We start from the raw sequence: 115,343 nt of genomic DNA, 5'->3' as shown, positions 1-115,343 counted from the left end.
AGTAGATTAGACACTCAATGTGCCTATTGCGGAAAATCCCCTGATACAAGAGACCACGTTCCATCAAAAATCCTTCTCGAAAAACCATATCCTGAAAATATTCCTGTAGTACCTTGTTGCTTGGATTGTAATAATGGATTTTCTTTAGACGAGGAATACTTTGCGTGTCTGATTGAATGCCTAATTTCAGGGACAACGGATTTGGACAAACTCTCGAGAGAAAGTATTGTGAAAATCCTAAAGCGGAAAACAAAACTGAAAGCTCGATTGGACAATGCTTTTATTAATGAAAATGGAAAATCTCAATTCAAAATTGAACCTGAAAGAATCGAAAATGTCATCTTAAAATTAGCTTATGGACACGTAAAATTTGAAAATAGCGATAGAAAACACGAAAAACCTGAACATTTAGGCTTCGTACCTATCGACACATTGACCAAAAAAGAACTGAATTCATTTTTTGCGGTAACAGAATTACAAAAAGCACCTGAAATTGGAAGTCGAGCAATGCAAAATATGTATATTACTCAAGAGGGAATTCCAGTTGACAATTGGATAATTGTTCAAGACGGAATTTATCAATATTCAGTTACACCGACAATCGGAAATGTAAAGGTGCGAATATTGATTTGGAATTACCTTGCGTGTGAAGTTGTGTGGTAAAAAACGACTTGCCAACAGTGTATAAAAAACATAGGGCATTTGTGGCTTAAACGAAAGGTCTGTGTTTATTTACAAAGTACGCTAAATATAAAATTTAACATTTAAGAAGAAAAAGTAAAAGCAAAATATTTATATTTAGCTAAGTAATAAACCTAAACGATAGTACTTATCACCTGCCCTACGATTTCTTATACTTAACGTTATAAACCATTTGAAAACCATAATCAATGAACAGAATATTATTCCTTTTAGTAATTATTTCCATTACCACCTTTTCGTGTAATGAAAAAAAGAAATCAGAATCTGAATTTTCAGTCCAATTAAATCTAACTGGATTTAAGGATAGTACTGAATTCAAGCTCTTAGATTTAGACAAAGGAGAATTTATTGACTCAACAAAAATTTATGATAACAGACTAAATTTCAAAGGAAATGTGAAAGAACCATTTAGCGCACGAATACATACCATAGACAACAAATATTTAATACTATGGATTGAGAATGGGGAAATTGAAGTACAAGGAGATTTCAAAGATTTCGGTAATTCTGCAATAAAAGGAACTCCATTGAATACCGTTTATGTAAAATATCGTGAAAAGCAAAAAATCCTTTCCCAAAAAAGAGACAGTTTAACTCAACTTATGATAAAATCAATGTCTTCTCAATCAGAAAATGCAGAAAAAGAGTTCAAAAGATTAAATCTTCAAGTAAAGGAGATAGACAATAATATATTTAAAATTAGGACAAAAAGTATTGCGTCAGAAGAGCCTTCATTATACACAATTAAGGAATTATACTTTCTAAGAAACGACTTTAAAAAAGATTCTCTTAAACTACTTTTCAACAGATTCCCTGAGAAATATCAAACTAACAAATATGGACAAGTCATAAATACTTATATTCAAAATGAAACTATTGAAATTGGAGACAAGTATATGGACATTACCGGTATAAATAATAAAGGAGAAAACGTTAATCTATCTAAATTGAATGGCAAATATGTATTATTAGATTTTTGGGCATCTTGGTGCGGACCTTGTAGACAAGAAAATCCTAATCTTGTTAGACTTTACAAAAAGTACAATAAAAAAGGATTTGAAATCTTTAGTTTCTCAACTGACGACAATATTAAGTCTTGGGAAAAGGCAAGTGAAAAAGATTCGATAACTTGGACGAACGTAATTGACAAAAATGGTAGTTATAGTAAAATGTCTGCTTTATATAATGTCAGAGCTATTCCAACATCTTTTCTAATTAATCCCGAAGGAATCATAATCGCTAAAAACCTAAGAGGAAAATCATTAGAAAATAAATTAATTGAAGAAATCGAAAAAAACGGTTTATAACACCGTATAAAATTAATGGCTAGTTTTAGCCTACTTTGAAAATTCCTGCGGAATTTTCTCTGGTAACTATCTGTTTACTAAATCAGGTACTTAAACACGCCACTAATCTTATACAAACACGTTAGCACACATTTCAATCAACCCAATGAATTACAATAAAAAAAGGCATTTAATTTTAAAGGTGTTAACCAAAAAAATGCTCGAATACCCCAAAAAGAAGGGAGAAACTATTGATGGCTGGTTAGTAGGACTGACAATGGACGAAGTCGATTCTTTGCTGAATTCGGACAAAGTAGAACGACATATCATACTTTCGGAATTAATAAAATCGGAAGAGATTAAAATCTTCAATACTGAGAAACAAGGTGTTTTTATAGAACCTAGAATTGGAATTGCCGCTTATTCTGACGAAAAATATATTCGACTAAATAATGACAGAATAAAAAGGAATATCAAGGACCTTTTGCAAATCATTATTCCAGTTTTGTCATTAATAATTGCCGTATTGGCATTAAGTATTAAAGTAAACAGTTGGAATTCAGAAACAGAAAAAGAAATCGATTCTCTGGAGAAAAGAATCGAATTCCAAAAATCACGTTTGGACGTATTTGAAAAGAAAAATGAAAGAAGTGATAATCAAAACGCAAAGGACTCTTTAAACCAATAATGACGAAATAAAAACGTGTGCTAACAATGCCTAAACGTAATGCGAAGTTTAAGGCTAAATCGAAAGGTCTGTGTATATTTATGATGTCGCTAAATCTTTGGGATTTAGCTTTGGATAAGAAAAATAAAAACTAAACCAAAAGCTTTAGCTTCGTGCGCAGACGGAAACGAAAAGTTTCCTTGCCCCCGCACTACGCTTAGCCGAACCGTTAGCAGTAATATGAAAAAACTAATTCTATTTTCTAATTTATTCTTTCTTTTGGCAAGTTGTTCGCCGAAATCGCAGAGCACTATTTCGGAAATGGAATTACTAAATGATATATTTATTGAATTAGTTGATGAATATTATTACGAAAAACTTCCAATTCCACCAATGCCGTTAGAATATGCAGAAAACAAACAAGATTCTTTGAACTACCAAATTGAGAAAGAAAAATTTGACGAGGCGGTTGACAATCCTAAACTAGAAAAAGCGGACATGGTATTAGGAATTGAGCCATATCATATTAATCCGAAAAGAGAATTTAGGACTTGGTATTCCAATGACTCGTCATTCCCTCGAATGCATTACAAAGACTCTCTTCATTCTGAAGATTTCGACAATCTTCTAATTCAATTAATAGATAGTACGAAATTTAATAAGGGAAAATTAGAATTAGACAAACTAAATGAAAAAGGGCGGTATATTATTAAAGATTTAGGGAAGCTAGAAAAAGAAAATAAAGAATATTGGAATAGTTCTGAATACAGATACGTTGCATCAATTCGGTTTTCGGATTTTAAAGTAAACCAAACAAATGACAAGGCCATTTTCTACTTTGATTTTTTCTGCGGTAGTTTATGTGGTTCAGGAGAAATAATATTCTGTATTAAAGAAGGTGGAAAATGGAAAATTGCAGATAGGAATGCGCTCTGGGTGTCATAAATACTACTGCTAACAAAACCTAAACGTAATGCGGACTTTAGGGCTAAATCGAAAGGTCTATGTATATTAATCAAGTCGCTAAATCTTATGGATTTAGCTTTGGAATAGAAAAAATAAATCAAAACAATAAGCTTTAGCTTCGTGCGCAGACGAAAACGAAAAATTTCCTTACAACCGCACTACACTTAGCTCAGTCGTTGTGTTTAATTATAAAATAAATGAAAGGAATAGTCCAAATTTTAATCTTATTGAGCATTTTTTCTTGTGATTCAAATAAAAAAAGAACTACTATGAATATTAATTGGAATAATTCAGAAAATTATTATGATTTTGAACTACCTAAAGATACTGATAAAAAACAAGCAATTAAAGAGTTAATATTAAAAATATTAGACCTTTCAAAAGGAAAAAAAGATTGGAACGAAATCATATTAGATAAGTGGTTTTCAAATATGGGTCGTTTAATTGGAAATATTCAAAATGAGCAAGAACCTGTTGGATTAGACAGAGGTTATAGAGTCGGATTGGAATTCAAAGAGTATTCTGAAAATCTGAAGTTAGTGGAAGATAATGAATATAAGTACAACGACTATACTTTTACTTATAGTAATGAAATTGAAAAAATAATTATTGAAACCCTAAACGAAGAAGACTTTAAAAAACAAATTAAATTATTAAACGATAACAAACCTTTTGTTATTGAAATAAGTGACCAAGGACAACGAACTGGAAAAAAAATAAAAATAGAGTAAACTAAACACAACAATGTATAAAAAACATAGGTCATTTGTGCTAAACCGTAAGGTCTGTGAATTTTAATAAAGTCCGCTAAATATAAAATTTGACATTTATAGTAGAAAAGATAAAAGCAAAATATTTATATTTAGCTAAGTAATAAACCGAAACGAAAGTGCTTATCACCTGCCCTACATTTCTTATACTAAACGTTAGCCACAATATGAAAAAAGCAATCTACATACTGATATTTTTAGTGACTTTGGTTCACTCCTCATATGGTCAAAAATTGCCTATTCCTGACAATTACTCAGTTGTTGATTCTGTTTCAGGTGATTTAGACAAGGATTCAATTGCTGAACTTGTTGTTGCTTACAATACAGGACCTGAAAACGAAATAGATGGGATTCCTCGTGAATTAATAGTCTATAAGTTAAAAAACAACAAATGGACAGAATGGAAAAAGTCTGGCCAAGCGTTATACGGAAGCAAAGATGGAGGAATGATGGGAGACCCTTTTGGTGAAATAGAGATTAAAAATGGAATCTTGCTGATAAGCCAAAATGGTGGGAGTAGTTGGAAATGGGGATTTACTGATAAATATCGTTTTCAAAATGGAGAGTTTTATTTAATCGGATATTCAAGTATTGCGGGAAAGCTTTGTGAATATTGGAAAGATGTTGATTTTAATCTCTCAACGGGTAAAATGATTATCAAGAAAGAGTACGAAGAATGCGAAACAGAAGAACAAGAGATTTACAAAAGAGAAAATGAAACTTTGTTTGAGAATGGATTGAAAATAACGATACAAAATAGACAAGAGCGTGAAATAAAAATCACAACACCCAAATATGGATACGAGATTTATATTGCTGTAGGGAAAAAATAAAGTGGCTAACACGGTATATAGCAAATAGGGCATTTAGTGGTTTACCAAAGCTCAGTGCTATTTACAAACACCGCCAAATCGTTGATTTGGCTTTTAAGAATGAATAAATTAAAAACAAAATACAACGTTTTGGCTCAATGCAAACTTGAAAGTTTATTGCTTTCTACTGCCCTACTTGCCATATACTAATCGTTCTAAACCATTACCTAAATTTGGAAATTGAAAATAAAATATTACTAATATTGGATTTGGACGAAACTCTAATACACGCTACTCAAAGAAAACTAGACATTGATTTTGACTTTCAATATGCGGATTATTTTATTTATCGAAGACCTAACCTTGAATGGTTTCTTAAATCTATGAGTGTTGATTTTAAATTAGCTGTTTGGTCTTCTGCTGACGATAAATATGTTGAGGAAATAGTTGAAAGAATAAAACCTTCAAGTATTGATTTTGAATTCGTTTGGGGAAGAACTCGATGTACGACTAAAAGAGATTATGAACTTGATGAATATGTTCATGAAAAGCGACTTAAAAAAGTAAAGAAACAAGGGTTTTCAATTGAACGAATATTGATGGTAGACGATTCTCCTGAAAAGACAAAAGATAATTATGGAAACGCAATTTATGTGACTGCTTTTGAGGGGAAACAAAATGATACTGAATTAAAAAATCTTGCGGAATACTTGAACTCTATTAAAAGTAGTTCAAATGTGAGAAGTTTTGAGAAAAGAAAATGGAGAAATAATAAAAAGGTTTAGAACACTATATATAGCAAATTGGGCGATTAGTGTTTAGTCGAAAGGCTGTTGTCTATTTGTAAAGTCGCCAAATCTTTTGATTTGGTATTAAAAGAAAAAAATTAAAACAAAATAAAAAGATTTGGCTTGTGGCTAAACCGAAAGTAATCGCTTGTTTTCTGCCCAACTTGCCATATATTTAACGTTACCCACAAGCTAAAGAAAAATCGTGCTAAACCGAAAAGATAGTGCCTAAAATAAAAACATATAATTCTGAGGACTTCCGAAAAGAATACTTTAACGCAAGTCCTAAACTAAATAAACTTTTCAAAAAAAGTATCGAAGATTTTTTCTGTTTAAAAATCGAGGATTTAACTGAAAGAGTTCTAAAACCAATAAGCCCCTCAAGAGAAGAAAGTCATACGCTTATTTTCGTCACAGAAGGCTCTTATACAACTAAAATCGGATTTAAAGAATATACAATTACACCAAATAACATTGTAGTACTTCAAGCCGGAGCAGTATTTTCAACGGAACAAGTAAATAGAAATGTTAAAGGATATACTTGCCATTTTCATCCAAATATACTAATTGGAAAATTTGGTAATCGCTCTTTGATTTCGGACTTTGAATTTTTAAATACAGGAAATTATCCTATTATCAATATTTCAAATTCATTTGCAAAAAAATCAATTTTAAGTATATTCTCAAGATTAACTTTTGAGTTCAAAAATGATGGAACACCTAATCCAGATATTATTCATTCTTATCTGTATGCGCTACTTACTGAATTAAAGGTAGTGTTTGGAAAAGATAGAACTGAAAATCAAAGCGCATCTTATCAAATTACTTCTCAATTTAGAGAATTAGTCCACAAGAAAATAAAAGAAAATTTAAAAGTATCAGATTTTGCTGAATTAATGAATATCAGCCCAAATCATTTAAATAAGTCGGTCAAATCAGTCACATCAAAATCAGCATCAGAAATTATCGATAAAACAAAACTTATCGAAATTAAATATCTACTATATCAATCAACCTTATCAATTAGTGAAATTTCCTATGAAATGGGTTATTTAGACCCATCATATTTTACGAGATTTTTTAAAAGACGAGAAAAAATTTCGCCAACTGAGTTTAGGGAATTGATTGATAAGTCCTAATTATGGCATAATACTTTCTACTACATATTTAGTGAATTACAGAACTTTGCATTTCAATATTCGAAGTCTATGTATTCAACAGCTTTAACACTTCATTCAATTTTTAGATGGCTTGTGCTTTTATCTTTATGTTACTCTATATTTCAAGCATATAAAGGCTACAAGTCTAAAAACAAATTTTCATCTTGGGATAATCATGTAAGACATTGGACTGCAACTATTGCACATATTCAACTTACATTAGGAATTTTAGTTTACACTAAAAGCCCGATTATTAAATATTATTTCTCGGATTTTAAAAATTTAATTTCCGATTGGGATTTGACATTTTTTGGACTTTTTCATTTCATACTTATGATTACTGCCATAGTAATTATTACAATAGGTTCAGCTAAAGCAAAACGAAGAAATACAGATTTAGGAAAATATAGAACTATGCTTGTATATTTTTCTATTGCATTAATAATAATATTTATTGCAATTCCTTGGCCATTCTCACCATTAGCAAACAGACCATATTTCAGATAAAATGATACAATTATTTAAAACAAAAGTTGGCAGATTAAGATTTATTGGATTCCTTGAAGGTATTTCTTTGTTGGCTTTAATCTTCGTTGCTATGCCAATGAAATACTATTTTAAAAACCCAAGTTTATCCAAAACTTTAGGACCAATTCACGGAGCAATATTTCTACTATTTTTATTCAACACCTTAAGTGTAGCAATTGAATACGAATGGAAATTTAAAACTACCACGTGGAAGGTTATTTTAGCTTGTTTTGTGCCATTTGGAACTTTTTACATTGACAATAAAATTTTAAAGAAATTATGAGAAAGATAGCATTAATAACAATCGGTATTATAGCAACGATAGTTCTGATACTTTACATTCAGAACAGAATTTATCGACTTATGACAATAGACAAAGGGTTGGGGGAAAATGATAAAAAATGGTGCCATTATTTTAGATGTTAGAACAGAAAAAGAATTTGACAGAGGTAACATTGATGGCTCAATCAATATTTCTTCAAAACTCATCAAAGAACGTTATAACGAATTAGACACTTCAAAAACATATATTACCTATTGTTCCCACGGATTACGAAGTGTAGATGTTGAAAAAATCTTAAAAGAAAAGGGGTTTAAAAAAGTTTTTAATGGTGGTGCATTATCTGATTTAAAAAAAATTATAGAAATGACAAATCAGAAAAAATGATTTACGTATTTAAAACATCAGTAAAATTTAAAAAAGAAGTAAAGGAACTTAAACCATTTATCAACGATATTCTGCCTAATTCAAAATGGAATTTCGACCTTGAGGATTGTGATAATATTTTTAGAGTTGATAGCGCAGAAAACATAGTAAATTTGACTAAAATGTTATTTAATAATCACGATTTTAAATGTGAAGAATTAGAATAAAGCCAGTGGGTAACAATGTATAAAAAACATAGGGCTATTTGCTAAACCGAAAGGTCTGTGCATATTTATGAAGTCCGCTAAATATAAAATTTGGCATTTATAGTAGAAAAGATAAAAGCAAAATATTTATATTTAGCTAAGTAATAAACCCAAACGTAAGTGCTTATCACCTGCCCTACGATTTCTTATACTTAACGTTGCCAAACATTCCCAATATCAGAATCCGATTAATTCCTTGAGCTAACGTCAAATTTTAAGGTTTTTTTCAGAAAAACAAAGGGGTAAAATATGCGAATAGACTATCAATAAAGGGATAAGAACAAAAAATAACTAAATTTGACGTTAGTCGAGATTTGAAAAAAATAATATTCGTATCGTTAATTATTCTGTTCTTAAATTGTGAAAACGATTCAAGAGAAATCAGATATTATCCAACAGATAACGAGTTAATAAACCAAAATCATGAATTAATTGATTTAGATACAACCAAATTAAATTTTCGTCAAATAACGGATAGTATTGATGATGGATATTTTGATAATGATTACGGAAATATGATTGTAGAATTTGACGACGGAAAAATTAAAAAAAGGATAATAGCCTATTTTTACGGAAGTGGACTTATTAAGCGCAAAAATGTTCTTCAAATAAAATCAGATTCAATCCTTATTGACAATGGATATCCGATAAGCGAATTAAAAAGAATTTTAAAACAGCATTATTTAAATAAAGGGCAAAATGAAATTTATTCAGATTCTCCGAGTAAAGCACTTGTGGAAGTTACAATCGATACAAATAAAAACGGAAAGCAGCTTAAAGAGGTTTTGACTAGGATTACACGTTCTTTTGATGATATTAAAAGTGAAATAAGGGATTCTATCCAATTGAGAGTATTTTTCGATTATTCGCGACAAACAACACAAATCCCGCTTCCTCCGAAAATTTATGATTAATAAAAAACGTTGGGCAACAATACCTACAAGTAATGCGGGTTTAGTGTTTAATTCTAAGGTTTGCGTATATTTACTGTGTCCGCAAAATCTTTCCGATTTTGCTCTGGCGAAGAAAAAATAAACCAAAACAAAAAGCTTTTGCTACATGCGTAGACGGAAACAAAAAGGTTTCCTTGGCTCCGCACTACTCATAGCTTGAACGTTGTAAAACATTTTAAAAATGCACCGATTCATTACACTCATGTCTATTTTATTTTTGTCTACAACTATCTTTTCGCAGGAAGATTATGTGAAATTACCACAAGCGAAAACTCAAAATCCGAGCTATCTTTTTAATAAATATATTATCGGAAATGAATACTTGATTAAAAGTTTAGGTACTTCAAAAGAAGAGGTAAAAGAAAAAGTAGATAAAATATCTGTCCTTAAAGACAAGGGAAATAGAGAAAGTAATGGATTTTACAATCTTACGGAATATGGAATCGTATTCGTGGATTTAAAAGAAAGTCCTGCCAATAAAACTCAATCGGAATTGAAAGATTTTTTTGGAATGGACAAACGGACTGAAATCTTTATTGACGGCTATCTATTGGAAAATAAAAACTATCGAATAGCTTTAACTGGAATTACTGAAATTGAAGTAATTGAGCCAGATAACGCAAATGGACTTAAAAGTAAGGCTTTAAATATCTGGACTTTAGCAAAAAATGAAAGATACAGGGAAAAAACTCATTAGGCAGAAAAAACGTTTTACAACACAAGTAACCGTTGCACAACTCCATAATTTACAAAACAATGGCCTTTGTAACCGCCTTTTAAGGCAGTTTCATTTTTCAATTAGTTAAGTAATTGGTTATTTTTAAGGTGCTCAAACGTGAGTTTTTTAGAGCATATAATGTCTTTTTTAGAAGAATGAATAAAGACCCCATTCCTGCTCCACTTTTTACGTGTTTTTGAGTGAATTTCAGGTACTCCTGCCTGCCGGCAGGCAGGTTTTCAGATTATAGGCTATTGCTGATAGGTGCATCACCTTATTGGCTTGTTTTAAACCTAGCGTATTTATTTTCCGTAAGCCCATAAACTGCGTTAAAGTACCAAATACGGGTTCAACTGTACTTTGGCGTTTGCCTTTCATGTATCTGCCCTGTGGACTGTGTACCCTAGCATTATTACGTTCGTATTCTTCTCGGTAATACGTTACACTAAACTTCTTTTCTTGGGCACTTTCCCCTAGACAACTACTGCGCATTGGGCAAGCAACACAAACATGTTTTCGTGCCCTATATTCTTTCTTTTTTGTTCCTGTTCTATAATCATTAAACTCTTTGGTAAAGGGGATAATATTTCCTTGTGGACACTGATAATAATCTTCTTCCCTATTATAAATAAAACCATTCGGGCCGCCTTTATAGGTCCCATGTGGAGGAATAAAACTTCTAAGTCCTTTCTGCTCTAAATAAGCATAGTTCTCGCCACTACTGTAGCCAGTGTCAGCAACACAATTTTCCCAAAACAGACCCTGGTGCCACAAACGCTTATGTAAACGTTCTACTATATCTGGTAATTGTTGATTGTCCTTACCATCGGCATGATACGCCCGAATATCGGTGATGACATGACTAGCCGTATCCACACTTAACTGACTCAAGTAATTAAGCTTCCGAGCCTTGCCAGGCTTTACACTAATCCGAGCATCTGGATCAGTAGGACTGTAATGAGTTTTATTACTGGTATACTTCGAGCCTTTGTTTCCTGACCCTGGTCGCTGGTCTTGATCTGTACTCCATTTCTTATTTCTGCTTTGGATAGCACCCAGTTCTTTCTTGCTCGCTGTAACAATACGCTCACCTCTATCTGACTTATCGCCTTTGCTTTTACGATGCGGTGTTTCTTTGTCCATAGAACTAAACACGCGAACCTTTCGTAGTGTTCTTCCAATTCATCTTCAGGTACTTTTAACTCCAAAGTATCCATACTCGTATTCGCTTTTATTGGGGCGGAATCAATAGCTTGTGTATGACCACTTACCATTCCCTTTTCTATACACATACGAAGTACTTTAGTGAAAACTTCTTCAAATACTGACTCAGGAAACAACTGACGAGTCCTACTTATCGTACTATGCCAAGGAAGTTCATCATCTACCTGCCTGCCGGCAGGCAGGTATCATAACCAATAAAAAACAGTAGATCTAATCGCATAGAACAATGCTGTATTAATTTACGGTCACTGATAATATTCTCTAAATAACCAACCAAACACAACTTGAAAAACACTACCGGATCTATACTCTTCTGTCCACTGTCGCCATAGTAACTCTTGGTTTGAACATAGAGAAAATTTAAATCTAATACACCTTTTAATAAACGATAAAAATTGTCTTGAGGAACTCGTTCGCTTAAGCGAAAACTATTAAAAAGCTTTTCTTGATATGTTTTTTTGCCTTGCATTCTTAAAGTTAAGAAATCAATCAATAATTTACTTTAACGGTATGTCAATTAATTGCTAACTTGTGCAACAGGCACAACGCCTATAATTCATTGTGGCGGAATTTTCTACGGAAAATCCCTACCTTTAAATCTTCGCTTGGTATCGACGGAATGTTCACTGCGTGAAATTCCACAACAAAATCATACGAGCCGAAACATTAGCTATAATTATGAAAAATATATTGACAATATTAATTTTCTGGATAACCTCTATTGCGATAGCACAGGAATATTATCAGATTGCAGGAACTGAAAAAATACTATCAACAAAAGACAGTATTCAAAAATTTTTAAATAAAACAAAGGATAATTATAATAAGACCTCCGTTAAAAAATATGGATATATAGCTAATAGTGTAATCTATGAATTTGGAGAAACTATAAAACGGAATGACTCTACAATAACCTTTGTGAAATTAAGTCTTGACTTAAAAAAAGTTGATTATAAAAGAGATGAAATCTTTGAATTACAAGATGAGAAATTAACTGAATTGGAATTAATCACTTTAACTGGTTCCAAATTAAATAATCAAATTCTTAAGGGAAAAGTAACTTTTATTAATTTATGGTTTGTTAACTGCGCTCCTTGTTTAAAGGAAATACCGCAATTGAATACATTAAAAATCAAGTATGAAAATAAAGTCAATTTCATTGCTATTACCTTTGACCCAAAATCTAAAGTAATTGAATTTTTGAAAAGAAAGCCATTTAATTTTGACATTGTCACCGACCAAAAAGAACTCTTGGACAATTTTTTTAAACCTGGTGCCTATCCAAAAATTTTAATTGTAAATAAGGAAGGTGTTATTAGTTTCATATCAAATGGAATTAGGGAAGAAGAATCCGATTCTGATAATGTACAACACACTATAACCGAATTACAGGAGCAATTAAATCAACTAATATCCAAATAACTATTGCTAACAAACCTAAAATTAATACAAAATTGAGGGTAAAATCGAAAGTTTTATGTATATTTACTATGGCTGAAAAACCTTTCCGATTTTGCTTTATAAACTAAAATAAATCGAAACAAAAAGTTTTTGCCACGTACTAAGGCGGAAACGATACCGTTTCATTGCCTACGCACTAATCATAACTTAGCCTTATTTTAGGACGTGACAGCGAAAAAACCGATCACATATGAAAATTAAATACAAGAAAAAAAGAAATTATATAAATTTAACACTTGGATTATTCTGGATTTTATTAGGCGTAATCAGTCTAATTCAAGATGACGCAATACGTTGGACTGATTACGGATATTTATTGGCTGGAACTTTATATATTGGACAATTTTTATGGAATATTACGAATCAATACTTAACTGTAGAAAATGGAATTATTAAAAAAAACACACCATATGGAAAGAAAATAAAACTGAACGAAATAAACTGGATTAAAAAATTCGCTGGAGATTATACCTTAAAAACAGAAACAGAGGAACTGAAAATCAATACGGAATTGATTGAGAAAAATTCGCTTGCTGAATTGATTAGTATTTTTGAAAAACTTAATTTACCAGCGGATAAAACTCCATTTGCTAGCATCGTGCAAAAATAATTGTGGTTTAGTCTTAATCAAAGGTCGTTGCGTGTTTGTAACATCCGAATTTCCTTCACAAATTGCTCCCGCACAAATCCGCAACTATTCTTATCCATAAATATTCAGCACATTTGAAAAAAATGAAAAAATATTGGCTAATAGACAGGAACAAGCCTCATTTAGTTGCTTTATCTGAAAATGCCTTAATATCGAGCAATATTAAAAAATACGATAAAAACCAATTACTGAGTAATTTAGATAAAGGGATTTTCCCGGATGATATTTTCAGTATTCCGTTTTCATATATTAGTAGTGTTGAACACCCAAATGGGAAAGAATCAATTAAGGTGAATTATGGAAATGATTCTACCGAAGATATTGAAATTGGCGATGAAAAAATAAGTGAGGAGATATTCAATGTTATAAGAAACACATTAATAAAATTTAATTATTCGGAGAAGAAACCTTCTATATATAAACATGCAAAACCTCAAATTTTTGCGATTTTGATTGTTACCGGTCTTTTCTTTTGGTCTTTTTACTATGCTAATGAAATGTCGAAGGGATATGCATACTCAATAAAAGAAACTGGAGTTGGGATAAGTGGTATCGCATTAGGAATAGCTCAATTTGGAAAAACAAATGTGATTATAGGTTATTTATGCTTAATCTCTATTGCGATTTTTTCTCTGTATAAAAAGCTAAATAATCGTACTTTGATTAAATTTCTTACGCGAAATAAAAACTAATGCCAACACAACCTATAAACAATACGGGCTTCGGGCTTACCTGGCTTCCGGCAAGCAGGATCGAAAGGTTTGTGTATTTTTTATAAAGTCCGCCAAATTTTTAATTTGACTTTTAAGAATGAATAAATTAAAACCTGCCTCACCGGCAGACAGGAAAAAAATGGAAAAACCAGGTTGTACCTTAATTTTAGGAGTATTCCTTCTAATTGTAGTTGGAGTTCTATGTATCGCCACAATTATATAACGATTGAAATCTGACCATGAAAACAGTAAGACTTGAAAACAATTTTCAAAACGGATTTCAACACAAGAAATAATAAAACACCTAAGAAATGGGTATGAAGCGATTCCTATTAAAATAGAAATTGATATAATCTTTAGGCTATGGTATATTTTAAAAAAAATAGTACTGTTCCAATAATGAAACAACTATTCAAGAAAACCATCTGGCTCCTACTCTATTTAGCATTCAATAGTATGCTATTCTTTATTGAACTCTTTTTTTTATTTAAAAAGAATAATTCCGATTATAGTAATCCGAGTGGATCTAACTCCTTGGATGATTTCTTAGCATTTTCTAGCGCCACTTTTAATTTCCTAGGAGAATTGGCAATAGTAGGTTTTTCTTTTGTGGCTACAAGTATCGCACTCATCGCCTTTCTACTCTTTATACCGCTACAAATCTATTTTATCAAACCAAAATATAACGACAGCAACCATAAATTCTTGTATAGTTTATTAGCCTCTTTCGCTATGGTATTGCTACTGAAATTACTTATGTATGTTTGGATGATTATTGATCTAAACTATTCACAATAGCATTAATGAAATAACGTTACCACAGACTCAAATGCAAGTAAAACTACTATATTTGGGTACGTATCTATATAACGCATAAAATAAGTACCACAACCTTTAATAGAGCCGCTTTTTATGTTCTATATAAAAGACAGCTTAAGAGTACCTTATAAAAGTAATAGAGCTCTTGTTCATAATTTTGAAGCGTACTTAAATACACAGTTCACATGAATAAAAAAATAGACTTAAAAGCAGCTATTTCTATCGGAATTGGAGGAATGGTGGGAGGTGGAATTTTTGCCGTACTCGGCCTTGCAGTATCCCTCGCTAAAGGAGGCACACCAGTAGCCTTTTTACTTGCAGGTATATTAGCTTTACTGACATCGTACAGTTATGTTAAACTATCAAAAAAGTATCCTGACAGAGGTGGCACGGTTAAATTTATCAACCAAGGTTTCGGGAAAACAATCTTTAGCGGCGGTATTAATAACCTGTTATGGATCAGCTATATTATTATGCTTTCACTGTATGCTTCTGCATTTGGATCTTATGCGCCAAATTTATGGGAATTAACGCATAGCAAAATAATTGATTCCCATATTTATGCAAGTGCAATTATCATTGTAGCGACAGCCATTAATTACTATAGTATTGCGGTCGTAGGCAAAATAGAATCTTATGCGGTGATCATCAAATTAGTAATTCTAATTTCCTTTATTTTTATTGGTGCGTACGGTTTAATTGGCAACCCAAATGTTGCGCAATTAGCAATTACCCAATGGGAAGCCCCCATTAAATTATTTGCTGGCGGAATGGTAATCTTCGTAGCTTATGAAGGCTTTGAACTTATTGCAAATGCCGCTCCTGATATAATTAATCCTGAAGAAAATATACCCAAAGCCTATTACTATTCTGTAATCTTCGTGATTGTCTTATATATCATTATAGCTTTTGTAACCATAGGCTCGCTGCCATTTGCAAAAATTGCAACAGCGCAAGATTATGTTTTGGCAGAAGCTGCTAAACCCATGTTGGGGAACATTGGCTTTTCTATCATTACTGTAGCCGCATTAATTTCAACATTTTCCGCAATCAATGCATCACTTTATGGAGGAAGCAAGGTCAATTATGAAATAGCAGAGGATGACGAATTACCACATCACTTTTTAGCAAAGCTCTGGAACCAGCCCATTGGTTTAATGATTACAGCGATTACCACTTTAATTCTAGTAAATGTTCTTAAACTAGAAAGTATCTCTACTGCAGGTAGCGTTGGCTTTTTACTCATTTTTGGGATGGTTAATCTTGTCGGATATCGATTATCTAAAGAAACAGGCGGTACAAAGTTCATTCCCTTAGTAGGGTTTGTTTTATGTATGGTGGCAACCATCATTCTAATACACCAACAATATACCTCAAATACTATGGGAGTGATTATTTCCATAGCCCTAATTTTGTTCTGCTTTGTCATGGAATGGATTTATAAAAAGTCAGAAAAGAAATAAGTCAGTTACTATTTACCTAAAGAAATACGATTCTATATAACCAGAAAAATAGGAAACCATTACTGTAACAATTTATAGAAACACACTACTAATACATAAAATTACCATCAGATGAAAAAAACAGCTAAGAGAAAAGCATTAATTCTTATACCTATTGCCATGTTTATTGTTGCTGCTTCTCACATAGGCTCACAATTTTTAGTCTTAACTGATATCACGAAAGGTTTGAGTATAGGTATTGGTATAGGGCTATTATTAACTGCACTAACCTTTGGAAATTTTAAGTCGGCCTAACCCTATTGTTACGAAGAATTAGCTTTCAAAAAAAGTTTATTATAATCTATAAAACTACCTAGGTTTTTATAGCGTGACTTCCATTATATATTTCTAAATTGTTAGCATTACTGCAGCGCAGAAAATTATAGCGAACACAGAAAACCAAAGCTATCTATATTTTAGTACTCCCTCATAGTTGCTTAAACTAAAGAACGAATAGTCAATTCATTTTTTATTCACTAAATTAGATGATTAAGCACACTGAAAACCACAGACGAGTCCTGCTGTGCACCAATGATATTCATCAAAATAACAACTCAATGAACACTAAAAATCATACACCAACATTTACTTTTTTAGCCCTAAGTATATTTCTAGTCCTAACTAGTTGTTTAGATACGGATAAAAAAACAACTACTGTAACGGTAGACAGTACAAGCGTAAAAGAAGTTCAAAAAACCGTTTATGCAAGTGACGTTATTCCGTTTTTTGACCATTGGAAATTAATTTTAGGTGATGGTTCTAATGCAGGGTTTGCTACTAATTTTGAAAACAAAGATTTCTTTTATACTACCAACGATGGTGAGAGCAATTGGGTCGTTTACAAAGCACCAAATGCAGGCGATACACACGGAACTTCCAACAATACAAGAACCGAATTGGCTCAAGCAAAAAAATGGTATCCAAAAACTGCAAATGATAAACTGACAGCAACGCTTAAAGTCATGAACGTTTCTGCCACTGGTGACGCCAGAGTTGCAGCTTCTCATGCGGTAGTGGTGGGTCAAATTCATAGCGCTGATGGCCATGAGAATGAACCTCTAAAAATATTTTACAAAAAATTCCCTGGACACACCAAAGGTTCTGTTTTTTGGCATTATGAGATCAATACTGCTGGAGATGACAATTCTGGAAGATGGGATTACTCTACTGCTGTTTGGGGTAATGATTTTTCCGTAGTGGGTCCCGAAGAAAATAACTATCCTGAAGAACCAAAAGAAGGAATTGCTTTAGGGGAAGAATTTAGCTATGAGATAGAAGTTAAGGATGGTATTATGAACTTAAAATTTACAAGTGAAGGACATGAGGCTAAAACATTTACCAAAAACTTAATCGAATCAGAATACACAACAACAGCAGCCATTCCTGAGCAAACACAAAAATTGTTTGTGCCAATTGGTCAAGACGGGGTGGAGCGTAAAAATGGATATACCGGGGAAGGGTTATTTTTTAAACTAGGAACTTACAATCAAACGAATGGAAAATCTCCTGAGGTTAATAAAAATTGGTGTTCTGGTGCTGAAACCCATGGTGGTGATATTCAAAAACAATATGAAGATGGCAATTATGCGGAAGTTTGGTTTAAAACGGCAGAGATCTCTGTAAGTGATCAAGCTGTATCTAATGAAGGTTATTTTGCTAAAAATGATTAATTTACATGGGTAGAAAAGATCTAGGTTCCATAGAGTCTTAGAAATTAATGCTTTATTAAGGCTAGATTTAGAAACAACGTCTCCTCTACTTCTAGCAATAGCCTCTTTTTCTTTCTATAGAAATAGCATACCTTATTTTAGATAAAACAAACCTATGTAAATAGCAAAAGTTTTGATCACTCCAATATGGAAGCTCTACCCCAGGCTCTAAGCGCAAAAGAAAGAAAATAGCTCCGCGAGAAATTACAAACTAAAATATAAAAATCTCATGATCTGATTTGAAATAAGAACTATTTGGTTTTAAAAATAGAGCGCGTAATCCATAGCGCTACACACGTAACTAACAATATTTATTCCCGCTTTGTTTTTATTTTTAAAGCCTCGCGTTTCAATGCCAAGCTATTCGGATATTATTTTTTAAATTAGTACCACAATCACTAAGATGTTGTGCATAACACCTTTCTTTTATTCAGAATACTCTATGAAAACCATCTTTTATACGTTTCTCTTTGGTTTATTTCAATTAAATTGTGTTGCTCAGAAAAACAAAAACACCACACATAAAACTAAGACATTACAAGAGATTGAGTGTACTGATAATGATTGTAGCGGAACATACGCAGGGCCTGAATTTATAGACCAACAAGACATTGCGCATCAATTTTCTAATGCAATGAGTGCCGCCGTAGGAGATCAATTAAAGGAACTTTATTCCAAAAATAAATATAAAAAAGTATCCTTTTCCGCTATTCAAATGTCTACCAAAGGAATGGGCAGTGGTCAAGTAGTATACACACTTTTCATTCCTTTTATCAGTGTAAATTCTAAATGTGAAGCCTATACTTCTTTTGATCACGTTGGAGGTTGGAACCATAAGCCCTCCTTGAACACGAGAAAAAAAGAACTTGAACATGTTACAATGAAAGGGCATCATCTAGAAATAAGCTCTATTCAAAAAACACCTGAAGGGCTACAAGAATATTGGATTCAGTGGAAAAATAAAAATACCCAATCAGCTTGCAACTAAATATAAACTTTAATTAGAATTCCAATAAAAATTGAATACTAAGGCACAATAGATCTTAAAATTCAGAAGCTATCTACAACGAAGCTCGCAAACACACTTAGGTATTTTGAGAACACGAAAATTATAAGAAATGAGTATAAAAAAGGCCTACAATGATTGGGCAGAAGGTTATGACATAAACTCAAATAAAACAATAGACCTGGATAAAAAAGCAAGCATGGAAACCCTTCGTAATTTTAATTTTTCAAAGGTTATAGAACTAGGTTGCGGTACTGGAAAAAACACAGCATTTTTATTAGAAAAAGCCGATGAAATAATTGCCCTAGATTTTTCAGAAAATATGTTGGCGAAAGCCAAAGAAAAAATTAAAGACGAACGTGTTGTTTTTAAAAAAAGAGATATAACCACCTCATGGAATATTAAAAATGATTTTGCAGATTTGGTAACCTGTAGTTTAATTCTTGAACATATTAAAGATTTAAATCTTGTTTTCAAACAGGTAAGTGAAACGTTAAAAAATGATGGGATTTTCTTTGTGAGCGAATTACACCCTTTCAAACAGTATTCTGGTAGTAAAGCTAGATATGAAACTGAAGAAGGTACGCAAGAATTAGAAACACATGTGCACCATATTTCAGAATATATAGCGGTGGCAGAAAAAAACGGATTAAAACTCATGGAATTAAAAGAATGGTTTGATGAAGATAATAAGAGTGAAATTCCAAGATTAATCGGGCTTGTATTTCAAAATTAAACTTTAAAACATGCAAAATAAAACAATAAATGTTTAGACATCAAGGCAAAAGCAGAACATTAAAACACAATCTGCGAATTGCTACAGTGCTCTCTTTTGTAGCAGGAATTGTGAATATTACAGGCTTTTTATCCTTTAAGCAATTAACAACAAATGTCACTGGGCATTTTGCGCTATTTGTTAATGACGTTGCTAATTTTGAATTTTGGAAAGGCACAATTTATTTTATTTATATTTTCTCCTTTCTGATAGGTTCATTTTTATCTAGCTTTCTGATTGAAAAATATAGAAATAACAAAAAACTCAACGTGTTCTTAGTCCCAACGCTAATGGAAGCACTAGTGCTATTTGGTATTGGATTTTTCAGTACCTCCATTCAAATGGAATATCCGAATGTCATTGTGTGTTTGCTGCTATTTGCTATGGGAGTTCAAAACTCTTTTGTTACCAAAATATCAAATGCGGTAGTAAGAACGACGCATCTTACAGGGCTATTTACCGATTTAGGTATTGATCTATCTCAGTTATTTTTTCCAAAAGTATACCTCAAGCGCGAAAAACTAAAGTCGAATATTAAACTTCGAATTTATATTATATTATTCTTTTTTACGGGTGGTATTATTGGCGGACTTTTATATTCTACGTTTAATTTAGAACTGAAGACACTCGCATTTGCTGCTATTATTCTAATGATGAGTTTGTTTTACGATGATTTAAGGTATCACCTCATAAAAACTAAAAGAAAGTATTCTCAGAGAAAAATCAGAAAATAGAAATAATTTTAAATGAAAAACCCTTTGGACTTTGCAGGTTGTAATACTTGCTCCGATAATATCTGACAAAAATTTTCCATTACAACAAAGCCAATATCCAAAAATTAAAATGATATTTATAAGCACTTAACTAATTTGAGCTTTACGCTATGCTTAAATATTTTATGCTTCTATGTACCCTAAGCACTTGCATGACGTCTAAAAAGAGTTCCCTAAGCAAGGTACCCACAAACTCATCAGAAGTGATCACCATAGCTGTAGGAGGAGATTGGGATGACCAGTGGGGACCAAATGGTGCTACTACCCTAAGTCTTACAAAAGGGGCCTCTCATGACTTAATTCTTATGCTAGGGGATTTATCTTATGATGGTATTGATCACAATTACGAGTACAATAGGAACAATGCCAAAAAATGGGCTTCTAAGGCTAATAAAATAGCGGGTACTACGCCTATGTTATTTGTTGCTGGGGATCATGATAGCAAAAATCAGGATGGAGATATCATGACCTATGCAAAAACCCTTAATTTTCCTAACGGTAGAAAGTCTGTAGGTACCTACAGGAACAGTACCCAAACATGCATATAAAGGTAAATACCCTTATTTATGGTATACTGACATTATAAAAGGAACTGCAAAAGTTAGAATAGTTGCCACCTCGGTAGCATTTCAAGAGAGTACAACAGAAACGTTAGAAGATCAAAAATATTTAAAAGGTAAATATGCCGTAGGAAGTGAGAATTATGAATGGGTAAAGGCGGTATATGCTGATGCACAACAAAAAGGATTCTGGATTATCCATATCAATCATCTACCCTGGATAGATATGGAGAAAAATCAATCTTTTATAGATAGCCAAGGAATGATAGATTTAGCTTCGACCTATAATGTGAATGTTTTACTTACTGCCAGTTCTCATAATGTTTGGCGTACGAAACCCCTAAAAATAAATGACTCCAATTGTAGTTCTATAGCTTTGACAACATCTCCAAATGGAGCAAATCCTCATTGTGTAGGCAGTGAAGATAACCAGCATTACAAAAAAACAGATGGCTTAATTCAGGCACATGTGGGTGTTGCGGGAAAAACAATGGGCTTAGATCTTAAAAAATATCCAGATGCCTGTAACCCTAATGCGGATGGAGAAGTGCTACACTATTTGGCGGATGGCACCTGCACTACAGATGCCATTACAGGAATAGTCTCTTTGAAAATTAGTGCAAATTCTATGCAAGGCGATTTTCTAAAGATTGATGGCAGCCTCTTTGAACCTTATTCTTTTACAGTCGAAAAAAACTAACCATATCATTAATACCATACGTATTTGATGAAAATAAAAAAAGAAATGAATTTGAAAAAAAACAAAGCTCTATTGATTATTGACATGCAGAAAGGATCGTTTACGGAAGAGACCCCAAGGCATGATACTCCAGGGGTAATAAAACGTATTAATACGTTGGCATCAGTATTTAGAGAATTACACTATCCTGTTATATGTATACAACATGATGGCTCAGGAACTGGAGAATTCGAAAAAAATAGTACTCCATGGGAGAATCTTGATGAATTGGAAATAAATAAGGCTGACCTTAAAATTGATAAATATGCCAATGATGTTTTCTATGCTTCTACACTTCAAACCCAGCTAAAAGAATTAGAAGTGACGGAATTATTTATTACAGGTTGCGCTACAGATTTTTGTGTAGAAGCTACCGTACAATCTGCTTTAACCAAAGAGTATAATATTACCATTGTAGGTGATGCACACACAACAGGAGAACGTCCACATTTAAAAGCAGCGCAAATTATTGAACATTACAATTGGGTATGGCAACATATGATTCCTACAAAAGGACAAATTAAAGTAGAACCTACCCATCTTATCATGGCCACATTGGGTTATAAGTGAAATAACTTAGTCTCAACAAAATACGAACATAAACATTAGATATTTCAATTTATTTTAAGTGTATAGGAAATTATCCTATACTTTCGCCCATTTTAAATTTTCTTACAAAACATCAGCGTATTTACACTGTTACATACCCCTCACAGTTAGTATATTTTCTATTTTCTACAATTATAGAGACATAAATACTAAGTCATTCATATTCAACATCATTTAATCGATAAAAATAGCGCTTCATCGATTAAATAAGAAATATACAGAAAATACTCACGAGTATTGCAATTGTTTAATTTCTCACAAAATTTCGTTTACACTATAAAATCCGTAAGAAATTACTTAAAATATTGCCAAACCACTATTTCAATGACAAAAATTGCTAATTGTAATTGTTCTACTACCCTACAAGACCTATGTGTTTGTAGTATTAGAGCTAAGTACTCACTAAAAAGATAAGTAATATGGCACAAATTATTGCTTACCTCTTAAAGTTACTCATCCTTTTTTTTATTTAAAAAGTACACCTTGTAACACAATTAAGAATTACAACTAGCACCTTAAATTCGACTAATTACACTTTTAAATACTGATTAACCTAAAACTAACACATCTATTTATGTAAAAAAATTGAGTACCACATAAGACAAAAGATCAACCACCCTTCAACCCACCTCACTTAATGAATTTTTTTAAAAAAATGGATAAAGTTCTGGCCGCATTTGGTAATGTGCGTGCTTTAGAACGTAATCATGTAGATACTTTCACAGAAAATAAAATACAAAACATACCCGGTCATAAGATTGCAGAATCTACCGAAGGACAAGTATGGGCTAGCTTTCAAAATTTAGCGGGATACTATTTTTTGAATACCACCATAGTATCCCACTCTAATATCAAAACAGCAAAAGGATCTCAACTGGTATTTTGCGATGGTAAGACCTATTTTATTATCACCTCTGATACTGAAGAGATACGCTCCGACTTTTCTAACATTTCAAAATGTTGGATTACCAAAATAAATTATGTCTTGAATAAAGAGCAACTTAAAAATATCAAAAAAAATAATATCAAAAAGATTAAGTTAATCTACAAAAAGAAAACCCTAGTTTTCTTTGGAAACCTACACCATAAAGATTTATCGGTATTAACCCCACGTCTAATTCAATAAAACCTAACAATGACTAGAGAAGAGCAATTAGTATTTTGTAAAAAATGTACTAACCGTACCCTAGATATGCAACAAGGGATGCTTTGTAATCTTACGGGTTTAAAGGCCGATTTTGCTCCCACATGTTCAAATTACACCCTAGATACTAGTATTGAAGAGCGCTTAAATGACGACAAGCATTTACAGCGTGAAGACATGATAACATTAGTTTCTGATGAAAATTTAGCGAAAATAAAAGCCGAGCAAAATTTACCTGCAGCTATTTTTGGCGGAATTTGTGCGGGAATAATAGGTGCTTTAGTATGGGCTGTGATCACTACTGTTACTGGATATCAAATTGGATTTATGGCTATAGGTATTGGTGCTATGGTAGGGCTTGCCACAGGATATTTTGGTAAAGGAATTGACCTGAGATTTGGATTATTAGGTGGAGTAATAACTTTACTAAGTTGTGTCCTAGGGAATTTCTTTATTATCATAGGTGCCATAGCAACCTATGAAGAATTAGGGTATCTGGAAACGTTAGTACTCTTTGACTATGCGCAAGCTATTTCTATTATGTCTGAAACTTTTAGCCCTATGGATATATTATTTTATGCCATAGCTACTTTTGAGGGTTATAAGTACGCATTTAGAAAACTTACTGAAAAAGAACTTTCTCAGCTCAGCAAATAACCCAATCCCTAGAGAAATTAACGCAAAACCTATTGTGTTAACATCTCCAGTTTTTAAGCTAGTCTACTTTTTTATTAGGCTCTAAATTAGAGTATTAATAAAAAAAAAGCTTATGAAATTTAATATAGAAGGAAAAACAGCATTGATAACAGGTGCAGATTCAGGAATAGGAAAATCTACCGCTGGCTTTTTAGTCGATGAAGGAGTTACCATCATACTGTCTGATAGAGATCAAGAGGCGTTAGATGATACCATCAAGGAATTAAAAGAAACTCGAAAGGATGCTAAAATTTTCGGAATTACCGCAGACATCACTAAAAATGAAGAAGTTAGAGCCTTAGCCAAAAAAATTAAAGATGATTTTGGAGGAGCGCATATCGTAGTCAATGCCGCAGGGGCAAGAGGTGCTGCAGGAGATTTCTTAAGTCTCTCTGATGATGACTGGATGCAAACCATAGAGGTTGATTTAATGGGCGCTGTGCGTATTGCTAGAGCCTTCATTCCGCAAATGCAAGCGCTTAACTGGGGTAGAATGATTATGATATCATCAGAAAATGCATACCAACCCTATGAAGAAGAGAGTCCGTACAATGCATGTAAAGCAGGGATCATAAATTTATCTAAGTGCTTATCGCGTTCTTATTCAAAAGAAAATATTTTATTTAATTGTGTATCTCCCGCATATGTAAAAACGCCAATGACAGACGCTATGATGGAGGATTTGGCAGAAGAACGTAATTGTTCTATAGAAGAAGCGGTAGAATGGTTCGTAAAAAACAAAAGACCGCACATTGCTATGGAGCGCAGAGGAAAACCTGAAGAAGTAGGCTCTACTATTGCATTCTTGTGTTCTGACCATGCTACCTACATCAACGGAGCTAATATACGCGTGGATGGCGGAGCAGTAGAATCTGCTTTCTAAGCTAAAAGTTGTTTTAAAAGAAGTGCTAATTTCTTTGGAGCTTCTAGGGGAATCAAATGACCGATACCCTTCATAGAAATAGGTGTTGCTTTATGAAGATAAGGCAACACCTCTTTTTGTATTGCTTCTTCTGTAATCACAGGATCATCTTCAGAAAAGATAACGCTTACGGGGGTTGTTAATTGTTTGACTTGTGTAGCAATAGAATTATTCATTCCTGTCTTTAACCACCATTGCCAGGAAATTTCTACTATTCTCAATTGCGAATTTACCGCATACTCAAATCGTTCTTTATTCAAAGATTTGACAGTCCCATTTTTTACCGTTTGTATTGCTTCTTCCTTATCTGGATGCTTTAGCATGCGCTCTTTTTCATCGGCAGACATATCTTCTGTTGTTGGGGGCGAAGGTGCAATTAATACAATTTTACTAGGAGGATTAGCTACATTTTGCAAGGCCGCATTTAAAGCTAATTTACCGCCCATAGAATGTCCTACTAGAATGTAATCTTTGAGATCTAGTGCCGCAATTTCATCATTAATATATTTTGAAAAGCTTGAGATTGATGGAGTCTCAGAAACAGAAGTGCCCCCGAAACCTGGAAGATTCAAAGGGTAGCATTGGACTTCTTCCTCTAAGTGTTTACATACCCATTGCCAACTCCCGGCATCACCACCAAAATAATGAAGAAACACCATTGCTTTTTTAGACGTTGTAAAGGCTTTAGGGTTCTCCATAGTGTATGTTTTACTTTTTCTTTTTAAACAGTTTTTTGAAAATTTGAACGAATAGTACGGTTATGGCTCCAAACACAAGACCTACGATAAATTCTTTTACCATACCCGGAACCATATTAAAATGATCATGAAGCCAGTGTATGTTGTGAACAAAAATTCCGCCTGCTACTAACAAAAGTGCAATTGTACCTACTACCGCTAGTGTTTTAATCACCCATGGTAAAGCGTTTACTAAAAGGTGACCTACTTTATCTGAAAAACTATCCTCTTGCTCATTTAAGTTAATTAATTTTAATCCAAATTCATCCATTCTAACAATCAAAGCCACAATCCCATAAACCCCTACTGTTGCTAAGACAGCAATGAAGGTTACGACCATGATTTGGACAGAAATTTCCTTTTCGGTCACTGTTCCTAATGCAATGATTACAATTTCTACGGAAAGAATAAAATCGGTTACAATCGCCGCTTTTACACGATCTTTCTCCAAGGCAAGAATCTCTTCATTGGTCATGTCCATATCTAAATCTTTCTTTTCATGATGCTTTAATACCCCTAAAAATTCTAGTATTTTTTCTGCCCCTTCATAGGCCAGATAAATACCCCCCAGAACTAAAATTATGGTAATTGCTGCTGGTAGAAATGCACTTAGTAGAAACGCGAAAGGCAGGATAATCAATTTATTTAAAAATGAGCCTTTAGTAATTGCCCATAGTACAGGTATTTCTCTATCGGACATGAACCCAGATGCTTTTTCTGCATTCACGGCCAAATCATCTCCTAAAATACCAGCTGTTTTTTTTGTTGCGATTTTACTCATTACAGCAACATCGTCCATTAAGGCAGCGATGTCGTCTAAAAGTGCAAAAAATCCTGACGCCATAGTTCTTGTGTATAAAATTTAGGTTGCAAATTAACCTTTTTCCTTTATTCCACTAAACCAATTGTAAATAATTAGCCCTATTGCGATGATTAAAAGAATATGAATTATGCCTCCTAGAATTTTAAATACTAAAAATCCAAGTACCCAACCTATTAAAAGTAAACCTATCAATCCCCAAAGAATCTTATTCATAACCTTCTATTTATTTCAGAACAGAAAATTGAAGTCGCTCTTCTTCAGATTTTCCTACGTTTGTTTTAATGGTCTCTAAACATTGATAGAGTACCGTTTTTAACTGGTTAAAAGAACTAGGTTTTTGCAAATAGCTATTAGCTCCCATTTCTTGTAACTTCTCTACTTCCCAATCATTGAAGGACGTAGAATAAATTATAACATCAATGCCGTTAAATTTTTCTTCTGCTTTAATATCTGCAAGACATTCAAAACCATCCATCATTGGCATTTTTAAATCTAAAAAAATTGCTTTCGGTAAGGGTTCTTCAGAAAATAGGTCTGCCATTAAATCAACACCATTTTGAAATGTTGTCAAATCAATTTTAATTGGTAATTCCTTTAAAGCATCTGAAAAAAACAGGCGATCGTCTTGATCATCATCGGCTAAATAAACTCTCATAGATTGTTATAACGTTGCGGCTATTCCATAACAAAACAGCCTATTTTCAAAGTTTAAAAATAGGCTGTGCGTTGGTATTAAAGTAACTTAAAAAAACTAGAAATTAACTCATATGCATTTTCAGAAGAAATCAAATAAAGCCACTACCCCATTATACGAAATAACGCAGGCAAAGAATAAGGCCGCAAATAGTCCTACATTTAAGCCTAGCCCTGCTTTATACGCTTTCATTAAGCCCTTATTATTCACTAACAATATAATTCCAAGTATTACTAAAGGAAGTACAAAAACATTGAATACCTGCGACAAAATTTGCATTTGTATCGGATTTGCACCAAAAATGGGAACAATCAAGGCAAAACATGAAGCAATTCCTGTCACTATTTTAAATTGTTTTGAGCTAGTATCTAATTCCCCAGATTGATAATCCGCAAGTAATATTGGTGCAATCAATAAACATGGGAATATTGATGAAAGACCCGCACTTAAAGTTCCAAAAAAGAATAGCGTCAGTGCAAATTTACCGGCCACCGGTTCTAGGGTATTTACCATATCTAAAACTTCTGTTACAGGCTTCCCTTGATGAAACAAGGCTCCGCAAGCTACTGCCATAACCGATGCACTTATCACAAACACTAAAATAGCTGCAATAATAGCATCTTTCTTTTGTTGTGATCTATTGCTCATATTCCAACCTTTACCTTTAACAAATAAAGGTCTTGATAAGAATGTTGCAGCCGCCATAGTGGTTCCTACAAACGCAGCTACCATCATTTTACCACCTTCTACCTGAGGAATACTCGGAATTAATCCTTGTGCCACTTCTACGGGTAAAGGGTATACCATAAACAAGGAAATAATAAAAGATAGCCCCATGATGGTTACGAAAATAACTAAGATTTTTTCAAAAAATGTATATTTTCCGACCAAGAGAAGGCTATACATAATAGCAATTACTACCAATGCTACTATCAGTACTACTTCATACCTACTTCCTGATAAGTTAGGAAAATAGATGACAATAATTTCATAAATTATATTGGAAGAAATGCCTAAAATACCCATCAAAGAATTCCATTGTCCTAATGAAATTCCTACTATAATTAGTATTGCAATGAGTTTTCCATATTTTAAATGTTTCTTGAAAGCAAATAATGCGGTTTCGCCTGTTACTAAAGCAAAATTACCATAGGCATACATTAATATTCCTGAAAACACACAACTTAAAAGTAACACCCAAAGTAATTGCATACCATAGGTACTCCCTGCTACGATCATAGAGGTAACACTCCCGGTACCAATGGTATATCCAATGGCAAATATTCCTGGGCCAAAAGCCAAAACTAAGGCTAGAATCTTTTTTAAAAGTGATGGTTTGTTCGTCAATTGGTCCATAGAGAATAGTTTTTAACGGAGATTTTATTAAATAAATACGGTTGAATTACTAAAAAAATACCTAAATTGGTTACCCAGATTGGTTCACCAAAAATAGAAATATTATTGACACTTTCAAGTTTTTGATCATGAATTACCATTATAATCTTAAAATTATACCTAAAATTATATGAATAATTTATCTCGTGAAGAATTTTTAAAACTATCTGTAATGGGACTTGCTGCAATACCCTTATTAGGAATGAAAGCATTAGAAGATGCAAATGTGGCCGCGCTTAATGAAGGGCCGAAGGTTCATTTGTTCTCTAAGCATTTGCAGTTTTTAGATTATGATAAGATGTCTAGAGCTGCTGCCGAATTAGGTTTTAATGGTCTTGATGTGACCGTACGAAAAGGTGGGCATGTAGCCCCTGAAAATGTGGATAGAGATCTTCCCAAAGTAGTCCAAGCGATGCAATCTTATGGACTTACGCCAGAATTGATAACCACAAATATCACGAATGCGTTAGCTCCAGAGACTGAAAATATTTTACAAACGGCTAGCCAACTAGGGTTTAAAAATTATAGAATGGGTTGGTTAGAATACTCAGAAGCCCATTCTATACCAGAAAGTATTGAAAAATTTAAAGTCCAATTCGCGGCTTTAGAACTTTTAAATAAAAAACTGAAGCTCACGGGATCCTATCAAAATCACGCAGGGCTACATGTAGGAGCGCCAATATGGGATATTTATCAAATTATAAAAGATAGGGATCCTAATTATATCGCTACACAATATGATATTAGACATGCCGTAGTAGAAGGAGGCACTAGCTGGGCTCTAGGTTTGCGACTTATACAATCTCACATAAAATGTATTGTCATTAAAGATTTTAAATGGGGACAAGAAGAGGGAGTTTGGAAACCTATAAATGTACCCCTAGGAGAAGGCATGGTGGACTTTAGTGCCTATTTTAAATTACTCAAAAAGTACCATCTTAATAACATCCCAATGTCATTACATTGTGAATATGATTTAGGGGGTGCAGAACATGGTGATAAAGAAATATCAATTTCTAAAGAAGCGGTATTTAAACGCATCAAAAAAGATCTTGAATTTCTTAAAAATGCTTGGCAACGCTCCTAAAAACTTTTATTATGGCAAAACTATCTGACGAAACAAGAGAAAAATTAATCACTGTAAGCACTGCAACTGTGGCCACAATATTATTTAAAAGAGGGTTAAAAAATCAATACATTCAGGGCGTGGTTCCTTTACAGAAAGGCAAACCCAATATGGTTGGAGCAGCCTATACTTTGCGCTACATTCCTGCTAGAGAAGACTTAAATCCGATTACCATATTTCAAGACCCAAAGCATCCACAACGTGTTGCTGTAGAAGAATGTCCTCCGGGAAGTATCTTGGTTATTGATAGCCGTAAAGATGCGCGTGCGGCCTCTGCAGGTTCTATTTTAGCGACACGCTTAATGGTTCGTGGGGTGGCAGGTATTGTTACCGATGGTGGATTTCGTGATTCTGCTGAAATTGCCGCTTTAGCAATGCCATCTTACCACCGTACGCCCTCTGCGCCTACTAATTTAACCTTACATCAAGCGATTGCCATTAATGATCCTATTGGCTGTGGAGATGTAGCTGTTTTTCCTGGTGATATTCTATTAGGAGATGATGATGGCGTCATGGTAATTCCCGAAGCTATAGTGGATGCTGTGGCCGAAGAAGCTATTCAAATGACACTATTTGAAAATTTCGTTTTAGTAAAAGTTCAAGCAGGCCAACAAATAATTGGATTATATCCGCTTACGAATGAAACCATTCGGGCGGAATTTGAAGCTTGGAAAAAAGCCTAACGTTTTGTACCGTACGCTAAATCTCCTGCATCACCTAAACCAGGAATAATATATCCCTTAGAATTTAGTTTTTCATCTACCGCTGCAATCCATAGTTGCGTACTTTCAGGAAAGACGGAATTTACATACGAGATACCTTCCTCTGATCCGATCACCGAAACAATATGAATTTCTTTAGGAGTACCATATCCTACTAAGCCTTTTAAAACATTTTCTAATGTTCTTCCGGTAGCTAACATTGGATCTACAAGCAATAATGTTTTACCTTCTAAATCTGGCGCAGCAAAATAATTTACAATAACTTCAAAATCATCAGAATTTCCTTCATGATGTCTATACGCCGAGATGAAGCCATTTTCAGCATCATCAAAATAGTTTAAAATTCCTTGATGAAAAGGTAAACCAGCTCTGAGAATAGAACAAATAACAATATCTGAAGCTGCCAAGGGTATTACTTTTTCTCCTAAGGGCGTTACAGTTGTTTGGGGAGTATAGTTTAATGTTTTACTTAATTCATAACTAAGCACCTCTCCTACGCGTTCAATGTTTTTACGAAAACGCATACTGTCTTTTTGTATGGTTACATCGCGCAGTTCAGCAATAAATTTATTTAAAATTGAATTTTTAGTTTCAAAATTATGAAGTATCATAAAGCGTAAATTTCTCTAAAATTACGCTATTTAGTAAGAGTTTAAAAACTCTAATTAGTTACTTTTTTCTTTTTCTGGATTCTTATCTATTTTATACACAACTAAAAACCCGAAAACAGCAATTAAGAGCCACATTAAATCTACAGCATAAGAGGAAGAATCTCCATTTTTAATACTCATAAACAACCAATTTCCTGTAACTACTCCATTACAAACTGGAACCAACAAGCCAAAAAAGCTTCCTAATAACAATGAAATTTTATTAGTAAACGCGTTGTCTTTTTTATATATAAACAGCAGTGTTAATAGCAACCATCCCACAAAGTAAAATGTATAGACAAAAGACTGACTCGTAGGAGCCAATACCTTAACCGCTATAAAACTCAGGGCTGTAATTGGAAACATACTTAAACAAATTGCCAGGTATATTTGAACGACCCGCTCATTAAAACGTCTCTTTTTTTCAGGTATATTTTTTTTATCACGTGCCACCAACCAGATCATTACTCCAGAAATGATGACAAAGCACGTTACAAAACCCAACAACAAACTCAATAGTTTTAATACTAAACCTCCGTAATCGCCATAATGAATTCTATACAAAATATTTTTAACGGCTTCTACATAACTTTGCTCCGAAATTGGGTTCTTCTCTGAAACTATTTTCCCCGTCTTGGCCTTATAAATTACTTCTCCAACTCCATTAAAGCTATCTGCATACGGCAAATGCCCACTGAGTAGCACATGCATATTGTCATCTCCATAATTAAAAATATGGCTTTCAAAAATTTCAAAATCGCTCCATTTATTTTGGGTTTCTTTCATATAAGCAACTACAGAAACATCGGACTGTAATTTTTTGTGCGCTGGTTCAAAACTAGGGTGTACATAGCCTAGATCTTCATAGAACTTTGCTTGATCACCATCATACATTATTAAAACATTAGGGGCTACTAATAGTAGTTTAATCATGAAAAAAGCCCCTGTAACCGCATAGACAAATTGAAATGGGAGTCCTAACATTCCCAAAGTAGTATGCGCATCTGTCCACATGGTTTTTAGTTTTTCTAAAGGTCTAAAAACATAAAAATTAGCGATGATTTTTTTCCAATGCACTAGCACTCCTGTGATAATGGCAAACAGAAAAAATAAGGCCACAAATCCTGATAAATAATATCCAATGGGATGGGGTATTTGTGCAAAAAAATGTAATCGATATAAAAACTCTCCAAGAGAATACGCATCTAAATAAGAATGCTCTTCGAAATTTTCAGTATTTATATAAAAGAACTGCGGCGCTTTTGCCTCCTCTGGTGCTAATGAATCTTTTGATGCAGCAATAGACACAGCTACCTGTTGTTCCCTGTAATATTTTTTTAACTCAATGTCTCTACCATACAAATAGTGTGTTTTAGCAATCGTATCTAAAACAGCATCAACATTAAATTGCATATGATCTGTAGTCTCCACGATATCATTTCGTTCCCAGTTCACTATTTCATCTCTAAAAAAAGAAAAAGAACCTGCAAAAAAAATCACATAAAGAGCAACACTAATAACAATACCGCTAACAGTATGTGTATGAAAAAGAATATTATAGGTGCGGTTTTTCATTAGGATATAATTGGATTATAAAGTTTACCTATGTAAATTAAAAAGGAAAATACTAAGGTGATGAAGAGATAAATTGCCCATATTCTCCAACCATTTTTAGCTAAAAAAGCAACAATCATAAGCACCACCCAGAGTATGAACCCCGTAAAAGTGGCCGTAATGAGTATTGCGGTATGGTCTACAAGGTAGGCAAGTGCTATATGAGAAGAAATGGTCACGAAGTACCCTCCGACTATTCCGGCTGTAATCTTAGCAAAACGTTGCCAATTAGAGGATAAGTATTTTTTATTTGCAGGCATAGTACTTATAATAGAAAGGTTTCAAAACAAAAACACGGAATGAAAATTAGAAGTGTAATTTTGTACGTGATTAAATGTAAAGGGGCTAATAAAACTATAAAGCTAGCAAGGAGCATTAATGTAATTAGAAAAACAAGAAGTCCACTGCCCAAGCCAAATAGATAACTATGTATACAAATAGAAGTAGTTATTAAAATACTAGCAATTATTTTACCGAAACTACGGTGAGTTTCTATCCAGTTTTCAAAACCGAAACCAACATGTTTTACGGCTCTATTTGAAGTATTATAAAACATATAGAAAGAAATGAAAACAAGGAATATTGCAATTGAAATCATAAATTAAACCATTAAAACAACCCTGGACGCATGAGCTCATCCAGAGTTGTTTGAGAAAAAAATAAACTAACTCACTCAAATAATGCTATTGAATACAATATGTTGCACAATGCCAAATAAACTCATAGGCATCTCCTTTATAGGTACCTGGCACGCGTTCTTCAAAAGTGGTTTCGATGATGTATTTGGTATCCCATGGTTTTTTAAATTGTACATATCCATTTTCATCGGTTTCTAAAGTTTTAGTCCACAAATCGGCCACATATACTTTAAATTCATTTTTTGCTAAAGGCTCATTTTTGAATAAGACTTGTAATTTTACTTCTTCTTTATTCTCTGAAACATCTTTAACTGTTATTCCTGAGTCATTTAAGATTGCTGTTTCTCCTTTCGCTTTTCCTATGGCTATTTTTGCGATAGAATTGTAATGTGTTTTAAAAATTCCGAAATCATACTCGGTATAATCAATTACATTAATAGCATCATTATTTAAAACTACAGTATACACTCCCTCTTGCTTTGGTGTAAAATAGCCTACATAATAGTCTTCTTTAGCGCGTACAGACAATTCTTTTTTTATTCCTTGACCGTCTACCACCCAAATTGTAAAATCTTTTACGCTAGGGAAAGCTTCTCCATTTACTTTTTCTACCACACCGTAGGTATATTCTCCGAAGTAGACTCTTACTTCTTGTTTTTTCCCTTTTTCACCTTGCGGATTTGCTTCGATCCACAAATAATGGGCGAAACTTTGTGCGGTAACAAAAAGTAGTATTGCAAAAGTTAAAATTGATTTTTTCATAATTGGTTGCATTTAAAATGAATAGGTTACTGTAAGTCTTCCGTTAATTCCTGGTTCTGATTGCCAGTATAAATAGGTTCCATAGTTAGAGCCTGAATACAAATATTCATTCAAGATGTTATTCACATTTGCTTGTATTCTTAGCTTGCTATTTTGCCATGAAAGTCCACCATCTAGTCTGAAGTAATCAGGTAAATCACTTTGGTTATCTGCACCCCAAGCCCAAGTAGAGCGGTCTATTTGATACTGGTATCCTAGTGATGCTCCAAAACCTTTTAATTTTGAAAATTCTGGAAAACTATAATTTAACCACCCGTTGGTCATATGTTTTGCATGCCCTGCTACTCTTGTTCCCACATTATCTGGATCTGTATCTTCTGTGATTTCAACATTGGTATTGGCATAATTTAAAATGATATTCAATTCTGGCGTAATTTCCCCTTGCAAATCAAACTCAACACCCTTTGATTGTATCTCCCCTAACTGAATAGAAAAATTCACATTATCAGGATCCGTTACCAATACATTCTCTTTCGTAATTTGATATACTCCTAAAGATGTTTTTAAACGCCCATCAAAGAAGGTTTTCTTTATACCTGCTTCAATATCATTAGCCTCTTCAGGATCAAAATAATCTCCTGCGGCGCTAATTCCCGTTTGTCCTTGAAAAGATTGATCATATAAAGCATAGGCTTTTAATGTTGGTAATACATCTACACTCAATCCTACTCTAGGGGTAAATTTTTCATCGCTCTCGTCTTTACCAATTGTCTTTAAATTAGTATATCTCCCTGCCAATGTAAGTCTAAGCTTATCCTGGAACAATCCTATTTCATCCTGAAAGTAGAATGCGCTAACGGTAGTACCATAATTGTAAACACCATCTCTAAATTTTAAATCTACTGATCTATCAAAATTTGGTAAGACAGAATTGCCATACCTCGGATTATAAATATTAAAGGGCTCGTCTATATCAATAACAGCGAACTGGCTAAAATCTGCCCAATATTCTTTCTGACTAAAATCATATCCTCCTAAAATTTTATGACTCACATTACCGGTATCAAATTTTCCGTTTACATAGGTTTGAAAATATTTCCCAACAGATAAAGCATCCCAAATACTCATGTAACGAGCAGCGTCTCCAGTATCGGAATCTAAACTCCAGAGCCATATAGAATTCCCTACCTGATCATAGCGCATATAAGCAAATTGTGATGCTATACTCCAGTTCTTAGAGAAGTCGTGGTTAAAATTTGTAAATAAAGAGGTTTCTTGAATATCGGTTGCGGGATAATTTGAATCTGTAAACTTAAAATCACGATCTAAACTACCATAACCACCATCTACAGGAGCAAAAACATAAGCAGAACCTAAATAACTTTCTGCGTCTTGTATACTTAACTGAGTTGTTAAGGATGTTTTATCTGAAACATTGTAGGTTATAGACGGGGAGATTCCGAAACGTTCTGCGTCTTCTCCTCCTCTATGAGAATCTGCTGTTTGGTACATTCCATTTAATCGGTAAAGCAACTTCCCGTTTTCTGTAAGTTTCCCTCCAAAATCTGCCGTAGCTCTATAACTATCAAAACTACCTGCTGCAACAGAAACTTCTGCAACGCGATTTATGGTAGGCATTTTAGTTACTACATTATAAAATCCGCCTGGTTCTCCTGCAGACATCATAAATCCTGCTGGCCCTTTCACAAATTCTATACGCTCTACACTACTCATATCTTCAGACAAAGGGCCCCAAGTATCTTGAATATTCACTCCGTTTCTAAAAGCTGGTAATCGAAATCCGCGCATATTCACTCGGGCAAAATTCCCCCAATGCTCTAACATTGTAACACCACTAACGTTACGTATAAGACCATCCATGATATTGGTTACTTGCTGATCTTTAAGCAAATCACTACTTACCACCTGTATGTTTTGCGGTAGATTTACAATTTCTGTTTGAAGACGTAAAGATGTAGAAGGAGTTTTTATACTATATTTATTTTGTCTCCCATTGACAATAACTTCTTTCAAAGCCTCCTCATGTTCTACTAGCGTTACGGAACCAACTGTTGTGGTTTTGTTGGCCATAACATTGATAGTTTTGATTACCGTTGAATATCCAATTGAAGAAACTTCTAAAATATATTCCCCAGTAGGAACTGTTTTTATGATAAACTGACCTTGATCATTTGTCATTACCCCGTGAGCGGTATTTTTCAAAAGAACCGTTGCATCTGCAATAGGATTATTTTGTGCATTTACTACATTACCCTTTATGGTACTCGTCTGCGCGCTGGAAAAAGATACTATTCCGAAAATTGCAACAAACACAAATAAATTTTTAAGCATTATTTCTTGTTATTTTTAATTAGTCTAAATAAGTTTGTGGCTGCAAACTTAAAAAAGGGACTGCAATTTCAAACGACTAGTTATGATAAAAAAAAGACGCGATTTTAATACCGAAGAATTATGTGATTTGAGGTCTTTTCCAAAATGCATTCTAGAAGAAATAGCCGTAAACACTAATTCGTTTACAAGCGATGCCGTTGCGGTAAACCAATACCATCTCTTACCTAAATATGGAAATGGTACGATAACTAATTATAATTCTGAAGATATTGAGATTACCATAAGTAGGTATCAACTCTGTAAAGACCTCGTCTACAAACCCATCATACATCACGAGATCTTACAAATTTGTTTTCTTATCACAGGTGAGAAAATTATATACCTCAATGATACCCAGCAAGTTTTTTATGAAAATAGAGAATCTTACATGGCCAACATTGACCATTTTAATGGCTATAGCAGAATTTTAGCCGAAAAACCTTTTAAAGAACTAAAAGTGGTTTTACCTAAAGCTTTTTTAATTAATCACGGGTTAATTAATGATTTTGATTTTAAGAATCTGACCGATGAAAAATTAATTCTCCCTATCACAGAAGAACTTCTGAATATTCTTTTGAGTCTAGAACAAAAAAACCCTCTAGAAAAAGCAAACAGATTGTATTTAAGAGCAAAAGTGTTTGAGCTTATTGCCTTACAAATAGAGTTGTATAAAAAGAATGAAGACCGCCCTTTAAAAACAGATCAAAATAAGATTTTAAACACCTTATATGAAGTAAAACAACGTATTAAAGCAACTATTCATAAAAATATAACCTTAACGGAACTAGGAGAAGATATGGGTATAACCGGACCTGCTTTAAACAAAGAATTCATTAGAGTTTTTGGATGTTCTATCCATGATTTTACGATTTCAGAAAAAATGCAACACGCCAAGCTTCTATTAGAAAATTCTGAAAAAATGGTATACCAAATTGCAGAAGAAGTTGGGTACAAAAATTCTACCCATTTTACGGCTGCATTTAAAAAGAAAGTAGGAGTTACCCCTAAACAATACAAAAAACAATTATAGACGAAAGCCCACAGAAACACAAGTTCGTTTAGTTCTGAAAAACAATAAATTCAGACCTACGGTTCAAGGCATGTTCTGCTTCGGAGCATGGCGCATCATTAACACACTTGTTTACTAATAACGTTTCCCCGTAGCCCGTTCCCGTAATTCGGTTTTCTGATATTCCCATAGAAACAATATAGGAGACTGTAGATTTAGCTCTGCGGTCTGATAGCCATAAATTGTAACGATCACTATCTCTACTATCGGAATGCGAACCAACCTCAACACGAGCGTTTGGAAATTCTTTCATATATGCAACCACTTTATCTAACTCTGGAAAAGCATCCGGATTTAAATAGGAACTATTGGTATTGAAAAATATAGTTTTGAGTTTTAAAATTTCTACTAAGTCAGCACCAATTACAGAAGATTTGTCTCCTTTTTCCATGGCGATGATAAAGTTTAAATCCTCTAAGGTTTCATCTACCGCACCTAACGGTGTTATTAAATATACCGTCTCATCATTATACCCATCTACCTCAGCAACAAAACGATATTTTTTACTAGGAAATTCTATTGGAGAAGAAAATTTACCTTGATCGTCAGCATTAATCTCAAACAGATTATTGTTGGCATAATCATACACCGAAACCTTTCCTAACGGTATCAGTTCTCCGGTAAGCTTATCAATGATAGAACCATTTATTTGTGAAACGAAGGTCTCTGGTTCTTCATCTATTTTTTCAAAAGTGAAGGCATAAATATCGTCATCACCCATTCCTCCTGTTCTATTTGAAGCAAAAAAGCCTTTTAATTTCTCTTCATCCAAAATGATAGAGAAATCATCTTCTTTACTGTTTATAGGCTCACCTACATTAGAAATAGCGCCTGTTTTAGCAGATACCGTATAGACATCTAAACCACCTAATCCTGGGTGACCATCTGAAGAGAAATATAGATCTCCGCTTTCTGCAATGAACGGAAACGTTTCTCGCGCCTCTGTATTGATGGTATTCCCTAAATTTTCAGGAGTACCAAAAGTGCCGTCTTCATGAATGGCAACTTTAAAAATATCTGAAGCTCCTAAACTTGGTGGCATGTCTGATGCAAAGTATAAGGTTTTCTCATCTGCACTTAAACTAGGATGCGCGGTAGAATATTCATTGGTATTAAAAGGTAATTCTATAACATTTCCCCAAACTCCATTTTCTAAACTAGCCCTGTATATTTTTAAGCGACTCAAGCCCGCTTCGTCCTCCACAAAATTACCATCTTTACTGTTATTCCTCGTAAAATAAACAGTAGTACCATCTTTAGTAAATGCTGTAGATGACTCGTGTGTTTTAGAATTTAACTGCTTGGAAAAAACTTCTGGTGTTCTAAAAACTCCGTCCTCACTTGTAGAATCTGCTTGGTATAAGTTTAAATACGCTTTATTAGTCCATTTATGAATATTATTCACCAACAAACCCGTATCTCTGGCACTCGCAAAAACCAAATTTCCTTGGTATAAGGAAGGTGCAAATTCTGAATTCTTTGAATTTACACTTACTTTTTTTAGGGTAAATCGTTTTGTTTTAGCCTTTATTAGTTCTAAATATTCCGTATTGGCTTCAAACTTCTGTGCTCTAGAATCTGTACCTTTTATTTTCTGAAATTTCTTCATGTACACATCAGATTTCTTATAATCTTCAGTAGATTTTAAAGACTGTGCATACCTAAAATAATACTCGGATCCAATAGCATCTGTTTTTAAAGCAAAAAGTTTTCCATACCATTCTGCCGCTTTACTATAGTCGCCATTATTAAAGTTAGCGTCTCCTAGATTCTTATAAATCACATCAGATTCATACCCTTTAGCCACTAATGCCTCATAAGTCGTAATTGCAAGCGCATAGGAATGGTTGTTAAAATTTTCTTCTGCTTTCTTTAACTTTGACTGCTGTGCATAACCAAAAGTTAGTATTCCAAAAAAGCAAAAAAGATAACTGCAGATATACTTTTTCATAGTTAGAAGAATCTTGGGGTTAGTGCATTTCTATTCTTAGCCGTGAATTCATATCGGAGAAACACCTCAAAAGAACCATCGTTAAATCGCGTATCTCCTAAAGCTGTAGTTTCTTTATCATACGCCAATCCTGCCATTAATCGTTCTGAAATCTGAAAACCTACTAGCGCACTTAACGCCGCATTTAGGCGGTATCCTGCTCCTATAGAAAATTTATCATTATAGAGAAACGTAGCAGAAATATCGGTCTGTAGCGGAGCACCATTTATTGCTTTTAAAAGTACGGCAGGCTTTAATTTTAGATTGTAACTCAAATCAAATACATAACCAGAAATTAGATACCAATTCATACGCTCTGTACCTACGGTAGAGGAAGCACCAGAAGCAGTATCAAAATGCTCTGTTTCTAAAAAGTTAGGGATAGAGAGTCCCGCATAGAAACGATCATTATGAAAATACACTCCTGCGCCGAAATTAGGAGAAAACTTTTTATCAATAGACTCCACTCCCGCAGGAGCTGTAGAGGGATTATAGTTTCTTAATTTGTTAAAATCGATGTTTAAAAAATGCCCTCCTGCTTTTAAACCGAAGCTAAGCTTATTGGTTTCTGAGGTTAGTATTGTATATGAAAAAGTAGCATCAAAATACGTGTCTTGATTGGTTCCATTTCCAATTTCATCATTTATAATAGATAGCCCCGCTCCTACTTTAGTAGAAATTGGGCTATGAATATTAAAGGTTTGTGTGGTAGGAGCACCATCTAGACCTACCCATTGCGATCTATGCAGTGCAGCTATACTCAATGCCCCACGAGAACCCGCATAAGCAGGGTTTACCGCTAAAGTATTGTACATGTATTGCGTGTACTGAGCATCTTGTTGTGCTTTAAGACTTCCAAAAAAAGGAAGCACCATAAGCACTATGAGCATTGTTATCTTTATGTAGTTACGAAGTTTCATGACGTTCGTTGTATTATCTATTTATATATAAGTAGCCCGATTTCTGTTTAGCCTCTCCTCTTTTTATGTATTTTATTACATAGAAATAAGTACCAGCTGGTAAATAATCGTTGGCTTTAATTACAGCTTGCCCGTTAGACAAGCCAGAAAATGAATTTGAACTATTGTTGTAAGCACTTGTCCCATATACTTTATTTCCCCAACGGTTAAATACCTCAACCGTATTTTCTGGGAATGCTTCTATATTAATGATTCGGAAAACACCGTCGTTGGAGTCGGGTGTAATTAAATCACTAGCAATGCTAATATCACATGCCACATCTATAGGAGGAGTACCACCAACAGAATCACACGCATCTAAAGGATCAGTGGTGTCTAGTACTTCTTGACCATCTGTAATACCATCGCTATCACTATCAGGATCAAAAGGATCCGTCCCTAAATTCTCTTCTTCCGCATTGGTCAATCCGTCAGAATCACAATCAGTCGTTGGTAGCGGTGTACCGTTTAATGAATCACAATCATCTAATGGATTGGTATCATCTATAACCTCTTCACCATCTTCAACTCCATCGCCGTCTGTATCCGGATTGTTAGGGTCCGTGCCCAAATTTGCTTCTTCGGTATTGGTTAATCCGTCATCATCAAAATCGTCCGTAATAATCGAATTTCCTATGGTGAAGTTTCCTGCATTATCCGTCACGGTTATAGTCAGAACTGTTGGATAGTTAAGAGCAGGTAACAGTCCGCTTGTTGGTGTCGCAGTTTCTGTATCTAAAGACCAGTTCCCTAAACTATCTGTAGTAACCGTATAGGTTACTTCAGGAACACCATCTTCATCTATATCTATTGCTACGCTAATAGTTTCATTCGGAGAACCTTGTCCTGTAATTATAGGAGTAAGATCATCCGTAATGTCTTCATTAAGCATGGGTGCTTGTGTATCAATCACTACAGTAAAATCTAAAGATGGATTACTAAAGTTTCCAAAAGCATCAGAAGTTATTGCCGTAACAGTATAACTACCATCTAAAAGTGTGGTCGTTTTATAATCAAAAATCCAATCTCCAGAGGCAGTCGTAGTTGCTGTTCCGATACCTACTCCATCTAAAAATAATTCTACTTGCGCATTAGGTATTGCTGTTCCTATAATATCTAAAGTATTATCAGAGGTAATACCGTCCGTAGGAATATTTGTATCCGTACTTATTCCTGTAATAGAGGGCGGAGTTATCGTTCCTACCTGAACATCATATACTTTAGTAGCGGAAAAACTATCTGTATTCCCGGCAAGGTCTGTCGTAGAAAAAGTAGCGACTACCGTAGTATCACTATCATTGGAAAGATCTGTTCCCTCTACAACAATGCTGAATATTCCTGAACTATTTATAGGCCCTGTACTTGTTATTCCGTTAACTTCTAAGCTAACTGTATCACCAGAAGTAAAATCTCCAGAAACAGTTCCGGTAATCGTTACGTTGCCCGCTGCTTCCAACGTATTTACCACATTATCTGCGGTAATATCATCTATGATTATTGTAGCCACCGGCAAAATAACATCTACGGTATAGCTTTTGGTGGTAGTTGCCATTCCCGTATTTCCAGCAGTATCTGTTGTACTTACACTTCCGTTTACTGTAGTATCTGCATCATTTGAAAGATCTGTTCCTACCACAACAATGCTGAATATACCTGAACTATTTATAGTTCCTGTGGTTGTTATTCCGTTAACCGCTAAGCTAACTGTATCGCCAGAATTAAAATCGCCAGAAACCGTTCCAGTAATTGTTATATTGCCCGCAGCTTCACTAGCATTCACAAGGTTATCTGCGGTAATATCATTGATGGTAAGTACAGGATTAGGCAAACTTGTAGCGATACTATATACTTTATCATGTAGGGCTGTTCCTTCATTACCAGCCGCATCTGAACTGGTTATACTACCTGCGACAGTGGTATCTGGATCTAAAGCTAAATCTGAACCCGACACTATAGTTGTAAATTCTCCTGCCGCGTTTAGCGTACTAGGATACGTATTTCCGTTTATGGTTAAACTAACAGTATCACCTGTATTGTAATCGCCTGTAACAGTTCCTGTAATGGTTATTGACCCTGAGGCCTCATTAGCATTTATAGTGTTATCTGCAGTAATATCATTTAGAACTAACGTTACTACCGGAATGTCGGTATCTATAGTGTAAATTTTATCTGCTGTGATGGTTCCTAGATTACCTGCTATATCTACACTAGATACGCTTCCTGAAACCGTAGTATCTGCATCTAGGGCTAAATCTGAACCCGCAACTATGCTCGTAAAGTTTCCTAAGTTATCTACTGTTCCTGTGCTTGTCACGCCATTAATTACAAGCGTTACAGTATCTCCAGTATTAAAATCTCCACCTACAGTACCTGTAATTGTAATAGGTCCTGAAGCTTCCATTGCATTAACAACATTATCTGCGGTAATATCATTGATCGCCAAGGTAACTATAGGCTGTGCAGTATCTATGGTCATAGCGAAATCTGTTGATAAAACACCTGTATTACCTGCCGTATCTGTTGCTTGCGCCGTAATGGTGTAATCTCCATCTGCCAAAGGTGTGGCAGTATAGTCAAAGGTCCAATTTCCTAAAGCATCTGTTGTCGTAGTCCCTATGCTTGTTCCATCAATAAAAACTTCAACGCTACTATCTACTTCTGAAGTTCCGCTAATTAGTAAGGTATTATCTGATGTGATACCGTCTGAAGTATTACTTCCCGTATCTGTACTTATCGTGGTAACGATTGTACTTACAGGAGCAGTAGTATCTACAGAATATATTTTATTTGATGATCCAGTCCCAACGTTCCCAGCTGTATCTGTTGTAGTAATCATACCTGCTACCGTTGTATCCGAATCTGACTGTAAATCTAAGCCTGATACCGAAATAGTAAAAGCGCCCGCTGAATTTATAGTACCGGTAGTGGTAATTCCGTTTATAAGAAGACTTACTGTATCACCATCAGAATAATCTCCTGTTACTGCTCCTGTAATACTAACAGCTCCCGAAGCTTCGGTTGTATTGACTATATTATCTGCAGTAATATCATTGATAATTAATGTTGGAATAGGTAAAACTGTATCTACACTATATATTTTATTTGCCGTTGCTACGCCTATATTGCCAGCAGCATCTGTAGCGCTTACACTTCCTGCTACCGTAGTATCAGTATCTAAGGCTAAATCATTTCCAGATACTGTAATAGAAAATATACCTGCTACATCTATGGTTCCTGTAATGGTAACTCCATTAATTACTAAACTTACGGTATCCCCTGTCGAAAATTCTCCAGAAACAGTTCCTGTAAGGGTTATCGTTCCAGAAGCTTCTGAAGCATTCACTATATTATCTGCTGTTATATCATCTATAACTAAGCTAGCTATAGGGGCTATCACATCTATGTTATACGTCTTATCTGCTACGGTAGTCCCTGAATTTCCGGCACTATCAGTGGTGGATATAGATCCGTCAACCGTAGTATCAGCATCATTTAGAAGATCATTCTCATCTACAGAAATACTAAAAACACCTGTTGCGTCTACAGGTCCTGAAGTAGTAACCCCATTGATGACTAAACTAACAAGATCACCCGTTGTAAAATCTCCTGTGACTGTCCCTGTAATGGTGATAGGAGCAGCTGCCTCTGCACTATTTATAATATTGTCTGCAGTAATATTATCTATGGTAAGTACTGGTACTGGTACCGTAGTATCTACGTTATACAACTTACTATTACTTGCTGTTCCTGTATTGCCTGATAGATCTGTTGAAGATACGCTACCTGCTACGGTGGTATCTGCATCGAGTGCCAAATTACTTCCAGAAACGGTAATATCAAAATCTCCTGAAGCATCTATCGCTCCACTTGTAGAGACGCCATTAATAACCAAAGTTACTAAATCACCTGTACTAAATTCTCCAGATACATTACCTGTAATGTTAATAGTTCCACCAGCTTCCGTAGCATTTATTGTATTATCTGAAGTAATATCAGCTATAAATAAAACTGTAGCAGGAGCCGTTGCATCTATAGTTATTGGGAATGTTGCCGATAATGGCCCAGAATTTCCAGCTAAATCAATTGTTTGGGCGGTTACTATATAATCGCCATCTGCTAATGTAGTACCCGAATAATCAAAATTCCAATCTCCTGATCCGTTGGCTAGCACTGTTCCGATACTAACACCATCTATAAACACTTCTACAGTATTATTCGCTTCTGCTGTCCCGGTTATTTGTAAAGTATTATCTGAGGTGATACCGTCTGCACTGTTACTTCCTGTATCATCACTAATAGCAGTAACTACGGGTGCCGTTGGAGCACTTGTATCTATCGTAAATGGAAAATCTGATGAAACAGGGCTACTATTTCCTGCTAAATCTGTTGCTTGAGCTGTTATGATATAAGGCCCATCTGCTAGTGCAGTTCCTGTATAATCATAACTCCAAACTCCTGTACCGTTGGTGACGATTGCTCCTAAACTTGTGCCGTCTAAAAATACTTCAACACTACTATTTGCTTCTGCTGTTCCTGAAAATACTAAAGTATTGTCAGACGTTATGGCATCTGAAGCACTACTTCCATTATCATCTGAAATTGTAGTTACCGCAGGGGCATTAGGGGCTACAGTATCTATCGTTATTCCAAAATCTGGAGAAATAAGACTCGTTAATCCCGAAACCGTAGCTGCTTGTGCTGTTAACACATAATCATTATCTAAAAGAATTGTACCTGTATAATCTAAGTTCCACTGACCAGCGCTATTCGCTGAAACGACACCAATACTAGTACCATCTAAAAATACTTCAATAATTTTATCTCCTTGAGAAGCACCAAAAATTACTAAGGTATTGTCTGAAGTAATTCCGTCTCCCGCACTACTACCTGTATCTGTGGTAATGTAATTTATGTTTGGTCTAATTGGTGTTGATCGATCTATTAGAATTGGAAAATCTGCTGACACTACACTTTCATTGCCACTAGCATCTGCAGTCTGCGCTGTTATGATATGGGCGCCGTTAGAAATAGCAGTCCCGGTATAATCTAAGGTCCAAACACCTAAAGCATTTGTAGTGGTAGTCCCTACACTAAATCCGTCTATAAAAACCGTAATCGTACTAGTAGCATCTCCGGTTCCGTTGATCAACAGGGTATTATCTGTGGTTATTCCGTCTGAATTACTCGTCCCTGTATCATCACTAATTGCGGTAACTACTGGTGCATTTGGCAAAGCAGTGTCAATCATAATCGGAAAATCTGCCGAAACTATACTTACATTACTTGCATTATCTGTAGCTTGTACGGTAAGGATATAAGAACCATCAGCAAGGGTTGTTCCAGTATAATCATAAGTCCATGTTCCTGTACCGTTAGTAGCCGTAGTTCCTATGGCGGTTCCGTCTATAAAAACTTCAACAGTACTGTTCCCTTCTGCCGTACCTGAGATTATCAAAGTATTATCTGAGGTGATGCCATCTGTAGTACTGCTTCCGGTATCATCAGTAATTGATGTTACTGCGGGTGTGGTTGGTACTGTAGTATCTATTGAAATCGGAAAATCTAAAGATAATACGCTTGTATTTCCCGAAATATCAGTAGCCTGTGCTGTTATGATATAATCGCCATCGGCAAGCGTAGTTCCTGTATAATCATAGCTCCAAGCTCCGCTAGTATTCGTCATGGTAGTTCCTATCGCTGTGCCATCTATAAAAACTTCAAGAGTACTGCTAGCTTCTGCTGTACCCGTAATTATTAAGGTATTATCTGAAGTTATAGCATCTGTAGTACTACTTCCATTATCATCACTAATTGCGGTAACTACAGGTAAATTTGGTACCGTAGTATCTATAGAAATTGAAAAACCGGAAGAGAGTACACTAATATTGCCCGAAGCGTCTGTTGCCTGGGCTGTAAGGATATAATCACCATCGGCAAGGCTTGTTCCTGAATAGTCATAACTCCAAGCTCCACTACTATTTGTTGTTGTAGTACCTATGGCCGTTCCATCTATAAATACTTCCACACTACTATTGGCTTCTGCCGTACCTGAAATTAATAAGGTATTGTCTGAAGTGATGCCATCTGTATTGCTACTTCCGTTGTCATCGCTAATTGCGGTAACCACAGGTGCATTTGGTAGCGTGGTATCTATGGTAATTGGGAAATCACTGGCTATTGTACTCGCATTCCCTGAACTATCAGTAGCCTGTGCTGTTATGATATAATTACCATCAGCAAGGCTTGTTCCTGTATAATCATAGCTCCAAACTCCTGAACCGTTTGTGGTGGTAGTTCCTATTGCGGTACCATCTATAAACACTTCAACACTACTATTAGCTTCTGCTGTACCCGTAATTATTAGCGTATTATCTGAGGTGATGCCATCTGTAGTACTGCTTCCATTATCCGCGCTAATGGCTGTGACTACTGGTAAGTTTGGCACCGTAGTGTCTATCGAAATTGAAAAACCTGAAGAGAGCACACTTGCATTACCCGAAGCATCTGTTGCTTGTGCTGTAGCTATATAATCGCCATCGGCAAGGGTTGTTCCAGTATGATCATAGCTCCAAACTCCTGAACTGTTAGTTATCGTAGTTCCTATGGCTGTTCCGTCTATAAACACGTTAACAGTACTATTGGCTTCCGCTGTACCTGAAATCAGCAAGGTATTATCTGAGGTGATACCATCCGTACTACTACCTCCCGTATCATCTGAAATTGAAGTTACTGCAGGTGCTGCAGGAATACTTGTATCTATGGTAAAAGGAAAATCTAAAGATAATGCACTTGTATTTGCTGCAACATCTGTTGCCTCAGCTGTAAGAATGTAATCATTATCGCCTAAGATAGTTCCTGTATAATCATAACTCCATACTCCCGTAGTAGAGGTTCCTATAGTTCCTATGCTCGTTCCATCTAAAAATAATTCAACAGAACTATTTGCTTCTGCTGTACCACTAAAGACTATTGTATTATCTGTCGTAATAGCATCTGTATTGCTAAGACCTGTATCATCTGTTATGGTGGTAATGATAGGTTGGTCTGGAGCTGTAGTATCAATGACTATAGGTAGATTATTAGAAAGCGAGCTTAAGTTCCCTGCAATATCTATGCTTCTTGAGCTAAGCACATAAGCAGCATCAGGCAATACGGTTCCTGTATAATCAAAAGTCCAGTTTCCTGATCCATTGGAAGTGGTAAACCCAATGCTTACTCCATCTAAAAGAACCTCTACCCTCGTATCTGCTTGAGACGCTCCGTTAACTTCTAAGGTATTATCTGAGGTAATCTGATCTGATGCAATCCCTGTATCTTGCGATATGCTAATGATGACAGGTGTATTTGGCAGTATGGTATCTATAGTAATTGGGTAATCTGTAGATACTACACTTGCATTACCTACACTATCTATGGCCTGAGCCGTAATACTATAATCTCCATTAGTTAAACTGGTGCTGGTATAATCTAAGGTCCATATTCCAGAACTATTACTTGTTGTTGTTCCTATTTTTGTACCGTTTAAAAAAACATCTACTATGGTATTAGCGTCTGATGTCCCTCTAATTATTAGGGTTTGATCTGAAGTAATACCATCTGTACTACTACTTCCTGTATCATCACTAATAGCCGTTACCAAGGGTACATTTGGGGCCGTAGTATCTATAATTACGGTGTCATCTGCGGGTACTCCCACATTGCCAATATCATCCGTCACAAAGGCTACTACTGTAAGTATATTACCTTCTCCTGGACTTGGAAAACTAGTAAGTACTTGCATTGTAGCAATGTCTGCAGCACTTAAAAGCTGAGCATTTCCATTAATAGTCAAGGTATCACCTTCTTCTGCATCAATGGGTAAATCTATAGTTACATCAATAGCTCCACTAAGCTCTGTACTATTTAAAACACCGTCGTTATTTACATCTTCTATGATAATTACTGTTGGCGCACTAGGTAGTCTATCATCAAAAGTTAAAACTGCTTCATCAGAATTAAGAAGTGCACATTTGAAAGAATCATCGGTGATAATCACTCGGTATTTAAAACCATCATTAGCGATCGTTACTCCTGTTAATGTCAGTGTTGCGGTATCACTATTGGTGTATATATCTGCTGTATTTGCTGGATCTATAGTTACAAAACCACTTCCAGACAAATCATCTACTTGCCATTCATAAGCTAATAAAGTTCCTGTAGCACTTACGCTAAAATTTATCGCTGTACTCCCATTTGTTGTCACATCTTTAGGCTGCCCTGCTGCATTAGGAATCAAAATGGCTTGCCCTTCTTGTTGAAAATCGAACTGAGTATTTCCAGAACCACTATCTGCATTTAATGGGGTAGTATAGCCATCTACTACCGTAGTACCTATCACTAAACCATTTGCATTTACGGTAGTTGGCAATTCTCCTAAAATTCCGTCTCCGTTTAAATCCGTATATCCCGCTTCTTGAGTATCATTACAAACATCACCATCGGCATCTAACTCCATAAAATCTGGAATACCATCTGGTGTAGCCTCAGAATCTGCTAAGGTGTAATTTACGGTCCCGCTGTTTTCACTACCGCTAGCTTGCGCTGCATTTGGAACTCCATCTGTACCAGTTGCACCAGCTAGCCTACCTTGAGAATGTGCTTGCTTATGCCCTGCTTCTACAGCATCATAGATACCATCATTATCACTATCTAAGTCTAAATAGTCGGGTACCAAATCTGCATCTGTATCTGCATCTAGGCACGCGGCTATAATAAGTTCTATTTCGTCTGCTGTGCCGCCAGAACCTGCCTGAATAAACTGTATAGAAAAAGAAGATACTTTTTCATTCAATTGCACCGTACCTGCTGCTGTTCCGTTATTATCATTTAAAGTACTCTCTGCACTATAACCCGAAGAGCCTAAGTTTGTACCGCCGTCCATTGCTGTTGTAGTGGTGGTCACAAAATCAAAGGTTCCTGCAACTTTAGACCAAGTATTTCCATTAAGTAGGGTTACTCGTGCTGAATTTTGTATTCCTCCCGAAACGCCTCCGATACGATCTAGGTGCAGTATGGGTTTATTCACTTCTATTGGGTTATCAAAATCATCTACAAAGCTTATGGTAACAGTACTGTTCCAATCATATGTTCCTTGTAAAGAAGTACTATTGGATAAGGCTTCTGACCAAAAACTGGTAGCGGTAGTTGTAAAATTCCCAGGTAAAAAACTGGTTGAATTTGTTGTGGTAACAATTGCCTTAACACCAGTGGTGTAATTAAAAGAAGCCGTAGTTCCCGAAATAGTCCAATTCCCAGAGGGTATTGGCGTGCATTTATTTTCTGCTGTATCTAATATTCCGTCATTATCATCATCTAAATCACAACTATTATTAATGCCGTCTCCGTCAGGATCTTCGGCCGTTGGAGTACCAACAATAGCTCCGTAGGTGCATGGGTTAATGACTAGGTTTGATAAAACTATTTCTATATTATCCTCACTGATTGCTAAAATATTCCCATCAATATCTGTTTCTAGAGAGAATGAATTAACCAAGCCATCTAATTGTAAACTTCCACCAGTTACAGCAGAACATTCATCGCCGGCACCTGTTATTAAAAATCCTAAATTAGCCTGTACCGTAGTTGCGGTTGATTCAAATGCGTTAGTATCAGAATTCAATTCTGTCCAAGATCCACTTAATAACTCAAAAGTAGCCGATGAATCTCCTAAAAGCGCCAATGCCCCTAGCTTATCTATATGAAGCATAGGTTCTAGTATTTCTACGGATAAACCTGTTGCAATTTCAGTAAAGCTAAAAGTTAAAGTACCTGTAGAATTATCAATATTTAAAGCCAAAGATGGATTCCCTAAAATAGTAGGATCACTAAAAGCTTCAGAATCACAACCCATGGTTGCATTCCCTGTAATTGTTGCTCCTCCTGTACGTTCTGCTCTAACTCGAACCAGGCCATCAGAACTTGTAGCTTCCCAAACTCCAGAACCCACATTAGTCCACGCACCCGTAGTTTGCGCTGTTACTACCTGTGTACATATCAAAACAAAACATAGAAAAACAAATTTTCTAACTATAGATTTTTGGGCCTTCAATCTTATACGTTTTAGAATTGCATTGTTTTCAGTAGTTATTGACAGCAGTAAACAATTGGCTATCAAGTCCTAAAATGCAATAAATCAAACGTAAAAAAAGAAGAATATCATCAATGGTGGAAACAAATGTTGTGAAGCTTGTTAAAAATGGGTGTGAAAGCAAGAATGAACAACATTTACAGAATCAAATAGGTAAATATCCTACAGTAAATTCCTAAAAAAAATATCGTGAATAGCCTTTAAAAGCACCTAATAACCGATGAAATGCAAAGCTGATAAATCTGTAAGTCACCTAACACTATAGAATAAATTAAGTGTGTTATTTACGTTTCCTTTCTACCCAATTTACCAGCAATAATACTGATGATCAAAATCTGGGTAGCATGAAAAATCATTAAAGGCAGCAAAATAATACCTAGAGTAGCCATGTTTCCAAATACAATTTTGGAAAAAACAGTACCATGTACCAATGATTTTTTAGTCCCACAAAAAGTGGCGGTTATCTGATCTTTTTCCGTAAATCCTAACCGCTTAGAAATAAATTTTATTCCATAAAAAACAAGCGCAAACAGCAGTAAAATTATAGCTAACAATACAAATAAATCTACTAGAGAAACACTATTAAAGATCTGTTCTTCGAACGATGAAACAAAGCTTTTATATATAATTAGTAAAATTATTGTTTTGTCAAATAGCGTGAGTTGTTTGCTATATTTCTGAGCATACCTGCCCAAAAATCGTTGTAACAGCAATCCTACTACCACTGGTAATACAATTTGTCCTATTAATTGTAAATAAATGGCTGTAAAGTCAAACCCAGCATCTGATGTTTGGACAAATAACCCCATCCAAAGCGGGGTCACTAAGATGCCTATAATTCCAGAGATACTAGCATTAAAGATTGCTGCAGGAATATTTCCTTTGGCTACAGAAACCATCACTACAGAAGAAGATACTGTAGAGGGCAATGCTGCTAAAAAAAAGATAGCCAACCACAGCAATTCTTGTTCTTCCGTTTGTAAAAAGGGACGAAACAAAAGCACTATCAATGGAAAAAACAAAAATGTGGCGGACTGAATTAACGCATGTAATTTCCAATTTTTGAGTCCCTCTTTAATTTTAGTAGGGCTCAATTTTAATCCGTAGAAAAAGAAAATTAATGATATTCCTATACTACTTATAGTATTGATAGGAACAGGGCTTGATGCTGTTCCCCATTGTGGAAAAACATAGGCTAATCCTATGGTACAAAGTATGGCTATAACAAATTTATCGAGCTTAATATTCACTGTTATTTAAGGCTTTATATAAAAATTAAAGATGAGGTAAAATTAGAATTTACTGCTATTTATTCCGATTTTATTTTGACCCAAATGTGAAATTAAATTTTTGCTTTTTAGAAAAAAGAGATGTTTTTTAAATTTTAATCCTAACACTTAGACTAAAATCTAAATTTGCTATTGCCCCGTAAAACAAATGGCTGACAACGGATCAAAAACTAAATTAACCATACACAACGATGAGAGTTCTTGATAAATGGACCTCTACTTCTTTAATTTATGGGTATATTGTAGGGATGAAATAGCAATTACCTTATTCCATTTTTAATTCTAACACTATAGTTTTAAGCGTACTAACAAATTTAGTGGGCACCATAACAAAATGAGCTAACGTATATTAATTGAATAAATAAGCGATACTTTAAAAATATTCTTATATTAATTGTCTAAAAAAATAACCATAAAAATATTTCCCGAAATAATTTTATATGCAGAACAACCAACCCATACTTGATGAACCTTTAGTAAAATCTGTTCTAAAGCCATTAAGTGAGAAGTTTGAGGCTTACAAAAATTCAGTATTAAATTGTACCGCTATAGAGGCATTAACCAATTTAATGTCTTTTAATTTTTCTAAGTTATGTCACCAGTATATCAGCTATGCACATACGGAAGAGCCCGATACGCTTATTTATTCTAACGATACCTATTTATTGCAATATGTCCTTTCTGAACCATTAAAGGATCTTATTATTTTGCACCGTGATGTTCTTGTACAAGTACATATAGGAAAGCATAAAAACTTAGAACAGCAGGCAAGTGACGGCGCTTTACAGCATCTTCTAGATGCCTCTAAAGAACAATTATCACAGGCCATATCTTACTTTGTGTCTAAAATAGAAAAAGAAGAGAAAAAGCTACTTAAGTTTCTAGCTTCTTCTAAAAAATTAGAAGATAAAACAAGACATCACCTCTCCCCTTGGGACGTATACGCTGAGCAGTATACAACGTTGCTCGGGCAATTTTCACACATCATTTCCACTGGTATCAAAACCCAAGAAACGATAACCGCGTTCTATGAAATAAATAAACATACGAATAGTGTTATTGATCAAATTATTAAGGAGTCTGAAGTTTTATTAGACATATCAAATGCTGCAGTTTCTAAAATTGAAGCAAAAGAAGATAGTAAAGAATTGCTTTCTTGGATTGAAAGTAGTTTAATGCTTATTGCTGCCACTAATTTAAATAGCAAAGAAGAATTTTCTAGTAGTGTAGAAACTAAAATAAATAACTTAGAAGCCTACACCATACCCACAGGTACCCATCAAGGATATCTATTAGAGAAAAAAATAAACTTTAATAAAAGTGTTAAGAAATGGATGGATTATAATTTGCTTCCCTTGTTAATGGACCTTTGGGATGGAAATAGTAATTTAAACAATTTTATTAAAATTTCTCTATTAAACCTAAAATCTAGCTTAAAACTAGGTAAAGAAAATGATAATTTGATTGTGTTTGATATTCAATTACAATCCTATCGGAAAATTAAAAAATCCTTATTAGAGAATATAGAAAATCAAAAAACTATTGTTTTTCAACTACGAGATATGTTAGCCAGAGAATTTTTAGTTAGTAACTGTTATGACAATCATGAATTTCTTGAAATCACCATTCAAAATTCTATAAACCAGTATACTTCTGAAACTACCAATGTGGTTGCCCGTCTTAAAAATGCGATTCAGACCTTAGTAGATAAATTTAATCAAAGTTATGATAAGGTAGTATCAGAAGACCCTCTATCCAAAATAGATAGAGCTTCCAACTGTATTTCCCAGAGAATGTATAAAGAAGTAAATGCGGATTATGATACGCTATTTTTGAATAAAAAATTCATTGGCGATCTATTTTTGGTGTCTAGAACTAATCAAGAGGCCAAACTCAAAGAAGCCATTGCGCAATGGAATGATGGATTTAATAAATCTGTTTTAGTCTTAGGCACTAGTCTTTCTGGGAAGACCACCTTTATAAATCATACAACCGAGGTATTAGTAGATCAAAAGACTATAAAGTTAACCCCTAATGATAGTGTTACTATTGAAGGTAGAAAATTTAAAACCACAAAAAACTTAAAAGAAGCACTTGATGAAGTAAAGAGAAGTTCTTTTTCTAAGAGAAGAATCTTATTAATAGACGATTTAGAACTCTGGCGCGATGAGAAAAACACCTTATTAAACAATACTAGAGCGCTTATAGATTTTATCGAATCTGAGTCTGATAATGTATTGGTTATTGTTACCACAAACCCTCCCATGAGTGTACATTTAGATACAAGATGTAATTTCTCTAATGTATTTAGTACGCATATTACAGTAAATAAATGTACTCAGGAAGAAATTTATAAAGCAATCGTTCTACGCCATAGTGCTACTCACAGAACTGTAATTAATAGTAGTAATGAACCTTTAACAGAGTCTCAAATTAATGCCAACGTTACCAAACTAAGTAAGAAACTAGATTATAATATTGGCGAAGTATTACAAGCGTGGACTTATGGTACCACCGTTACAGAAGAAGGTTCTATCTTATACAAAGATTCTTACTTAAGCTTTCCTGATTTTTTTACAAAAGAAGAGAACTTGATTATTAAGTACACCTTATTATATAAATATATCAGTGAAAAAATACTAAAGGAATTTACCGGAGATTTTTACGAAAGTAATTTAAAATCTAGCTTAAAACGACTTATTAATACCAAGGTTATTTTAAGAGATGAAACGGGCTTATTGAAGATAAACCCTGTTCTGAACCACGATATATATCAAATATTAAAATACAAAGACATTATCAACTAAATGGAAAACACCTTTATATTATATTCCTGGATAGGCTTAAGAAATCTAATTCTGTTCTTATTTTTTGGGTATTGGGCCTTAAAATTAATAGAATTCTTAATTCAAAGAATTACCCTTACGAAAAGGGTGAACAAAAAAGTATTAGCCGTTTTAAATAAAATTTTCTTACTGTATAATCCTATAAGCATCTTGCTTATTCTTTTAGGATTTATCGCGATAAACTATATAGTTCATGGGCTTTTCTTATTGCTTGTTAGCACTATAGGATACCCTTATATTCGCAATTACGTGGGCGGCGTCATTTATAAAATAAATTCTATTTTGGCAAAAGGCGTGTCCGTAACCATAAACGATACGACGGGTGAAATAAAAAAGTTCCTCCCCTTTGGAATAGTGGTGAATACTGAAAAAGGAGATTGTTTTATCAATTACACTACCATAGATACTTCTGGCTATACGGTAAATTCAAAAAATGATACCGTATTAAGACAAACCTTATTTGTAAAAACCCCCTTGTCTAAGTCCGAACTATTGGATTTACTTTTTGACAATCCCTTATTAAATTATAAAGAGGCCCCTGTTTTAAAAGAACTAGAAGAATCTGGGGCTTTAAAATTACAATATACCTTAGAAAAAGGAATACAAGCAGAGAGCTTGATTGCTTTTTTATCTGCCCACCAAATAGAAACAAGTTTAACTAACAACCTAATTGCCTAATGGAAATATTATCTTCTTATAATCTTATAATTGAAGTTTCTGTAATCATAATTTTATCTTTTTTATTTAATTCTATAGCTAAAAAAACTAATATTCCTGCAGTACTAATGCTTATCGTTTTAGGTGTTGGTCTACAATTTGGTTTACAATACGTAAATAGTGGCGCGATTGATTTTTTTCCAATTCTAGAAATCTTAGGAATTGTGGGACTTATAATGATTGTGTTAGAAGCTGCGCTTGAATTAGAGTTGAAGCGTGAAAAATTGATGCCTATTTTAAAGTCTTTCGTGGTGGCACTTTTAGGCTTATTTCTGTCTGCTTGGATTGCGGCATTAATTCTATATCAATTTATTCCTGATATGAACATGCACTCTGCTTGGTTATACGCTACACCACTCTCGATTCTATCTAGTGCTATTATTATTCCGAGCGTAAATGAGTTAAAATCACACAAAAAAGAGTTTCATATTTACGAGAGCACCTTTTCTGATATTATAGGTATTATGATGTTTTATTTTCTAGCAGGAAAACTTAATCCCGCAGAAGACACCGGCATTGTAGGTTTCACAAGCAACCTACTACTAACCATCGTTATATCATTAATAGCTAGTTATGCGATAATTCTTATTTTTCAGAATATAAAAAGTCAGGTTAAATTATTTTTATTAATTGCTGTACTGCTATTGCTATATGCCGTAGGTAAAAAGATGCACTTGTCGTCCCTAATCATCATTTTAATATTTGGCTTGGTTATCGCCAACATGAAGTTATTCTTTAAAGGAAAGCTGTCTAAACTCTTAGACTATAAAAAAGCGCATCATATTTATCATGAATTGCATACCATCACCGCAGAAACTGCTTTTGTGGTCAGAACCTTCTTCTTTGTTATTTTTGGACTGACCATAGCCATTACATCTATATTCAATATTAACGTAGCTATCATAAGCTCCTTGATTATTGTCTCTATCTATGCGATTAGAGCCGTCTTGATGCTCATTTTTGTTGGGAAGGATATGTTACCACAATTATTTATTGCACCAAGAGGACTTATTACAGTGCTTTTGTTTTATGCCATTCCTGAAGAAGCTAAAGTTGAAGGTTTTGATTCTGGAATTTTATTGTTCGTAATTATAGCTACGAGTTTAATAATGACCTTCGCTATGATTTATGATAAAAGACGCTCTAATGCTGCCATTAATAAAGCTAATTTAAATAAAGTAGGTAGCACAAAATGGGTTGCACCTACGATAAAAGAAGAATAGAAAGCTATTCAGCTTATAAAAAAAGGGTTTTGATCGCAATCAAAACCCTTTTTTTGTTTACCCTATTATAGGGAAGGTAGAATATTTAAAATTCAACTTAATGTTAGTTCACAACTTCAACTGACCGTATTCCTAAGGAAGTATTGTAATACTAAAAACGTAGTACAACTATCAAACTAGGCGTATGTTTCTCATTTCTAATATTCTGAGACCGTATAAAAGACAAAAAGCCTCTGTTTTCACAGAAGCTTTTTTGTCGGGGTGGCAGGATTCGAACCTGCGACCTCCGCGTCCCAAACGCGGCGCGATAACCGGGCTACGCTACACCCCGAAAATGATGTCTTAAACATCCTTATTTTCGGACTGCAAATATACAACAATACTTAACATAACAAGCTATAAAAACAAAAAAAAGACATCTATTTCTAGATGTCTTTTTTATTCCTATAATTTAAGGCTTATCTGTATAAGGTAAAATGACCTACATACTGTTGTTTATCAGCATCATTTGCATTGACTACATACCAGTAATCTCCCGTTGGTAACTCATTGCCTTCATACATTCCGTCCCAAGATTTAACTTGATCAAGAACGGCCACTACTCTACCATATCGATCATAAATTTTCACATCAATATATGGGAAGTATTCACGATTAGTAGGCGCCCATGTATCTCCTTCACCGTCACCATTTGGAGTAAAGAAATTAGGGATATCTACCATTGAATCAAAGTTGAATGGTATTTTCACTAAGGCAACACAACCTCTTTCATCTTCTACACGAACATCTACAGTAGCATCTACAATAAGATTAAATGTATTGTCTGCACCCTGAGATTGCCCTTGGAAAGAATACTCATAGTTTCCATATCCACCAGTGGCAACAGCTGTAATTTCATCTGGTCCTGTCTTCGTTACCGATAAGGTTAATGGCATGTACGCATCAATAGTGAAACTTACTTGATCCATACAACCATTACTATGATAAATGTATACCGTATGATCTCCTGCTGGTAAATCTCCAAAGGTTCTTGTACTTGTAGCTAGGGTCATATCATCTACATCTAAACTAAATAACAATTCTGATATAATAGAGGTATCTGTCATTTCTACAGTGACGGTACTGTTCGGGAAAATACCTTCACAACCGTATTGTGGGATAGCTTCTGATTCTAAATTAACACCCAGCCCAACATTTACGACTCTCTCTGTTGTACAGTTATTGAAATCACGAACATATATAGTGTATGATTCTCCCCCTTGTAAATTAGGGAATATCAAGTCGTCATTTCGCACAAATCCTTCTGTTGGATCTGCAGGGTCTGGTAAAGGAATATTTATACCTTCTATTCTTGTTTCATAATACTGAGCAAAAGTAAGTGCATCTGTAAAAGGCGTACCTCCTGTGATAGTTAATCTAGCTTCTCCATCATAGGCATTTAAACATATTTCTGGTTGTGTTACCACATCTGAAATAGCTAACTGCTCAGGTTCCGTAATTGGTGACACTAATACTAACTCACCACATCCTTGCGTATCTTGAATTAAGATTTCATAATCAGATCCTGCTGCTAAATTCTCAAAAGTATATACTCCAGGGTTTGCTGGATCACTAAAGAACTCATTAAAGTTAGGATTGATAGCAAATTGTAATAAGCCTTCACCACCACTAATTACCTCAACAGTTATGGTTCCGTTATCATCCCCATTACACAATACATTAGTCGTTGTAATATTATAGACGATAGCTTCCGGTCTTCTAATTACTAATGGTCCTTCAACATCATAACAGGTAAGTCCGCTTACCACAGCAATGTAGTACGTACCATCTGCTAAGCCTTCAAAAGTACCATCGGTTTGTGCCGCTCTAACTACGGTTGCCGCTGGATCAGGATTAAACCCTGTGTATGGTGATCCTAATGGCGTTGGGTCTCCTAAGTATAAAGTATACATTTCATTACCCACACCTCCAGAAGAGAATGATTCTATTCTACCATCATTTTCTGTTGCACAAGAAATATCATCTGGTAAGTTTGCTACTAAATCAATTGCCTGAGCATCTACCAAAGTAATTCCTTCAGATCGTAAACTTGTACAAGCTCCTGCTCCACCAACTTTACGCACATCATATTGATAGAAACCTTGACCGCCATCAATTAGAACAGACGTTCCTGACATTGGAATAAAAGGATCTGTTGCTAAGGCATCAATAGAACGATATTCATACGTAAATCCTGCTTGAGGGTTTTCTACACTTAACCTCATTTGACCATCGCCACCACAACCAGGTGCGGTCACTTGAACTAATTTAGGATCCAATGGTGGTGGTGCCACTACATAATAAGGTATAGAAACACCCACACATGCATAACTAGAAGAAACTTCTATAGCGTACCATCCTTCACTTATAAATCCGCCAGCAACACCGTCAAATGTTGGAGTATCTTGTAAACCACTTCTAGAACTTATATCTGTATTATCATCACTATTTAAGTACAACAATTGATATTTATAGCCTGCTCCAGGAACACCACCACTAGCACCAGCCGTAGCGGTTACACTATCTCCTGTAGTGGTATCATAAGCCTCTAAAACAGCATCATTACCATCAGGACAAACTAAACCTTGCGGCTCTCTGATTCCTACAACAATAGGATCAATTGGGTTTAAAGTGATATCAAAGAAATTAGAACATAACTCTACATCTTGTATTTCTACGCGATAATCGCCGCTAGATAAATTTTCAAATTCATTAGCCAAACCATAAGGGACAACTTCTGTATAATTAACGCCCCCAACAACTATAGTTCCCGCAGCATCTTCTCTCAATAATCTATAGTTATAAGGTGATGAATCCCATCCTCCTTGGCCTGTAGATACAATTTTACCCGTGTTATTCTCACAGCTTACATTGTCTATTTCTACAGATGGCACTTGTAAAGCTCCGTTTGGTGTACGAATATTAGTAACATTACTATCATCAATACATTTAGGAACACCTAATGCTCTAACCCTTACATAAAAATTTCCACCTGGTAAACCAGTAATACGCGCATCCTCGCCTGTTACAGCATCTGGGAAATTAGCCGTATCAAAAGTACCTGTTGTTATTGGAGTCGACTGTGTTAAATCGTCACTTCTATATACTGTATACTCATATACTCCTGTATAGTTTATGACACTTATGAATAGTTCTCCATTAGAATCTCCGAAACATTGTACTGGTTTTGCTTCAGAAATTGTTGCAAGTGGATTTATTGGATCCACCACATCATGTCTTGGCATTGGATATAAACATCCGGTAACATTATCACGTACTACAAATAAGTACTCACCAGCTGCAGGTAAATTAATATCTACAAATTGATTTCCTCCTGAGTTTGTAACATCTGCTACAGCTACTGCCGAAGTTGTTTCTATCGTAAAGTCCGTAGTACCTGTTATGGTAATTCTTACCGTTTCAGGATCCTCACAATTTAAAGGAGACTGTACAGTTAAAACACTTTGCACTTCAGACGGTGGTGCTATCGCTGGTAGCGTAAATTCATCTCTACACCCGTTACCGTCTATGGCATACACGGTAATTACTTGTGGAGATCCATTATCAATAATTTCAAAAGTATTTGAATCTTGGTAATTTTCATACCCCGAAATACTGTATTGATATCCACTCCCTACTGTACCTACACTTACAATATTTACTGTAATTACAGAAGAACTAAAACGGTTGGCACCAATTTCACAGGTAAAATCTGTGTTGGATGCTGTTATTTCAAATACATCTGGATTTGTTATCGTAAATACGCTAGAAAGTACACTACAGTTTCGCTCTGTCAATACCTCAACTTGGTACGTACCTTCGCTAAGACCATTGAATACTCCAGAATTATTTCTAGTAACTTCCGCAGCTGTAGCTGTATTTCTTAAAATATAATCAATAGGCCCGTCTACATCTGTTCCTGCTTGTAAAATAATGGTAATACTACCATCATTAGCGCCACTACAACTAATATCATCTGAAAACTGACTATCAATTACTGGAGGAACAGCGATATCTAAATTTACAGGCACTAAAGTGGTACACAAACGGGTACCATCTCCAACAATATCATCTGTAATTAACACTAGATATTCTCCTGGACTTTGATTTACAAAAATTCCTGTTGCGTTTACTGGAACGCCACCAATTGGGTTTCCTAGACTATCTTGTAATTCAAAAGTAAAATTACCACTACCTCCATTGGTTGTTATTTCAATCGTACCGTCGTTATTATTACATAATGGTATCGCAGTAAACTCACCTGTTCCTGATAAGAACTCATAAACATCTGCAGTACCTACACCCGTACATCCATTAGCATCTACAACACTAATAGGATAAGAACCTGGCGTATTTACCGTATAATGTGCTTCCCATACATTATCTGTAGCATTGAATACGCCAAACTGACTTTCTCCATTTAAGGTAAAGTTCGGTGCATCTGTAGCCGCCGGCATAGTCACTGTAATATCAAATGATGAAGCTGTTGCTGCACACTGATTATTTACAATTGCTATTGGTGCTGGTAATGGTGGTTGTAATAAGATGATATCTTCGGATACGTTAAACGTACATCCTCTAGAATCAATCACCCAAATATCATAAGCAATACCGGCTATACTACCTGGTAATACTGCCGTATTGGCGGTCGTAAAGTCATCTGAAGTATCACCTGGAGTTAATGTTCCATCTTTATCTGGAGTAGTTCCTGCAGGTACAAATGCGTAACTGTAAGGTCCGCCTGCACCGCCACTACCACGCACGGTCAATTGACCTAAGGCGTTACAGTTTGCTGGTATATTGGATACAATATCAAGATTAGGCATGTTTAATATAACATCTATAATCGTGGCATCTGTACACGTATCAGCATCGGTTACCCGTATGGTATATCTTCCTGGCGCAATATCAAAAGCTCCAGAATATGAAGATCCTACTCCACCAGTTAATCCTGTTTGAGCATCTGTTTGTAAAATAGTATCTGTCAATGGATCTATTAAATCTATCGTAATATTAGGTCCGGTAAATTCGGTTACTGTAAATTCTGTTCTACCATTCCCTGCATCATCACAAAATGCTGTAGGCGATGTTGCTACAATATCTAAAGGCGTTGGTCCTGCAATAGGCGGAATTTCTTCAAAATAAATACATCCCGTAGCTGTATCAGTAATTTCTACAATATAGGTAACTCCAAATTGCATTCCGTTAAATGTATGTCTCCTAGGAGGTATATTCGCAGGAATTGGTGCAGCGGTATCGCTAGCCAATCGGATTAAGAATGGTCCTGTTCCTCCAATAATTGTTACCGTATTAGAAAAACCTGCTACATTACATACAGGAGTAGGTACCGGATCGGGCACCACAGAAACATCCAATTGTTCTATGGTCACCGCATCTACATCACTACAGCCTAAAGCATCTACGGTTCTAACCGTGTAATCTCCGGCAACTAATAATGGATCTGAAATTGTTTCCACCGTACTTGTTGTTGGTCCTACTCTTAAAATTTCTACTCCAAAACTATTATAAACAATATAGGTAAACTCTGGAGTACCATTAGTTACACCGGTAATTTCAATAGTTCCTGAACTAACTCCCGCCGGGCTACAAGTAGTATTGGTTGCAGTTACCGTTGCTTCTGGAGCAGCACTAATTGCTGTTGGAATGGTTACTGAGTTTCCTAAAGTAACACAACCTCTTGCATCACGTACGGTATAATCATACGTACTTCCTGCAGTTAATCCTGTATATACAGTTTGAGATGTATATGTTCCTGTGTTTCCAAAATCAATTTCAAAAGGAGGTATTCCACTTGTGGCATCAGGAATAATTTGTACTCCTCCACTATTTGGATCCCCACAACTTGCTGGTATTACCGAATCAGTTGCTATAATATTTGCAGGATCTTCTACCTCTAAAGGCTCAGAAACCGCAATACAACCTTCATTATCTGATACTCTAAAGATATAATCTCCTCCTGCAGTTACAGGATATAAGAATGAATTTGAAGTAAATGGTTGGAAGGCTCCAAAAGTAGCTCCATTATCAGCACTCACTTGGTATTGCTTTGGCGATGCATTAGATAAATAGCCATTAGAAATATTTACGCGGATTTCTCCTGGCGCTCCTCCACAAGGAATCTCCGTTTCTACAGCAATGCTCACTCTTAATTGTGCATTGATGGTAAGCTGTACCGTATCTGTACAGTTATTGGCATCTCTTACTTCAAAAGTATGCGTACCTGGAGTTAAGTTTGTAAAACTTGGACTCGCTTGATATGTGCCATTATTAATTCTATATTCATAACTACCTCCTCCTCCAGTAGCTGCTACGGCAGCAGAAGCTCCGGCAACAGGCTCATAACATAAACTTGAAGATGCTATAGAAATAGTTGGAGAAGTAAGTGGTGTTAATTGAAATTCAAATGTAGTAGTACAACCTTCTGCATCTTCTACAGATAAAATATAAGGTGTAGTTGGCGTTGATGCCTGCGTTAAATTACCAAAGGTTCTATTAGACGTTGGTCCTGTTATTGCGCCATTCGGACTTTCTAAAGTATATCTATAGCTACCCCACCCCCCTGTAGTATTTGCTACTACACGGCCTATATTACCATTAGCACAACTCATGGCTGTTACTGTTGGTGTTAAGGTAATTGCTGCAGATTCTTCTACAGTTACTGAAGCGGTATCTGTACAACCTGTATCACCATCTGTAACGGTAATCGTATACGTACCTGCGCCTCTAGAAGAAATATCTACTTGCGCATCACTTTGTAGAGCACTAACAGGTTCTGCATTTATTTGGTAAGTATAATTAGTACTAAATCCATCAATAATAAATGCGCCACTACCATCACTAGCACCATTACACACTTTTAGATCTCCTCCTGCTTTTGCACGTGCTCTAATTGAGCTGATAACCACTGGAGTAAAACTTTCTGTATAAATACACCCGTTAGCATCTGTAATTCTAAACGTATACGTCGTAGACGTACTTAACCCTGTGAACGTATTACTACCTCCATTATTTACAGTACTAGGACTTATAATACTATAATTGGTTATAGCTACGCCACTCGTAGGTGTTAATTGAAGATCTGTTGTTCCCGAAGCACAATTAATATTACTTTGAAGAAAATCTAAATTTGTTGGTGGATCTACTTGATCTATTACAATTGGCGTCAGTTCTAATCTACAACCACTGTTATCTCTTATAATAGGTGTATACGTTCCTGCTGCTAAGTCTGAAAATAATTGTGTTGTGGTAAAGTTAACACCATCTACACTATATTCATATCCGCTACCAGAACCGCCACCTGCTGCTCCAAATTGAATGCTACCGCCGTCGGTGCCTCCTATTCCATCACACGTTTCATCTCCTAATTTTGTTGCTGTTCCCGTAATACTAGCATCACTTGTTACGGATACTGAGGGTAAAGTCATAGTACAAGAAAAGCTTCCCTGCTCATACCTAACTTCTAAGTTATTATAAGTACCATCTACTACTGAAATTTGAGTAGAAGCTACCCAAGGATCTGTTGTTTGCGTTCTAAAAGACAAATTATATCCTTTAGCATCGGTGACATTGAAATTTATTTTAGCCCCGCCATTGGTACAAGTACCATCTACACCTGAAGCCGAAACCACAGGTGGGGTTAATTCTTTTACGTTTGCTGAAGCCGTTATGGTACAGCCATTGCTATCTGTAATTAAAAAATTGTAATCACCCGAAGCCGTAACCGTATAGGTGGTCTGTCCTGTATATGACGGACTCACTGCTGCGCCACCATTTACAGTAAATGTGTAAGGTGATGCACCACCTGAAGTACGCACAATTACATCTACACTCGTAATATCTGCACAACCAAAGCTACTGTTTACTTCAGTAGAGGCTGACAAAGCAACCAAACCATCTCCAATAACAATAGGATTTCCGCTAGTGTCCAAATCTTGTCTAGGAGCAGAAATACCATTGGCGATATCTGCTTTACATTGTTGTGTTTCTACTTGCACACTATAAGTACCAAAACCTACCGCAGCGAAATTATAAGTATCACTCGCAATAAACGACGTAAATTCTTGTGGAATTCCACTACTATCTAATAAGGTATATTTATAAGGACCAGGAACATCATTTACCTGCACCGAAATACTACCATTTTCTCCAAAACATTGAGCATCACCAACCGTAACATCAATATCTATTTCTCTAGATTCTATTTCTATTGGCTCGTATGGATACTCACAGGTGTTTGGCGTATTTTTTAATCTAGCCTTAACGGTATAAATACCTGGTGTTAAATCATCAAAGATTGCCCCTTGCCAAGCGCCAAATCCACTACCATCATTAATGGCATACTCATAGGCACTAGATAAGTTAGTTACTTGTATTCTACCTGCAACGCCACAAATATAATCGCGCTTTACATATGTTTGACTAATGGTACTTTTCTTTACCTTAATATAGTATGGAGTACCTCCATTAACACTTACCCTAAATTCTGCTCCTGTACCTGCTGGAATTGAATTTGGATCTATAGTTAATGTAGCTCCCGATCCTGCTGGCGCCCATGATCCTGAACAGGTATAAGTAGGACATTGCACATCTGCATTAAAACTAGCACAAGACCCTACCGTTAAGCGTTCCCAAGAATATGAACCATACGGCTGATCTAATACAATTACACGCGTATCAAAATTACCGCATAAATTAAAACGTGCTAAAGTAGCTCCGTCATTTGAACAGGTAACGGTTTCATCTGCATTTGCTACGACGGTTGCAAAGAAAGGTGCTGCTGCGAGAGCATTTCCTGTTTGTTCAGAATTAAGTTGTGATTGATTCTGGTCTTGAGCTTCCTTTTTAGTAAAACTTTCTTCAATAGAAGAAACTATATCCGCAGAAAATTCACCGATATAGTTAAAAATTTTGGTCTCAGCCAATATTGAAGAGAAAACGAAAAAGAAAACAAGTAGTACTAAAAAGTACCAAGATTTTCTTGATTTTTTGGATAGCATAGTTACGTAGGTTATTTGTGAAAATTGTAAGACTTGGGATCAACAATAATCGTATGTGCAATAGTTTATACTTAATATTTCTGTTTTTCTTTAAAATGAACTTTAATTCCTTATATATAGCTTAAACGCCAAGGTATGAAAAATAGTATTATTCAACGCTATTTTATCGATGTATCGCTATGTATCAGTATGCTACAAAGCCAGTAAACAGGGCCTAAAATCGAAAAAAAACTATATTACAGCTATGGTCGTTTATCGATGAAACACTTATTTCATTGGGTAGACTAGCACTCGCTAGCGGTAGATAAACCGTTTAGTACGTTCAAAAGGTCTTTTTAAGAGCAAAATCTTAAAAAATGAAATTTTCTACACTATTTAGCTTGGTCCATTAGAATAACTAGATGTCCTGATTGTGTAAATGACTGTGTTAACAGACACGAAAGACAGCTACTAATAAGGAAAGAAGCTTTGAAGACATAATTAGGATATTGGAAGAAGAATTAAAAACAAAAAACGTTCATAAACTTGTTTTATCAAATATAGTAAAACAACTTTATGAACGTCTATGAAATAACTTAAGGATTTTAATCTCTGCACCTGAAATACAGCAATTCAAGTAAATTATTTTACTTTATAAGCTTCTGTAGCATCATGAACAGAGCCGTGTATTTTAAGCAGTTTTTCTGCCTCGTCATATGAAATAGCTAATGCTTCCACTAGGTACCTTGTACCTCTATCTACTAGCTTGTCATTACTTAGTTGCATGTTTACCATTTTATTTCCACGCACGCGACCAATTTTAATCATCAATGCTGTAGAAATCATATTTAGCACTAATTTCTGAGAGGTACCACTTTTCATTCGGGTACTTCCCGTTACAAACTCTGGCCCAACATTAACCGCTATAGGAATTTCTGCCGCTTCCACTAATGGAGAACCTGGATTGTTTGTTATACAAGCGGTCAAGATACCATTAGCTCTGGCTTCATAAATACCACCTATAACATAAGGTGTAGTTCCTGAGGCTGCAATACCTACTAAAACATCGTCTTTCGTAATTTCATGTTCTTTTAGATCTAACCATGCTTGCTCTGCATTATCTTCCGCATTTTCTACGGCCTTACGGATAGCAATATCACCACCCGCAATAATACCCACAACCCTTTCATGGGGCATACCAAATGTTGGGGGTATTTCTGAGGCATCTAATATCCCCAATCTTCCGCTAGTACCTGCTCCTATATAAAATAAACGCCCACCTTTTTCAAAACGCAAGGCAAGTTCATCTACTAATTTGGTTATTGCAGGAATAACTAAATGAACAGCAGCTGCTACTTTTTGATCTTCTCGGTTAATATTCTCTAATAATGATTGAGTATCCATTTGCTCCAAATTATCATAATTTGAAGCTGTTTCTGTAATTTTTTTATAATTCATAGGTTTATAACAAACGAATGTCCTGTTTTCTAAAATTGTCTAATAAAGTATGTTTGGGGTCAATCTCTGTAATCATTGTGTTAATCGCATTAATCTCACACGTTTTATACCGATGTTTAGAATTTAGTTTTTCTGATATCAGCAAAAGTACAGTTTTCTTTGAAGCTTTTATGATTGCTTTTTTTACTTGCACGCTTTCTAGGTCAAATTCTGTCAAACCATAATCTACAGCTACATAACCGGTACCAATAAAACTGTAATCTAAGGTAATTTCCGATAACTGATGAATAGCACTCGCTCCAATAGCTAATTGAGACTCTTTTGATAACCTTCCACCGATAAATAATACATCTACCCCCTTCTTAGTTAACAGTTCCATGGCTACAGCAAGGCTTGTAGTAAAACACGTAAGCTCTAATTTATTAGGGATAGCCTTAGCGAGTTCCAAACAAGTAGTTCCTCCATGAATAAGAATAGTACTTCCTGAACTTATCAAGGACAAGGCCTTTTTTGCTATTATTATTTTATCCTCTTGAGCATAAATATTTTTGTTCGTGGTGGCATAATTAGTAAACCCCAATGCGATAGCGCCCCCATGAACTTTTTTTAACTGCTCCTCTGCATCTAGTTCTTTTACATCTCTTCGAATGGTATCAATAGAGACTCCTAATTGTTCTGCAATATCTGTAAGCAGTACACGATTGTGCAGCTCTACTTCATTAAGAATAAACTTGTGACGTTCTTCTTTTAACATGTTCATTAATGGTTTTAATCTGTGAAAAGATACGACAAATATAAATACAATTTTGCTGTTTTATGCAATTAAAATTAATTTAAAATAAAAAACAGCAAAAAACAGCAAATTCCATTTTTTTGTTTAATTTTGGGTGACACGCTATTACAATATATTTTAACAAAGACAATTAAAGCCCGACAAATTATGCCTGCAACATCCGAAAAAGATACTGACGTTATCAAATTTGAAAAAATCAATACAATAATCCATGACAGCTCTGAAGATGCCTCTTTATATGTTTCCAAAGAGATTATCAATCTTATCAAAGAAAGGCAAAAAGAAGGTAAAACTGTTGTTCTAGGACTAGCTACTGGTTCTACGCCAACCAAAGTTTATGACTACTTAGTACAAGCCCACAAAGAAGACGGTCTGAGTTTTAGTAATGTAATTACGTTTAATTTAGATGAGTATTTCCCGATGCATGCAGATTCTATTCATAGCTATGTGCGTTTCATGAATGAGCATTTATTTGATCATATTGATATTAAAAAAGAAAATGTTCATATACCAGACGGAACCAAAACTTTAGAAAATGTAAAAGCGTTTTGTGAAGCTTATGAAGAAAAAATCGAAAAATCTGGCGGAATAGATATTCAAATATTAGGAATTGGGAGAACAGGACACATAGGATTTAATGAACCGGGCTCCTCTCTCTCTAGTAAAACACGTGTAGTTAGATTAGATAGAGTTACTCTATTAGATGCTGCAAGTGATTTTTTTGGGTTAGAAAATGTACCTTCTAAAGCCATAACTATGGGTGTGGGTACCATTATGGCCGCAAGAAGAATTATATTAATGGCCTGGGGAGAAGGAAAAGCACAGATTATAAAGCAAGCTGTGGAAGGAGAAATTAGAGAATCTATTCCTGCAACATTCTTACAGCAACACGGTAATTGTGATTTTATTTTAGACAGCGCTGCAGCATCTGCACTTACCAGAATGCACAATCCGTGGTTGGTAAGTGAGTGTACATGGACCGATGATTTAATTAAGAAAGCAACCATCTGGCTTTCTGAGAAATTAGACAAAGCTATCCTGAAACTCACCAACGAAGATTATAGTGAACACGGCATGGGAAGTTTGGTGGCTGATATAGGCTCCGCAGAAAATATTAATCTAAAAGTATTCAACACTTTACAAAGCACCATAACCGGTTGGCCTGGTGGCAAACCAAATGCTGACGATAGTAATAGACCAGAACGCAAAGGTCCCTACCCAAAAACTTCGTTAATCTTCAGTCCACACCCAGATGATGATGTTATCTCTATGGGAGGAACATTATTACGTTTGGTCGATCAAGGTCATCATGTACATGTAGCCTACCAAACGTCGGGAAACATAGCTGTTTTTGATGATGAAGTAATTCGTTTTCTTGATTTTGCCCTAGAAGTACAGCCAGAGAACAAAGAACTACAAGTACAGTTTGATAAAATAAGAGGCTTTCTAAAAAATAAAAAGCCAGGAGAAATTGACAGCCCAGAAATACAACGTATAAAAGGACTCATTAGAAAAGGTGAGGCACTATCTGCTTGCAGATACTGTGGTGTTCTTGAAGAAAATGCACATTTTCAAAATCTTCCCTTTTATGAAACAGGAACCGTAAAGAAAAAACCACATTCTCAAGAAGACATTAAACTCACTTACGATTTACTAAATAAAATAAAGCCTACTCAAGTTTTTGCCGCTGGAGATTTATCTGATCCCCATGGTACACATAGAGTATGCCTAAAGGTTGTTTTTGAAGCCCTTTCTCAACTAAAGAAAGATAAAGTAGAATGGATTAACGATTGTTACCTGTGGTTATATCGTGGAGCGTGGCAAGAATGGGATATTGCTGATATGGAAATGACTATTCCTATTGGTCCCAAAGACATGCAGCGTAAAAAGAATGCCATTTTCAAACATCAATCTCAAAAAGACGCAGCCATGTTCCCTGGAAATGATGAACGCGAATTCTGGCAACGTGCCGAACAAAGAAATAAAGAAACCGCAAGAAAATATAATGCCTTAGGCCTTGCAGAATATGAAGCCATGGAAAGCTTTGTTCGCTATAAATTTTAATATTAACTAACTAACTCACTTTTTATGATGAAAAAAATGCAACTCGTATTCTCATTTTTTCTGATGCTCTTATTTGCTCAAGGCCTGCTTGCGCAAACTACCGTAGTATCAGGTACAGTAAATTCCAGATAATCCTACTTCATAATAATAATTAGTGTTTTGTGAGTTGATTTTTAAAGATACCCAGTCACAACCTAGTTGTACTGGGTTTTTTAAAAAATTAGAATACCTTAGCTTAGCTTATAAATCATGGAATGAATAAAATAGCATTATTAATACTATTATTACTACTTACCTCCTGCGCCTCTCGCAAGTCTAAATTACCAGAGAAAGAATTTAGAGGTTTTTGGGTGGCTACGGTTGTCAATATCGATTGGCCAAAAAATGGAACTGATGCCATAGAACAGAAAAAAGAAGATTTTCTAAAAATATTAGACTTTTACGATGAGCTTAATTTTAATACGGCTATCGTTCAAATACGAACCGCTGGAGATGCTTTTTATCCTTCTGATTTTGCTCCTTGGTCTGCATACTTAACAGGAAAACAAGGTCTCGCACCAAATACCGACGAAAACATTTTAGCATGGATGATTGCTGAAACACATGAAAGAGGTATGGAATTTCACGCTTGGCTAAATCCATACAGAGCAACATTTGATTTGAAAACCAACCTTTTAGATGAACAGCATGACTTTTTTTTGCATCCGGATTGGATGTTAAAATATGGTAAGAAGTACTATTACAACCCAGGAATACCTGAGGTACAAGACCATATGACTGCCATCATCCAAGAAATTGTTGCAAACTATACTATAGATGCTATTCATTTTGATGATTATTTTTATCCTTATAAAATAGCCGACGAAACTTTTGATGATACAGAGACTTTCAACACTTATAAACTGCCTCAACAAACTTTAGAGGATTGGAGACGAAGCTCTATAGATTCTCTAATTCAAAAAGCTTATTTGGCTATAAAAAAAGAAAAACCTTGGGTACAATTTGGTGTTAGTCCATTTGGTGTATGGAAAAATAGCTCAACAGACCCCAGAGGATCTGAAACTCAAGCAGGACAAACCACATATGATGACCTTTACGCTGATCCATTACTATGGATGCAAAAAGGTTGGATAGATTATATTATTCCACAGGCTTATTGGAGCATAAGTCTACCTGTAGCATCACACAAAACAATAATGGAATGGTGGGCAGAAAACACTCCAAATACTAATCTTTATATGGGCAACGGTCCTTATAAAATAAGAAATAACAGTGATAAGGCATGGGATCATAAAAAAGAACTCCCAAATCAAATTAAACTAGGTAGAGCAACTCCAAACATACAAGGAAATGCCTTTTTCAGCGCAAAAAGCCTTATGAATGATCATGAGGATGTTGTGAAAATATTAAAAAAGAAATATTACCAACAGATCGCTTTAAACCCTAGTACAACTAATCAAATTACCCGTACCATTCATACTCCAAAAATAGAGCGTATAGTTCTTAAAAATGCTGTTGCAAACGTTCAATGCAGTAGCTTAGAGGACTATAGATATGCCTTGGTGTATGACGTTAAAAAAACCAAAGATCCAATAATCAAATTCACAAAGTTAGTCAGTGCTAAAATTCCGCTTTCCTTAAATTCTTTAGTGCTTCCTAAAAACCTGATAAAAAAGAAAACGGCTTTAGTTTTTATCGATAAATTCGGACAAGAATCACTACCTATTATTTTAAATTTAGACCAAACAATACAGCATGATTAAAAAAGACAAAGGAGCATGGGCTTGGGTACCTATTTTATATTTTACACAAGGGTTACCTTATGTTTTAGTGGTAACGGTTTCTGTCATCATGTACAAAAAGTTAGGCGTCAGTAATGAAGATATTGGTTTATATACCAGTTTATTATACCTTCCATGGGTTTTAAAACCATTCTGGAGTCCGTTAGTCGATTTAAAAAGCACTAAGCGAAATTGGTTTCTAGGCATGCAATTGCTTATTGCCTTGGCACTTTTCGGTGTAGGCCTAAGTATTCCTACCAATATGTTTTTCACCACTACCCTAGCCTGTTTTTGGATGGCTGCTTTTGCATCAGCAACTAATGATATAGCATCAGATGGGTACTATATGTTGGGGTTAACCGAAAAAAAACAATCCTTTTTTGTTGGTCTAAGAAGTACTTTTTACCGCCTTGCGATGGTTACCGGAGAAGGACTAATTGTTTTCGGAGCAGGATTTTTAGAAGAAAAATATGGCGATTCTGCCAAAGCTTGGAGTATAACCATGACCGCTACAGCGGTATTAATGCTTGCATTGACAGTTGCTAACTTTTTTGCAAGTCCCAAATACGAATCGACCACAGAAGAGCAGCTTGAAAAACCGGAAGGTTTCCTAGAGATTTTCAAAAGCTTTTTTAAAAAACCACAAATAGGTATTGCTTTGGCATTTATTCTTACCTATCGATTGGGGGAATCACAGTTGGTAAAAATGTCTTCTCCTTTTCTACTCGATACTGTTGAAAAAGGAGGCTTAGGCTTTACTACAAAAGAACTAGGAATTGTCTTAGGAACCATTGGAGTTGTAGCCCTTACGGTGGGCGGTATCTTAGGTGGAATACTTATTTCTAAAGATGGACTAAAAAAATGGATGCTTCCCATGGTATTATCCTTAAACGTGCCTAACTTTTTCTACGCTATTCTTGCGGTAACAAAAACCACTAATATTGTCGCCGTATCTGCTACCATTGTATTGGAAAAATTTGGATACGGATTTGGTTTCGCAGCCTTTCTTATGTACTTAATTTATATCGCTAGCGGAAAATCTAAAACCTCTCATTATGCTATTGCAACAGGATTTATGGCATTAGGAATGATGCTCCCTGGAATGATTAGCGGATTTATGCAAAGTTGGCTTGGCTACGGCGGATTCTTTATTTGGGTAGTCATAGCTGCGCTTCCCTCTTTATTTTTATTGAAATATTTAAAATATCCGGCAGATTTCGGAAAAAAAGATGCCTTAGAACATGAATAACATGATCAGTTATCACAACGCTACAACAGCACTTTCTATATCAGAAAAAGTAGGGCAGTTTTTTATGCCTGCTGCATTCATCAATGACACGGAAGAAGAAATTCAACGAATAGAAAAAAGCATTTTAGAGGATGGTATCGGAGGCTTATGCTTTTTTCATAGTCGCGCTAGTGCCGCAACAAATTTTGAGGGACAGAAAAAAATTGTCTACAATGAGAATAGCTTTCAAACCTTAAAAAAACTAATCCAACGCTATCAAAACATAGCAAAATATCCACTTTTAATTAGCATAGATGCAGAGTGGGGCTTAGCAATGCGTATTGAAAATACACCGCAGTATCCTTATGCCATTACCTTAGGTGCATTACAGCATAATGAAGATTTAATTTTTACACTAGGTAAACAAATAGCTAACGATTGCAAAGCCGCAGGAATCCATTGGAATTTAGCTCCCGTAGTAGATATTAATAACAATGCCAACAATCCTGTTATTGGTTACCGTTCTTTTGGTGAGAACAAATTTTTGGCAACCTTAAAAGCAGCAGCTTTTATCAAAGGCACAGAAATAGAGGGCGTACTTACCTGCATCAAACATTTTCCTGGCCATGGTGATACCGCAGTAGATTCACACTTAGGGTTGCCTTTAATAGATAAATCTAAGGAAGAACTCATAAAGAATGAACTGTTTCCTTTTCAACAATTGATTCATGAAGGGGTAGATAGTATTATGGCGGGGCACTTATCTATTCCCGCTTTAGCAGATGGAGATACGATCCCCTCTAGTTTATCTAAAAAAATGTTGAAAGATCTATTGCGAGATGAAATGAAATTTAAAGGGGTTGTTATTTCCGATGCCTTAAATATGCATGCTGTAGCTATGAATTATCCAACCAAAGGAGCATTAGAATGGGTAGCTTTTGATGCCGGTAATGATGTATTATGTTTTTCAGAGAATGTAACCGCAGGGGTACAAACCATTTTACAAAATGCTACCGCAGCACAAATTGAAGAAAGTTTCAAGCGGATTTGGGCATTAAAAGAAAAAGCAATCAAGAAGAACAGTGAAAAGATCGAGTTATCCGATGCTGCTCCTTTAAATGCGTTAATTGCAAAAGAAAGCCTAACGCTTTACAAAGGCGGATTGGCTGATTTCAAATCACAAAAATTCATCGGAATAGCATTGGGCGCAACAAAACATACTTTTTTTAATAGTATTGCTAAAGAACTAAATTTTGATACCATTGAAAGCATTCAAGATGCATCACAAGTATCTGCATATGATCATGTTTTGATTGCCTTATATCCGCCAAAGGCGAAACCTGCCAATTTATTTGATCTTACTGAAGAAGATATTGCACTCATACAGACACTTATGGCAACAAAAAATGTAGTACTCTATCTTTTTGGAAATCCATATGTATTAAATCATATATCTATAGAAAAGGCAAAAGCTGTAATAATTGCTTATCAAAATTTTGAGGTGTTTCAAGAAAATGCTGCGCAGCATTTTCTAGGAAAACATACCGCAGTAGGAAAAATACCTGTTGCCATTAAAAACAAACTTTAAGATGAAAATATTTAAAATTATAGGGGTAATGTCTGGCACTTCTTTAGACGGTTTAGACTTAGCCTATTGCCATATCTGGGAAGCAAATAATACCTGGCAGTTTGTTATACAGGCCACTAAAAATGTTCCGTATACTCCGGAAATGGAGTTAAAACTTAAAGATGCCATTTTCTTGCCTGCGACAGAACTATTAGAATTTCATAACACCTATGGTACTTGGCTAGGCCAACAAGCAAAAGCCTTTATTGAAGAACGTAATTTATCGGTAGATTATATTGCTAGCCATGGCCATACGACGCATCATCAACCACAAAGGGGACTTACCTATCAAATTGGATCTGGACAGCATATTGCCAATGAAAGTGGAATTGAAGTTATATGTGATTTTAGAACAAATGACGTCGCGCTAGGTGGTCAAGGAGCACCATTAGTACCTATTGGAGATCAATTACTATTTCATGCTTATGACTTTTGCTTAAACCTTGGCGGCATTAGTAATGTTTCTTTTAACCTTGATCAAAAAAGAGTAGCCTACGATATAGGCCTTGCCAACATGGGACTCAACTACAGCACTAGAAAGGCTGGTTTTGCATATGATGACGGGGGTAAATTAGCCAGAAAAGGCAAGGTTAACCAGCCAATGCTTAAAGCGCTTAATAGTTTAGAATTTTATGATTTACCTTTTCCAAAATCTATTGGGTATGAATGGTTTGTTGAAAAAGTAAAGCCTATTATAGATGCTACAGACGATACGATTGAAAATATTCTGCACACCTCGGTACTACACGTTTGCGAAAAAGTTGCAGCAGATATCCTTCAAAATACTACGAAACCAAAAAGTACTTTATTAGTTACTGGAGGGGGGGCTTTAAACACTTTTTTAATTGAAAAGCTACAAGAAAAGCTAGGTGATACCGTAGAAATCGTTATCCCTTCACAAACAATTATAGCCTATAAAGAGGCCTTAATTTTTGCCTTAATGGGCGTGCTTCGTATTCAAAAACAAACGAATGTATTGTGTTCTGTGACGGGAGCCAAAAAAGATTCTTGTAGTGGCGTAATGTACCTACCAAGTTAAAATTTTGCCTATTATCATGTATATAAACTAATATCTTAAGATATTTATAAATAATTAAAGCTCAATTTCATTAAAATACATTTATTAATTAAATTTATAACTTAAAAAACTCTCCAAGGTTATAGTGGTACTTTTTTGCTGAATAGCTGTTCATAAACTATCGGGCATTGTAACATATAGTTCAGACCTAACCATAAAACATACAAATACGCAAAGACTGAAAACCCCAAAAGTGTAATAAAAAATTAAAATAGGCAGTGCAATGAGTAATTATCACATCAAACATTTAGAAGAATATTTTCAAGTCTATAGAAAATCTGTCCGCAATCCTGAAGCTTTTTGGGAGGAAATAGCCGAAGAGCATTTTTTATGGCGTAAAAAATGGGACAAAGTATTAAGTTGGGATTTTTCTAAACCAGAAGTAACATGGTTTGAAGGGGCACAACTAAACATTACAGAGAATTGCATTGACCGACATTTGGCGACAAGAGGAGAAAAAACAGCCATTATTTTTGAACCCAATAACCCGGAGGAAGAAGCGCAGCATATTAGCTATTATCAATTACACGATAAGGTTTGCCGTATGGCCAATGTATTGAAAGAAAAGGGTATAAAAAAAGGAGATCGGGTATGTGTGTACTTGCCCATGATTCCAGAATTAGCGGTTACTATTCTTGCATGTGCAAGAATTGGCGCCATACATTCTGTCGTGTTTGCCGGCTTTTCTTCCAATGCTTTAGCTACCAGAATAAATGATTCTGATTGTAAAATAGTAATTACTTCAGACGGTTCTTATCGCGGGAATAAATCAATAGATTTAAAAGGAATCGTAGACAAAGCTTTAGAAGAATGTCCTGGTGTAGCCCATGTATTAGTAGCAAAACGCACCAAGAGTACTATTGAAATGAAGAATGGTCGTGATGAATGGCTACAACCTCTTTTAGATGCCGCTTATGGCGACTGTGTGCCCGAAATTATGGATGCTGAAGATCCATTATTTATATTATACACCTCTGGCTCTACTGGGAGACCTAAAGGGATGGTACATACTACGGGAGGCTACATGGTCTATACCGCTTACACTTTTAAAAATGTCTTTCAATACCGCGAAAATGATGTGTATTGGTGTACAGCAGATATCGGTTGGATTACGGGACACTCTTATATCGTGTACGGCCCATTAGCCAATGGCGCCACTACGGTCATGTTTGAAGGAGTACCCTCCTATCCAGATTTTGGTCGTTTTTGGGACGTCATAGAAAAACATAAAGTTAATCAGTTTTACACGGCTCCTACTGCAATTCGCGCTTTAGCAAAACAAAATTTAGAGTTTGTAGAAAATCATGATTTATCTAGTTTAAAAGTATTGGGCTCTGTAGGAGAACCTATAAATGAAGAAGCTTGGCATTGGTATAATAACAACGTAGGGAAAAAGAAAAGTCCCATTGTAGATACTTGGTGGCAAACAGAAACTGGGGGAATTATGATTACTCCTATTCCCTACGTAACCCCTACTACACCTACCTATGCTACCTTGCCTTTTATAGGTATACAACCGGCATTAATGGATGAAGAAGGCCATGAGATCATGGGCAACCAAGTAGAGGGCAGGTTGTGTATTAAATTCCCTTGGCCTTCAATGGCAAGAACTATTTGGGGAGATCACGACCGCTATAGAGATACTTATTTTACGGCTTATAAAAATAATTACTTTACCGGCGATGGTGCGCTACGCGATGCTGTAGGTTATTACCGAATTACAGGGCGTGTAGATGATGTTATTATTGTTTCTGGACACAATCTAGGAACAGCACCAATTGAAGATGCTATAAACGAGCATCCAGCGGTAGCAGAATCTGCTATTGTAGGTTTCCCACATGATGTAAAAGGGAATGCCCTTTACGGTTATGTTATTCTAAAAGAAACTGGGGAAACTAGAGATCGCGATAATTTAAGAAACGAGATTAACCAGCAAATCACAGAACATATTGGTCCTATTGCTAAGTTAGATAAGATTCAGTTTGTTTCCGGTTTACCAAAAACTCGAAGCGGAAAAATTATGCGTCGTATTCTACGTAAGATTGCAAGCAATGATGTTTCTAATTTAGGAGACACGAGTACCTTACTAAACCCAGAAGTGGTTCAAGAAATTATTGACAACGTGGTTTAAAGAACAATTTTTAAAAAACTATTAACAAGTAAATACCAGTATATTTTTGGCTATGTGTTACATAAAGCGCATAGCCAAAAATTTATGCCGTGCAGCTGAAGTTTTATCTTTTTTTTTCTGCAAAAACAAGATTTATCAATGTTAACATTTCTTTATTATAGCGGTGTCATATTTACCATTTTTAGTCAAGCTTTTACCTTTTAGAACTTTGCACCTATCGCGATCTTTGTTTAAAAAATAACTTATGAGCGATGTAGCAAAATGCCCCACTTGCGGTAGCATTTCTAAAATAAAGGAAAAAGACGGTCACATTACGTATTCTGCAGTTCAGGATGAAGAGGCTTTAAAAAAAATTGGTCAGCTTAAAAAAGCTATGGAAAAATTTAAACAGAAAGCTGAAGCCTTAGAAAAAGAAGTTCAAGAATTGAAGGCCTTAAATTAAAATGAGGTTTATAAAAAAGAACTATGCCTGGTTTATTGTAACTGTTTTAGCCATTCTCCCTTTATTTATTTTAGCAAATTTCTTAGAAGTTGAATACGCATCAGGTTTTGCTGTCAGCTTAAAAGAAAGCGCTGAAAACAGTGACCAAAGCACTATAGAACTATTGTATCACATTTCTGGAGAATTTGCTATACGATGGATGACGGCCGTACTTAGTTGCACCCCATTTTTTATTCTATTTGGAGTTACCAATCTTTATGTACGACAAGCCATGGGTATTGCAACGGCCATTTGGAGTATTATTCATTTTATAATTTTTTGTGCTGCGGAAGGGTTTCTTGAAACGTTTACACAAGTAAATTATATGGCGGGATTTCTAGCCGTGTTATTATTAGTACCTCTTTTAGTTACCTCAAATAGAAAAGCTATGAGACGGCTAAAAAGCAAATGGAAAAAGCTTCAGAGTTTGGCTTATATCATTATACTATTAAGCATTTTACACGTCGCTATTTTAGATAAAACATGGATTATCTACGCCATCATTGTAGGCTTAGGTTTTATACTCCGAATACCTCTTATCAAAGCATCAATTATAGCATTTAGAAAAAGAAGGTTAGAATAGCGTAACTTAAACATAAAATTACATCATATGAAAATAGCAGTTACCTCAGCAAGCGGACAATTAGGTGCTTCCATAGTAAAGCATCTCATTGCATTAGTAGGAAAAGATCAGGTTATTGGTATAGCAAGAACCCCAGAAAAAGCGAAGCATTTAGGGGTTGAAATTAGAAAAGGGGATTATAATAATAGAGAAGATTTTAATAATGCCCTTCAAGGCGTATCTACCGTACTACTAGTTTCTGGAATGGACGAGCCTCAGAAAAGAATAGCGCAACATCAAAATGTCATTGAAGCTGCAAAAACTCAAGGTGTTCAAAAAATTGTATATACGAGTATCATTGGTAGTGAAGACAAAAATGCTTTCAGTCCCGTCGTACAAAGTAATCGACAGACTGAAGAAGACGTTAAAAACTCTGGACTTCATTGGGTGATTGGAAGAAACGGAATATACATTGAACCCGACTTAGAGTATCTACCAACCTACCTAAAAGAAGGTGAAATAAGCAATTGCGCCGCAGACGGCAAGTGTGCTTATACGAGTAGAGAAGAATTAGGGTATGGATATGCCCAAATGTCAACGGAAGAAAAGCACAACGGCCAGATTTACAATCTTATTGGAGAAGCAGTAACACAAACACAACTTGCCGAAGCCATTAATACCATTTACCACACGCATCTAACCTACACGGCTGTATCTGTTGCTGCGTATGCACAAGAAAGAAAAAAAGCTTTAGGAGATTTTATGGGAACTGTCATTGCAGGTATTTATGAAGGCATAAGAAATGGCGCCAATGATGTTCCTTCAGATTATGTTAGAGCAGCTGGAAGACCCCATAAATCGCTCTTAAAAATGATAGAAAACTACTCGCAAAATCACCCTCAAAAATAAAATAGATCCTCGTGAGCATTTTAGAACGTATTTTAAAAACCGTAGTATTAGACGAAGCTATTATCACAGAAAAAGTTGCACTTTCTAAGACCGCTTTTAAAATTAGACTTCAAAGTGATAGCATTAAAAATATAAGTTTTATCCCTGGCGCTTTCCTGCGGTTAGGAATTGGCATTGGCAAAGAAGAATTGTCCATGAAAGATAAAATTAGAAGCTATAGCATATGGAATATTAACAGCTCCAGTGGCTATCTAGACCTAGCGATTGCTACCCATAGGGGGGGTATCGGAAGTAAATGGGCTCAAGAGTGCCAAGAAGGAGATACGGTGTATTACAAGTTAAAAAAAGGAAATTTTATAGCGGATGCTACTGCTGATAGTTACCTTATGATAGGAGACCTTTCTGCACTTTCTCACCTCTATGTGATCAATAGAGCTGTTGGAGCAGACAAACAGGTAGCTAGCATACTATATAACATCCCAAAAAATGAATTTTTTCCTGATATTGACGGAAATTATCCTTTTGAAGTACAAGAGTTATTGCAAAAATCAGGTGAAGAAATTATAGCCAAAATTAAGGAGATAGCACCTACACTAAAAGGCTATCAAATGGTATACATTGCTGGTGATAGTAGGGTTTGCATTGCGGCACATTCTTTCTTTAAAAATGAACTAGGATGGAATCCAAAACAGATAAAAACAAAACCTTTTTGGAATCCCGATAAAAAAGGATTGGAGTAATCTTTATACGCAGAATTAAAAGAAATCTTCTGCACTTTGATACCCGCATTTGTACTGAAAATCATCTCATAAAACTTCTTAGAATGGCCCCATAATACATCTAATTGACGTAAATTAGAGCCCCATCTGAAGGAATACATTATGAAGGACATGGAAGTAATTACATTTATAAAAGCGGTTTTAGAACAGATGCCAAAAGCATGGTTGACCACAACCACACACCGACTAGATATCTACGACGAAAAATTGGCTAAAACTGAATTTTTAACACAATTTGAAGCCTTATTTCAAGATAACACGGCAAGTCCTACTGCTCTAGATGTATTACCTACGGCCTATGATTATATCCGTTTAGGACACCCATTATCTTGTGTTTTAGAATGGACTATTGCCAAATTACACAATTTAAAATCAGAAAATGTCATCAGTTTTTCGTCGAAGACTATGCCAGTACTTGCCATTCTGAGAAAAAATCTACTAGCACATAAAAAAACTAGGATTGTATTCTTAGGAGCACTCCCCTCTTGTTTTAATGCGGAGCTTATAAAAATTGTATACGGATATACTTTTGAGTTCACCAACATTAAAACTGTAGCAGAAATAACTGCTTTTGAAGGCAGTACAATCTTGCTTGCAGAACAGGAATTAGGCACAACAAATAGCCATCCAAATATCGATTTTACTGTTAGTCTTCATGCAGAACTGGGGAGCATACTCGTAGTTCACGACAAAAAAAATGAAGCTTATATTTCAGACATACAGCATGTAAGAAGAAGAGAAACTATTGCGATGACGCCATCAAATTCTCTTAAAGCGTTAAAGGCGCTGGTCGCTAAAGCTACCTTAGAAAAAAGTACAAGTATCGTTGCTAAAAATAAAGCAGAAGTTCTCCAATTAATTGCGAGCGTTACAGGAACTACCTCAAAAGCCTTGGTTGCCTCTAGTGGGCTTTCCATTCAATATGCTATAATGATGGGGCTGGTTGATGATGCCCAAGACAAGCACCCGGGAAAACCGATCAAATTTATCGTGCCACCTAATTGTTATGGCGGAACAAATGACCAAGCTAGGCGTGTTGCTGCTTGTCTTGACAATGTTGAAATAGTAGATTTACCTGTAGATGGTGGTCATGATATGATACGTAGTATTGATGCTATTTTAGATGATCTTGCAAAAAAAGATGCGGTACCTTATATCATAGCAGAAATCCCTACAAACCCCAGAGTAGAAGTTCCTGATCTTCAACAATTAAAAGCTGTTTTAACAAAGGAGCGCAAAACCGCAACTGGAGGCATTGCTATAGATCCCGTTTTTATTTTAGATCAAACTTTTTGTCCGAATGTGCTCTTCTTAGGAGAAGGTAAAATTCTATCTTCGGTAAGAACCATTTCGTATGTTAGCGGCTCAAAATTTCCTAGTGGTGGTCAATGTACGGCGGGTTATTGCGTAGCTAACGTCAAATCTGATGCGCTGCTTGAAAAAATAGAAACACATCTCATGTTGTGTGATAATGAAGCCACGCCACTTCAATATAAACTATTGGCTACTCAGCTGCCTTCTATGAATCAAAGAATTAGTGCTGCCTATAAAAATACACGAGAATTTGTAAATTTTATACAAACGACTTTACCAGCCGCTAAAATAAATTTTGTCTCAGAAGCATTAGCTGCCCAAGGGTTTACGCCTTCTGTTTTTTCATTAGACTTACCTACCAAAGGAACTACGGATAAAGAAAAAGAAGATTATAAGAGAGCGTTAAATTTGAAATTAATCAATTTGTTGATTACCGAAATCCCTGACGAAAGTAAGTTTTGTGTCAGCTACGGACAATTAAAAGGTTGTTATTGGACTGTACCTGCTACTTCTACCCAAGGTACTACTAAAGAGGGGGACAAAGACTACATTGTTAGGGCGTCTCTTTCTCCTGATTTAGATTTACAACGTCACAAAGAAGTGTTTTTAAAATTCGTAAAAAGTATATAGCCTTACGAATACTTGCAATATAACTGAACCTAGTGCCTATTAACAAATCACTATTTAGAAACTACTAGCATATACAAAATTCCATGGATCGTATATTTCAAGTCGTCTATAAAACCTTAAAATGGATTTCTGAAATCTCGGGTCTTACCTATCATGAGGTAAACATAATTGTATATTACATGGTAATCCCTACGCTCTTCATCTTTCTTATTAGTAAGATCTTTAAAGCAAAATCATTGCTTATTGGGTTTATCATCTTTCTATTATTTGTTGTTTTCGTAATTTCTGATTTTGAGAAGTTTGCTACGGCGCTATTTGAAGGGTCTGTTAATTTTCTAAATTCTTTTTCTCAAGTGGGCCTCAATTATGTGCAGGCATCAGTCGTTATTTGTGTAATTATACCTACTGTAATACTAGCTGCGCTACTATATTGGCATAAGAAAAAACCCTGCAACTAAAAATCATTAAGATTGTTCACTTATAGTCTTCGCTAAATAGCTGGCATCTTTTGATACACCTCCTAAGGTTGCAGAACCACGCGTATACATCCATGGCAGACCAATAAAGTACAGTCCCTCTATATTACTTACACCCCTGTAATTCTTAGGATAATTATCCGCATCTAACTCTAAGCCTTCTATCCATTTAAAATTAGGCCTATACCCTGTAGACCAGATAATATTTTTAATGCTTGATATTTTCTTGGATTCAAAAATAATTTCTTCTTGTAATGCATCTTTTGTTCTTCCTACTGCGATTACATTTTCCCTTGAAAGAATTTCTTTTACATCTGTACCGATAACTGGTTGTTTAGATGCATTAATTTTTTTTCCAATCCAACTATACTTGGTATAACTCAAGAACCCTATCAAGGTAAACCACCACCATATTGTTTTTCCTAAAAATTGCTGCGGAATTGATTTTACGGTGGTATCTCCGGAAAAATAAACCGTTCTACTTTTATCTTTAGAGAGTTCGTTTAAAATTTGATATCCAGAATCGCCACCACCCACTACTAAAGCATCTCCTTCTTGTAACTGATTCACTTCTTTATAGTAATTACTGTGCATTTGCAGAATTCGCTCTGAAATCTTGGTATGGCATGGCGGTGTATAAGGAATATGAAAAGGCCCTGTGGCTATAATCACATTATTAGCCTGAATAATCCCATCTTTATGTGCTACAGAAAAACCTTTATCGGTCTTACGTACCGCTGTTATTAAAGTGTTTAATTGTACGGGAATATTAAATTTCTTTACGTAAGTTTTAAAATAATTGGCCACTTCAAATTTCGTAGGGTAATGGTCTTTGGGCGCATCAAATTTTAACCCAGGTAGGTGATTGTATTCTGTAGATGTAAATAGTTTTAAAGAATCCCATCTATTTAGCCAAGAAGCTCCAATTTCTTCTTCACCATCTACCACTAAAAAGTTTTTATTCATTAGCTGTAAATGGTACCCCATGGCCAAGCCTGCTTGTGCTCCTCCTATTACAACATAATCTAACTTAGTATTACCCATTAAAACTTATTACAAATTAAGCCGCAAAAGTAACCATACTAAGATGAAATCTATAGGTAAAATGTCCTTATAAAATAGAAAAGAGCACCAACAGCGCTACCTAGATACGAACATTTTAGATATCAAAATTCCAAAATTTATTATTTGGCAAAGAGGCTACAAAAGTATTAGTTTCCTTAGAGCCCTCTATTTGATAGGTTAATTTCCAAGCATGAAGTCCTACCGATAGCGGAAAATAGGCTTGATCTGATCCATATTTTTCATCGCCGATAATGGGTACTCCAAGATGGGCTAATTGTGCTCTAATTTGATGAAACCTTCCAGTTTTAGGCTTTACTTCTAACAGATAACCAAAGTCGTTTTTAGCCATAAGTTTATAACTAAGGTTACAATCTAGCGACTGTTTTGATTTTACAGCGACAATATCAGCCCTTTTTTCTAGGTTATTTTTTACTAAAAAATTGACTAAAACACCCGTATCTTTTGCAGGTTTATCTTTTACAATAGCTAAATATGTTTTCTGAACTTTTCGGCTACTAAACAATTCATTAAAGGCCACTAAGACCTTTTTCTTCTTTGCGAAGATCAATACCCCACTGGTAACTCTATCTAAGCGATGAATTACACCTATATACGGTTTGGATTTACGCTTCACTAAGTGCGCAAAAACCTGATCTTCCATCGTATTATTTTCATACGGGTTTTTTTCACTGATGTACCCTGCCGCTTTATTCACAACAATATAATCGTTGCTCTCTTCTATTACTTCTAAATTTGGTAATGACATGCTAATTATTACTTGATAATTTATGTATTTCTGTCTATCTTTCTGATGAACGGGTAATTTCAGTTTATATATGGGTTAACACCCACAATTCTACTTCCTCTAACGTGCGCCAATGTTGCGTTCTCTTTGTTTTATCTGAGGCTACTTTTACTGATTTTTTATAGCACTTCTCCAATTGAAACCTTCCACCATTTGCTAGTTCCATTTCTACAGGATGCTCTTTTGTTGCTGCTGTTATTTGTCCTAAGTTTGAAAATAAGACCACTAGTTTACCTTGGGGTAATAGCTGTTTTTTTGCTGCTGTAAAAAAGTCTGAGAACAGATTTTTAGTATAATAAATAGCTTCATCAATGCGGTCTAAATTATGTGCTTGCGGCAACCAAGGCGGATTAAAAACAATAAGTTCTGTCTGTTTTTCAAATTTCCCAAATAATGAACCCTGGTCTAACGTTATTTTTCTAGACAATTTTGTAGTGCCCATAAACTCTGTTAACCCAACAATTGCATTAGGATTGGTATCCGTTCCGAAAACATTTTGAAAACCATACTTTATCATTTGAAGCGATAGTATACCACTGCCTATTCCAATATCTATCGCAGATTTTTTAGCGCCATCATAGCGTTTTAACCACTGATCAAAAAGTAATAAATGATCAAAACGCGTTGGAAAATAAACGCCGTAATACGGATGCATTTTATTTCTCAATACGGGAACCGAAATTCCGTTTTCATACCATTGCCAAGCACTATTTAATCCTTGTACTTGAGGCAAAGGTAATAGAAAATCACTTATTTCTGGATACAACTTTTCTAACCAACCAATAGACGGTGCTTTTTTTACCGTCAATTTATGAGCGACAATTTCTACTAGAATTAGATTGGATAGTTTTTGGTATGCAGCACGAAATTCGCGTTGTTCTTGAAAAGAATCATTTGGAAACTTTTTTTGAAGATAATGTTTTAATTCTTTTAGAAGAACGAGTCCATTACTATAAAAAGCTGTTATAAGCACAGGATTACCTGATTCTAGCGTTTTAATTGTGCGCTTTATATCCGTTGCTCTATGAAATAATTCTAATGATGTTTGTATTACAATAGGCTCTGGCTTGCTAATCTTTATAGCTGTGATCATAGTTAAAATTTAAAGTGTGTTCGGACTAATGTTTACTCAATTATGCTTGTAATAAGAAAGAAATGCGTGAGGGATTGCAGTGTAAATCCCGCAGCCCGATTCCGATGTTTCGGGAGCGGTGCGAGGAATTGAAACGAAAAGCCCGACCTTGCTGCTGATCTTTTTTCAGCAGTAAGGTCACGCCCGAGCCAGAAAAGACAAAAACAGCAAAATGCCCTTTTGCTTTCTATTAGGATAGGGATATCTTTTCTTTTGATGATATCATCTAAGAATTAGGTCTTATGTAAGGACCGTCTTGTCTATAGTAAAAATGCTTTGATATAAACCATGCTTTTTTTTGAATTGAAACGAATTGCAGACTAATGACATTAGCAATGCGTAAGATTAAAAACTATTAAATAGTTACTTACTAGCAATCAGGCATTAAGTTGGCCACTAGCGTTTCATAAATCAAAATAAGGGCTCATAAAAAAAGCCACAGCAATTCGCTCAAGTGAAGCGAAAGGATAAATAATACACTGCAAATATACCCTATTGAATCTCTATTCAGGATAGAATAGCAAGGTATGTAGAAATAGCTGTGCAACTTTAAAAAAAACGATGCTCCTGAACTTAAAATATAAGCCTAGTCTCTATGCTGTTTCATGTAAAGTTGACTTCTGATCTATTCCTTTGATTTGATCAAAAAAAGAATCTCCACTAAATCATATTCACAATAATTAGAGCTAAAAAACTAGCTTCTTAAATCTACTTCTGATGTAGATACATTATTTTTACTGTACAATGCCAATGTATGAAAAATACCATATCACAACGAGTTGCGGATTTCTTAAAAAACTTTCCTCCTTTTAACGGACTTAAAGATGACGATTTACAGCACTTATCAGAGCAGATAACGATCATATACCAGGAGAAAGACAGTATCATATTTACGGAGAAAGAGCTAGGTCATGATCACTTCTATGTGGTACACAAAGGTGCTGTTTCATTATCTAGAAAAACAAACGACACTATTGTAGACATGTGTGACGAGGGCGATATTTTTGGTCTACGCCCCTTGATGGCCAATGAAAATTATGAATTAGAAGCTAAAGCGCATGAAGAAAGTATTCTTTATGCGATTCCCATCGCTATTTTTAAACCTTTGGCCTTGCACAACACCGCGGTAGGTAATTTTCTAATTGAAAGTTTTGCATCGAATACTAGAAATCCCTATTCTAAAAACCACCGTGGAAAACTATATAGTGATAGTACTGAATCTGATAAAAACACGTCTGAATTACCGCTTGTAGATTTACAACCGGTGCATTACTCTAAAAAAATTATTTCTTGCGGACCACGTACTACGGTAAAAAAGGCTGCCGAAATTATGACCACCAAGCGCGTTGGAGCTATTGTTATTGTTAAAGACCTTTTACCTATCGGAATTATTACCGATAAAGATTTACGGAATAAAATTGTTACGGGAGACTACCCTATTACAACGGCTGTGAGTAAAATTATGACTACTCCTGTGATTACATATCCTAAAAACCTAACTATTACCCAGGCTCAAATGGCCATGATGAAAAGTAACATTAGTCATTTATGCCTAACGAAAGATGGTACGGTAGACACGAAGTTAGTAGGTATCCTTTCTAAGCATGATATCATGGTGGCCTTAGGCAACAATCCAGCCGTATTAATTAAGGCTATTAAAAGAGCTAAAAAAGTAAAACATCTTAAACCGGTACGAAAAAGTATCATGGGGCTCTTGCAGGGCTATTTAGCTTCTAATATTCCCATGACTTTAATCACTAAAATTATATCTGAATTAAATGATGCTTGCCTCAAGCAAGTGATTAAAATATCTTTAGAAAAAATGGAAACCAAGCCTCCTGTTAAATTTGCTTGGTTAACCTTAGGCAGTCAAGGACGTAGTGAGCAGATGCTACATACAGATCAAGACAATGCTTTGATTTTTGAAGATGTCTCTGAAGAAATGCTACCAAAAACTACCACCTATTTTCTAGCTTTTTCTACTTTGGTTACCAAAGGATTAAATGAAATAGGCTATGAATACTGCCCCGCAGAAATGATGGCTTCAAATCCGCAATGGTGTTTAAGTTTTAGTGAATGGAAGAAAACAACCTCCCATTGGATTATAAATCCTGGTGTTGATGAAGTGCTACTTTCCTCTATCTTTTTTGATTATAACCTAGTGTATGGTGATGTTAGTTTGGTTGCCGGACTCTCTGAACATATCTTTTATACGGTTAAAAAGTATCCTATATTCTTTGTTCACTTAGCAAAAGGAGCACTACAAAACCCTTCTCCTACAGGATTCTTTAGAAAATTTCTTGTAGAACAAGATGGGGCGCATAAAGATTCTTTCGATGTTAAAAGTAGAGCTTTACGGCCATTAACAGATGCAGCACGTGTTCTGATACTATCTCATACTATAAAATCTATTAACAATACCGCAGAGCGGTTTGAAAAGCTCGCAGAATTAGAACCTAATAATAAAGAAATTTACATGGCCTGTTCTTATGCCTCTAAAGCTTTATTAAAATTTAGAACCAAGCAAGGATTGGCGAATAATGATTCTGGGCGTTATATCGCATTAAACAACTTGAGTAAAGAAGAAAAGATAAAACTGAAGCGTACTTTTAAAACTATCAAGGAAATTCAAGAACTTGTAACCTTAAGATTTCAATTAAAATCCATGTAATGTTTCAATTTTTTAAAAAAAATAAGGCTGAGCTTCCTCAATTCTGGAAAGACTACGAATTAAAGTTTAAGGATAAAATGTCTGATGACTTAGAGGATAAAACCTTTTGTGTCTTAGATACTGAAACCACCGGTTTTGATTATTCTAAAGATAGGATCTTATGTATTGGTGCCATCAATCTAAGACAACGCCGCATTGAGATCAAAGATGGATTTGAAGTATTTATAGTTCAGCAGGTATATGGCAAAGATGCAGCGCCTATTCACGGGATTCTCAAAAACAGCCTTATTCCTAGAGTATCAGAACTAGAAGCCTTAGAACAGTTTGTAAATTATGTTGGAAATAGCATCATTATTGCGCACCATGCTATTTTTGACTTAAACATGATAAACAATGCGCTACTAAGAAATGGATTGCCGGAACTTAAGAACACCTATCTAGATACTTCTCATCTGTATAAAAAAACGATTATAAAATCAAATCTCATTACGAAAAAGGAACACTATACGTTAGATGAATTAGCAGACAAATTCACCATTTCTAAAAAAGATAGGCATACTGCTATGGGAGATGCTTATATCACGGCTATCTTGTTCCTGAAAATTTTAAACAAACTTCAGGAAAGCGGAAAAAAAGTAACGCTTAAGGATCTTTTAAAATAGGTGGAGCTAAAATTCGGAATCCGCTAAAAGAAGATTAGAAATATCACAAAAATCGATAATGTGTAAAAAATATAGATTAAACACATAGTTTTAAGAAAATTTTACTATTTTCATCAAACAAACCTCCGACCAAATGAAAAATACACATAAAATTAAGAGTCTAATCTTCTTAGTCGCATTTATAGGTACTGCATTATATTACAATGCCTCTCAAAAAAATGAGTCAGACCCTACTATAAAAAACACCGAATATCAGAGCAATAAAAAAGAGCTTACCTTAAAAAAAGATAAGCTCATTACAGCTGTTTATTCTAAAAACTAAACAAGTACCTTACTTATTTGTCTAAATAGGCTAAAACATTGGCTTCAATTCGTTCTTGAATTGCGGTGATGTCTGCTTTATGAAATTGTTCTCCTACAATATTTTCGTAGAGCTCTATATAGCGGTCCGAAACTGTGGTGATATAATCATCACTCATTACAGGTACCTTTTGCCCTTCAAGACCTTGAAAGTCATTAGAGATTAACCACTGACGCACAAATTCTTTAGACAGTTGTTTCTGTGATTCCCCTTTCTGTTGGCGTTCTTTATAGCCTTCTGAATAAAAGTAGCGCGAAGAATCTGGTGTATGTATTTCATCTATCAATACAATTTTACCGTCTTTTGTTTTTCCAAACTCATATTTAGTATCTACTAAAATTAAGCCTCTTTTTTCGGCTATTTCTGTTCCACGTTGAAAAAGTGCTTTGGTATATTGCTCTAGGATGTTATAATCTTCTGCAGATACAATTCCTTTTTTCAAAATATCTTCTCTAGAGATATCTTCATCATGATCGCCCATTTCTGCTTTAGTGGCAGGAGTAATGATCGGTTCTGGAAATTTATCGTTCTCAATTAAGCCTTCTGGTAAAGCTACCCCGCAAAGCATTCTTTTCCCTGCTTTATATTCCCGCGCTGCATGTCCACTCATGTATCCACGAATCACCATTTCTACTTTAAAAGGCTCACAAGCGTGACCAATGGCCACATTAGGATCTGGCGTTGCTAATAACCAATTAGGAACAATATCAGCCGTGTCTGCCATCATTTTAGTAGCAATTTGGTTTAGAATTTGACCTTTGTAAGGAATTCCTTTAGGCATCACCACATCAAAAGCAGAAAGTCTATCGGTGGCAATCATCACCATAATATCATTCTCTAAGGTATATACCTCTCTTACTTTTCCTTTATAAATACTAAGCTGCCCTGGAAAGTTAAAATTTGTATCTGTAATTGTATTGTTCATGCTGTGATTAAATGCGTTGACTATTAGTATGTTTTTAGATTGAACTTAATTTTGGTGTTCTAATCCTTTATATGCTTCGATAACTTTTTTAACCAATTTATGGCGAATAACATCTTTATCATCTAAATGTATAATAGAAATTCCTTCGACATTTTGTAAGACTAACAATGCTTCTTTAAGCCCCGAAACGGTTCTTCTCGGCAAATCTATTTGACCGGGATCTCCTGTAATTAAAAACTGTGCATTTTTACCCATTCTTGTTAAGAACATTTTCATCTGGGCATGCGTTGTATTTTGGCCTTCGTCTAAAATAACAAAAGCATGATCTAAAGTTCTACCACGCATAAAAGCCAATGGAGCAATTTGTATGGTACCATTCTCTATATACAAAGCTAGTTTTTCTGGAGTAATCATATCTCGCAACGCATCATAGAGCGGTTGCATATACGGATCTAATTTTTCTTTTAAATCTCCTGGTAAGAAACCAAGATTTTCCCCTGCTTCTACCGCCGGACGTGTTAAAATAATCCGTTTCACCTTTTTATCTTTCAACGCTTTTACGGCGAGTGCTACTCCAGTATACGTTTTTCCGGTACCTGCAGGTCCTATAGCAAAAACCATATCTGTTTTACGAACTGCATCTACCAATTTACGTTGGTTGACGGTTTGTGCTTTTATCAGACGCCCACTTACACCATGAACAATTACTTCGCCACTACTTTCAGATGAGGATAGATCATCTTTAGGAGTACTCATTAGTAAACGTTCAATACTGTTCTCATCAAGTTTATTATACTTAACGTAGTGCTCTGTAAGCATCTTAAAACGCCTGTCGAACTCTTCTAATAGTTCATCATCGCCATAGACTCGTATTTTACTTCCTCGTGCTACAATTTTTAGCTTTGGAAAATACTTTTTTATCGCGTCTATATTTTCATTTTGCTGTCCAAAAAAATCTCTAGGACTAATTTCTGTGAGTTCAATTAGTAGTTCTTTCAAAGAATATCGGATTTAATTACTTGCCTATTGAATATTAATTTTAGTTGCCTTAAAATTTGCGTAATTTTGTTAAACAAACTTAAGTAAAAATCAGTTTCATAAAGTAAAAAACATATTAACAGTCTTACATGGCAATAATTACATTAACTACTGATTTCGGATATAAAGACCATTTTGTTGGCGTTATCAAAGGCGCTGTATATTCAGAATTAGCCGATGCTAAAATTGTTGACATCTCTAATGAAATAAGTCCGTTTAACATTCCCGAATGTGCTTATATATTAAAAAACTCTTACAAGAGTTTCCCTAAAGGAACCATACATATTGTGGGGGTAGATTCTGAGCCAACCCCTGAAAATCAACACATTGCCATATTAGTTGATGGCCATTATTTTATCACTGCTAACAATGGCGTTATAGGTTTAATAACTTCAGAAATAACTCCAGAAAAGGTCGTAGAGATTAACATTCCTAATCCAGAACACGGATCATTTCCTGTATTAGATGTCTTTGTAAAAGTGGCCTGCCATATTGCTCGTGGCGGCACCTTAGAAGTTGTTGGTAAATTATTTAATAAATTAAAAGATATTCGCGAATTTGCCCCTAGAATTACAGAAAACGGTAACGGTATTGTGGGTAGTGTAATTTATATTGACAATTTTGGCAATGTCATTACGAATATTGAAAAGCATACTTTTGAAGCCTATAGAAAAGGAAGAGATTTTGTCTTAAACGCTCGAAATAAAAAAATAACTAAGATTCATAATAAGTATAGTGATATAATAAATTTTGATTTAGAGAAAGATAGACGCAATGGTCCTGGTGACCTTCTAGCACTTTTTAATTCCTCTAATTATATAGAATTGGCAATTTATAAGAGTGATTTAAATACGGTTGGAGGAGCTTCTACCCTACTAGGTTTAGATTATAGAGACACTATCACCATAGATTTTAAGTAAATTGTGCTGCATTTTACGGTACTTATAAACATTGAAAAAAAATAGAAAATTAGAAACTGGAAAAATGCAAGTTTCATATTTAAAGATTTACATTGATTAACAGTAGGTTTAGACCCTTAAAGTAGATAATAATTGTGCTATATTTGTAGGGATTTGCAGGCCAATAACTGTTAATAAGTTTGTTTCATTAAAAACAACAATTAAAATATCTTTGTTTTTCTTGCGACAGTCTTAGTAATTAACAGAATTCAGTTTTTTAGTTATTAGTACAACGAGAGATATAAAGAGAAAATAAAACACATAAGGAATGAAATTTATAGTATCTAGCACGTATTTACTTAAACAATTACAAGTTTTAGGTGGCGTAATTAACAACAGCAATACCCTACCAATTCTAGATAATTTTCTATTTGATTTAAAACAAAACGAATTAATTGTTTCTGCTTCAGATTTAGAAACTACCATGAGTTCTGTATTAAACGTAGATTCTGACAATGAAGGTTTAATTGCAGTGCCTGCAAAATTATTATTAGATATATTAAAAACTTTTCCAGAGCAACCTTTAACTTTTGTTGTGGAAGACAACAATACGGTCGAGATCAGTTCTAATCATGGTAAATATGCTTTAGCCTATGCAGATGGTGCTGAGTTTCCTAAAGCGGTAGAATTGGCTAACCCTAGTTCTACGACAATCATAGGAGATATTTTAGCAACCGCTATTAACAAAACAATATTTGCTGCTGGAAATGATGATTTAAGACCTGTAATGAGTGGTATCTTTTTTCAGTTTTCTCCAGAAAGCTTAACGTTTGTAGCTACAGATGCCCATAAATTAGTAAAATACCAAAGAACAGATATTGTAGCATCTCAGGTTGCTGAATTTATCATGCCTAAAAAACCTTTAAATCTTTTAAAAGGAATTTTAGGAGGTAGTGAGTCTGACGTTACTATAGAGTACAATGAAAGCAATGCTAAATTTAGCTTTGAAAATACAGAACTTATCTGTCGTTTAATTGATGGTAAGTATCCAAATTACGAGGCGGTGATTCCTAAGGAAAACCCTAATGTATTGTCTATCTCTAGAAATCAATTATTGAGCTCTGTTCGTAGAGTTTCTATATTCTCAAATAAAACTACGCACCAAATCCGTTTAAAGATTGCTGGTGCAGAACTTAATATTTCTGCTGAAGACATTGATTACAGTAATAAAGCAGAAGAGCGTTTAACATGCTCCTACCAAGGTGATGATATGCAAATTGGTTTTAACTCAAGATTTTTAGTTGAAATGCTAGCGAACTTAACTTCTGATGATGTATCATTAGAAATGAGTTTACCTAATAGAGCTGGTATTTTAACTCCTGTAGATGGTTTGGATGAAGGAGAATTGGTAACAATGCTTGTTATGCCGGTAATGCTTAATAATTAATACCAACCAGATTTTTTTATAGAAAAACCCCAATTACAATTGTAATTGGGGTTTTTTACTTTTACGTTATTTTTGATTATAAAAATTTGATACTCATAGGGTAATAAGGCTGTTCATCATTACTAACTCTTACTGCATTTACAATAGGAAATACAAACGTTAGAATACCTAATACTAAAAACCCTAATAGCCCTAAGCCAAATAATAAAATCATAGGAATACAAATTATAAAATAGAGAAACATGCTTATTCTAAAATTCATAATTGCCTTTCCATTTTCATCCATATTAACTACTGTATCTTTTTGGGTTAACCATATAATTAAAGGTACTATAAAGCCTCCAAAACCTGTAACAACATCTAATAACTGACTCAAATGGGTAATGACTAATAACTGTTTGTTTTCTTTTTGCATGATATTTTGATTTTTGATTGATGTACTAATATGACGCTTCAAAAACCAAAATGTTACAAAAAAAAAGAATTATTGTTTACGCTCTAATTTTCTCAATTTTTCAGACTCCTTTAAAATATTGATCTGTTCTTTTGCAATTTTATCATTCAACTTATCAATAGCTACAGGAGAAAGTTTCCCTTTACGTTGACCTTCAGCTAACTTCATTTCATATTTAGCAATCTTGTCTTCGCATTTCTGAATATCTTGATTCTTACTAGCTATTGCACTTTTTAACTTTTCTTGCTTTTGAGCCTCTTTTGGTTTGGTTTTAGCTTCCTTTTCAATTTTCTTTTGCTCTTTCTCTGCTTTTTTCTGTTCTTTTGCTAATTGCTTCTGCTCCTTTGCAGCAGCTTTCTGCTCCGCTTTTGCCGCAGCAGCCTCTACTTTAGCTTGTTCTATCTGCTTTAGTTCTTCTTGTTCTTTTATCATATCTTTTACGACTACGATAGAATCTTTAACTTGTTCTGTTTCTTGTGCATAAGATTTTCCTAAAGAAAATAATGCAATCACTGCTACTACTACTAATTTATTCATATATAATTTAATTGTTAATGGACGGCGAATGTACAAAATAGTATGAATCACTATCATAAATATTTTTTAATTCGCATGTTGCCATACATCGCTTTTTTTAACGAGCTACTAATGGGTATAACAAAAAAAATGCCACTTTTATAAAGTGGCATTCAAAACTTGTAATTTTAGATTTCAATTTTATAAGTTTTCTAACTTGTAAGTACGCACCCAATCATAGAACGTCGTGCGCTCTCCCCAAGTACCTGTCATACCGCCATCTGAAGGAACAGGATTCCAATCATAGGTTTCTGTAACCAATTTTAAGTACAATGGCAAGTCAAAATCGGCTTTAGGAGTAATACTATACACTTCATTCCCGTCTAGATAAAACACAATTTCTGTTTTACTTTTCCACCAGGCTGCGTAAACATGATAAGACTCGTACACTTTATTATTTAATACTGTATTGCCTCCTACAGAACCTGTCGGTGTTGTTGCACAGGCTGTATTTCTACTATGCGTATTAGAATGTATGGTTCTATTGAAGTTTTGTGCAAAATTTGCGGTACCAACAATTTGACCGACACATTCCTGAATGTCTAATTCTATGGTTCTTTTATCACAACCATTAGTATCGTTTGCATTGTTAATTAACCAAAATGTAGACGACATAAACGTCTTATTTGCTTTCATTCTTGCTTCAAAATAATAGCCTACCTGCCCTGCTGTATTAGACGTTATGTTAGAACCTTCATGTGTAAACGTCTTTCCATTGACTACTCTAGGACTAGGCAACTTCTTGCAGGTTAATCTAAGGTTACCATTTTTTTCAGATACAGTACTTTCTGTAAAAAGTCCTGGAGGTCTACCTATCCATCGATTAGGATCGGTATTTTTCCATTTGTTGGCATTAAAAGAGCTGTCATTAAATTCATCAGACATAGCCTCTACCTTTACCCATTTCTTGCCATTAGGTAATGGGTTTTGATTTGCGTTGAAAAACGGACCACCTTTCCGTACATCTCCTTGAGTTTCTTCGGATTGCTGTCCTTCTGTAACAACAGCTTCAATCGCATCTTCTTTTTCTACATTTACATCGCTATCATTAGTGCTACAACTTGCCAGCGCTAAGAGGATTGCAAAAAAAGGAATTTGGGGACTCATTTTTTTCATAATATTATAATTTTAAGTTATTTTCTCAAAAATAGCGACAGGTATTTCAATTGGTAACCATAAATGACCTTTTGACTGCAACATATGAGTAATTAATCATATGTTGCAGTCATATCCCCCTATGGTAAATGTTTGTCTAGTTATTAGCGTCTAGTAGTAGATTACCAAATACTATTTTATATTTTTGCATTATGATACAACAGGATACTATAGTAGCACTTGCCACACCTTCTGGTGCGGGTGCCATTGCCATCATTCGCCTTTCTGGTATAGATGCTATTACCATTGCCTCAAACCATTTTGTGTCTAGAAAAGGTAAAAAATTAGTACACCAGAAAACGCATACCATCGTATTAGGACATATTGTAGATGGCAATCGTGTTTTAGATGAAGTATTGGTTTCTATATTTAAAGGTCCCAATTCATATACGGGAGAAAACATTGTAGAAATATCTTGTCATGGATCTACGTATATACAGCAGGAAATCATCCAATTATTTCTCAGAAATGGATGTAGAACGGCAGACGCGGGAGAGTTTACTTTACGTGCCTTTTTAAATGGGAAAATAGATTTAAGTCAGGCAGAAGCTGTAGCCGATGTTATCGCTTCCGATAATGCGGCTAGCCATCAAATTGCTATTCAGCAAATGCGTGGTGGCTTTAGTAATGAAATAAAAGAACTGCGAGCAGAATTAATGAATTTTGCTTCTTTAATAGAATTGGAATTAGATTTTTCGGAAGAAGATGTGGAATTCGCTAATAGAGATCAATTTCAGGATTTAATCAATAGAATTACCTTGGTTTTAAAACGGTTGATTGATTCTTTTGCCGTTGGGAACGTGATTAAAAATGGTATTCCAGTAGCTATCGTAGGAGAACCCAATGTAGGAAAATCTACGTTATTGAATGTTCTTTTAAATGAAGACAGGGCTATTGTTTCAGATATTGCGGGTACCACAAGAGATACTATTGAAGACGAGATTTCTATTGATGGTATTGGATTTCGATTTATTGATACGGCCGGAATTCGTGAAACTCAAGATGTCGTTGAAGGAATTGGAATTAAGAAAACTTTTGAAAAAATTAAGCAAGCGCAGGTGGTCTTATACCTAGTAGATGGCTCTCTGATGACAGGCACCAATGAAATTGCGCTCTTAAAGATAGAAATTGAAAAAATTAAGAATCAGTTTCCTCAAAAATCTATTCTGTTATTAATCAATAAAGCGGATAAAATAGCTCCTGACACCATCACGCTTATTTCTTCAGAAATGGAGACATTATCTGCACAGCTAAAAACTATATTTATTGCTGCAAAAACAGGTGAAGGCGTAGAAGATCTAAAAGGAGAACTATTAGGGCTTATCAATACAGGAGCGCTGAGAAACAACGAAACGATAGTGACCAACTCCAGACATTACAATTCCCTTTTAAAAGCTTTAGAAGAGATTCAAAAGGTACAATATGGAATGGATGCTGGTTTTTCTGGAGATTTATTAGCTATAGATATACGTCAAGCGCTATTTCATTTTGGTGAAATCACTGGCGAAATATCAAGTGATGATCTTTTAGGTAATATTTTTGCCAACTTTTGTATTGGAAAGTAATACAATAAAACATACTAAAGTAAAATAAATTAATACACACTAAATCAATACTTTAACTCAAAAGTAATTTTGAAAAATGTAATATACTTTCTTAAAATTTAGTATATTTTGTACCTTTTTTGTACCTCGTTATCTCACATATTATTATATTTGATTTTTTAGGAGAAATTATGGCACCTAAATTAGCTTAGATTATAATAATGATAACTATCGATACAATAATAAGGTAAGCATTTAAAGATTATGAGCTCAAATATAAGAGTAAAGAGAATTTGCGAAAACTGCAATACATCCTTCATTGCTAAAACTACTGTCACAAGATTTTGTGGTGATAATTGTGCTAAAAGAGCATATAAAAAAAGGATGCGTAGCAATAAGATTAAACAATCAAATACAGAGACTTTAAAAATTGAAACTCAGCCCATATCTATAATACAGATTAAGGACTATCTTACCGTAAAAGATACCGCTAAATTATTAAGCATCTCTAAGAGGTCTGTTTACAGATTAATTCAAACAGGAAAGCTAAAGGCCTCTAATCTTTCTGAAAGATTAACACGTGTTAAAAAGTCAGATATTAACGAATTACTTTCATAAATTTTTAAACGATGGCAAATGTCACAGTACGTAAAAAGAAATTAGCCAATAATAAATACAGCTTATATTTGGACTACTTCCCTCCTATTATAAATCCAAAAACAGGCCAAGAATCGAGAAGGGAATTTTTAAAATTACAAATACATGCAAGTCCTAAAGATCAAATAGAAAAAACCCATAATAAACAAACCATTGAATTTGCAGAAATTATTAGGGCTAAGCGCCTCGTTCAAATTAGAAATAAGGAATACGGCCTTAAAGACAACATAAACCTGAGTATTAATTTTGTAGCTTTCTATGAGACTGTAGTGGAAGAAAAACATAACACCGTTGGTCACTCAAATTACTTAGCTTGGAAATCGTCTTTAAAATATTTTTTAGAATTTTTCGGACCCAAAATTCAATCACACAATTTAAATCAAAAGCATGTAGACAACTACAGAGAATTTCTACTAAACACGAATAATCTTCGAGTGAAAGACACGAGGAAATTGGCAAGAAATACGGCTTCGACTTATTTTAAACATTTTATAACCGTTCTAAAAAAGGCTTATAAAAACAATTTATTAATTACAAACTTAGCAGAGGATGCTATTTATATAAAAGAAGAGCAAACCCATAGAGAATATCTAACAGAAGAAGAACTAGTCCTATTATGGAAAACTAATATCAAAATAGAAAAAATAAAACACATGGCCATTTTTGCTGCTTTAACTGGTTTACGTTTTAGCGACATCATTAATCTTAAATGGGAAACAGTATATCATGATAAGCATCAAGGACATTATATAAGGTTAAAAGAACAAAAAACTGGCAATTTGACTAATCATCCAATTTCCAAAAATGCTTATGAAATTTTAAAAAAGCAAGATACAACCAATGGACAAGTTTTTACTAATATTAAATACAGTCAGGTAACAAGACCTTTAAAAGAGTGGATAAAGCTTTCTGGAATAAATAAGAATATCAGTTTTCATAATTTTCGTCATAGCTATGCTAGTCTGCAACTAGCAAATGGCACAGATATCTATACCGTATCAAAATTATTGGGACATAAAAACCTATCAACAACTCAGATCTACACTAAGGTGATGGATAAAAACAAAATAAAAGCCGCTAACCGTATTAATTTAGATTTAGATGGATTACCTACAAACATATAATGACGCATATCATAAGAATTATGAGCTATTTAAAAAATTAGCTTTTGAAAGTTTAGAATCTTCTAAGGAAATGACTAGGATTTTTAAGGATGCATTTAAATTATCAATTTCTAAAGCTAGTCAAAAATGGCATGATGATTCTTCATGGGAATTTTTTGATTCTAATTCATCCTATGAGTTATTAGGAAAAGATAGAAGATATGAGCTAAATAATACCAAAAAGGTACTGGAAAATGATTTAAAAGAACGTTTTGAAAACTTGGAGATTAAGCGTAAAAAAATGTTTGTTGATTATTCAGATTACCTACAGAAAACAGCTAAAAAAGTCGCAATAGAGAATGTAATTGAATTGCTTGACACTTCTAAAAAAGTATTAAATACTCTGTATACTATAGACAGGCTTGATTCTTTTAATTTCAGTACCAAATTTGATTACGAAAACAAAATTGATGGCTACACATCTGCATATGAAAGTTTATTTCCGGATGAAAAGAAAGCTAACGAAAGTACAGATACTGATGTACTCAATGAAAATGAAAAATATTTATTACTTCATATACTCTTTTCATTTATTGAAGAAAGCAAAAAACCAACTATGGTTGAAATTGCTAAAATAATTACTCTCGCAAATGTTCATAATGAAAATTTTTTAACTGCTAAATATAAAAATCAAAATGGGTATAAAATTCTACTAAACGGTCACAACCATAAAGTAAAAAAGGAAGTACAGAGAGAATGGATTAAAAGTTTATTAGAAAAAATAAAACCTTATAAATTAGAAAGGACAAGTGATAAGTTAAGAATGGAATTAAAAAAATTAAATTAAAAAAACAGAAGTAATTTACACTAAAAAAAGCTGTTTTAGCGCCAGAAAAAAAAACCTAAACACTTATATGTAAAATATTTACAACAAAAATTAAAGTAATTCAGCTTTCCCCTGAGAAACCCTCTACATATTTAAAAAGATAGCATCTCTAGTTAATTTCGAATCATATTAATATCAAATAAAACAAAAAAATGATTTTAAATTATCGATTAACAGCTGAGGAAATAAAAGTACTAGCTGATGAGATTTCCAAGAATTTAAGAAGCAATTTTCAAACTCCGTTGAGTACCCAGGAAGATCCTTTTTTAACTATTGATGAAGTGGCAAAACTATTGAATATGACGAAAGGAAGTATTTACGGTCTTGTCCATAAAAACGCCATACCCTACCACAAAAAAGGAAAACTCTACTTCCTTAAATCCGAAATTAATGATTGGATAAAAAGTGGGAAACGTGAAACAAAATCTTCCCTTCACGAAAAAGCAGATGAGTATTTAGCAAAAAATCTATTTCAATAAGCGTTAGTCTAACGTTAAAATAACGAGAAATGGATAGATATACATACAATTGTGAATATTGTGGAAAAGCATACACTCCAAAAAGAAGATTTAAGCAAAAATACTGTTCCAGTAGTTGTCGTGTAAACTCTTTTACAAAAAGAAAAAAAGCAAAGGAGAACTTACCAGACTTTAAAAAACCAAAAGAAGTATCCGTAAACGGCAAAATGAGCTGGTCTGGAATCGGGAATGCTGCGGTAGGAAGCTTAGCTACTAATATTGCTACTAATCTACTAACTAAGGAAGAAAACAAACCTGCTACTAAAGGAGATATTCAAAAAATTTTAAAAATTGGTTTCAGCAAAATGATACTTATTAAAAATATACCACCAAGAACTGATGGAGTTAGGGCATATTTTGATATCACCAACCAAATAATAATTTATAAAAAAAATATACATGTCAAATAACAAAAAACTTATAGCATATAAAATAGAAACCCACCTGAGAGAATTATATCGGGATTTAATTAGCATTACTACGTATCAGCAGATTAATAGAAATATGATAAATGCTTTAATTACAAAAGTCAATATTATGATAGAAATAGTTGAATATATACCTCGACTACCACTTTATGATATAGAGCAAGAAATAATAAAAATGTGCAAGGAAGACCACTCTATGCACGGTGTCAATATAACCTTATTGTTTGAAAATAAAAATCCAATTATTGATTACGGCAAAATGGGCCACCTTAAAATAAACATTTAGTTATGAAACAAAAATATTTAAGAATAGGAACAACTTATTATAAGGATGTTACAATACCATTACATAGTGGAGACCATATTAAAACTTTAGTTGCTTGGTCTAAAAATGAAATAAGTACAGATCACGGTAAAGAATATGTAAAGGGTATCAACAAATATGATGGCTTTTGCTTAATTCCATCTCACACTAATTATAAATCCGAAATTGATGGGTTTTATAATAAATACGAAGAATTAAATCATAAAACCAATAGTGGAGATTTCAGAGAGACCGAAAAATTTCTAAAACATATTTTTGCAGAGCAATATAATTTAGCTATTGATTATTTAAGTATACTTTGGAGATACCCTTCACAGGTACTACCAATCTTATGTCTTGTTAGTAATGAACGAAACACTGGTAAAACAACATTTATCAATTGGTTAAAACTTATTTTTCAAAATAACATGACTATTAATAATAATGAAGATTTTAGATCTAGGTTTAACTCTGATTGGGCTTCCAAATTAATAATTGCTGTGGATGAAGTCTTACTCGATAAAAGAGAAGATAGTGAACGCCTGAAGAATCTAGCAACTGCTAAAACCTATAAAAGTGAAGCAAAAGGAAAAGACAAAGTAGAAGGCAGTTTTTTTGGGAAATTTGTATTATGTTCTAATAATGAAGAGAACTTTGTATATATAGATGCTGAAGAAACGAGGTACTGGGTCAGAAAAATTATTCCATTTAATTTGGAAGAGGATAACCCGAATTTATTGGATGACTTAAGTGCAGAAACACCTTGCTTTTTAGATTTCATAAATAATAGATCAATTATTTCTCCTAAAAAAACTAGAATGTGGTTTACGAAAGATCAAATTTACACAGATGCTTTGAGAGTTTTAAAGAATGGAAATAAGACTTACCTCCATAAAGAATTAGAGCAAATTATTAGTGACGAATTTTATATGTTTGAAAAAGAAGAACTAAAATATTCCGCAGGAGATTTAGTCGATAAATTACTTAAAAACAATATTAGAGTTTCCTCCTTTAAAATTTCTGATCTTCTAAAAAATAAGTATAATTTAGAAACTAAAAATAGCACTTATATTAAATTTCATATTTCTAACTCTACATTGAATAAACCAATAGTAGAAGAAACATCACATAAGGGAAGGCATTATACATTTAGTAAAGAGTATTTTAAAAGTGATTAAAGTTGTTGATCTGTTGATTACCTAAATAATAACTAGTATAACAAGGTAATCAACAAAAAACAATGTGTCAACTTTTAAGCAACAAGACTTTTTTTCAAAAGAAGTTGATCAACAGTTGCTAAGGAGTTTTATTAGTACCACCTATCACCATTAGTTTTAAAGTCAATTGTCAACTATCAACACTTCACAATCGTTTTTCTCTAAGCATTTTAAAATAGGCTAATTTAGAGCCTAGATTTTCTTTAGAATCTAAATCTTATCTATTAACAATTAAAAAATATTACCTTATTTAATTTAAGAAATATCCATAAAGAAATTAAGCTTATCTATAAGTCTATAGAGCTATTAAGTATTAATTAGTCAAGACTAGGGTTCGGTAAAAAATTACACTGAAGATAACTTTAAACTTTAATAAATGTTTGCTTCACATGTGAATTTTAACACACATCATAAGAAAAACTCACAAAAGCCTTAAAAGGTACCTCCTGGTATTGTAATGAAGTTGTTTTAATTATTGAAATAATATAAAAGATATAATGAACATATGTTCATTATATCTTAAATTGGCAGTATAATGAACATATGTTCATTATACACTTGTTAGCTGTAATCTGAGAAAAATTGAACGTAAAAGAACAAATCAAAAAAACACAAGAAGAATTTAGTCAGAGTTTATGGGAAATAGACGACTTCATTTTTGGAACAACTTTGTCTTATGCTTTTTTTCAAGATAAATACAAAGAGTTTTTAGAAACACATAAACCTGATGATGAAGGAATGACTTTGTTTACGAAGTTGAATTCAAAAATACCTAGTCATACAGCGGAAATTAATGTTTTAGCAATTATAAATGCTGTTGCACGTACAGAAGCGTATTTAAACGATATCCTTGAATGTCTATTTATATGGAATCGGAAATCTTTAATTTCGGATAAAACTATAACCTACAAAGAAGCAATTGAATTTGAAAATATTGATGAATTGGTAAAATCAATACGTCAAAAAGAAATTCTTGAATTTTCTCACTCATCTTTTAAAGACAAGCTAAAATTTCTGAATAAAAAATTCAACCTGACCTTTCCTGAAATTGATGAAATTCATAGCGAAATAATTGAGTTATTTACAACTCGAAATATAATTCTACACAATAATGGAATTATAAATCAAACTTACATACAACAAAATAAAGGGACAAAATTAAAATTTGGCTCAAAGAGAAAAGTTGACGAAAAATATACTCGCAAAGGAATTGGAAATTTAAGAATGGTTGGTTATTCAATTTCAAGTAACGCAATCAAAAAGATAAGTAAATGAAAAGACTACAGCTAACACCGTATAAAAATAATTGCTTATTTTAGGCTTAAACAAAGGTCGTTACGCTTTTGTTACGTCTGATTTTTCTGCGGAAAATCCTCGCACACAAAACCGCAACTATTCTTATACATAAACGTTGTAAAACATTAGAAAAAAATGAAAATTCGGATATTAACTTTATCTATTTTATCGGTTCTAACCGTTAGTTGTGATAAATCCAAAATATCATACGAAGTTGGAATTTCGGATGTTCTGCACAAGACTTTTTTTAAAACTGAAAATTGCAATTCTGATTTTTATTACAACGTATTAATTAGAAATGACACTTTATTTATTGACGGAAAACTTCGTAACGAATTCGGAAATTACAAAGGAATATTAAATGAAATAGAATCTAAGCGTTTATCTAAACTGATAGACAATCTAAACCCAAAAGACAGATTAGAAAAAGAAATAAATCCGACAACTGGAATGACAGCTTTAATTATTAAAAAAAATGGAAAAACTCTTGATTCATTAGTTAATTTCAAAATCAAATGGAATAAAAATGATTTAAAGTTCTTCAAATATATTGGGCATTTAATATGTAAAAAAGAACTTGCACGAATAACTGACTCTATTATTTATCCGACTTGGCAAATGGTAAAACCACCTGAATAAATAACGTTTTACAACACTATATATAGCAAATAGGGCAATTAGTGTTTAACCAAAAGGTTGTTGTCTATTTGTAAAGTCACCAAATCTTTTGATTTGGTATTAAAAGAGAAAAATTAAAACAAAATAAAAAGATTTGGCTTGTGGTTAATCCGAAAGTAATTGCTAATTTTCTACCCAACTTGCCATATATTTAACGTTGTAAAACATTTAACTAATAGAAATTTGAACAGAATTAAATATTATATTTTATCTTTTTTTCTTATCAATCTTACAGGATGTGATAGCGTAAATAGCTCAGATATTGTTAGAGATGATTTATATGAAAATATAAAAAAATTCATAAAATATTCTGAAGAAGAAGCAGAAGAGTTTAAGAATGGAAGTGCTGATACGAACATATATTGGGTGGAATTCTTCGAAAAGGATGATAACGATTTAGTTGTCCTGATGCAACAACCTTATTATGACTCTTTTGATACAGATGGTTACTTAAAAATAGATGAGAATTTTATCTTTTTTTATTATTCAGATTTAATGATGGTAACTGTGGATAAATTAGAAAATGAATTACCAACAGGACTTCCTAATCAAAATTCCATAGAATCTGGATTAGGTTATAGCGCACCCAATTGGGCATATATTATAACGGAAAACGGTTTAGTAAAAACCTTTATTGGAGAATAACTCAAACGGAATAAAACGTTTTACAACAAAACCTAAACGTAATGCGGACGTCAGGGTAAAACCAATGGGTCTGTGTATATTTATGAAGTCGCTAAATCTTATGGATTTAGCTTTGGACAAGAAAAAATAAAACTAAACAATAAGCTTTAGCTTCGTGCTCAGACGAAAACGAAAAATTTCCTTGCCTCCGCACTACGCATAGCCCAACCGTTGTGATTCATTAACCAAAAATGGAAAAAATAAACTCAAATATAAGCCGATTAAGCTTACACGACTCTCACTTAGAAAAGATAACCAAAGTTGGAAATAATCTGAAAATAGAATTTGACTGGGCTTTTCTATCTGATTATAAAGAGATGAATATTAAAGATGGAATTGTCGTCGGAAAATCAATTCTTGAAATTATTGGATATAATTCGGAGTTATTTAAATTAGAATTTAAAGGCTCTGTCGGATTTGAAAACAAAGCTTCTATTGAATTACCATTTGCTGATAATATTACTCAAAATTGGGATGTTATTCTCGATAATGAAATAAATGATGTTGAGAAAAAAGTAAAAATAAGCGGATTCTATAATTATGAAAATATTCCTTGTTGGATTAATTGGACTTTTGAATATCAAGGAGCGGAATTGAAATGGGATTCTTATGTTTTACACGAGGATTGGAAAAAAGGAGCCGTTCCTGAATAAAATAACGAAATCACAACACTATATATAGCAAATAGGGCTGGTTCATATTAGTTCGAAAAGTTTGTGTTTATTTGCTATGTCGCCAAATCTTTTGATTTGGCTTTATGAAAAAAAAGATAAATCAAAATTCAAAAGTTTGGCTTAGTGCTTAACCGAAAATAACTGTTTATTTTCCGCCCTAAATGCCATATATTTAACGTTAGGCACAATACAAATTGAATGAAAGCAATCCTACAACATAAATCAAGAAGACGGAATTTCCTCATCACTGTATCGCTAATACTATTGGTGATTTTTATGGTTAGAATCTACGTTATACCCTATCATTTTCCACCACCTGAGAGCGAAGGGCTCGTTTACTTTAAATCAATCTTAGATAAGATTTCGATTTCATTGATTGTATCAATATTTATTGCTTGGTTCCTATTTAAAATTGAAGTACCTGAAGAGGTTACTAAATTGGAAATAGTTGAACCTAATCGTTTAAAAGAACTTTTTTCAAGAGCTAGGCTTGATACAAATTTTTGGTTCTTCTCTGGAGGAACTGGTCGCTATACGAGAGCAGTAACTTTTCCGGAGATTTCTAAGATTTCCAAAGACCTTAACGAAAGCAGAAATTTTAAAATTCTTCTGTTAAATCCCAAAGACAAAAACCTTTGTAGCAATTACGCAAATTATAGGAATTCATTAAAATCTGCGGAAAAAAGTAGTTGGAAAAAAGAGTATGTGCAAAATGAAATTGTAGCAACAATATGTTCTGCGTACATCCACAAATCATTGAACCCTCTTTTAGAAATAAGCATTTTCCTTAAAAGCACTTTTTCAACTATGCGAATTGACCTTAGTCAGAGTAATTGTATAGTCACAAAAGAGGATAAGAAGGATTTAGCATTACTAACACCAAGTAACACCTATCTATATAAAACCTATAAGGAAGAAGTTTTTCATCAATCAAAACAATGTGAAGAGCTAGATATGAAAGGACATATTGAAAATGTAAATTTTGGCACTATCAAAGCTGAAAACATAGAAGAGATTTGTTTACATTTTCAATTTCAAGGTATTAGTCTTGACTATGATAAAATAGCTCAAATATTGAATGATAATAAGAATCCTTATGCATGAGAATTTTTACGATGAATTAAGGATTCATTATAAAAACAGGGACGTCAAAAGATTAAAGGAACAATCTTCTCAACTTCTAATTGAGTTTTCTAAAGGCTACTTAAGAGGTAAGCTCCGAATACATCCGTTAGGTTTCTTATTCTGTCGTTTGCACCACTTTCAAAATGATGAAACAATTAGGATTCATATATGGTCGGACAGAGAAAACGTTCAAAAACCATTAATGGATATACACAATCATTTCTATAATATAATAAGCTACGTTGTTGCTGGAGCGGTTTCAAATACTTTATACAAAGTACTAAAAGAAGAACCTGCAACACATGCAACGTATGTTGGCTCCTACCGAACCAATGAAAAAAGAATTTTATCTAAAAATGAGAAGTGTTATAAATTGGAAGAGATTGGAACGCATATTATCAATGAAGGAGAATTGTACACAATAGGTAAATCTGAGGTACATAAAGGTGATTCCATTGACAACCATCTTTCTATTTCTCTGGTTTACACTGAAGAACCAGGTAATCCGTCACCTCTGGTTTTTGGACCGATTGATGGCTTGAATGAATACCAATACTCAAGCAACCTTGTAGAAGAACAAAGAATAATAGAATTAGAGAACCAAATAAAGTGCCTAACAATGGCTAAAAAATCATAGCCACCCTTCGGGATGGCAACGCTTTTTAGCCGAAACGTTGTATGCAAGGCAAAAACCGAGATGCACATATAAAAGTCAGATTGATAAATTGAAATAATAAGCGAAGAGATAAAGAGCATTGATTGAAGTTCAGTGCAAGAAAAAAATAGTTTTTGCCACCGCACTTCTGCCCTTCGGGACAGTTTGGAGAAGCCCACGCACATTGCACACATTTGCAAATCACACAGGCTGGCACACAAACCGTAATTTGCAAAAGAGTGCAATTTTTGCCAACGCTTAAATAAATTGAGACATAAACATTATTGGGAATGATTTATATAACATTTGACACGAATATATGGGTTTATAGACTTTCTGATTCATGGAAAACTGAAAATGAACTCGACTATCTTGAGTATTGGCTTGAAAGTGGTCAGGTCAAAATTCTACTGCCTGAAATAATTCGAGAAGAATGGGATAAACATAAAAATATCCAAGCAAGTGAACGAAGAAAAGATTTAAAGAACTTTTTTAAAATGGCAAATGAAATATTGCCAACAGAATTTTTTAAAGAATATACAACCCCAGATTCGCAACAGAAGATTGTTGACCAACAATTAGAGCGGATAAACAGAATAATTGACACGGCTATTTGGATTCCCTTAAGTGTAAACATTAAGGAAATTGTTATTAATAATGGGATTGAGAAAAAAGCTCCAATGCACAAGAAAAGTAGTGTGGCAGATGCTGTAATTATTTATTCTCTTTTTGAGTTTGCTGAACAGAATCCTGAGAATGATTATTTTTTCGTTTCAGGAAATACTGAAGATTTTTACGAAAAACATAATGGTAAAAGTTCTATTCATAGTGATTTAAAAACGGATTTCGACAATTTAAAAATCAATGCCTACAAAGAATTAAATCGGTTAAAATTTGATTTGGAAAACAGATTCAATTTAACTATAAAATCAGATTTCGAAGCTAAAAGGACACAAGCGCTTAAGAATAAAATAAAGAAACAAATATACAATCCTCATTACGAGAGTTTAGCAAAAAATTCAAGCAACTTATTTTTTCAAAATAAAAAAATGCTTGATTTCATCTTGAAAGAAGATTCCCCTACCAAAGAGCAAGTTATTTTTGTTCTTTCTCTCATTGATTCTGACCAAGATTATGAAAAATACTTTTATGGGAATGTACATGGTAAAGTTTGGTTTAATATACTACTTCAAAAAGACATTTTTAATTCAAACAATAATCCGACTAATCACAATCACTGGCTACCGTTAGTCTTTTTACAAAATTTAGCGAAAGCAGAAAAAGAAAACGATACTTTATCTAAAATAATCGATATAATACAGAATGTGTCGGAAAAATCACACGAAAATCGTAATACTTGGTGGCAGTTCGTTAGAATATTATCGTTAATGCCAAGTCAAAATATTCCACTTGATATTTTTGAATACGTTCCAAAGTGGATTAATGGAAATGCACAACTCTCAACAACGGTTCATCAAATTTGTGATGGATTAATTCCTAAGCTAATTAAAGAGTCGCCTAAACGGAAAAATAAAAAAAAGATTGCAACTATAATAAAGCATTTTTTAGAAATTTCAAAAAAGGAGAAAACAGAAAAAGAAAGCTTTTCGTTTGAAAGCATATTTATATCCCCAATTGAAAGATTAACTGATACATTTGATGATAAATTAATATCAATTATTGTTTCCAGTTGTCCTAAAGAAGTAATATCACACCTAATAGAACAATTAAAACGCATTTACTATACTTTTCCAAATGGATTGATTTTTGAAGCTTTAAAAGATGAAGTAGAAGTAAAAATAAATCTATCTATTGATACAAATCAGAAGAGCATTGAAGTTCTTCCTGAAAATGGAGAGTCTTTTGAAATTTCTGATTTCGATAAGAAAAGTGAATCCAAATTAAAAAATGAACTCATTGATAAATTATCATTACAAGGGTTTGAACCGACATTAAAAGATGGAGTAAGCGGGCTTGATTATTCATTACAATTTATAACAGTAGGATTATCTTTTCTTTTTGGAAGCTATGGTGTTGAAGAATACAAAACTCAACATAATAATGAGAAAGTTGAGTTTGCTTTTGTGTCGATACTACTTGATTTAATTAATAAATATGTTCAAGAAAAACCAAAATTAGGTTTAGTTCTGTTATCTAATATACTTGAAAAAGAAGAATATCGTCTAGTTGTATTGAGACAAGTTTGTCTATTTATTATTGGTAATAATTGGGATATAACAAAAGGTTTGTTTTTAGAAAAACTTCAAAAGGGACAAATAAATGAGTTTTTCTATAAAAGTATTTTTCAAACGGATTTATATAGGTTCTTAAAGAAAAACCAATTAGAACTTAGTGTAGAAGCATTACAAAAGTTAGATGAAATTATAGAAAATCCTCCATCTAAAATAAAGGATGATAATTTGGATAACTGGCAACTACGTTGGTATTCAGCTTTAAAAGACACTGCTCTCTTCAAAGAGAAGTATAATAATCTAGCCAAAAAATTAAAGTATAGTAGTGAACATTTTGACACCATTGGTAGAATGCAATATTCATCTGGCGATATTAGTCCGCTAACTATTAGTGATTTAGAAGAAATTACCAACTCTGAAATAGTTGAATATATAAATAAATTCAAACCTACAAGAGACTTTGCTGCACCTTCAATTTCTGGATTAGGTAGAAGTTTACAAAATGCAGTTAAACAGAATCCGCAAAAGTTTTCGGATAATATAAATGATTTTATTTCATTACCATATGTTTATGTTTATTACATAATTTATGGTTTTTATTATGCTTGGCAGGAGAAGAATACTTTTTGTTGGCAGAAGGTTCTCGATTTTTGTATAGAATATATTAATAATGAAAAGTTTTATACTAATGAACTTAAAATAGAGGATGATTTAAGAGCTGATGCAGACTGGGTAGTTGGAGTAATTTCAAATCTATTGCAGGAAGGTATGAGGTCTGATGACCATTCTATGGGAATAAGCTTGCTACCCAAAGCTAAAATTATATTAATTACATTTTCAAAATGGTTAAAGCCAGAATCAAATAAAAAACCAAATAAAGACTATCCTAGTTATTCTTTAAATTCAACCGCAGGTAAAATATTAAGAGGTTTGTTAGATTATTCTTTGTGTAATGCTAGAAATAATTTGAAAACTTCATCGGTTAAGTGGGAGCGCGAAATTGTTGATATTTTTGAAAATTCATTAGAAAATAGAATAATTGATAGCTACATCCTAATTGGCATGTATTATAAACAATTTCTCTATTTAAGCCAATCTTGGACTCTAGAAAAATCCATTTCTTTTCAAGCATTAAATGATTATCGTTGGGAAGCATTTTGGAGTGGGTATTTGTTTAGTGGTTTTGTTCCAAATAAACAAGATTACCCCAAATATATCCCTCATTATGAGAAAGCACTATTGACACCCAATAATGATTCTGGTTTATATGGGAATGGTATTAAACATCATATAACAACGTTTTATTTTTGGGAATATGAAAACATATCTGACAATGGTTTGATTACAAAGTATTGCAAAAAAGCCAGTGCCGATAATATCAATGACTTTGTAAATTATGTAAGTCATCAAGATGAATATCTTAAATCATTAAAATCAGCTGAAGAAATAAAATTATTTGAAAACAGAATAATTGAGTTATGGACATTTCTAATCAAAAGGTTTATAAAAACTAAAGATAAAAAAGAACAAGAAATATTATCTCGGTTATGTAAAATGGCATCTCTAGTACAAGAATTAAATAAAGAGGTTACTAGTCTTATATTAGTTTCTTGTCCAAATATTGATAAATCTCACAGCACAAGTAATTTATTGAAAAATCTTGTGAGATTAAGTAAATCTGGAATTCCAAAGGAGACAGCAGAATATGTTGGAGAGATAATATCTTCCGTTCCCGTAGATAGTTTCTCTTTTTATAGAAATGAAGAGGTTAAAGATATTATAGTCTTCTTATTTGAGAATGAACAAAGAAAGGTTGCTCTCAAATTTTGTGATGATAGATTAAGGTTAGGCGACGAATCTTTTAATGATTTAATTGATAAATACAAGTAGCCAATGCTAACAGCCAAGCACATTTGCAATTCGCACAAACCGACGCACAGCCAAAAATCACAAAAGAGCTTGTCTGCCTGCCACCGCTTTTTGCCGACACTAAAAACTATTTTTTTCGGGAACAGCAGTGCTTTGATTGAACGGATTTTAGATTGTACTAAATTGATAAGTAATTGACAATGAATAAAGCCCAGCATACAACAATGTATAAAAAACATAAGTGACTCAGTGGGTTACGAAACATTTGTACATTTAATCAGCTCCGCCAAATCTGCGATTTGACGGTTTGTTTTAAAAGTTTAAATTTGTGTCTAATCGCAAATTTGGCTCAGTGTAAATTGACAGGTAGGTGCTTCGAAATTACTTACGTTTCTTATACTAACCGTTGTAACTAATTATGACCCGTCCTGAAATATGTATACAAAACACTTCAAGTATATGTATAAAAATGATGGATATGTAAAACGCTATAGTGAGAGCTTTAAGCTTAAAGTCTTGGCAGAACTTACCAAAGGAAACCATTCCAAAAGACAAATTGCATTAACTTACGGTATACAATCCAGTACTATAAATGTATGGATCAAAAAGTATGATCGTAAAGATTTAATGAACACCCGTGTAACCGTGCAAACAGACGACGAACTTTCCCGTATCAAAGCCCTTCAAAAAGAGCTGAAACAACTTAAGGACCTTCTTATTAAAAAGGACCTAGACAAACTGGTGACCGACAGCTATCTTGAGGTAGCCGCCGAAAACCTGGGCTATAGAGATGTTGAAGAATTAAAAAAAAACTTAAACATAAAGCCTTGATGAAAGTAGCACCGATAAACCGTAATGAAAGGCTGTATTCGATAGGACTATCTGTAATGCCTTTGATATGAAAAGAGATGCCTATTACAAATTCCAAAAACGTTTTGTTATCAAAAAACAGATAGAACAAGATGTACTCGAACTTGTTCGAAAAAGCAGAAGAACACTACCTCGAGAAGGTACTAGAAAACTCATGAGATCCTTAAAAGGTGAGTTTCATAAGTACCACCTTAAAGTAGGTAGAGACCAGCTGTTCCGTATCTTAAGAGAAAATCGATTGCTCGTTAGAAGAAAGAAGTACTCCTCTAGAACCACCAATTCATATCACCGGTTTTACAAGTATGGAAATAGTATAAAAGACTTGAAAATCAATAGACCTAATCAGGTTTGGGCATCTGATATTACCTATATTAGAACCATAAAAGGATTCTGTTACCTAGCATTGATTACAGACATGTACTCCCGTAAAATCGTTGGATGCGACCTAAGTGATAGCCTAGAGCTAAAAGGGTGTGTCAGAGCTTTAAATAAGGCTATTTACAATGCTAAGAACATTGAACACCTTATTCATCACTCGGACAGAGGTATTCAATATTACAGTAACGTCTATACCCAAATACTAAAAAGAAAGAAAATTAAAATCAGTATGACAGAACAAAATCATTGCTATAAAAACGCCCTAGCCGAAAGGGTAAACGGTATTCTAAAAGATGAATTCTATCTTGATCAAACATTTACCAGTGTGGTCCATGCTAAAAAAGCAGCCAAAAATGCAATCAAATTATACAACTCAAAAAGATTACATTTATCTTTAGATTATAAAACACCTAATTACGTGCATCAATATGCCGCTTAAAACTAATATTAATCTGTAGCCCTATTTTAGGACGTGACAGTTTTATAGAAACGTACTTTTAGGATACTTTGATGAGAAACATCTTAGAAATAAACAACAATCGACAAGGTTAGAAACTAATTTAGTGTAAACCCTAATCTTTAACTTGTGTAAACTATGTCCCTTTACGAACATTCGAAAAAGCTTGAAAAGTTGGCTAAAAGACTGATTCAAATCGATTCAAATGGCGAATGTGGAATACTGGGAAAATGGAATGCAAATGTATTCTATGTGGACAGAAAAAAGTGTTGGATAATTTCAAATGCAAAAACTCAGTATTTGGTCATTCTTACAGATATTAAATCAGCGGATTTAAAAAATATTGAGGAAATATTTAAAAATGCGTTTTATGGACAATTAGTTTATGATGGAATAATAACGGGCTTTGAAAATGTAAGCGTTAAAATTGGTGGACTTGACTTTTTGCCCACCTATAATGATAAAAAACTAACGGTTTTCAAAATCATCATCTCCGCCAATTAGATTGGTGGAAATATGAATTTGGTACTTTAGGAGATATGCCGATTAAGGACTTAACAAATAGATGAGTATGTAGGCTTCCTCTTTTTAGGGAAGCCTACACTTTAAGTGACTTATTGAAATTTTAAAATATTAAAGAATTGGAATCAATTGATTCTTATCAAATCATCATACTTTAAACCAATTTTCAAATTAAGTTTATTTGAACCTTGATTATTAACCTTGTCAAAACCATCAAGAATACCGATTAATAATTCTTCTAAATTTTCTGAATTAGATGTAGAATCTAATTCAATTTGAATAAAAATTTTATCGAAATTTTCGGGAAGCGCATAATCTTTACCGTTATTATCTGCATATCTCTGAAGGATAATATCAAAATCTTTAATAGGATAAGGTTTATCTCCATATACAGAGTCCATTCTAACTATGAGTTT

Annotated in this window: 96 protein-coding genes, 1 tRNA gene and 1 pseudogene (2 of these 98 running past the window's edge); 70 read left to right on the top strand and 28 right to left on the bottom strand. The window is 34.3% G+C overall.

Going from position 1 to position 115,343, the window contains the following annotated elements; all coding sequences use genetic code 11:
- The 13 genes from M666_RS13265 to M666_RS13200 form a co-directional block, all read left to right on the top strand.
- On the top strand, positions 1-663 hold the 3' portion of the coding sequence (locus M666_RS13265; RefSeq protein WP_029446255.1) for a hypothetical protein. Its footprint begins 27 nt before the window's first position; 663 of the gene's 690 nt are visible here — the last part of the coding sequence; its start codon lies off the left edge, out of view; the stop codon is at positions 661-663.
- A 227-nt stretch (positions 664-890) separates the two neighbouring features.
- The gene (locus M666_RS20010) at positions 891-2,009 is read left to right on the top strand and encodes a TlpA disulfide reductase family protein (RefSeq protein WP_029446254.1); all 1,119 of its coding nucleotides are present in this window, start codon (positions 891-893) and stop codon (positions 2,007-2,009) included.
- A gap of 145 nt (positions 2,010-2,154) precedes the next feature.
- Positions 2,155-2,676, top strand: a complete 522-nt coding sequence (locus tag M666_RS13255) for a hypothetical protein (protein WP_029446253.1) — start codon at positions 2,155-2,157, stop codon at positions 2,674-2,676.
- A 219-nt stretch (positions 2,677-2,895) separates the two neighbouring features.
- On the top strand, positions 2,896-3,600 hold the full coding sequence (locus M666_RS13250) for a hypothetical protein (RefSeq protein ID WP_039325791.1): 705 nt from the start codon (positions 2,896-2,898) through the stop codon (positions 3,598-3,600).
- A 218-nt stretch (positions 3,601-3,818) separates the two neighbouring features.
- Complete coding sequence (locus tag M666_RS13245; RefSeq protein ID WP_029446251.1) at positions 3,819-4,352, top strand: hypothetical protein; 534 nt, start codon at positions 3,819-3,821, stop codon at positions 4,350-4,352.
- 206 nt (positions 4,353-4,558) lie between these two features.
- Positions 4,559-5,224 carry a hypothetical protein gene (locus M666_RS13240; RefSeq protein ID WP_029446250.1) on the top strand — a complete coding sequence of 222 codons (666 nt, stop codon included), beginning with the start codon at positions 4,559-4,561 and terminating at the stop codon, positions 5,222-5,224.
- Positions 5,225-5,436: 212 nt separating this feature from the next.
- A complete protein-coding gene (locus M666_RS13235) occupies positions 5,437-5,988 on the top strand; it encodes an NIF family HAD-type phosphatase (RefSeq protein WP_029446249.1) in 552 nt (183 codons plus the stop codon).
- 227 nt (positions 5,989-6,215) lie between these two features.
- Positions 6,216-7,130, top strand: coding sequence for a helix-turn-helix domain-containing protein (locus M666_RS13230; RefSeq protein ID WP_029446248.1), 915 nt, complete (start codon positions 6,216-6,218; stop codon positions 7,128-7,130).
- Between the two features lie 69 nt (positions 7,131-7,199).
- Positions 7,200-7,658: a hypothetical protein gene (locus M666_RS13225; protein ID WP_029446247.1), complete on the top strand. Its 459-nt coding sequence runs from the start codon at positions 7,200-7,202 to the stop codon at positions 7,656-7,658.
- Position 7,659: 1 nt separating this feature from the next.
- Complete coding sequence (locus M666_RS13220; protein WP_029446246.1) at positions 7,660-7,962, top strand: DUF3817 domain-containing protein; 303 nt, start codon at positions 7,660-7,662, stop codon at positions 7,960-7,962.
- A 108-nt stretch (positions 7,963-8,070) separates the two neighbouring features.
- Positions 8,071-8,346 carry a rhodanese-like domain-containing protein gene (locus tag M666_RS13215; RefSeq protein WP_029446245.1) on the top strand — a complete coding sequence of 92 codons (276 nt, stop codon included), beginning with the start codon at positions 8,071-8,073 and terminating at the stop codon, positions 8,344-8,346.
- 559 nt (positions 8,347-8,905) lie between these two features.
- On the top strand, positions 8,906-9,505 hold the full coding sequence (locus M666_RS13205; RefSeq protein WP_029446243.1) for a hypothetical protein: 600 nt from the start codon (positions 8,906-8,908) through the stop codon (positions 9,503-9,505).
- A gap of 241 nt (positions 9,506-9,746) precedes the next feature.
- Positions 9,747-10,241 carry a hypothetical protein gene (locus tag M666_RS13200; protein ID WP_029446242.1) on the top strand — a complete coding sequence of 165 codons (495 nt, stop codon included), beginning with the start codon at positions 9,747-9,749 and terminating at the stop codon, positions 10,239-10,241.
- A gap of 97 nt (positions 10,242-10,338) precedes the next feature.
- Here the strand turns inward: M666_RS13200 and M666_RS20950 are convergent.
- Positions 10,339-11,955 (bottom strand): annotated as a pseudogene (locus M666_RS20950) (IS1182 family transposase).
- A 209-nt stretch (positions 11,956-12,164) separates the two neighbouring features.
- Here M666_RS20950 and M666_RS13185 point away from each other — a divergent pair.
- The 16 genes from M666_RS13185 to M666_RS13110 all read left to right on the top strand — a co-directional run bounded on the left by M666_RS13185 (position 12,165) and on the right by M666_RS13110 (position 25,524).
- Positions 12,165-12,908, top strand: a complete 744-nt coding sequence (locus M666_RS13185; RefSeq protein WP_029446241.1) for a TlpA family protein disulfide reductase — start codon at positions 12,165-12,167, stop codon at positions 12,906-12,908.
- A 229-nt stretch (positions 12,909-13,137) separates the two neighbouring features.
- Entirely contained in the window at positions 13,138-13,557 is a 420-nt protein-coding gene (locus M666_RS13180; RefSeq protein ID WP_029446240.1) for a hypothetical protein, read from the top strand.
- Between the two features lie 122 nt (positions 13,558-13,679).
- Entirely contained in the window at positions 13,680-14,288 is a 609-nt protein-coding gene (locus tag M666_RS13175) for a hypothetical protein (protein WP_029446239.1), read from the top strand.
- 420 nt (positions 14,289-14,708) lie between these two features.
- On the top strand, positions 14,709-15,107 hold the full coding sequence (locus tag M666_RS13170) for a hypothetical protein (RefSeq protein WP_151198058.1): 399 nt from the start codon (positions 14,709-14,711) through the stop codon (positions 15,105-15,107).
- Between the two features lie 206 nt (positions 15,108-15,313).
- A complete protein-coding gene (locus tag M666_RS13165; protein ID WP_029446237.1) occupies positions 15,314-16,591 on the top strand; it encodes an APC family permease in 1,278 nt (425 codons plus the stop codon).
- A 111-nt stretch (positions 16,592-16,702) separates the two neighbouring features.
- Positions 16,703-16,885 carry a hypothetical protein gene (locus M666_RS13160; RefSeq protein WP_029446236.1) on the top strand — a complete coding sequence of 61 codons (183 nt, stop codon included), beginning with the start codon at positions 16,703-16,705 and terminating at the stop codon, positions 16,883-16,885.
- Positions 16,886-17,187: 302 nt separating this feature from the next.
- Entirely contained in the window at positions 17,188-18,300 is a 1,113-nt protein-coding gene (locus M666_RS13155; RefSeq protein ID WP_029446235.1) for a polysaccharide lyase family 7 protein, read from the top strand.
- 481 nt (positions 18,301-18,781) lie between these two features.
- Positions 18,782-19,327: a hypothetical protein gene (locus M666_RS13150; protein ID WP_029446234.1), complete on the top strand. Its 546-nt coding sequence runs from the start codon at positions 18,782-18,784 to the stop codon at positions 19,325-19,327.
- A gap of 130 nt (positions 19,328-19,457) precedes the next feature.
- A complete protein-coding gene (locus tag M666_RS13145; protein WP_029446233.1) occupies positions 19,458-20,081 on the top strand; it encodes a class I SAM-dependent DNA methyltransferase in 624 nt (207 codons plus the stop codon).
- 29 nt (positions 20,082-20,110) lie between these two features.
- A complete protein-coding gene (locus M666_RS13140; RefSeq protein WP_029446232.1) occupies positions 20,111-20,854 on the top strand; it encodes a YoaK family protein in 744 nt (247 codons plus the stop codon).
- Between the two features lie 191 nt (positions 20,855-21,045).
- Positions 21,046-21,441, top strand: coding sequence for a metallophosphoesterase family protein (locus M666_RS13135; RefSeq protein ID WP_029446231.1), 396 nt, complete (start codon positions 21,046-21,048; stop codon positions 21,439-21,441).
- Positions 21,442-21,679: 238 nt separating this feature from the next.
- Positions 21,680-22,153, top strand: coding sequence for a hypothetical protein (locus M666_RS13130; RefSeq protein ID WP_029446230.1), 474 nt, complete (start codon positions 21,680-21,682; stop codon positions 22,151-22,153).
- Between the two features lie 51 nt (positions 22,154-22,204).
- On the top strand, positions 22,205-22,762 hold the full coding sequence (locus M666_RS13125; RefSeq protein ID WP_029446229.1) for an isochorismatase family protein: 558 nt from the start codon (positions 22,205-22,207) through the stop codon (positions 22,760-22,762).
- 694 nt (positions 22,763-23,456) lie between these two features.
- The gene (locus M666_RS13120; protein ID WP_024480503.1) at positions 23,457-23,927 is read left to right on the top strand and encodes a hypothetical protein; all 471 of its coding nucleotides are present in this window, start codon (positions 23,457-23,459) and stop codon (positions 23,925-23,927) included.
- Positions 23,928-23,936: 9 nt separating this feature from the next.
- Complete coding sequence (locus tag M666_RS13115) at positions 23,937-24,602, top strand: hypothetical protein (protein ID WP_029446228.1); 666 nt, start codon at positions 23,937-23,939, stop codon at positions 24,600-24,602.
- A 112-nt stretch (positions 24,603-24,714) separates the two neighbouring features.
- Positions 24,715-25,524, top strand: coding sequence for an SDR family NAD(P)-dependent oxidoreductase (locus M666_RS13110; protein ID WP_029446227.1), 810 nt, complete (start codon positions 24,715-24,717; stop codon positions 25,522-25,524).
- Here the strand turns inward: M666_RS13110 and M666_RS13105 are convergent.
- From M666_RS13105 to M666_RS13085, 5 genes are all read right to left on the bottom strand, one after another.
- Positions 25,521-26,261, bottom strand: coding sequence for an alpha/beta fold hydrolase (locus M666_RS13105; protein ID WP_029446226.1), 741 nt, complete (start codon positions 26,259-26,261; stop codon positions 25,521-25,523). The genes M666_RS13110 and M666_RS13105 overlap by 4 nt on opposite strands.
- Before the next feature lie 10 nt (positions 26,262-26,271).
- Positions 26,272-27,144, bottom strand: a complete 873-nt coding sequence (locus M666_RS13100; RefSeq protein WP_029446225.1) for a DUF808 domain-containing protein — start codon at positions 27,142-27,144, stop codon at positions 26,272-26,274.
- Positions 27,145-27,174: 30 nt separating this feature from the next.
- Positions 27,175-27,336, bottom strand: coding sequence for a lmo0937 family membrane protein (locus M666_RS20380; RefSeq protein WP_024480498.1), 162 nt, complete (start codon positions 27,334-27,336; stop codon positions 27,175-27,177).
- 10 nt (positions 27,337-27,346) lie between these two features.
- Positions 27,347-27,778 (bottom strand): response regulator, encoded by a 432-nt coding sequence (locus M666_RS13090; protein WP_024480497.1) that lies wholly within the window; start codon positions 27,776-27,778, stop codon positions 27,347-27,349.
- Positions 27,779-27,898: 120 nt separating this feature from the next.
- Entirely contained in the window at positions 27,899-29,173 is a 1,275-nt protein-coding gene (locus M666_RS13085; RefSeq protein WP_029446224.1) for an Nramp family divalent metal transporter, read from the bottom strand.
- A 169-nt stretch (positions 29,174-29,342) separates the two neighbouring features.
- Between M666_RS13085 and M666_RS13080 the strand changes: the two genes are divergently transcribed.
- Together M666_RS13080 and M666_RS13075 are read left to right on the top strand one after the other, a co-directional pair.
- Positions 29,343-30,299, top strand: a complete 957-nt coding sequence (locus M666_RS13080; RefSeq protein ID WP_029446223.1) for a sugar phosphate isomerase/epimerase family protein — start codon at positions 29,343-29,345, stop codon at positions 30,297-30,299.
- 11 nt (positions 30,300-30,310) lie between these two features.
- Complete coding sequence (locus tag M666_RS13075) at positions 30,311-31,021, top strand: ribonuclease activity regulator RraA (RefSeq protein ID WP_029446222.1); 711 nt, start codon at positions 30,311-30,313, stop codon at positions 31,019-31,021.
- On the opposite strand, the gene upp is transcribed toward M666_RS13075, so the two are convergent.
- The 5 genes from upp to M666_RS13045 form a co-directional block, all read right to left on the bottom strand.
- On the bottom strand, positions 31,018-31,671 hold the full coding sequence (gene upp / locus M666_RS13070) for a uracil phosphoribosyltransferase (RefSeq protein WP_029446221.1): 654 nt from the start codon (positions 31,669-31,671) through the stop codon (positions 31,018-31,020). The two genes, M666_RS13075 and upp, sit on opposite strands and share 4 nt — an antisense overlap.
- A gap of 54 nt (positions 31,672-31,725) precedes the next feature.
- Entirely contained in the window at positions 31,726-33,285 is a 1,560-nt protein-coding gene (locus M666_RS13065; RefSeq protein ID WP_029446220.1) for a PepSY-associated TM helix domain-containing protein, read from the bottom strand.
- On the bottom strand, positions 33,285-33,584 hold the full coding sequence (locus M666_RS13060) for a hypothetical protein (RefSeq protein ID WP_029446219.1): 300 nt from the start codon (positions 33,582-33,584) through the stop codon (positions 33,285-33,287). The genes M666_RS13065 and M666_RS13060 overlap by 1 nt, the downstream gene beginning before the upstream one ends.
- Before the next feature lie 423 nt (positions 33,585-34,007).
- Entirely contained in the window at positions 34,008-34,724 is a 717-nt protein-coding gene (locus M666_RS13050; RefSeq protein WP_029446217.1) for a DUF4198 domain-containing protein, read from the bottom strand.
- 12 nt (positions 34,725-34,736) lie between these two features.
- Complete coding sequence (locus tag M666_RS13045; protein ID WP_029446216.1) at positions 34,737-37,076, bottom strand: TonB-dependent receptor; 2,340 nt, start codon at positions 37,074-37,076, stop codon at positions 34,737-34,739.
- Between the two features lie 82 nt (positions 37,077-37,158).
- On the opposite strand from M666_RS13045, the gene M666_RS13040 reads away from it, so the two are divergent.
- Entirely contained in the window at positions 37,159-38,145 is a 987-nt protein-coding gene (locus tag M666_RS13040) for a helix-turn-helix transcriptional regulator (RefSeq protein ID WP_029446215.1), read from the top strand.
- A 28-nt stretch (positions 38,146-38,173) separates the two neighbouring features.
- On the opposite strand, the gene M666_RS13035 is transcribed toward M666_RS13040, so the two are convergent.
- The 4 genes from M666_RS13035 to M666_RS13020 all read right to left on the bottom strand — a co-directional run bounded on the left by M666_RS13035 (position 38,174) and on the right by M666_RS13020 (position 52,509).
- Entirely contained in the window at positions 38,174-40,135 is a 1,962-nt protein-coding gene (locus M666_RS13035) for an OmpA family protein (RefSeq protein ID WP_029446214.1), read from the bottom strand.
- A 2-nt stretch (positions 40,136-40,137) separates the two neighbouring features.
- Positions 40,138-41,094: a PorP/SprF family type IX secretion system membrane protein gene (locus M666_RS13030; RefSeq protein ID WP_449384789.1), complete on the bottom strand. Its 957-nt coding sequence runs from the start codon at positions 41,092-41,094 to the stop codon at positions 40,138-40,140.
- 13 nt (positions 41,095-41,107) lie between these two features.
- A complete protein-coding gene (locus tag M666_RS13025; protein WP_029446212.1) occupies positions 41,108-51,169 on the bottom strand; it encodes an Ig-like domain repeat protein in 10,062 nt (3,353 codons plus the stop codon).
- A gap of 374 nt (positions 51,170-51,543) precedes the next feature.
- Positions 51,544-52,509, bottom strand: a complete 966-nt coding sequence (locus M666_RS13020) for a bile acid:sodium symporter family protein (protein WP_029446211.1) — start codon at positions 52,507-52,509, stop codon at positions 51,544-51,546.
- Positions 52,510-52,988: 479 nt separating this feature from the next.
- Here M666_RS13020 and M666_RS13015 point away from each other — a divergent pair, with 479 nt between their 5' ends.
- From M666_RS13015 to M666_RS13005, 3 genes are read left to right on the top strand one after another with little or no spacing between them, the layout of a single operon-like run.
- Positions 52,989-55,355 (top strand): P-loop NTPase family protein, encoded by a 2,367-nt coding sequence (locus M666_RS13015; RefSeq protein ID WP_029446210.1) that lies wholly within the window; start codon positions 52,989-52,991, stop codon positions 55,353-55,355.
- Entirely contained in the window at positions 55,356-56,072 is a 717-nt protein-coding gene (locus M666_RS13010; protein WP_029446209.1) for a hypothetical protein, read from the top strand.
- Positions 56,072-57,334 carry a cation:proton antiporter domain-containing protein gene (locus tag M666_RS13005; protein WP_029446208.1) on the top strand — a complete coding sequence of 421 codons (1,263 nt, stop codon included), beginning with the start codon at positions 56,072-56,074 and terminating at the stop codon, positions 57,332-57,334. Before M666_RS13010 ends, M666_RS13005 begins: the two co-directional genes overlap by 1 nt.
- Before the next feature lie 256 nt (positions 57,335-57,590).
- Here the strand turns inward: M666_RS13005 and M666_RS13000 are convergent.
- The 4 genes from M666_RS13000 to M666_RS12985 form a co-directional block, all read right to left on the bottom strand.
- Positions 57,591-57,665, bottom strand: a tRNA-Pro gene (locus M666_RS13000).
- Between the two features lie 127 nt (positions 57,666-57,792).
- Positions 57,793-66,315, bottom strand: coding sequence for a T9SS type B sorting domain-containing protein (locus tag M666_RS12995; RefSeq protein ID WP_226989914.1), 8,523 nt, complete (start codon positions 66,313-66,315; stop codon positions 57,793-57,795).
- 696 nt (positions 66,316-67,011) lie between these two features.
- Positions 67,012-67,827, bottom strand: coding sequence for an N-acetylmuramic acid 6-phosphate etherase (gene murQ / locus M666_RS12990; RefSeq protein WP_025614885.1), 816 nt, complete (start codon positions 67,825-67,827; stop codon positions 67,012-67,014).
- A gap of 4 nt (positions 67,828-67,831) precedes the next feature.
- A complete protein-coding gene (locus M666_RS12985; RefSeq protein WP_029446206.1) occupies positions 67,832-68,581 on the bottom strand; it encodes a DeoR/GlpR family DNA-binding transcription regulator in 750 nt (249 codons plus the stop codon).
- A gap of 168 nt (positions 68,582-68,749) precedes the next feature.
- Here M666_RS12985 and nagB point away from each other — a divergent pair, with 168 nt between their 5' ends.
- The 12 genes from nagB (at position 68,750) to M666_RS12925 (ending at position 83,662) form a co-directional block, all read left to right on the top strand.
- The gene (nagB, locus tag M666_RS12980) at positions 68,750-70,684 is read left to right on the top strand and encodes a glucosamine-6-phosphate deaminase (protein ID WP_262486315.1); all 1,935 of its coding nucleotides are present in this window, start codon (positions 68,750-68,752) and stop codon (positions 70,682-70,684) included.
- Positions 70,685-70,938: 254 nt separating this feature from the next.
- Complete coding sequence (locus M666_RS12975; protein WP_029446204.1) at positions 70,939-72,447, top strand: glycoside hydrolase family 10-like protein; 1,509 nt, start codon at positions 70,939-70,941, stop codon at positions 72,445-72,447.
- Complete coding sequence (locus M666_RS12970; RefSeq protein ID WP_029446203.1) at positions 72,440-73,714, top strand: AmpG family muropeptide MFS transporter; 1,275 nt, start codon at positions 72,440-72,442, stop codon at positions 73,712-73,714. The genes M666_RS12975 and M666_RS12970 overlap by 8 nt, the downstream gene beginning before the upstream one ends.
- Positions 73,707-75,281 (top strand): glycoside hydrolase family 3 protein, encoded by a 1,575-nt coding sequence (locus M666_RS12965; RefSeq protein ID WP_029446202.1) that lies wholly within the window; start codon positions 73,707-73,709, stop codon positions 75,279-75,281. Before M666_RS12970 ends, M666_RS12965 begins: the two co-directional genes overlap by 8 nt.
- Before the next feature lies 1 nt (position 75,282).
- The gene (locus M666_RS12960; protein ID WP_029446201.1) at positions 75,283-76,359 is read left to right on the top strand and encodes an anhydro-N-acetylmuramic acid kinase; all 1,077 of its coding nucleotides are present in this window, start codon (positions 75,283-75,285) and stop codon (positions 76,357-76,359) included.
- A 262-nt stretch (positions 76,360-76,621) separates the two neighbouring features.
- On the top strand, positions 76,622-78,529 hold the full coding sequence (gene acs / locus M666_RS12955; protein ID WP_029446200.1) for an acetate--CoA ligase: 1,908 nt from the start codon (positions 76,622-76,624) through the stop codon (positions 78,527-78,529).
- Positions 78,530-78,773: 244 nt separating this feature from the next.
- Complete coding sequence (locus M666_RS12950; protein ID WP_024480448.1) at positions 78,774-78,971, top strand: hypothetical protein; 198 nt, start codon at positions 78,774-78,776, stop codon at positions 78,969-78,971.
- Between the two features lies 1 nt (position 78,972).
- Positions 78,973-79,593, top strand: coding sequence for a ferric reductase-like transmembrane domain-containing protein (locus tag M666_RS12945; protein WP_029446199.1), 621 nt, complete (start codon positions 78,973-78,975; stop codon positions 79,591-79,593).
- Between the two features lie 27 nt (positions 79,594-79,620).
- Positions 79,621-80,481, top strand: coding sequence for an SDR family oxidoreductase (locus M666_RS12940; protein ID WP_029446198.1), 861 nt, complete (start codon positions 79,621-79,623; stop codon positions 80,479-80,481).
- A gap of 11 nt (positions 80,482-80,492) precedes the next feature.
- On the top strand, positions 80,493-81,221 hold the full coding sequence (locus M666_RS12935) for an SIP domain-containing protein (RefSeq protein ID WP_029446197.1): 729 nt from the start codon (positions 80,493-80,495) through the stop codon (positions 81,219-81,221).
- Positions 81,222-81,362: 141 nt separating this feature from the next.
- On the top strand, positions 81,363-83,204 hold the full coding sequence (locus tag M666_RS12930) for a PLP-dependent transferase (protein ID WP_029446196.1): 1,842 nt from the start codon (positions 81,363-81,365) through the stop codon (positions 83,202-83,204).
- A gap of 83 nt (positions 83,205-83,287) precedes the next feature.
- Positions 83,288-83,662, top strand: coding sequence for a hypothetical protein (locus tag M666_RS12925; RefSeq protein WP_029446195.1), 375 nt, complete (start codon positions 83,288-83,290; stop codon positions 83,660-83,662).
- Positions 83,663-83,668: 6 nt separating this feature from the next.
- Here M666_RS12925 and M666_RS12920 read toward each other — a convergent pair whose 3' ends face one another.
- The 3 genes from M666_RS12920 to M666_RS12910 all read right to left on the bottom strand — a co-directional run bounded on the left by M666_RS12920 (position 83,669) and on the right by M666_RS12910 (position 86,643).
- Complete coding sequence (locus tag M666_RS12920; RefSeq protein WP_029446194.1) at positions 83,669-84,724, bottom strand: flavin-containing monooxygenase; 1,056 nt, start codon at positions 84,722-84,724, stop codon at positions 83,669-83,671.
- 115 nt (positions 84,725-84,839) lie between these two features.
- Positions 84,840-85,511 (bottom strand): RluA family pseudouridine synthase, encoded by a 672-nt coding sequence (locus tag M666_RS12915; protein WP_029446193.1) that lies wholly within the window; start codon positions 85,509-85,511, stop codon positions 84,840-84,842.
- Positions 85,512-85,575: 64 nt separating this feature from the next.
- Positions 85,576-86,643, bottom strand: a complete 1,068-nt coding sequence (locus M666_RS12910) for a methyltransferase (RefSeq protein WP_029446192.1) — start codon at positions 86,641-86,643, stop codon at positions 85,576-85,578.
- Between the two features lie 793 nt (positions 86,644-87,436).
- Between M666_RS12910 and M666_RS12905 the strand changes: the two genes are divergently transcribed.
- The 3 genes from M666_RS12905 (at position 87,437) to M666_RS12895 (ending at position 90,337) form a co-directional block, all read left to right on the top strand.
- The gene (locus M666_RS12905; RefSeq protein ID WP_029446191.1) at positions 87,437-89,353 is read left to right on the top strand and encodes a DUF294 nucleotidyltransferase-like domain-containing protein; all 1,917 of its coding nucleotides are present in this window, start codon (positions 87,437-87,439) and stop codon (positions 89,351-89,353) included.
- Positions 89,353-90,015, top strand: coding sequence for a 3'-5' exonuclease (locus tag M666_RS12900; RefSeq protein ID WP_029446190.1), 663 nt, complete (start codon positions 89,353-89,355; stop codon positions 90,013-90,015). Before M666_RS12905 ends, M666_RS12900 begins: the two co-directional genes overlap by 1 nt.
- 133 nt (positions 90,016-90,148) lie before the next feature.
- Positions 90,149-90,337 (top strand): hypothetical protein, encoded by a 189-nt coding sequence (locus M666_RS12895; RefSeq protein ID WP_024480437.1) that lies wholly within the window; start codon positions 90,149-90,151, stop codon positions 90,335-90,337.
- Positions 90,338-90,350: 13 nt separating this feature from the next.
- On the opposite strand, the gene M666_RS12890 is transcribed toward M666_RS12895, so the two are convergent.
- The gene (locus tag M666_RS12890; RefSeq protein ID WP_024480436.1) at positions 90,351-91,301 is read right to left on the bottom strand and encodes a phosphoribosylaminoimidazolesuccinocarboxamide synthase; all 951 of its coding nucleotides are present in this window, start codon (positions 91,299-91,301) and stop codon (positions 90,351-90,353) included.
- Between the two features lie 45 nt (positions 91,302-91,346).
- Complete coding sequence (locus M666_RS12885) at positions 91,347-92,300, bottom strand: PhoH family protein (RefSeq protein ID WP_024480435.1); 954 nt, start codon at positions 92,298-92,300, stop codon at positions 91,347-91,349.
- Positions 92,301-92,428: 128 nt separating this feature from the next.
- Between M666_RS12885 and M666_RS12880 the strand changes: the two genes are divergently transcribed.
- A complete protein-coding gene (locus M666_RS12880) occupies positions 92,429-93,259 on the top strand; it encodes an SAM hydrolase/SAM-dependent halogenase family protein (RefSeq protein ID WP_025614867.1) in 831 nt (276 codons plus the stop codon).
- A 307-nt stretch (positions 93,260-93,566) separates the two neighbouring features.
- The gene (gene dnaN, locus M666_RS12875) at positions 93,567-94,685 is read left to right on the top strand and encodes a DNA polymerase III subunit beta (protein ID WP_024480433.1); all 1,119 of its coding nucleotides are present in this window, start codon (positions 93,567-93,569) and stop codon (positions 94,683-94,685) included.
- A gap of 76 nt (positions 94,686-94,761) precedes the next feature.
- Here the strand turns inward: dnaN and M666_RS12870 are convergent, their stop codons facing one another.
- The 3 genes from M666_RS12870 to M666_RS12860 all read right to left on the bottom strand — a co-directional run bounded on the left by M666_RS12870 (position 94,762) and on the right by M666_RS12860 (position 96,831).
- Positions 94,762-95,100: a DUF4870 domain-containing protein gene (locus tag M666_RS12870; RefSeq protein WP_024480432.1), complete on the bottom strand. Its 339-nt coding sequence runs from the start codon at positions 95,098-95,100 to the stop codon at positions 94,762-94,764.
- Positions 95,101-95,169: 69 nt separating this feature from the next.
- The gene (locus M666_RS20000) at positions 95,170-95,676 is read right to left on the bottom strand and encodes a hypothetical protein (protein ID WP_029446189.1); all 507 of its coding nucleotides are present in this window, start codon (positions 95,674-95,676) and stop codon (positions 95,170-95,172) included.
- A 180-nt stretch (positions 95,677-95,856) separates the two neighbouring features.
- A complete protein-coding gene (locus M666_RS12860; RefSeq protein ID WP_029446188.1) occupies positions 95,857-96,831 on the bottom strand; it encodes a LamG domain-containing protein in 975 nt (324 codons plus the stop codon).
- Positions 96,832-97,022: 191 nt separating this feature from the next.
- Between M666_RS12860 and mnmE the strand changes: the two genes are divergently transcribed.
- The 18 genes from mnmE (at position 97,023) to M666_RS12770 (ending at position 114,909) form a co-directional block, all read left to right on the top strand.
- Positions 97,023-98,435: a tRNA uridine-5-carboxymethylaminomethyl(34) synthesis GTPase MnmE gene (gene mnmE / locus M666_RS12855; RefSeq protein ID WP_029446187.1), complete on the top strand. Its 1,413-nt coding sequence runs from the start codon at positions 97,023-97,025 to the stop codon at positions 98,433-98,435.
- A 363-nt stretch (positions 98,436-98,798) separates the two neighbouring features.
- On the top strand, positions 98,799-99,032 hold the full coding sequence (locus M666_RS12850) for a helix-turn-helix domain-containing protein (RefSeq protein WP_226989912.1): 234 nt from the start codon (positions 98,799-98,801) through the stop codon (positions 99,030-99,032).
- An 11-nt stretch (positions 99,033-99,043) separates the two neighbouring features.
- Complete coding sequence (locus M666_RS12845; RefSeq protein ID WP_029446185.1) at positions 99,044-100,195, top strand: tyrosine-type recombinase/integrase; 1,152 nt, start codon at positions 99,044-99,046, stop codon at positions 100,193-100,195.
- Positions 100,173-101,021, top strand: coding sequence for a hypothetical protein (locus tag M666_RS12840; RefSeq protein WP_029446184.1), 849 nt, complete (start codon positions 100,173-100,175; stop codon positions 101,019-101,021). Before M666_RS12845 ends, M666_RS12840 begins: the two co-directional genes overlap by 23 nt.
- A 191-nt stretch (positions 101,022-101,212) precedes the next feature.
- Positions 101,213-101,539: a helix-turn-helix domain-containing protein gene (locus M666_RS12835; protein ID WP_029446183.1), complete on the top strand. Its 327-nt coding sequence runs from the start codon at positions 101,213-101,215 to the stop codon at positions 101,537-101,539.
- 29 nt (positions 101,540-101,568) lie between these two features.
- Positions 101,569-101,988: a hypothetical protein gene (locus M666_RS12830; RefSeq protein ID WP_029446182.1), complete on the top strand. Its 420-nt coding sequence runs from the start codon at positions 101,569-101,571 to the stop codon at positions 101,986-101,988.
- Positions 101,978-102,292 (top strand): hypothetical protein, encoded by a 315-nt coding sequence (locus M666_RS12825; protein ID WP_029446181.1) that lies wholly within the window; start codon positions 101,978-101,980, stop codon positions 102,290-102,292. The genes M666_RS12830 and M666_RS12825 overlap by 11 nt, the downstream gene beginning before the upstream one ends.
- 2 nt (positions 102,293-102,294) lie before the next feature.
- On the top strand, positions 102,295-103,488 hold the full coding sequence (locus M666_RS12820) for a primase-helicase family protein (RefSeq protein ID WP_029446180.1): 1,194 nt from the start codon (positions 102,295-102,297) through the stop codon (positions 103,486-103,488).
- Between the two features lie 621 nt (positions 103,489-104,109).
- Positions 104,110-104,802, top strand: coding sequence for a hypothetical protein (locus M666_RS12815; protein ID WP_029446179.1), 693 nt, complete (start codon positions 104,110-104,112; stop codon positions 104,800-104,802).
- A gap of 156 nt (positions 104,803-104,958) precedes the next feature.
- A complete protein-coding gene (locus M666_RS12810; protein ID WP_029446178.1) occupies positions 104,959-105,462 on the top strand; it encodes a hypothetical protein in 504 nt (167 codons plus the stop codon).
- A 222-nt stretch (positions 105,463-105,684) separates the two neighbouring features.
- Positions 105,685-106,146 (top strand): hypothetical protein, encoded by a 462-nt coding sequence (locus M666_RS12805; protein WP_029446177.1) that lies wholly within the window; start codon positions 105,685-105,687, stop codon positions 106,144-106,146.
- A 356-nt stretch (positions 106,147-106,502) separates the two neighbouring features.
- Positions 106,503-106,838, top strand: a complete 336-nt coding sequence (locus tag M666_RS12800) for a hypothetical protein (RefSeq protein ID WP_151198055.1) — start codon at positions 106,503-106,505, stop codon at positions 106,836-106,838.
- Positions 106,839-107,057: 219 nt separating this feature from the next.
- Positions 107,058-107,963: a hypothetical protein gene (locus M666_RS12795; RefSeq protein WP_029446175.1), complete on the top strand. Its 906-nt coding sequence runs from the start codon at positions 107,058-107,060 to the stop codon at positions 107,961-107,963.
- Positions 107,938-108,621, top strand: a complete 684-nt coding sequence (locus M666_RS12790; RefSeq protein WP_029446174.1) for a hypothetical protein — start codon at positions 107,938-107,940, stop codon at positions 108,619-108,621. Before M666_RS12795 ends, M666_RS12790 begins: the two co-directional genes overlap by 26 nt.
- A 308-nt stretch (positions 108,622-108,929) precedes the next feature.
- Positions 108,930-112,721, top strand: coding sequence for a PIN domain-containing protein (locus M666_RS12785; RefSeq protein WP_151198054.1), 3,792 nt, complete (start codon positions 108,930-108,932; stop codon positions 112,719-112,721).
- A gap of 414 nt (positions 112,722-113,135) precedes the next feature.
- The gene (locus tag M666_RS12780) at positions 113,136-113,531 is read left to right on the top strand and encodes a transposase (RefSeq protein WP_226989911.1); all 396 of its coding nucleotides are present in this window, start codon (positions 113,136-113,138) and stop codon (positions 113,529-113,531) included.
- Between the two features lie 49 nt (positions 113,532-113,580).
- Complete coding sequence (locus M666_RS12775) at positions 113,581-114,387, top strand: IS3 family transposase (RefSeq protein ID WP_052206657.1); 807 nt, start codon at positions 113,581-113,583, stop codon at positions 114,385-114,387.
- A gap of 156 nt (positions 114,388-114,543) precedes the next feature.
- Positions 114,544-114,909 (top strand): DUF6933 domain-containing protein, encoded by a 366-nt coding sequence (locus tag M666_RS12770; protein ID WP_029446171.1) that lies wholly within the window; start codon positions 114,544-114,546, stop codon positions 114,907-114,909.
- A 143-nt stretch (positions 114,910-115,052) separates the two neighbouring features.
- Here the strand turns inward: M666_RS12770 and M666_RS12765 are convergent, their stop codons facing one another.
- Positions 115,053-115,343: the 3' portion of a hypothetical protein gene (locus M666_RS12765; protein WP_029446170.1), read on the bottom strand. Its footprint extends 285 nt past the window's final position; only the last 291 of its 576 coding nucleotides appear in the window; its start codon lies beyond the right edge, outside the window — the gene reads right to left on this strand; it ends in the stop codon at positions 115,053-115,055.

The sequence above is a fragment of the Cellulophaga baltica 18 genome (assembly GCF_000468615.2).
Taxonomy (GTDB): Bacteria; Bacteroidota; Bacteroidia; order Flavobacteriales; family Flavobacteriaceae; genus Cellulophaga; species Cellulophaga baltica.
Note: the sequence above shows the minus strand (reverse complement) of the source record. Positions and strands in the feature narration are given on the sequence as shown.

Bases quoted from the DNA above. Each gene is read 5' to 3' on its own strand.
- M666_RS12770 (WP_029446171.1), top strand. From the start codon at position 114,544: ATGTCCCTTTACGAACATTCGAAAAAGCTTGAAAAGTTGGCTAAAAGA.
- M666_RS13255 (WP_029446253.1), top strand. From the start codon at position 2,155: ATGAATTACAATAAAAAAAGGCATTTAATTTTAAAGGTGTTAACCAAA.
- M666_RS13170 (WP_151198058.1), top strand. From the start codon at position 14,709: ATGAAACAACTATTCAAGAAAACCATCTGGCTCCTACTCTATTTAGCA.
- M666_RS13220 (WP_029446246.1), top strand. From the start codon at position 7,660: ATGATACAATTATTTAAAACAAAAGTTGGCAGATTAAGATTTATTGGA.
- M666_RS13225 (WP_029446247.1), top strand. From the start codon at position 7,200: ATGTATTCAACAGCTTTAACACTTCATTCAATTTTTAGATGGCTTGTG.
- dnaN (WP_024480433.1), top strand. From the start codon at position 93,567: ATGAAATTTATAGTATCTAGCACGTATTTACTTAAACAATTACAAGTT.
- M666_RS12880 (WP_025614867.1), top strand. From the start codon at position 92,429: ATGGCAATAATTACATTAACTACTGATTTCGGATATAAAGACCATTTT.
- M666_RS13060 (WP_029446219.1), bottom strand. From the start codon at position 33,584: ATGCCTGCAAATAAAAAATACTTATCCTCTAATTGGCAACGTTTTGCT.
- M666_RS13145 (WP_029446233.1), top strand. From the start codon at position 19,458: ATGAGTATAAAAAAGGCCTACAATGATTGGGCAGAAGGTTATGACATA.
- M666_RS13065 (WP_029446220.1), bottom strand. From the start codon at position 33,285: ATGAAAAACCGCACCTATAATATTCTTTTTCATACACATACTGTTAGC.
- M666_RS13160 (WP_029446236.1), top strand. From the start codon at position 16,703: ATGAAAAAAACAGCTAAGAGAAAAGCATTAATTCTTATACCTATTGCC.
- M666_RS13240 (WP_029446250.1), top strand. From the start codon at position 4,559: ATGAAAAAAGCAATCTACATACTGATATTTTTAGTGACTTTGGTTCAC.
- M666_RS12960 (WP_029446201.1), top strand. From the start codon at position 75,283: ATGAAAATATTTAAAATTATAGGGGTAATGTCTGGCACTTCTTTAGAC.
- M666_RS13080 (WP_029446223.1), top strand. From the start codon at position 29,343: ATGAATAATTTATCTCGTGAAGAATTTTTAAAACTATCTGTAATGGGA.
- M666_RS13105 (WP_029446226.1), bottom strand. From the start codon at position 26,261: ATGGAGAACCCTAAAGCCTTTACAACGTCTAAAAAAGCAATGGTGTTT.
- M666_RS12830 (WP_029446182.1), top strand. From the start codon at position 101,569: ATGGATAGATATACATACAATTGTGAATATTGTGGAAAAGCATACACT.
- M666_RS13090 (WP_024480497.1), bottom strand. From the start codon at position 27,778: ATGAGAGTTTATTTAGCCGATGATGATCAAGACGATCGCCTGTTTTTT.
- M666_RS12860 (WP_029446188.1), bottom strand. From the start codon at position 96,831: ATGAAAAAAATGAGTCCCCAAATTCCTTTTTTTGCAATCCTCTTAGCG.
- M666_RS13110 (WP_029446227.1), top strand. From the start codon at position 24,715: ATGAAATTTAATATAGAAGGAAAAACAGCATTGATAACAGGTGCAGAT.
- M666_RS13005 (WP_029446208.1), top strand. From the start codon at position 56,072: ATGGAAATATTATCTTCTTATAATCTTATAATTGAAGTTTCTGTAATC.
- M666_RS13075 (WP_029446222.1), top strand. From the start codon at position 30,311: ATGGCAAAACTATCTGACGAAACAAGAGAAAAATTAATCACTGTAAGC.
- M666_RS12845 (WP_029446185.1), top strand. From the start codon at position 99,044: ATGGCAAATGTCACAGTACGTAAAAAGAAATTAGCCAATAATAAATAC.
- M666_RS12950 (WP_024480448.1), top strand. From the start codon at position 78,774: ATGAGCGATGTAGCAAAATGCCCCACTTGCGGTAGCATTTCTAAAATA.
- M666_RS13250 (WP_039325791.1), top strand. From the start codon at position 2,896: ATGAAAAAACTAATTCTATTTTCTAATTTATTCTTTCTTTTGGCAAGT.
- M666_RS13085 (WP_029446224.1), bottom strand. From the start codon at position 29,173: ATGGACCAATTGACGAACAAACCATCACTTTTAAAAAAGATTCTAGCC.
- M666_RS13130 (WP_029446230.1), top strand. From the start codon at position 21,680: ATGGAGAAAAATCAATCTTTTATAGATAGCCAAGGAATGATAGATTTA.
- M666_RS12825 (WP_029446181.1), top strand. From the start codon at position 101,978: ATGTCAAATAACAAAAAACTTATAGCATATAAAATAGAAACCCACCTG.
- M666_RS12785 (WP_151198054.1), top strand. From the start codon at position 108,930: ATGATTTATATAACATTTGACACGAATATATGGGTTTATAGACTTTCT.
- upp (WP_029446221.1), bottom strand. From the start codon at position 31,671: ATGATACTTCATAATTTTGAAACTAAAAATTCAATTTTAAATAAATTT.
- M666_RS12985 (WP_029446206.1), bottom strand. From the start codon at position 68,581: ATGTTAAAAGAAGAACGTCACAAGTTTATTCTTAATGAAGTAGAGCTG.
- M666_RS12915 (WP_029446193.1), bottom strand. From the start codon at position 85,511: ATGTCATTACCAAATTTAGAAGTAATAGAAGAGAGCAACGATTATATT.
- M666_RS12900 (WP_029446190.1), top strand. From the start codon at position 89,353: ATGTTTCAATTTTTTAAAAAAAATAAGGCTGAGCTTCCTCAATTCTGG.
- M666_RS12840 (WP_029446184.1), top strand. From the start codon at position 100,173: ATGGATTACCTACAAACATATAATGACGCATATCATAAGAATTATGAG.
- M666_RS12970 (WP_029446203.1), top strand. From the start codon at position 72,440: ATGATTAAAAAAGACAAAGGAGCATGGGCTTGGGTACCTATTTTATAT.
- M666_RS13045 (WP_029446216.1), bottom strand. From the start codon at position 37,076: ATGCTTAAAAATTTATTTGTGTTTGTTGCAATTTTCGGAATAGTATCT.
- M666_RS13030 (WP_449384789.1), bottom strand. From the start codon at position 41,094: ATGAAACTTCGTAACTACATAAAGATAACAATGCTCATAGTGCTTATG.
- M666_RS13245 (WP_029446251.1), top strand. From the start codon at position 3,819: ATGAAAGGAATAGTCCAAATTTTAATCTTATTGAGCATTTTTTCTTGT.
- M666_RS12850 (WP_226989912.1), top strand. From the start codon at position 98,799: ATGCGTAGCAATAAGATTAAACAATCAAATACAGAGACTTTAAAAATT.
- M666_RS13035 (WP_029446214.1), bottom strand. From the start codon at position 40,135: ATGAAAAAGTATATCTGCAGTTATCTTTTTTGCTTTTTTGGAATACTA.
- M666_RS13215 (WP_029446245.1), top strand. From the start codon at position 8,071: ATGATAAAAAATGGTGCCATTATTTTAGATGTTAGAACAGAAAAAGAA.
- murQ (WP_025614885.1), bottom strand. From the start codon at position 67,827: ATGAATTATAAAAAAATTACAGAAACAGCTTCAAATTATGATAATTTG.
- M666_RS20380 (WP_024480498.1), bottom strand. From the start codon at position 27,336: ATGAATAAGATTCTTTGGGGATTGATAGGTTTACTTTTAATAGGTTGG.
- M666_RS12870 (WP_024480432.1), bottom strand. From the start codon at position 95,100: ATGCAAAAAGAAAACAAACAGTTATTAGTCATTACCCATTTGAGTCAG.
- M666_RS13140 (WP_029446232.1), top strand. From the start codon at position 20,111: ATGTTTAGACATCAAGGCAAAAGCAGAACATTAAAACACAATCTGCGA.
- M666_RS13165 (WP_029446237.1), top strand. From the start codon at position 15,314: ATGAATAAAAAAATAGACTTAAAAGCAGCTATTTCTATCGGAATTGGA.
- M666_RS20000 (WP_029446189.1), bottom strand. From the start codon at position 95,676: ATGAATAAATTAGTAGTAGTAGCAGTGATTGCATTATTTTCTTTAGGA.
- M666_RS13135 (WP_029446231.1), top strand. From the start codon at position 21,046: ATGACGTCTAAAAAGAGTTCCCTAAGCAAGGTACCCACAAACTCATCA.
- M666_RS12910 (WP_029446192.1), bottom strand. From the start codon at position 86,643: ATGATCACAGCTATAAAGATTAGCAAGCCAGAGCCTATTGTAATACAA.
- M666_RS12905 (WP_029446191.1), top strand. From the start codon at position 87,437: ATGAAAAATACCATATCACAACGAGTTGCGGATTTCTTAAAAAACTTT.
- M666_RS13050 (WP_029446217.1), bottom strand. From the start codon at position 34,724: ATGAAAAAATCAATTTTAACTTTTGCAATACTACTTTTTGTTACCGCA.
- acs (WP_029446200.1), top strand. From the start codon at position 76,622: ATGAGTAATTATCACATCAAACATTTAGAAGAATATTTTCAAGTCTAT.
- M666_RS13155 (WP_029446235.1), top strand. From the start codon at position 17,188: ATGAACACTAAAAATCATACACCAACATTTACTTTTTTAGCCCTAAGT.
- M666_RS13010 (WP_029446209.1), top strand. From the start codon at position 55,356: ATGGAAAACACCTTTATATTATATTCCTGGATAGGCTTAAGAAATCTA.
- M666_RS13120 (WP_024480503.1), top strand. From the start codon at position 23,457: ATGGATAAAGTTCTGGCCGCATTTGGTAATGTGCGTGCTTTAGAACGT.
- M666_RS12965 (WP_029446202.1), top strand. From the start codon at position 73,707: ATGAATAACATGATCAGTTATCACAACGCTACAACAGCACTTTCTATA.
- M666_RS12920 (WP_029446194.1), bottom strand. From the start codon at position 84,724: ATGGGTAATACTAAGTTAGATTATGTTGTAATAGGAGGAGCACAAGCA.
- M666_RS12925 (WP_029446195.1), top strand. From the start codon at position 83,288: ATGGATCGTATATTTCAAGTCGTCTATAAAACCTTAAAATGGATTTCT.
- M666_RS12820 (WP_029446180.1), top strand. From the start codon at position 102,295: ATGAAACAAAAATATTTAAGAATAGGAACAACTTATTATAAGGATGTT.
- M666_RS12975 (WP_029446204.1), top strand. From the start codon at position 70,939: ATGAATAAAATAGCATTATTAATACTATTATTACTACTTACCTCCTGC.
- M666_RS12790 (WP_029446174.1), top strand. From the start codon at position 107,938: ATGATAATAAGAATCCTTATGCATGAGAATTTTTACGATGAATTAAGG.
- M666_RS13200 (WP_029446242.1), top strand. From the start codon at position 9,747: ATGTCTATTTTATTTTTGTCTACAACTATCTTTTCGCAGGAAGATTAT.
- M666_RS12835 (WP_029446183.1), top strand. From the start codon at position 101,213: ATGATTTTAAATTATCGATTAACAGCTGAGGAAATAAAAGTACTAGCT.
- M666_RS13040 (WP_029446215.1), top strand. From the start codon at position 37,159: ATGATAAAAAAAAGACGCGATTTTAATACCGAAGAATTATGTGATTTG.
- M666_RS13150 (WP_029446234.1), top strand. From the start codon at position 18,782: ATGAAAACCATCTTTTATACGTTTCTCTTTGGTTTATTTCAATTAAAT.
- M666_RS13175 (WP_029446239.1), top strand. From the start codon at position 13,680: ATGAAAAAATATTGGCTAATAGACAGGAACAAGCCTCATTTAGTTGCT.
- M666_RS12945 (WP_029446199.1), top strand. From the start codon at position 78,973: ATGAGGTTTATAAAAAAGAACTATGCCTGGTTTATTGTAACTGTTTTA.
- M666_RS13180 (WP_029446240.1), top strand. From the start codon at position 13,138: ATGAAAATTAAATACAAGAAAAAAAGAAATTATATAAATTTAACACTT.
- M666_RS13015 (WP_029446210.1), top strand. From the start codon at position 52,989: ATGCAGAACAACCAACCCATACTTGATGAACCTTTAGTAAAATCTGTT.
- M666_RS12810 (WP_029446178.1), top strand. From the start codon at position 104,959: ATGAAAATTCGGATATTAACTTTATCTATTTTATCGGTTCTAACCGTT.
- M666_RS12890 (WP_024480436.1), bottom strand. From the start codon at position 91,301: ATGAACAATACAATTACAGATACAAATTTTAACTTTCCAGGGCAGCTT.
- M666_RS20010 (WP_029446254.1), top strand. From the start codon at position 891: ATGAACAGAATATTATTCCTTTTAGTAATTATTTCCATTACCACCTTT.
- M666_RS12940 (WP_029446198.1), top strand. From the start codon at position 79,621: ATGAAAATAGCAGTTACCTCAGCAAGCGGACAATTAGGTGCTTCCATA.
- M666_RS12895 (WP_024480437.1), top strand. From the start codon at position 90,149: ATGAAAAATACACATAAAATTAAGAGTCTAATCTTCTTAGTCGCATTT.
- mnmE (WP_029446187.1), top strand. From the start codon at position 97,023: ATGATACAACAGGATACTATAGTAGCACTTGCCACACCTTCTGGTGCG.
- M666_RS13115 (WP_029446228.1), top strand. From the start codon at position 23,937: ATGACTAGAGAAGAGCAATTAGTATTTTGTAAAAAATGTACTAACCGT.
- M666_RS13100 (WP_029446225.1), bottom strand. From the start codon at position 27,144: ATGGCGTCAGGATTTTTTGCACTTTTAGACGACATCGCTGCCTTAATG.
- M666_RS12795 (WP_029446175.1), top strand. From the start codon at position 107,058: ATGAAAGCAATCCTACAACATAAATCAAGAAGACGGAATTTCCTCATC.
- M666_RS12800 (WP_151198055.1), top strand. From the start codon at position 106,503: ATGAATATTAAAGATGGAATTGTCGTCGGAAAATCAATTCTTGAAATT.
- M666_RS12780 (WP_226989911.1), top strand. From the start codon at position 113,136: ATGTATACAAAACACTTCAAGTATATGTATAAAAATGATGGATATGTA.
- M666_RS12930 (WP_029446196.1), top strand. From the start codon at position 81,363: ATGAAGGACATGGAAGTAATTACATTTATAAAAGCGGTTTTAGAACAG.
- M666_RS13185 (WP_029446241.1), top strand. From the start codon at position 12,165: ATGAAAAATATATTGACAATATTAATTTTCTGGATAACCTCTATTGCG.